General features: G+C 71.5%; 88 protein-coding genes, 2 tRNA genes and 1 pseudogene (1 of these 91 cut by a window edge). 53 read left to right on the top strand and 38 right to left on the bottom strand.

The window, feature by feature from the left end; all coding sequences use genetic code 11:
- The 3 genes and pseudogenes from QP089_RS13940 to QP089_RS13930 all read left to right on the top strand — a co-directional run.
- Positions 1 to 669 (top strand): Wzz/FepE/Etk N-terminal domain-containing protein (locus QP089_RS13940; RefSeq protein ID WP_285911983.1); only part of this gene is annotated, 669 nt, incomplete at its 5' end.
- A complete protein-coding gene (locus QP089_RS13935; RefSeq protein WP_285911982.1) occupies positions 666 to 1,937 on the top strand; it encodes a GNAT family N-acetyltransferase in 1,272 nt (423 codons plus the stop codon). The genes QP089_RS13940 and QP089_RS13935, both read left to right, overlap by 4 nt.
- Positions 1,930 to 2,913, top strand: a pseudogene (locus QP089_RS13930) (glycosyltransferase); the annotation flags it as partial. The gene QP089_RS13935 and the pseudogene QP089_RS13930, both read left to right, overlap by 8 nt.
- Before the next feature lie 188 nt (positions 2,914 to 3,101).
- Here the strand turns inward: QP089_RS13930 and QP089_RS13925 are convergent.
- Complete coding sequence (locus QP089_RS13925; RefSeq protein WP_285911981.1) at positions 3,102 to 4,433, bottom strand: glycoside hydrolase family 26 protein; 1,332 nt, start codon at positions 4,431 to 4,433, stop codon at positions 3,102 to 3,104.
- Positions 4,434 to 4,557: 124 nt separating this feature from the next.
- Between QP089_RS13925 and QP089_RS13920 the strand changes: the two genes are divergently transcribed.
- Positions 4,558 to 5,844: a carboxylate--amine ligase gene (locus QP089_RS13920; protein WP_285911980.1), complete on the top strand. Its 1,287-nt coding sequence runs from the start codon at positions 4,558 to 4,560 to the stop codon at positions 5,842 to 5,844.
- Between the two features lie 23 nt (positions 5,845 to 5,867).
- A complete protein-coding gene (locus QP089_RS13915) occupies positions 5,868 to 7,109 on the top strand; it encodes an NAD(P)-binding domain-containing protein (RefSeq protein WP_285911979.1) in 1,242 nt (413 codons plus the stop codon).
- A gap of 126 nt (positions 7,110 to 7,235) precedes the next feature.
- On the opposite strand, the gene QP089_RS13910 is transcribed toward QP089_RS13915, so the two are convergent.
- The gene (locus QP089_RS13910) at positions 7,236 to 7,523 is read right to left on the bottom strand and encodes a hypothetical protein (protein ID WP_285911978.1); all 288 of its coding nucleotides are present in this window, start codon (positions 7,521 to 7,523) and stop codon (positions 7,236 to 7,238) included.
- Positions 7,524 to 8,102: 579 nt separating this feature from the next.
- Between QP089_RS13910 and QP089_RS13905 the strand changes: the two genes are divergently transcribed.
- From QP089_RS13905 to QP089_RS13895, 3 genes are all read left to right on the top strand, one after another.
- Positions 8,103 to 8,810 carry a hypothetical protein gene (locus QP089_RS13905; protein WP_285911977.1) on the top strand — a complete coding sequence of 236 codons (708 nt, stop codon included), beginning with the start codon at positions 8,103 to 8,105 and terminating at the stop codon, positions 8,808 to 8,810.
- A gap of 269 nt (positions 8,811 to 9,079) precedes the next feature.
- Positions 9,080 to 10,297, top strand: a complete 1,218-nt coding sequence (locus QP089_RS13900; RefSeq protein WP_285911976.1) for a chaplin family protein — start codon at positions 9,080 to 9,082, stop codon at positions 10,295 to 10,297.
- Between the two features lie 151 nt (positions 10,298 to 10,448).
- A complete protein-coding gene (locus QP089_RS13895) occupies positions 10,449 to 11,057 on the top strand; it encodes a class E sortase (protein WP_285911975.1) in 609 nt (202 codons plus the stop codon).
- A gap of 3 nt (positions 11,058 to 11,060) precedes the next feature.
- Here the strand turns inward: QP089_RS13895 and QP089_RS13890 are convergent, their stop codons facing one another.
- Positions 11,061 to 12,104, bottom strand: a complete 1,044-nt coding sequence (locus QP089_RS13890) for a matrixin family metalloprotease (RefSeq protein ID WP_285911974.1) — start codon at positions 12,102 to 12,104, stop codon at positions 11,061 to 11,063.
- 318 nt (positions 12,105 to 12,422) lie between these two features.
- Here QP089_RS13890 and QP089_RS13885 point away from each other — a divergent pair, with 318 nt between their 5' ends.
- Both QP089_RS13885 and QP089_RS13880 read left to right on the top strand, forming a co-directional pair.
- Positions 12,423 to 13,406: a PRC and DUF2382 domain-containing protein gene (locus tag QP089_RS13885; protein WP_285911973.1), complete on the top strand. Its 984-nt coding sequence runs from the start codon at positions 12,423 to 12,425 to the stop codon at positions 13,404 to 13,406.
- A gap of 618 nt (positions 13,407 to 14,024) precedes the next feature.
- On the top strand, positions 14,025 to 15,941 hold the full coding sequence (locus tag QP089_RS13880) for a glycoside hydrolase family 3 protein (RefSeq protein WP_285911972.1): 1,917 nt from the start codon (positions 14,025 to 14,027) through the stop codon (positions 15,939 to 15,941).
- Positions 15,942 to 16,001: 60 nt separating this feature from the next.
- Here QP089_RS13880 and QP089_RS13875 read toward each other — a convergent pair whose 3' ends face one another.
- The 3 genes from QP089_RS13875 to QP089_RS13865 all read right to left on the bottom strand — a co-directional run bounded on the left by QP089_RS13875 (position 16,002) and on the right by QP089_RS13865 (position 18,376).
- A complete protein-coding gene (locus QP089_RS13875; RefSeq protein WP_285911971.1) occupies positions 16,002 to 16,700 on the bottom strand; it encodes a type 1 glutamine amidotransferase domain-containing protein in 699 nt (232 codons plus the stop codon).
- A 106-nt stretch (positions 16,701 to 16,806) separates the two neighbouring features.
- Positions 16,807 to 17,730, bottom strand: a complete 924-nt coding sequence (locus tag QP089_RS13870) for a LysR family transcriptional regulator (RefSeq protein ID WP_285911970.1) — start codon at positions 17,728 to 17,730, stop codon at positions 16,807 to 16,809.
- A 361-nt stretch (positions 17,731 to 18,091) separates the two neighbouring features.
- Positions 18,092 to 18,376 carry a hypothetical protein gene (locus QP089_RS13865; protein WP_285911969.1) on the bottom strand — a complete coding sequence of 95 codons (285 nt, stop codon included), beginning with the start codon at positions 18,374 to 18,376 and terminating at the stop codon, positions 18,092 to 18,094.
- 150 nt (positions 18,377 to 18,526) lie between these two features.
- Between QP089_RS13865 and QP089_RS13860 the strand changes: the two genes are divergently transcribed.
- Both QP089_RS13860 and QP089_RS13855 read left to right on the top strand, forming a co-directional pair.
- Complete coding sequence (locus QP089_RS13860; protein ID WP_285911968.1) at positions 18,527 to 19,366, top strand: helix-turn-helix domain-containing protein; 840 nt, start codon at positions 18,527 to 18,529, stop codon at positions 19,364 to 19,366.
- Complete coding sequence (locus tag QP089_RS13855; protein ID WP_285911967.1) at positions 19,353 to 19,547, top strand: DUF397 domain-containing protein; 195 nt, start codon at positions 19,353 to 19,355, stop codon at positions 19,545 to 19,547. The genes QP089_RS13860 and QP089_RS13855 overlap by 14 nt, the downstream gene beginning before the upstream one ends.
- A gap of 25 nt (positions 19,548 to 19,572) precedes the next feature.
- Here the strand turns inward: QP089_RS13855 and QP089_RS13850 are convergent, their stop codons facing one another.
- Entirely contained in the window at positions 19,573 to 20,523 is a 951-nt protein-coding gene (locus QP089_RS13850; RefSeq protein WP_285911966.1) for an alpha/beta hydrolase, read from the bottom strand.
- Positions 20,524 to 20,564: 41 nt separating this feature from the next.
- Here QP089_RS13850 and QP089_RS13845 point away from each other — a divergent pair, with 41 nt between their 5' ends.
- On the top strand, positions 20,565 to 21,041 hold the full coding sequence (locus tag QP089_RS13845) for a MarR family winged helix-turn-helix transcriptional regulator (RefSeq protein ID WP_285911965.1): 477 nt from the start codon (positions 20,565 to 20,567) through the stop codon (positions 21,039 to 21,041).
- Between the two features lie 12 nt (positions 21,042 to 21,053).
- Here the strand turns inward: QP089_RS13845 and QP089_RS13840 are convergent, their stop codons facing one another.
- Positions 21,054 to 21,926, bottom strand: coding sequence for a DUF72 domain-containing protein (locus tag QP089_RS13840; protein ID WP_285911964.1), 873 nt, complete (start codon positions 21,924 to 21,926; stop codon positions 21,054 to 21,056).
- Positions 21,927 to 22,003: 77 nt separating this feature from the next.
- Between QP089_RS13840 and QP089_RS13835 the strand changes: the two genes are divergently transcribed.
- From QP089_RS13835 to QP089_RS13825, 3 genes are read left to right on the top strand one after another with little or no spacing between them, the layout of a single operon-like run.
- A complete protein-coding gene (locus QP089_RS13835; protein ID WP_285911963.1) occupies positions 22,004 to 22,837 on the top strand; it encodes a patatin-like phospholipase family protein in 834 nt (277 codons plus the stop codon).
- A gap of 1 nt (position 22,838) precedes the next feature.
- Positions 22,839 to 23,789, top strand: coding sequence for a 1-acyl-sn-glycerol-3-phosphate acyltransferase (locus QP089_RS13830; protein ID WP_285911962.1), 951 nt, complete (start codon positions 22,839 to 22,841; stop codon positions 23,787 to 23,789).
- A 50-nt stretch (positions 23,790 to 23,839) separates the two neighbouring features.
- Positions 23,840 to 24,241: an Hsp15 family ribosome-associated heat shock protein gene (locus tag QP089_RS13825; RefSeq protein ID WP_285911961.1), complete on the top strand. Its 402-nt coding sequence runs from the start codon at positions 23,840 to 23,842 to the stop codon at positions 24,239 to 24,241.
- Between the two features lie 36 nt (positions 24,242 to 24,277).
- Here QP089_RS13825 and QP089_RS13820 read toward each other — a convergent pair whose 3' ends face one another.
- The gene (locus QP089_RS13820) at positions 24,278 to 25,741 is read right to left on the bottom strand and encodes an arylsulfotransferase family protein (protein ID WP_285911960.1); all 1,464 of its coding nucleotides are present in this window, start codon (positions 25,739 to 25,741) and stop codon (positions 24,278 to 24,280) included.
- 142 nt (positions 25,742 to 25,883) lie between these two features.
- Here QP089_RS13820 and QP089_RS13815 point away from each other — a divergent pair, with 142 nt between their 5' ends.
- Positions 25,884 to 26,945 (top strand): DUF6745 domain-containing protein, encoded by a 1,062-nt coding sequence (locus tag QP089_RS13815; protein WP_285911959.1) that lies wholly within the window; start codon positions 25,884 to 25,886, stop codon positions 26,943 to 26,945.
- An 11-nt stretch (positions 26,946 to 26,956) separates the two neighbouring features.
- On the top strand, positions 26,957 to 27,424 hold the full coding sequence (locus tag QP089_RS13810) for a DUF8820 family protein (RefSeq protein ID WP_285911958.1): 468 nt from the start codon (positions 26,957 to 26,959) through the stop codon (positions 27,422 to 27,424).
- Positions 27,425 to 27,427: 3 nt separating this feature from the next.
- On the opposite strand, the gene QP089_RS13805 is transcribed toward QP089_RS13810, so the two are convergent.
- The 3 genes from QP089_RS13805 to QP089_RS13795 form a co-directional block, all read right to left on the bottom strand.
- Positions 27,428 to 29,209, bottom strand: coding sequence for a flavin-containing monooxygenase (locus tag QP089_RS13805; protein ID WP_285911957.1), 1,782 nt, complete (start codon positions 29,207 to 29,209; stop codon positions 27,428 to 27,430).
- A gap of 134 nt (positions 29,210 to 29,343) precedes the next feature.
- Positions 29,344 to 30,393 carry a glucose 1-dehydrogenase gene (locus QP089_RS13800; RefSeq protein ID WP_285911956.1) on the bottom strand — a complete coding sequence of 350 codons (1,050 nt, stop codon included), beginning with the start codon at positions 30,391 to 30,393 and terminating at the stop codon, positions 29,344 to 29,346.
- A 67-nt stretch (positions 30,394 to 30,460) separates the two neighbouring features.
- On the bottom strand, positions 30,461 to 32,263 hold the full coding sequence (locus tag QP089_RS13795) for a glycoside hydrolase family 15 protein (protein ID WP_446474028.1): 1,803 nt from the start codon (positions 32,261 to 32,263) through the stop codon (positions 30,461 to 30,463).
- 145 nt (positions 32,264 to 32,408) lie between these two features.
- Between QP089_RS13795 and QP089_RS13790 the strand changes: the two genes are divergently transcribed.
- Positions 32,409 to 32,825, top strand: a complete 417-nt coding sequence (locus tag QP089_RS13790) for a DUF2267 domain-containing protein (RefSeq protein ID WP_353070577.1) — start codon at positions 32,409 to 32,411, stop codon at positions 32,823 to 32,825.
- 2 nt (positions 32,826 to 32,827) lie between these two features.
- Here the strand turns inward: QP089_RS13790 and QP089_RS13785 are convergent, their stop codons facing one another.
- Positions 32,828 to 33,637: a class I SAM-dependent methyltransferase gene (locus QP089_RS13785; RefSeq protein ID WP_285911954.1), complete on the bottom strand. Its 810-nt coding sequence runs from the start codon at positions 33,635 to 33,637 to the stop codon at positions 32,828 to 32,830.
- A gap of 148 nt (positions 33,638 to 33,785) precedes the next feature.
- Between QP089_RS13785 and QP089_RS13780 the strand changes: the two genes are divergently transcribed.
- The gene (locus tag QP089_RS13780; RefSeq protein ID WP_285911953.1) at positions 33,786 to 34,841 is read left to right on the top strand and encodes a S1C family serine protease; all 1,056 of its coding nucleotides are present in this window, start codon (positions 33,786 to 33,788) and stop codon (positions 34,839 to 34,841) included.
- Here the strand turns inward: QP089_RS13780 and QP089_RS13775 are convergent, their stop codons facing one another.
- From QP089_RS13775 to QP089_RS13765, 3 genes are all read right to left on the bottom strand, one after another.
- Positions 34,842 to 35,786: a helix-turn-helix domain-containing protein gene (locus QP089_RS13775; protein ID WP_285911952.1), complete on the bottom strand. Its 945-nt coding sequence runs from the start codon at positions 35,784 to 35,786 to the stop codon at positions 34,842 to 34,844.
- Between the two features lie 39 nt (positions 35,787 to 35,825).
- Positions 35,826 to 36,359 (bottom strand): 2,4'-dihydroxyacetophenone dioxygenase family protein, encoded by a 534-nt coding sequence (locus QP089_RS13770; protein ID WP_285911951.1) that lies wholly within the window; start codon positions 36,357 to 36,359, stop codon positions 35,826 to 35,828.
- Between the two features lie 123 nt (positions 36,360 to 36,482).
- Positions 36,483 to 37,004, bottom strand: coding sequence for a potassium channel family protein (locus QP089_RS13765; RefSeq protein WP_285911950.1), 522 nt, complete (start codon positions 37,002 to 37,004; stop codon positions 36,483 to 36,485).
- A 72-nt stretch (positions 37,005 to 37,076) separates the two neighbouring features.
- On the opposite strand from QP089_RS13765, the gene QP089_RS13760 reads away from it, so the two are divergent.
- On the top strand, positions 37,077 to 38,189 hold the full coding sequence (locus QP089_RS13760; RefSeq protein ID WP_285911949.1) for a glycosyltransferase: 1,113 nt from the start codon (positions 37,077 to 37,079) through the stop codon (positions 38,187 to 38,189).
- Here the strand turns inward: QP089_RS13760 and QP089_RS13755 are convergent.
- Positions 38,182 to 38,985: an SAM-dependent methyltransferase gene (locus QP089_RS13755; RefSeq protein WP_285911948.1), complete on the bottom strand. Its 804-nt coding sequence runs from the start codon at positions 38,983 to 38,985 to the stop codon at positions 38,182 to 38,184. The genes QP089_RS13760 and QP089_RS13755 overlap by 8 nt on opposite strands.
- A 137-nt stretch (positions 38,986 to 39,122) precedes the next feature.
- On the opposite strand from QP089_RS13755, the gene QP089_RS13750 reads away from it, so the two are divergent.
- Entirely contained in the window at positions 39,123 to 39,413 is a 291-nt protein-coding gene (locus tag QP089_RS13750) for a hypothetical protein (protein WP_285911947.1), read from the top strand.
- A 15-nt stretch (positions 39,414 to 39,428) separates the two neighbouring features.
- Here QP089_RS13750 and QP089_RS13745 read toward each other — a convergent pair whose 3' ends face one another.
- From QP089_RS13745 to QP089_RS13725, 5 genes are all read right to left on the bottom strand, one after another.
- Entirely contained in the window at positions 39,429 to 39,839 is a 411-nt protein-coding gene (locus QP089_RS13745; RefSeq protein ID WP_285911946.1) for a VOC family protein, read from the bottom strand.
- Positions 39,840 to 39,849: 10 nt separating this feature from the next.
- Positions 39,850 to 40,296 carry a helix-turn-helix transcriptional regulator gene (locus QP089_RS13740; protein ID WP_285911945.1) on the bottom strand — a complete coding sequence of 149 codons (447 nt, stop codon included), beginning with the start codon at positions 40,294 to 40,296 and terminating at the stop codon, positions 39,850 to 39,852.
- A 443-nt stretch (positions 40,297 to 40,739) separates the two neighbouring features.
- Positions 40,740 to 43,112, bottom strand: coding sequence for an ATP-binding cassette domain-containing protein (locus tag QP089_RS13735; protein ID WP_285911944.1), 2,373 nt, complete (start codon positions 43,110 to 43,112; stop codon positions 40,740 to 40,742).
- Between the two features lie 118 nt (positions 43,113 to 43,230).
- Positions 43,231 to 43,581 (bottom strand): VOC family protein, encoded by a 351-nt coding sequence (locus tag QP089_RS13730; protein ID WP_285911943.1) that lies wholly within the window; start codon positions 43,579 to 43,581, stop codon positions 43,231 to 43,233.
- A 149-nt stretch (positions 43,582 to 43,730) separates the two neighbouring features.
- Positions 43,731 to 44,186: a carboxymuconolactone decarboxylase family protein gene (locus tag QP089_RS13725; protein ID WP_285911942.1), complete on the bottom strand. Its 456-nt coding sequence runs from the start codon at positions 44,184 to 44,186 to the stop codon at positions 43,731 to 43,733.
- Positions 44,187 to 44,360: 174 nt separating this feature from the next.
- Here QP089_RS13725 and QP089_RS13720 point away from each other — a divergent pair, with 174 nt between their 5' ends.
- The 4 genes from QP089_RS13720 to QP089_RS13705 all read left to right on the top strand — a co-directional run bounded on the left by QP089_RS13720 (position 44,361) and on the right by QP089_RS13705 (position 49,323).
- Positions 44,361 to 46,868 carry a tetratricopeptide repeat protein gene (locus QP089_RS13720; RefSeq protein WP_285911941.1) on the top strand — a complete coding sequence of 836 codons (2,508 nt, stop codon included), beginning with the start codon at positions 44,361 to 44,363 and terminating at the stop codon, positions 46,866 to 46,868.
- 67 nt (positions 46,869 to 46,935) lie between these two features.
- Positions 46,936 to 48,345, top strand: a complete 1,410-nt coding sequence (locus QP089_RS13715) for a glycoside hydrolase (RefSeq protein ID WP_285911992.1) — start codon at positions 46,936 to 46,938, stop codon at positions 48,343 to 48,345.
- Positions 48,346 to 48,389: 44 nt separating this feature from the next.
- The gene (locus tag QP089_RS13710; RefSeq protein WP_285911940.1) at positions 48,390 to 48,905 is read left to right on the top strand and encodes a GNAT family N-acetyltransferase; all 516 of its coding nucleotides are present in this window, start codon (positions 48,390 to 48,392) and stop codon (positions 48,903 to 48,905) included.
- Positions 48,906 to 48,924: 19 nt separating this feature from the next.
- Positions 48,925 to 49,323 (top strand): VOC family protein, encoded by a 399-nt coding sequence (locus QP089_RS13705; protein ID WP_285911939.1) that lies wholly within the window; start codon positions 48,925 to 48,927, stop codon positions 49,321 to 49,323.
- Between the two features lie 27 nt (positions 49,324 to 49,350).
- Here the strand turns inward: QP089_RS13705 and QP089_RS13700 are convergent, their stop codons facing one another.
- The gene (locus tag QP089_RS13700; protein ID WP_285911938.1) at positions 49,351 to 49,821 is read right to left on the bottom strand and encodes a nuclear transport factor 2 family protein; all 471 of its coding nucleotides are present in this window, start codon (positions 49,819 to 49,821) and stop codon (positions 49,351 to 49,353) included.
- 124 nt (positions 49,822 to 49,945) lie between these two features.
- Positions 49,946 to 52,801: a helix-turn-helix transcriptional regulator gene (locus QP089_RS13695; RefSeq protein WP_285911937.1), complete on the bottom strand. Its 2,856-nt coding sequence runs from the start codon at positions 52,799 to 52,801 to the stop codon at positions 49,946 to 49,948.
- 127 nt (positions 52,802 to 52,928) lie between these two features.
- Between QP089_RS13695 and QP089_RS13690 the strand changes: the two genes are divergently transcribed.
- The 3 genes from QP089_RS13690 (at position 52,929) to QP089_RS13680 (ending at position 54,806) form a co-directional block, all read left to right on the top strand.
- The gene (locus QP089_RS13690; protein WP_285911936.1) at positions 52,929 to 53,468 is read left to right on the top strand and encodes a dihydrofolate reductase family protein; all 540 of its coding nucleotides are present in this window, start codon (positions 52,929 to 52,931) and stop codon (positions 53,466 to 53,468) included.
- A gap of 14 nt (positions 53,469 to 53,482) precedes the next feature.
- On the top strand, positions 53,483 to 54,025 hold the full coding sequence (locus QP089_RS13685) for a dihydrofolate reductase family protein (RefSeq protein ID WP_285911935.1): 543 nt from the start codon (positions 53,483 to 53,485) through the stop codon (positions 54,023 to 54,025).
- A 346-nt stretch (positions 54,026 to 54,371) separates the two neighbouring features.
- Positions 54,372 to 54,806 (top strand): DUF6196 family protein, encoded by a 435-nt coding sequence (locus QP089_RS13680; RefSeq protein WP_285911934.1) that lies wholly within the window; start codon positions 54,372 to 54,374, stop codon positions 54,804 to 54,806.
- A gap of 68 nt (positions 54,807 to 54,874) precedes the next feature.
- Here QP089_RS13680 and QP089_RS13675 read toward each other — a convergent pair whose 3' ends face one another.
- The 3 genes from QP089_RS13675 to QP089_RS13665 are packed head-to-tail and all read right to left on the bottom strand — an operon-like array spanning position 54,875 to position 57,275.
- Positions 54,875 to 55,570, bottom strand: a complete 696-nt coding sequence (locus QP089_RS13675; RefSeq protein ID WP_285911933.1) for a response regulator — start codon at positions 55,568 to 55,570, stop codon at positions 54,875 to 54,877.
- A complete protein-coding gene (locus tag QP089_RS13670; RefSeq protein ID WP_285911932.1) occupies positions 55,567 to 56,889 on the bottom strand; it encodes a sensor histidine kinase in 1,323 nt (440 codons plus the stop codon). Before QP089_RS13670 ends, QP089_RS13675 begins: the two co-directional genes overlap by 4 nt.
- Positions 56,847 to 57,275 carry a hypothetical protein gene (locus tag QP089_RS13665; RefSeq protein ID WP_285911931.1) on the bottom strand — a complete coding sequence of 143 codons (429 nt, stop codon included), beginning with the start codon at positions 57,273 to 57,275 and terminating at the stop codon, positions 56,847 to 56,849. Before QP089_RS13665 ends, QP089_RS13670 begins: the two co-directional genes overlap by 43 nt.
- Before the next feature lie 265 nt (positions 57,276 to 57,540).
- Between QP089_RS13665 and QP089_RS13660 the strand changes: the two genes are divergently transcribed.
- The 3 genes from QP089_RS13660 to QP089_RS13650 all read left to right on the top strand — a co-directional run bounded on the left by QP089_RS13660 (position 57,541) and on the right by QP089_RS13650 (position 60,623).
- Positions 57,541 to 58,041, top strand: coding sequence for a hypothetical protein (locus tag QP089_RS13660; RefSeq protein ID WP_285911930.1), 501 nt, complete (start codon positions 57,541 to 57,543; stop codon positions 58,039 to 58,041).
- A gap of 626 nt (positions 58,042 to 58,667) precedes the next feature.
- Positions 58,668 to 58,871 (top strand): cold-shock protein, encoded by a 204-nt coding sequence (locus tag QP089_RS13655; RefSeq protein WP_285911929.1) that lies wholly within the window; start codon positions 58,668 to 58,670, stop codon positions 58,869 to 58,871.
- A 336-nt stretch (positions 58,872 to 59,207) separates the two neighbouring features.
- Positions 59,208 to 60,623: a DEAD/DEAH box helicase gene (locus tag QP089_RS13650; RefSeq protein ID WP_285911928.1), complete on the top strand. Its 1,416-nt coding sequence runs from the start codon at positions 59,208 to 59,210 to the stop codon at positions 60,621 to 60,623.
- 918 nt (positions 60,624 to 61,541) lie between these two features.
- Here the strand turns inward: QP089_RS13650 and QP089_RS13645 are convergent.
- Positions 61,542 to 62,009 (bottom strand): hypothetical protein, encoded by a 468-nt coding sequence (locus QP089_RS13645; protein WP_285911927.1) that lies wholly within the window; start codon positions 62,007 to 62,009, stop codon positions 61,542 to 61,544.
- A gap of 589 nt (positions 62,010 to 62,598) precedes the next feature.
- On the bottom strand, positions 62,599 to 63,837 hold the full coding sequence (locus tag QP089_RS13640; RefSeq protein ID WP_285911926.1) for a putative endonuclease domain-containing protein: 1,239 nt from the start codon (positions 63,835 to 63,837) through the stop codon (positions 62,599 to 62,601).
- A 156-nt stretch (positions 63,838 to 63,993) separates the two neighbouring features.
- Here QP089_RS13640 and QP089_RS13635 point away from each other — a divergent pair, with 156 nt between their 5' ends.
- The gene (locus QP089_RS13635) at positions 63,994 to 64,290 is read left to right on the top strand and encodes a hypothetical protein (protein ID WP_285911925.1); all 297 of its coding nucleotides are present in this window, start codon (positions 63,994 to 63,996) and stop codon (positions 64,288 to 64,290) included.
- 239 nt (positions 64,291 to 64,529) lie between these two features.
- Positions 64,530 to 64,898, top strand: a complete 369-nt coding sequence (locus QP089_RS13630) for a DUF4282 domain-containing protein (RefSeq protein WP_285911924.1) — start codon at positions 64,530 to 64,532, stop codon at positions 64,896 to 64,898.
- Positions 64,899 to 65,082: 184 nt separating this feature from the next.
- Here the strand turns inward: QP089_RS13630 and QP089_RS13625 are convergent, their stop codons facing one another.
- Together QP089_RS13625 and QP089_RS13620 are read right to left on the bottom strand one after the other, a co-directional pair.
- Entirely contained in the window at positions 65,083 to 65,994 is a 912-nt protein-coding gene (locus tag QP089_RS13625; RefSeq protein WP_285911923.1) for a DUF4145 domain-containing protein, read from the bottom strand.
- A gap of 214 nt (positions 65,995 to 66,208) precedes the next feature.
- The gene (locus QP089_RS13620) at positions 66,209 to 67,141 is read right to left on the bottom strand and encodes an AAA family ATPase (protein ID WP_285911922.1); all 933 of its coding nucleotides are present in this window, start codon (positions 67,139 to 67,141) and stop codon (positions 66,209 to 66,211) included.
- A 146-nt stretch (positions 67,142 to 67,287) separates the two neighbouring features.
- Between QP089_RS13620 and QP089_RS13615 the strand changes: the two genes are divergently transcribed.
- Together QP089_RS13615 and QP089_RS13610 are read left to right on the top strand one after the other, a co-directional pair.
- Positions 67,288 to 67,527: a hypothetical protein gene (locus QP089_RS13615; RefSeq protein ID WP_285911921.1), complete on the top strand. Its 240-nt coding sequence runs from the start codon at positions 67,288 to 67,290 to the stop codon at positions 67,525 to 67,527.
- 424 nt (positions 67,528 to 67,951) lie between these two features.
- Positions 67,952 to 68,137 carry a hypothetical protein gene (locus tag QP089_RS13610; protein WP_285911920.1) on the top strand — a complete coding sequence of 62 codons (186 nt, stop codon included), beginning with the start codon at positions 67,952 to 67,954 and terminating at the stop codon, positions 68,135 to 68,137.
- Positions 68,138 to 68,198: 61 nt separating this feature from the next.
- On the opposite strand, the gene QP089_RS13605 is transcribed toward QP089_RS13610, so the two are convergent.
- The 3 genes from QP089_RS13605 to QP089_RS13595 form a co-directional block, all read right to left on the bottom strand.
- Positions 68,199 to 68,789 carry an ATP-binding protein gene (locus QP089_RS13605; protein ID WP_285911919.1) on the bottom strand — a complete coding sequence of 197 codons (591 nt, stop codon included), beginning with the start codon at positions 68,787 to 68,789 and terminating at the stop codon, positions 68,199 to 68,201.
- The gene (locus QP089_RS13600; RefSeq protein ID WP_285911918.1) at positions 68,786 to 69,820 is read right to left on the bottom strand and encodes a P-loop nucleotide/nucleoside kinase family protein; all 1,035 of its coding nucleotides are present in this window, start codon (positions 69,818 to 69,820) and stop codon (positions 68,786 to 68,788) included. The genes QP089_RS13605 and QP089_RS13600 overlap by 4 nt, the downstream gene beginning before the upstream one ends.
- A 268-nt stretch (positions 69,821 to 70,088) precedes the next feature.
- Positions 70,089 to 70,484, bottom strand: coding sequence for a winged helix-turn-helix domain-containing protein (locus QP089_RS13595; protein ID WP_285911917.1), 396 nt, complete (start codon positions 70,482 to 70,484; stop codon positions 70,089 to 70,091).
- A gap of 137 nt (positions 70,485 to 70,621) precedes the next feature.
- Between QP089_RS13595 and QP089_RS13590 the strand changes: the two genes are divergently transcribed.
- The 10 genes from QP089_RS13590 to QP089_RS13545 all read left to right on the top strand — a co-directional run bounded on the left by QP089_RS13590 (position 70,622) and on the right by QP089_RS13545 (position 78,033).
- The gene (locus tag QP089_RS13590; protein ID WP_285911916.1) at positions 70,622 to 70,993 is read left to right on the top strand and encodes an SCO3933 family regulatory protein; all 372 of its coding nucleotides are present in this window, start codon (positions 70,622 to 70,624) and stop codon (positions 70,991 to 70,993) included.
- A gap of 14 nt (positions 70,994 to 71,007) precedes the next feature.
- Positions 71,008 to 72,348, top strand: coding sequence for an FtsK/SpoIIIE domain-containing protein (locus QP089_RS13585; protein ID WP_285911915.1), 1,341 nt, complete (start codon positions 71,008 to 71,010; stop codon positions 72,346 to 72,348).
- A 93-nt stretch (positions 72,349 to 72,441) separates the two neighbouring features.
- The gene (locus tag QP089_RS13580) at positions 72,442 to 72,741 is read left to right on the top strand and encodes a hypothetical protein (RefSeq protein WP_285911914.1); all 300 of its coding nucleotides are present in this window, start codon (positions 72,442 to 72,444) and stop codon (positions 72,739 to 72,741) included.
- Complete coding sequence (locus QP089_RS13575) at positions 72,741 to 73,550, top strand: DUF2637 domain-containing protein (RefSeq protein WP_285911913.1); 810 nt, start codon at positions 72,741 to 72,743, stop codon at positions 73,548 to 73,550. The genes QP089_RS13580 and QP089_RS13575 overlap by 1 nt, the downstream gene beginning before the upstream one ends.
- 20 nt (positions 73,551 to 73,570) lie before the next feature.
- Positions 73,571 to 73,981 carry a hypothetical protein gene (locus QP089_RS13570; protein WP_285911912.1) on the top strand — a complete coding sequence of 137 codons (411 nt, stop codon included), beginning with the start codon at positions 73,571 to 73,573 and terminating at the stop codon, positions 73,979 to 73,981.
- Positions 73,982 to 74,098: 117 nt separating this feature from the next.
- Entirely contained in the window at positions 74,099 to 74,254 is a 156-nt protein-coding gene (locus QP089_RS13565; protein WP_285911911.1) for a hypothetical protein, read from the top strand.
- A 142-nt stretch (positions 74,255 to 74,396) separates the two neighbouring features.
- Positions 74,397 to 75,764 carry a replication initiator gene (locus tag QP089_RS13560; RefSeq protein ID WP_285911910.1) on the top strand — a complete coding sequence of 456 codons (1,368 nt, stop codon included), beginning with the start codon at positions 74,397 to 74,399 and terminating at the stop codon, positions 75,762 to 75,764.
- Positions 75,761 to 75,940, top strand: coding sequence for a helix-turn-helix domain-containing protein (locus QP089_RS13555; protein ID WP_285911909.1), 180 nt, complete (start codon positions 75,761 to 75,763; stop codon positions 75,938 to 75,940). The genes QP089_RS13560 and QP089_RS13555 overlap by 4 nt, the downstream gene beginning before the upstream one ends.
- A complete protein-coding gene (locus tag QP089_RS13550) occupies positions 75,940 to 77,301 on the top strand; it encodes a tyrosine-type recombinase/integrase (protein WP_285911908.1) in 1,362 nt (453 codons plus the stop codon). The genes QP089_RS13555 and QP089_RS13550 overlap by 1 nt, the downstream gene beginning before the upstream one ends.
- A 72-nt stretch (positions 77,302 to 77,373) precedes the next feature.
- Positions 77,374 to 78,033 carry a hypothetical protein gene (locus tag QP089_RS13545; protein WP_285911907.1) on the top strand — a complete coding sequence of 220 codons (660 nt, stop codon included), beginning with the start codon at positions 77,374 to 77,376 and terminating at the stop codon, positions 78,031 to 78,033.
- A 74-nt stretch (positions 78,034 to 78,107) separates the two neighbouring features.
- On the opposite strand, the gene QP089_RS13540 is transcribed toward QP089_RS13545, so the two are convergent.
- Together QP089_RS13540 and QP089_RS13535 are read right to left on the bottom strand one after the other, a co-directional pair.
- Positions 78,108 to 78,181, bottom strand: a tRNA-Phe gene (locus QP089_RS13540).
- Between the two features lie 20 nt (positions 78,182 to 78,201).
- Positions 78,202 to 78,279, bottom strand: a tRNA-Asp gene (locus QP089_RS13535).
- Positions 78,280 to 78,533: 254 nt separating this feature from the next.
- Between QP089_RS13535 and QP089_RS13530 the strand changes: the two genes are divergently transcribed.
- The 3 genes from QP089_RS13530 (at position 78,534) to QP089_RS13520 (ending at position 82,813) form a co-directional block, all read left to right on the top strand.
- Positions 78,534 to 79,958, top strand: coding sequence for an amino acid permease (locus QP089_RS13530; protein WP_285911906.1), 1,425 nt, complete (start codon positions 78,534 to 78,536; stop codon positions 79,956 to 79,958).
- 41 nt (positions 79,959 to 79,999) lie between these two features.
- Positions 80,000 to 81,739 (top strand): adenylate/guanylate cyclase domain-containing protein, encoded by a 1,740-nt coding sequence (locus QP089_RS13525; RefSeq protein WP_285911905.1) that lies wholly within the window; start codon positions 80,000 to 80,002, stop codon positions 81,737 to 81,739.
- Positions 81,740 to 81,895: 156 nt separating this feature from the next.
- Positions 81,896 to 82,813, top strand: a complete 918-nt coding sequence (locus QP089_RS13520; protein ID WP_285911904.1) for a glycerophosphodiester phosphodiesterase — start codon at positions 81,896 to 81,898, stop codon at positions 82,811 to 82,813.
- Positions 82,814 to 82,817: 4 nt separating this feature from the next.
- Here QP089_RS13520 and QP089_RS13515 read toward each other — a convergent pair whose 3' ends face one another.
- On the bottom strand, positions 82,818 to 83,708 hold the full coding sequence (locus tag QP089_RS13515) for a LysR family transcriptional regulator (RefSeq protein ID WP_285911903.1): 891 nt from the start codon (positions 83,706 to 83,708) through the stop codon (positions 82,818 to 82,820).
- Positions 83,709 to 83,945: 237 nt separating this feature from the next.
- Here QP089_RS13515 and QP089_RS13510 point away from each other — a divergent pair, with 237 nt between their 5' ends.
- A complete protein-coding gene (locus tag QP089_RS13510) occupies positions 83,946 to 85,253 on the top strand; it encodes a sensor histidine kinase (RefSeq protein ID WP_285911902.1) in 1,308 nt (435 codons plus the stop codon).
- Here QP089_RS13510 and QP089_RS13505 read toward each other — a convergent pair whose 3' ends face one another.
- Complete coding sequence (locus tag QP089_RS13505) at positions 85,254 to 86,612, bottom strand: cyclic nucleotide-binding domain-containing protein (RefSeq protein WP_285911901.1); 1,359 nt, start codon at positions 86,610 to 86,612, stop codon at positions 85,254 to 85,256. It abuts the gene before it with no gap.
- A 744-nt stretch (positions 86,613 to 87,356) separates the two neighbouring features.
- Here QP089_RS13505 and QP089_RS13500 point away from each other — a divergent pair.
- The 3 genes from QP089_RS13500 to QP089_RS13490 form a co-directional block, all read left to right on the top strand.
- Positions 87,357 to 88,229, top strand: coding sequence for a helix-turn-helix domain-containing protein (locus tag QP089_RS13500; protein WP_285911900.1), 873 nt, complete (start codon positions 87,357 to 87,359; stop codon positions 88,227 to 88,229).
- 264 nt (positions 88,230 to 88,493) lie between these two features.
- Positions 88,494 to 88,706, top strand: a complete 213-nt coding sequence (locus tag QP089_RS13495; RefSeq protein ID WP_285911899.1) for a DUF397 domain-containing protein — start codon at positions 88,494 to 88,496, stop codon at positions 88,704 to 88,706.
- 349 nt (positions 88,707 to 89,055) lie between these two features.
- Positions 89,056 to 89,505, top strand: the 5' portion of a protein-coding gene (locus QP089_RS13490; RefSeq protein WP_285911898.1) for an alpha/beta hydrolase. Its footprint extends 1,074 nt past the window's final position; only the first 450 of its 1,524 coding nucleotides appear in the window; the start codon lies at positions 89,056 to 89,058; its stop codon lies beyond the right edge, outside the window.

Here is an 89,505-nt window from a genome sequence, read left to right as displayed (position 1 = left end):
GCCGCGACGCCCCGCCGCGCCGCCGGCCGGCTGCGCGCGCCGCTGGCCGCGTTCCTGCGCCGGTTCGGCCTCGCCATCGCGCTCGTGCTGAGCGGGCTCCTCGGTGGGCTCGGCTACGCCCTGTTCGCGCCGACGACCTACACCGCCACCGCCTACGTGCTGGTCGTCGACGACGGCGACGGCGCCCAGGGGCCCGCGGCGGTCAGCTTCGCGCAGGCGTTCGGGCGGCTCGCGCCGCTGCCGGAGACCCTCGCCTACTCCTCGATCCCGCTGCCGGACGGCGCGATGGCCGCGACCCGCGACCACATCCAGTCGTCCACCTCGCCGGACACGCCGCTGATCAAGCTCGCGGGCAGCGCGGACACCCCGGCCGGCGCCGCCGCGTTCGCCAACGCCGCCGCCGACGCGCTCGTCCGCTACGGCACCTCGCACCGCACCGACACCGGCGTGCGGGTCGCGCTGATGAGCATGGCCGCGACCCCGTCCTCGCCGTCGTCGCCGAACCTCCCGCTGGACGTCGCGGTCGGCACCGCGTCCGGCGTGCTGCTCGCCGGGCTCGGCGCCGCCGTGCTGAGCGGGCGGCGCGGCCGGGGCCAGCACGACGCGTCCCGGCCGCCGCGCGGCGCGGTCCCGAGCCCGGCCGCCGAGCCCGTGGAGGTGCGCTCGTGACGCTGTCCAGCATGATCCGCCCGAGCCGGCCCGCCGCGCTCGCCGCGACCTGGCAGGTGGAGGTCCGCCGCGACGAGGGCGCCCTCATCGAGCTCGCCGGCGAGCTGCGCGAGCTGTACGAGCGCAGCCCGGAGGCCACGCCGTTCCAGACCCACGAGTGGCTCAGCGCCTGGTGGGGCTGGTACGGGATCCGGGGGCGGCTGCGGCTCGTCCTCGTCCGGCACCGGGGCCGGCTCGTCGCCGCCGCGCCGCTGATGACCGCGGGCCGCTGGGGCTTCCCGGTCCTGGTGCCGATCGCCGACGAGCAGAGCGACTTCACCGACTTCCTGCTCGACCCCGCCTACGCCGACGGCGCCGTCGAGCACCTCGCCCGCGCCCTGCACCGGATGCGCGGCCGCTGCGCGGTCGACCTGCGCGAGGTACGGCCCGGCTCGGTCGTCCACCAGGTGGCGCAGCGCTGGCCGGGCCGGACGTGGCGGATGCCGGCGTCGGTCTGCATGGAGCTGCCCTGCACCGACATCGCCGACGTGCTGGCCCGGCTGCCGCGCCGCACCGCCGGCAAGATGCGCGCGAAGCTCCGCAAGATCGACGTGCGGGGCATCACCGTCGAGACCGTCCCGCCGGAGGAGGCGGGCGACGCCGTCGCCGCGCTGCTGGACCTGCACGCCCGGCAGTGGCGGGGCCGCCCGATGAACCCCGAGCACGGCCGCGAGCGGTTCCGCCGGCACCTGGCCGAGGCGGGCGCCGCGATGGTCCGCGAGGGCCGCGCCGCCATCCTGCGGTACCACTGGGACGGGCGGCTCGTCGCCAGCGACCTCGTCCTGATCGGGCACCGGTTCGTCGGCGCCTACCTGTACGGGGCCATCCCGGAGCTGCGCGACAGCGTGGACGTCACGCTGATGCTGCTGCGCGAGGACCTCGGCCTGGCCCGCGCGCGCGGCCGCCAGGCCGTCAACCTGCTGCGCGGCGAGGAGCCGTACAAGCTGAAATGGCGGCCGAGCCGCGTCCAGAACCAGCGGATCATTCTCGGCCGCGCCGTCCCGGCGGCGGCGTTCGCGGGCCTGGCGCTGGTGCGGGCGGGCCTGGCCGCGCGCAGGCACCACCGGCCGGCGACCGTCCCGATGCCGACCCCGGCCCAAGACGACGCGCCGGCGCCCCGCGTCGGCGTGCCCCAGCCGCGCGAGGACGCGCCGCGCGGCGGTATGGACGCGCCGCGCGGCGACGAGGTCGCGGGGGCGCGCGAGGGCGGGCAGCCCGGGCATGGCTGACGCCGGCCCGCTGCGGGTGCTGCACGTCAGCCAGCCGAACGCGGGCGGCGTCGCCGTCTACGTCGGGCAGGCGGTCGCCGACCAGCGCCGGCGCGGCTGGGAGGTCGCGGTCGCCTGCCCGTCCGGCGGAGACCTGGCCGCCCGCTGCGCGGCGGCGGGCGTGCCGTGGTTCAACTGGGACGCGCACCGCGCGCCCGGCCCGGCCACGCCGCTGGAGGCGCTGCGCCTGCGCCGCCTGGTGCGCGGCTTCGAGCCGGACGTCGTGCACCTGCACTCCTCGAAGGCGGGCCTGGCGGGACGGCTGCCGGGCCGCCCGTGCGGGGTGCCGACGATCTTCCAGCCGCACGGCTGGTCGTGGCTCGCGGCGACCGGCCGGCAGGACGTGGTCAGCCGGATCTGGGAGCGGCGCGCGGCCCGCCGCGCGGACGCGCTGGTCTGCGTCGGCGAGGGCGAGCTGCGCGAGGGGATGCGGGCCGGGGTGCGGGGCCCGTTCCGGCTGGTCCGCAACGGGGTGGACCGGCGCCGGTTCGGGCCCGCCGACGCGCCCGCCCGGCTCGCGGCACGGACCCGGCTGGGGCTGCCCGCCGCCGCGCCGCTGGCGGTGTGCGTCGGCCGGCTGACCCGGCAGAAGGCGCAGGACGTGCTGGTCGCGGCCTGGCCGGAGGTCACCGCGCGGTGCCCGTCGGCGCGGCTGGCGATCATCGGCGACGGCGAGGACCGGGACGCGCTGCGCCGCCGCGGGGTGCCGGGCGTCCGGTTCGTCGAGGCCGTGCAGGACCCGCGGGACTGGCTGGCGGCGGCGAACGTCGTCGTGCTGCCGTCGCGCTGGGAGGGGCTGCCGCTGACCGCGCTGGAGGCGCTCGCCACCGGCCGGTCCCTGGTCGGGACGGACATCCCCGGCATCGCGGAGGTCGTCCGTCCCGGGCTCGGGGCACTGGTCCCGGTGGACGACCCGGGCGCGCTCGCCGACGCGATGGCGGCCCGGCTGCTGTTCCCCGGGGTCGCGGAGCGGGAGGGCCGCGCGGCGGCCGAGGCCGCCGCGGCCTACGACATCGCCGAGACGATGGCGCGGCTCGCGGCCGTGACCCGCGAGATCGCCCGTGGCGGCTCCCCGCTGCCGGACGGCGCGTCCCGCGAACTCGCGGAGGCCACGACGGCGGAGGCTCAGCTCCTGGGCGCGGACGTCCTGGCCGGCTCGGAGGTCCTGGCGATGTCGGGCGCGGGACGCGCCGGGCTCCCGGGCGGCACGGGCGGCGGGTTCGCGGGCGCCGCGGGTGCCGCGGGCGAGGCCGGCGCGGGCGACGGCGCCGCGCTCGACGCCGACGGCTCGGGGTTCGACGCCGACGGCTCGGGGTTCGGTGCGGACGGCGCGGGGTTCGGTGCCGACGGCGGCGGCGTGGAGGCGGGCGAGCCGGCGGGCTGAGCGGCGCCGCTGTCCGCGGGGCCGGGCGACGGCACGATCACGCCGCCGAACAGCTCGCGGTAGGTCTGCGCCGAGCGCGGGTTGGCGCCGCATTCCCACACGCCGTGCGGGCAGTAGTCCGTGATCGACTGGTAGGCGACATTATGCGACACCATCCAGTCATGCATTCCCTGGATATATTCGGCGTTGTCGGAATTGCGGAACAAGCCCCATTCCGGAAAGGAGATCGGCTTGCCGTGCGCGGCGGCGAAGTCGGCCTGCGCCTTCATCCCGTACGGCTGGTCGATGTAGGCCTGGAAGGAGTCTCCGGGCGGCTGGTCGTAGTTGTCGGAGCCGATGATGTCGACCACGTCGTCGCCGGGATAGCAGTCCGTCCACGGGATGGCGTCATGGCCGCGGTTCGGCGCGAAATCGAACCGGAAGCGCGCGCCGGGCACCGCGCGCATGGCCGTGACGATGCGCCGCCAGTACGCCTTCCACGCGGCCGGGTTCGGCGCGCACCGGCCGTCGTAGACGTCGCCGTTCATCTCCCAGCCGAGGACGATCACCGACTCGCCGGCGTTCTGCGCGACCAGGTTGCGCGCGAGCGTCCGGTAGTGGTCGTCGAACGCGCCCGCCGCACCGCCGCGGAGCAGGGACGACAGCACCGCCGGCGGCAGCTCCGCCTCGTTCGGGGCCATCATCGGCACGTTGACCACCAGCGTCCGGCGCGGGTCGGCCTCCCGCCAGCGCGTCCACGGCTGCAGGATCTGCGGCGGCCCCTCGACGTCCTCCCAGGAGTCGCCGGGCAGGTAGGTGCGCCCGACCGTCACCGTGGAGCCGAGCCAGCGCTGGAACCGCTCCACCCGCGCGACGCCCTCGGCGCCCGATCCGAGAAACGCCCCCAACGGCACATAATTCACGATCCTGTGCGCCGCCCGCGGCTGGAACCAGGTGACCAGAGTGGACGCCGCGAGCGCGACCAGCGCGGCGGAGGCGAGCAATACCGGCGCGAACGGCGGGACCGGTCCGCGCCTTTTCCGGCGCGTTTCCAGCGGCCGCCGCCCGGTGGAATGGATATTCGCAGCTCGCATGCGTATCGTATGCCCTCTGGCGGCCGCAGCGAACGAATCGGCCAAGCGGCCGATCACAAAATTTACCTTGAAAGGGAAGGCACGCAGTGCGCCACAATCCGCCGGAACCGGCCGGCTGACGCGGATGTTCCTCGACACCCTGCACTTCGGGAGAAGGCCCGCAAGATCCGGGGGCGCGCCCCCGGAGGCGCCGGCCCCGGGGCGGCCATCGCTGGATCCCGGGCTGCCCGTCCTGCTGCTGCGCACCGACCACAACGTCTTCCACCACGGCAGCCTCGGCGCCATCCGCTCGCTCGGCCGCGCCGGGGTGCCGGTGCACGCCCTGCTGGAAGGCCGCGGCAGCCCCGCCGCCCGGTCGCGCTACCTGTACCGGGGGCATCCGTGGGCACCGCCCGCCGAACGGCCCGCCGACCTGGTCCGCCACCTGCACGGGATCGCCGAGCGGATCGGCCGCACGGCGCTGCTGCTGCCGGTGGACGACGCCGGCGCGCTGTTCGTCGCCGAGCACGCCGAGGCGCTCGCGCCCGCGTTCACGTTCCCGCGCCAGGATCCGGGCGTCCCGCGCCGCGTCGCCGACAAGTCGCGGCTCATCGAGGCGCTGCGGGAGCACGGCCTGCCGTGCCCGCAGAGCCGCATACCGGCCAGCGCCGCCGACGTCGAGGACGCCGCCGCCGAGCTCGGCCTGCCGCTCATCGCCAAGTGGGCGCGGCCGTGGCGGCTGCCGCCCGGCATGCGCAGCACCACCGTCGCGCACACGCCGGACGAGGCGTACCGGCTGTTCGCGGCCGGGCTCCGGCGCGATCCGGACGGCGGCGCGGGCCCGCTGATCCTGCAGCGGCGCATCCCGCAGTCCGGCGGCGACTGGTTCTTCCAGGGCTACTTCGACGCCGCGCTGGACTGCCTGTTCGGCGCCACCGGGCGCAAGCACCTGGCGCATCCGCCGCAGGCCGGCCACACGGTCGCGGGGCAGTGGGCGCGCAACCCGGAGCTGGAGCGGCTCGCGGTCCAGATCGTCCGGACGCTCGGCTGCCGGGGCCTGGTCGACCTGGACTTCCGGTTCGACGCCGCGACCGGCGCCTACCACCTGCTCGACTTCAACCCGCGGCTCGGTGCGCAGTTCCGGCTGTTCACCGACCGGCGCGGGCTCGACCTCGCCCGCGTCCTGCACCTGGACCTGTCCGGGCGCGAGGTGCCGCCGGCGCTGCCGGCGTTCGGCCGCCGCCTGCTGGTGGAGAACCACTACCTGCGGCAGGCGATCGGCCTGCCGCTGCTGCGTCCGGGGGCCCTGCGTCCGCTGCGCGAGGCCGACGAGCTGGCCTGGTACGCCGGCGACGACCTGCCGCCGTTCCTGGCCATGGGCCGGCAGAGCGTGCTGCGCGCCGCCGGCGGGCGGCGCTTCCACAAGCACTGACACACACATCGGGGGAACGAGAAATGACCGATTCGGTCAGCGACGTCGTCATCGTCGGCGCCGGGCCCTACGGCCTGTCGACCGCCGCGCACCTGCAGAACCTCGGGCTGGGGGTGCGGGTGATCGGCACGCCGATGGAGTACTGGGCCACCAGCATGCCCGAGGGCATGCACCTGAAGTCCGAGCCGTTCGCCTCGAACCTCGGGGCGCCGCAGGAGGGCCTGCGCTTCACCGACCGCCACCCGGACTGGCGGCTCGGCCGGCCCATCCCGCTGGACACCTTCGTCGCCTACGGCCGCTGGTTCGCCGAGCAGGCGGTGCCGGGCATCGAGCCGGTCCAGGTGGTGCGCGTCGAGCGCGCGGAGCCGTCCGGGTACGAGGTGACGCTGTCCACCGGCGAGACGGTCGTGACCCGCGCGGTCGTGATGGCGGTCGGCGTCGGGCCGTTCGCGCGCATCCCCGACGAGCTGGCGGGCATGCCGTCCTGGCTCGTCTCGCACAGCGGCGACCACCGCGACCTCAGCCTGTTCGCGGGCAAGGACGTCGCGGTCGTCGGCGCCGGGCAGTCCGCGCTGGAGACCGCGGTGCTGCTCGCCGACGCGGGCGCGCACCCGCACGTCATCGCGCGGCGCGGCGAGCTCGACTGGAACACGGTGCCGAAGGAGCACCGCACGCTCGCCGAGCGGCTGCGCCAGGGCCCCCGGTCGGGGCTCGGCACCGGCTACCGGACGTGGGTGTGGGCGGAGCGGCCCGGGCTCGTCCGGTACCTGCCGGAGCGGACCCGGCTGCGGCTGGTCCGCGAGACGCTGCCGCCGGCCGGGTCCTGGTGGCTGCGGGACCGGCTGGACGAGCGGATCCGGGTGACCACGGGCCGGCAGCTGGTCAAGGCCGCCGAGCAGGACGACGTCATCGCGATCACCACCGTCGACCGGACGGGCCGGCGGCTGGTCGTCGAGGCCGAGCACGTGATCGCGGCCACCGGGTTCGTGCCGGATCTCGAGCGGCTGAAGATGCTCTCGCCCGAGCTGCGGGTGCGGGTGGACAGCCGGCTCGGCGCGCCGGTGCTCAGCGCGAACTTCGAGTCCTCGATGCCGGGGCTGTACTTCGCGGGGCTGGCGGCGGCGCCGACGTTCGGGCCGGTGATGCGGTTCGTGCACGGCGCGGGCTTCGCCGCCCGGCGGATCGCCCGGCACATCGTCCACCGGACGCCCCCGGCGGCGGTGCCGGCGCGGCCCGCGCCGGCGCTGGAGGCCGACGCCCGGTAGCGGCGCGGGAGAAGAATCCCTCCGGTCGAAGGATCCTGCACCGGACGGACGACGCCGGTGGTGCGCCGAGGAGGCGCGCCACCGGCGTCGGCGTTCGCGGGGGCGTCGCGGGCGGTTCCGCCGGTGTCAGCGCCAGAGCGGGTGGGCGCGGCGGCGGACCCGCTCGACCCGGGCCGTGGCGATGGCCCATTCGAGCCGCGCGAGCAGCGTCCAGGCGCGGGTCCATTCCGGCCGGGTACGGATGAGGATCCGCTCCGGCCTGCGGAAACCGCCGGCGACGCGGATGCCCTCGCGGCTGACGGAGTAGCGGACGGGCCGTGCCCGGGACGCGCCGGGAAGGCGCGGGCGGGCGAGCCGGGGAAGGGTCCGGTGCGGCGGCCGGGGCCATGCGTTCGCGGACGAGGGGTCGGGCATGCGGTCGGCTCCTCGGTTAGACGGCCACCGTGTCACCGAATGTAGCGCATCGGATACCGTGCGCCATGCTTCTCCCGGACATCGGGGGGAAACCGGATGCCGGGGCGGCCGCGGGGCGCGCGGGCGACGAGTCCCATTAACTCGGACGAATTCCGACTAAACGGCTGTGTCTCCGGACCCGGAAGGCGCCGGAGAAAAGCGGGCTCCATGGCCGGGTAAACGATGGCAAAGACGCGCCGACCTGCCCGGTAACGCACCGGTGAACGCGCCCGGTGCGGTGCTACGGTCATGCCGACCAGCCCGGAACCGGACACCGGACGACGGCCCCATGCGGGCCCGACGCGAGGAGTTTCCGCAGTGCGACGCCTACCGATCCGCCACGGGGCGAGCCGCCCCGACGGGCGGCGGCGTGCCCTCGGAAACGTGTTGGTGCGCGTGGCCGCCATTGCCGGATTCGCGTTCGCAGGCTGGATCGCCCTGAGTTCTCTGAGCCATTCCGCGTACGCCGCGCAGGGCGGAGCCTCGCGCAATGACGCGGACACGGGAACGGACCGCTCCGCACAATGGAGCCCCGTCGACGTGAACGGGCTTTCCACGCTCCGCCATTTCCGGTTCGAGCACGGACGCCCCACCGACCGGACGCCCGGCGCCGTCGCCGGGGACGTCCGGGAGGTCGGCGCGCGCCCGGTCCCGTACCTCGCCCAGCGCGGCCACGACGCCGTCGGCGACGGCGGGCACGCGGCCCGCGGCGTGGTCCGCACCGTCGGCACCACCGTGAAGAAGACGGCCGATGCGACCGGCGCGCCGCACCTGCGGCTCCCGGACGTCCGGCCCGGCGGGACCGGCGTCGGCCGGCTCGTGCACGGCGTGACCGGCCAGGGCTCCGCGCCGCAGAGCGCGCCGCTGCCCAAGGCGCACGCGTCGTCGCGCCATGACGGCGCCGCGCACGGTCGGGCCCACGGCAAGGCGCACGCGCAGACCGCCGCGTCCGCCGAGAAGGCCCGCCACACCGGCGCGAAGGCGTCGTCCGGCGACCACCGCTCCGGCGGCCACTGCCGGATGTGCGGGAACGGGCACCGCGTGCCGGGCGCCCCGGCGATGCCGTCCGAGCAGGACGGCAACTCCCGCAGCGGCCCGCCGTCCGGCGGGCACCCGTTCGGCCCGGTCGCCGACCTCGGCACCGCCGCGCACCCGCAGGCGCCGCGCGCCCTCGGGTCCGCCGCGTTCCACCGGACCGCGCTGACCGACGAGGCGGCCCCGGGCCGTCCCTCGGTCGTCCCCGACTAGCACCCGCCGCCGGGCACTCGCGCGATCCCGCGCGTCCCCGGCCGGAAGCCGCCCATTCCGGTACGAACCACTCCGGTACGCGCCCTTCTCCGCACGAGTCCCTCGTGCGGGCCCGTGCCGGCCGGACGGCCGCTTCCCGACCCCCCGCCATCCACCGACCTTCTCGAACGGCACGGTCCTGGCCAGGCCGCTGCCCGCTGCGCTCACCCGGACGGTGCACGCAGTGATCATCACCGATTCACCGATTCACCGAAAGAAGGAGCAACACCATGCGCATCTGGGCAAGGAACACCGGCCGCGCCGCTCTCGTCGCGGCGGGCTGCGTCGCCATGGGGGCGACCGGACTCGGCGCCCCGGCGTCCGCGGACACCACGACCAGCGGCGACCTCAGCATCCTCGGCGGCAACCAGGTCGTCGCGCCGATCTCGATACCGGTCGAGGCCAGCGGCAACGCCGTCGGCGCCGTCGCCGGGATCGCCCAGGCCGGGTCCAAGGGCGGCTCGGCCGTCCAGCGCCGGGGCCGCGAGGGCGGCGACATGCACACCTCGGGCAACATGTCGATCGGCGGCGGCAACCAGGTCTACGCCCCGATCTCCGTGCCGATCGACGTCTGCGGCAACGCCGTCGGCGCGGTCCTCGGCATCGCGCGGGCCGGCTGCGAGGGCGGCGCCGCGGTGATCAAGAAGGACGGGGGCAAGAGCCACTCCGGCTGGCGCGCCGCCGGCCGGACCGCCTCGCCCGGCGAGAGCCAGGCGGCGCCGGACGCGGGCACCGCCGACAACGGCCGCATGGGCTGGGGCGGCGGCGGCGGCTGGGGCGGCGGCAGCGGCGGGCATGGGATGCAGACCTCGGGCAACATGAGCATCCTCGGCGGCAACCAGGTGTACGCGCCGATCTCCGTGCCGGTGAACGTGTGCGGCAACGCGATCTCCCTCATCGCGGGGATCACCCAGGCCGGCTGCAAGGGCGGCGCCGTCGTCGTGCGCAAGGGCGACGACCGGCCCGACATGAAGACGTCCGGCAACATGAGCATCCTCGGCGGCAACCAGGTCTACGCCCCGATCTCCGTGCCGATCAACGTCTGCGGCAACGCGATCGGCGCGGTCCTCGGCATCGCGCAGGCGGGCTGCAAGGGCGGCGCCGCGGTCATCACCGACGGCGGCCACAAGCACCACAAGCACCACAAGCTGCCGAAGACGCTGCGCACCCCGAAGAAGCCGCACAAGAAGAAGCACTACAAGCCGGCCAAGCACCGCCCGGCGGCCGGGCACCACAAGCTGCCGTCGACCCTGCGCGGGTCGAGCGAGCGCATCGCGATGGGCCCGGACTACCGCAGCGCCGAGGGCATGCCGGCCGTCCAGGAGCTGCTGGGCAAGGTCACGCGCGTGGCCAAGCCGGTCGCGAGCGTGACCCCGGGAAAGGCCGACGCGCAGCTGCCGCAGGGCAACGAGGTTCCGGTCAAGCTGGGCACCCCGCTGACCAACTGAGTCACGACCGGCCCGGATGACGATCCGGACGGCCGGCCGATCGGCCGGTGCGGGGGCGGCAGACGTGCCGCCCCCGCACCGCGTCCGGGCGGCGCCGCCCTCCCGTGCGGGCGGCGCCGCCCGGCTTTCCAGACCGCAGGAGACGGAGACCATGACCGACAGAACGTTGCGCGTCCCGGTCCGGACGCTGCCCGCGGTGGGGCTGCTCGCCGCCGGCTGCGCGGCCGCCGCCGGGATGCCGGCGGCGCACGCCGCGCCCTCCGCGCCGTCGGCGCGGGCCGTGCAGGCCGTGCAGGCTTCGCAGGCCGTGCCGGACGCCGCCGCCCGCGCCGCCCGGCCGAGGATCGGCAAGGTGATCGCGACCATCAGGATCAAGCGGATGCACCTGAGGATCAAGGTGCGCGAGGGCGTCTCGGAGCGGGTGCTCAGCAAGGGCGTCGGGCACTACCCGCGGACGGCCCCTCCCGGACGCCTCGGCAACACCGTCCTGCTGGGGCACCGCACCACCTGGCTGCACCCGTTCGGCAAGCTGGACCGGCTGCGGCGCGGCGACCGGATCGTCCTCAAGGCGCACCACCGGACCTACGTCTACCGGGTGCGCGGCACGCACATCATCAGGCCGGGCGACCGGCGCGCGCTCGAACCCGTGCCGTTCAAGCCGGGAAAGGCGCCGAACGGCGAATACGTCACGCTCATCAGCTGCACCCCGAAAGGCTCGGACCGGCGGCGCATCGTGGTCGTCGGCAAACTGGGAAAATGACGGCTACGCCGTCGAGGAACGGCTGCCGTAAAGGGCGATGAGCCCGTCGTAGTCGCCCTTTCCGAGAGTGGCCGGGCCGTCGTCGCAGGCCCCGACGGTCGGCGCCATGGTGAGCCCGGAGTGCTGCGATCCCTCGACGTGCCCGAGGCCGAGCATGTGGCCCGTCTCGTGCGTCGTGACGGCCGCGGCGTCGTAGCTGCCCGCCGGGCAGGGCGAGCCGTCCTGCGGGCCCGGCCACCACTTCTTGCCCTGCTCCTGCAGCGCCGTGTCGCTCTCGATCGTCGCCGAGCCCTGGTACCAGGTGCAGGTGGCCGCGAGGATCTCCGGCTCGGCGGCCGGCATCGCCTCCCAGCCGGACACGTTCGTCCCGTCGCGGTCGCCGCAGTTGGCCTCGGTGGTCACGTTCGGGGCGGTGGTCGTCTGGCCCGCGTACTTGGCGGAGACGTCCGGCGGCGGCGTGAACTTCCGGGCGGAGTTGCAGTCGGTGGCGGCGCCGAACATGTTGGAGACCCCGGTCGACACCCCCGACATGGGCAGCCCGGCCGAGCCCGGGTAGTAGTGCCACTCGATCGCGGCGCCCTTCGGCCACCTGCTCGGTTCCTGCTGGTAGGCACCGTCCTTGCAGGCGTCGAGCGGCGCGCGGAACTGGCGCGGCCGGCCCTGCGGCACCCGCGTCCCCAGGGTGGTGACGGTGACGACGCCCTTGTGCCCGTCCACCCGGATGCGCAGCTCGGACGCGCCGTCGGTGCGCAGCGCGTGCGCGGTCACCGAGGTGCCGTCGGACGGGACCGTCGCGGCCAGCCCGTTCTCGCCGCGCACGACCCGGCCGCGCAGGTCGCAGTCGGACATCTTCACCTTCTGCGGCATCGCCCGCGCGGACAGGGCCCCGCCCGGCTTGCACCAGACGGGCGGGCGGCGGGCGGCCGCCGCAGTGCCCGCCCCCGCGGTGACCGCGCAGGTCAGAGCCGTGACGGCGGCGGCGCACAGCGCCGTACCGCCCAGTGCGCCGGTGCGCCGCCCGCGTCCGGCGGGCGAGACGTCGTCCATGCCGTTCTCCGATGTGTCGGTAAAGCCGTCGGGGCGCGGCCCTTCGCGCTCCAGCCGTCAGTCTTTCGCGGCGCCGGAAAAGACAAACCGGCGCAGCCTAAAATGATCACCACGTTGTGAATGGCGTGCCCGTCGAATAGGCGGCCATCTGCGCATCTTCCGGAAAATGGCGACGCCGTGCCGGGCGGACGGCCGGAGCTGCCCCGGCGGCGCCGTGTAACTCCTGGGCAAATCGTCGTTCAGCATTCGGTAAACGCGTTTACCGGAGGACGACAGGGAAAAATCAGGAGGTAATCAGGCAACTCGGGGGTGTTCAACGTGCAGACGCAGACGCAGACGCAGGTGCGGGAACTGATGGGCATGAGCGTGACCGACACCCATGGCACCAAGGTCGGCACGGTCAAGCAGGTCTACCTCAACGACGACTCCGGCGCGCCGGAGTGGGTCACCGTGCACACCGGATGGTTCGGGATGCGCGAGAGCTTCGTCCCGCTGTCCGGTGCCCGCAAGGCCCAGGACATGCTGCAGGTCCCCTACGACAAGGAAACGATCAAGGGCGCGCCGAACGTGAACGCCGACGAGCATCTGTCGCACGCGCAGATCGTCGACCTCTACCGGCACTACGGCGTGCGCCCGCCGAGCGGCCGCCGCACGCAGGGCGAGGGCGCCGAGACCGGCACGGGCACGGCCGGGAGCGACGCGGACCGCCGCACCGACACGGGCGGGACCGGCCCGTCCGGGCAGGGCACGGCCGGCGCCGAGGGCAGGGCGCCGTCCGGCACGACCGGCACGACCGGCACCTCGGGCACCACGGGCGCGGCCGGCACGCCCGGCGCCGCGGGGATGGCCGTGCATCCCGAGCGCGGCGGCCGCACCGAGCCGCCCCAGCAGCCGGGCGCGCCGATGACCGAGGTCACCCGGGCCGAGGAGCGGCTGCGCATCGGCACCGAGCGGCACGAGGCGGGCCGCGTGCACGTCCGCAAGTGGGTGGAGACCGAGATGGTCGAGCGGACCGTGCCGGTCACCCACGAGGAGATCAAGATCGACCGCGAGCCGATCCCGGACGGCCAGCCCGACATGAAGGTCACCGTCACCGAGGACGACGTGGAGATCATCCTCTACGAGGAGCGTCCGGTCGTCGCCAAGGAGACGATCCCGGTCGAGCGGGTCCGCGTCCGGACCGAGCAGGTCCAGGACGAGCAGACCGTCCGGGGCGAGCTGCGCAAGGAGCGCGTCGAGGTCACCCGCGACGAGGAGGGGCGCGGCGAGCGGGGCGAGCGCGGCAGGCGCCCCCGCAGCTGAGCCCGCAGCACCCCGGCGCCGCCCGAGAACCGGACCGTGCGCGCCCGGTCGGCCCTTCCACCCGCAGGCCGGCCGGGCGTCCCGGCGTGCCCGCACAGCCCGCCGATAACTCGTTGAGTTGCGGCGAGTCGTTGTTTTGCGGCCCGCCATAACAACGACTTGCCGCAAGTCAACGCGAGGGGGTGCGGCCGGGTGTGGCCACTGGGTCGGGTGGAGCGGCCCGGCGAGGGTGGCGGAGGAGGCCGGCGGCCGGGAGGCGGGCACGGCGGAACCGGGCCGGGCGTTCGACGGCCCGTCCCGTGCACGCTGCTTAATTCGGTGCATGATTCAAAGGGTGAATTTAGTTCCCGTCAAGCCCCCGCGCCCCATCGCCCGTCCAAGATCATTCCGTCCGGGCGGGGGGTGCTTGACAGGTGATCAAGGCCGGGGGAGGTTCCAGGGGACGCTGAAGCCCGTCGCAGGGGTCATGGCCGTCCGGGCGCGCCGTGACCCCGCCCGCGCCGTCGCGGGCGCCCTCGCGGGCGCCCTCGTGGGCGCCCTCGTGCGCCGCGCGCGGGCGGAGCGGGCGAGCGGCCCCGCCGGGCCGCGCCGCGTCGCCGTAGCGACCCAGGAGGGACCTTGCGACACCCCCACAGACGAACGGCCACCCGGACCAGGCGTTCACTGATCGCGCTCGCGGTCGCCGCCGCCGTCCTGCCCACGGCGGCCGTCGGCACCGCGTTCGCCGGCGCACCCGCCTCAGCGCCCTATCTCGACGCGCGGCTGCCCGTCTCCCAGCGCGTCTCCGACCTGCTCGGACGCATGACGCTGCAGGAGAAGATCGGCCAGATGACGCAGGCCGAGCGCGGCGCCATCGACGCCGACCCGGCCCAGATCACCGCGCTGGGCCTCGGCTCGGTGCTGTCGGGCGGCGGCTCCGTGCCGGCCGACAACACCCCGTCCGGATGGGCCGACATGGTCGACCGGTACCAGGCGGCCGCGCTCGACACCCGGCTGAAGATCCCGCTGCTGTACGGGATCGACTCGGTGCACGGCGACAACAACCTCGTCGGCGCCACCGTCTTCCCGCACAACAACGCCATGGGCGCGACCCGCGACCCCGGGCTCGTCCGCCGGGAAGAGGAGATCACCGCCACCGAGACCCGCGCGACCGGCCCGCAGTGGGTCTTCGCGCCCTGCGTCTGCGTCTCCCGCGACCTGCGGTGGGGACGCACCTACGAGTCCTTCGGCGAGGACCCGAACCTCGTCATGCGGATGGAGACGGCCTTCGAGGGCTTCCAGGGACGGCGCACCAAGGATCTCGCCGACCCCACGCACGTCCTCGCGACCGCCAAGCACTACGCGGGCGACGGCGACACCAAGTTCGGGTCGTCCACCACCGGGACGTACACGATCGACCAGGGCGTCACCGTCACCGACCGCAAGTCGTTCGCGCGGATCGACCTCGCGCCGTACGTGCTCGCGGTCAAGAAGTACGGCGTCGGCAGCATCATGCCGTCGTTCTCCAGCGTCGACTGGACCGAGGACGGCGTCGGCAACCCGATCAAGATGAGCGCCAACAAGGAACTGCTCACCGACGTCCTCAAGCACAAGATCGGGTTCGACGGCTTCCTCATCAGCGACTGGGAGGCCATCCACCAGATCCCCGGCGACTACGCCACGCAGGTCCGCACGGCCGTCAACGCCGGCATGGACATGTTCATGGAGCCCTACAGCGCGCCGCAGTTCGAGCAGACGCTCCTGGCCGAGGTGCAGGCGGGCCGCGTCACGACGTCCCGCATCGACGACGCGGTGAGCCGCATCCTCAAGGCCAAGTTCGAGCTCGGGCTGTTCGAGCACCCGTACACGAACCGGACGAACATCAAGTCCGTCGGCTCGCCCGCGCACCGCGCCGTCGCCCGCGAGGCCGTCGGCAAGTCGCAGGTGCTGCTGAAGAACTCCGGTGGCGCGCTCCCGCTCAAGAAGTCGCAGCGCATCTACGTCGCCGGCGTGAACGCCAACGATATGGGCAACCAGGCCGGCGGCTGGACGGTCACCTGGCAGGGAAGCTCCGGCAACACCATCCCGGGCACGACGATCCTGCAGGGCATCCAGCAGAACGCCAAGAACGTCACCTACAGCGCCGACGCGTCCGCGCCGACGGCGGGCAGTGACGTCGGGGTCGTGGTCATCGGCGAGACCCCGTACGCCGAGGGCGTCGGCGACGTCGGCAACGGCCACACGCTCAACCTGTCCGACGCCGACAGGGCCAACATCGACAAGGTCTGCTCCGCGATCAAGAAGTGCGTCGTGCTCGACGTCGCGGGACGCCCGCAGATCGTCACCGACGAGCTGCCGAAGATGGACGCGCTCGTCATGTCGTGGCTGCCCGGCAGCGAGGGCGCCGGCGTGTCCGACACCCTCTTCGGGCACCGCTCCTACACCGGCCGCCTCCCCGTGACGTGGCCGCGCAGCGAGTCCCAGGAGCCGATCAACGTCGGCGACCGGAACTACCACCCGCTGTTCCCCTACGGCTACGGCCTCCGCACTCACTGATCAGGCGAACCTCGGCGCCGGGTCCCGGACCCGGCGCCGAGGATCCGCCGTCCCCTGCGGTCAGGAGGCCAGCATCCTGAGCACCTCGGCCGCGAGCGGGGCGGCCGAGGCGGGGTTCTGCCCGGTGACCAGGGTGCGGTCGACGACCACATTCGGCGCCCACGGCTCACCGGCTTGGACGTCCAGACCGGCCTCGGACAGGCGGGTCTCCAGGAGCCACGGGGCCCGGTCAGCGAACCCGGCCTGCGTCTCCTCGGCATTGGTGAACGCGGCGACCCGGTAACCGGAGAAGGCGTTGCCGCCGCCGGGCCTGCGGGCGGCCAGCAGCGCGGCGGGCGCGTGGCAGACCACCGCGAGCGGCCTGCCCGAGTCCAGCGCCCGGACCAGCAGGTCACCGGAGGCGGCGTCGACCGCGAGGTCCTCCATCGGGCCGTGGCCGCCGGGGCACAGGACGGCGGCGTAGTCGTCGAGGTCGACGTCCTCCAGCCGGATCGGGCTGCGCAGCTCGGTCATCGCGGCGAGGGCCGCGGCGATCTCGTCGGCCCCGTCCTGCCCGCCGTTGGCGTCAGCGGACAGGCTGGCCCGGTCGACGGGGGGAACGACACCGCCGGGGGTCGCGACGACGATCTCGTACCCGGCGTCCTTGAACGCCCGGTACGGCACGACGGCCTCCTCAGCCCAGAAACCCGTGGGGTGCTTGGTGCCGTCGGCGAGCGTCCAGTGGTCGGAGCCGGTCATCACAAAGAGGATCTTCGACATGGTGTTTCTCCAAGAGGACGGGGCCTGCAACGGCGTTCAAACTAGGCGCGCCGTCCAAGGACTTCCAATGACGCAGCCAATGACATCCATCAGGATTCTGATGGGTTCACCAGGCGCGCGCCGCCTGGAAGAGGTGATCGCGCACGAGCCGGACGTGCGGCCCGGGCCGCGCGCCCGCCCGCTGGACGAGGAAGCCGGTGTTGATGGGCGGGTCTTCGGGGTCCAGCAGGCGGATAAGCGTCCCCTCGGCCAGTTCCCGGACGCACAGGTAACCGGGCAGGACGGTGACGCCCGCGCTCGCGGCCGCGGCGGCCTTGACCGCCCGCAGGTCGGGCGCGACGACCGCCGCCTCCCGGTTCAGCCTGACGCCGAAGACGTGCCGCCAGTAGCGGCGCAGAATGGGCAGGTCGTCGGCGTAGGAGATCAGCGGGACGTCCGCGAGGGCGGCCGGCCCGTCCCGCGCGAGGAGCCGCGCGTCCAGGCGCCGGTGCCATTGCGGTGACGCGACCAGGACGAACTCCTCGTCCGCGAGCGGCTCGGCGAGGAACGCGCGGCCCCGGGGACGGATCGCGGAGACCACCAGGTCGAACCGGCCGGCCCGCAGCCCGGTGAGCAGGTCGTCCGCCAGGCCCATGGCGACGCGCAGCCGCACCCCCTGTTCGACCAGGGGCGCCAGCGCCGGGACGATCCGCTCCGCCAGCATCTCGGCCGGTCCGCCGAGCAGGACGGGCGGCTCCGGCACCTCCCGCTCCGGCCGCGCCCCGCCCGCGACGGCCTCGAGGGCGTCCATCGGACCGGCGAGGCGAAAGGCCAGGTCATCGGCGGCGGCAGTGGGCGCCACTCCCCGCGGAAGCCGCTCGAACAGCTGCCGCCCCATGCGCGCCTCCAGCGCGCGGAGCTGGGCCGTCACCGTGGGCTGGGAGAGGCCGAGGAGGCGGGCCGCCGCCGTCAGCGACCCGGCCCGGTAGACCGCCAGGAACGTCCGCAACTGCCCCAGATCCAGCGGCCCGCCGGCATTCCCGTCGCTCACAGCCGCCACACTATTCCCGGCCCTCACGGCGGCATCGAACGCCCGCGCCAGCGCCGTCAGATGCTCCGCCGCCGCCAGATCCCCGCTGTCCGCGCCCCGGCAAGCCGCGCACTCACCGTCCGACCGGTCGCCGAAGAACGGAAGCCGCCACATCACGCCACCGCCCAACCCAGAACCCGTCGCACCTCAACGACGAGCGCGCCCTCGCTGGGCGCCTCGACCAGCCGCCCCACCCCCGGGACCACCGCCCACCACGACCCGGTCGCCTTCCCTCGCCACCACACGGCCCCACGCGGAAACCAGTACATCGGCCGGACGCCCTGCACCGCCGGAACCTCCACGGCCGAGTACCACCCCCCGCTCACGCCCCGACCCCCCGCACCACATGCACGACCCGCCTGGGCCGCGCCTGCTTCCCCGCTCGCTCGGCCTCCGCCTCCAGGGCCTTGCGCAGCGCGGCGGGAGTGGAACAGCTGACCGTTGGGTCCACGCCGGACGCCGGGTCGTGCAGTGTCGCCACCCAATCCCCGGACCGCCTTTTGTGATCGACGCCCCGCCGGATCCGGTGCCCGGGGAAGTCGGCGCGAAGCCGCTGAAGAGCCTGGTCATCGCCGGCGTCGAGCCGCCGCGCGTCGTCGTTCGCCATCGTGTCCTCGCCAGGGTTGTGCCTGCCTGAAACTCGAACCCAGCGTGGCTGTCCGGTATACGCTCCGCTACATAGCGTCAACACTTAGCCACCCCCCGACCCGGCACCGGCACCCCGCGGGACCCGGCCGCGACCTACCAGGGACCCCCCATGCCCAAGGAAACAGGCGACCTGACCCGCGATCCCCTCATCCGCGCTTTCGGGGCCGTCCTGCGCTCCTACCGCGAGAACGCCGAACTGTCGCGTCCAGAACTCGCGGACGCCCTCGGCTGCACCTACCAGTGGATCGAGAAAATCGAGACGGGCACGAAGCCGTCCGTCGACACGGCGATCGACCTGGACACCTTCTTCAAAATCCCGGCGCGGACGTTCGAGAAGCTGGCCGAGGAGATCGAACGCGCCGGAAAGCACGCCGCGCTGCCCCCGGGATTCCCGGCATTCCTCAAACTGGAGGAATGCGCGCTGTCCATCCGCTCGTTCGTCTGCCAGGTCGTCCCGGGCCTGCTCCAGACCGAGGCGTACGCGCGTGGCGTCATGGGCGCGGGCCAGGTGCGCGACGGCTTGGACCACCTGGTCGCCCAGCGCGTCGACCGGCAGCGCATCCTGACCGGCGAGCGCGCGCCCCGGCTCTCCGTCGTCCTGGACGAATCGGTGCTACGCCGCCCGATCGGCGGATCGGCGGTAATGTGCGAGCAGCTCATGTACCTGGAACACATCATCGAGCACGAGCCGCACGTCCAGATTCGGATGCTGCCTTTCCAGCGCATCACCTGGGCCAGCCTCGACGGTTCGTTCACGATCCTGGGTTTCGGGAACGGCCCCGACATCGCCTACCTCGAAGGTCCCACGAGCAGCCAATTGCTGCGCGATCCGAACCGCGTCGCCGACACGGCAGTACGATTCGACCTGGTAATGGGGGAGGCGCTGACGGGCGGCGAGTCCCTCGAAATGATCCGGCAGGCACGAGAGGGCTACCGTGAACAACGTTGACCTAACGGGCGCGCAGTGGCGCAAGAGCAGCCACAGCGGCGGGCAGGGCGGCGAGTGCGTCGAGGTCGCGGCCACCGCCGTCGCCGCCGTCGCCGTCCGGGACTCCAAGGATCCCCACGGCCCCAAGCTCGTGCTCGACGCCGCCGCCTGGCGCGCCCTCACCCGCAGCCTGAAGGGCTGAGCAACGAACACACGGACCGCTCCCGCTAGCTCGCCCTCGACCTTTCCGAAGTGGGGCGCCCGTGTGCGGTGCCTTCGCTGTGGGGGTGGGTGTGTTGGGTGAGGAAGAGGGCGGCGCGGGCCAGGGCCTCGTCGGCCTCGTCCAGGGCGCCGGTGTAGGCCTGGAACACGTGCGGGACGTCGGCGGTGACGTCCAGGATGACGTCGACTCCGGCCGCCCTGGCGCGTGCAGCGAGGCGGGTGGAGTCGTCCAGCAGCACCTCGTTGGTGCCGACCTGCAGCAGCATCGGGGGGAAGCCGGTCAGGTCGGCGAGGGTGGCGGGGCTGAGGAGCGGGTGGTGCGGGTCGCGTCCCGCCAGGTACATGGAGCCGGTGTACTCCAGTGACTCGCGGGTGAAGAACGGGTCGGCGGACTCCTTGGCGGTCACGCTCTCGCCCGTCCGGGTCAGGTCGAGCCCGGGAGAGAACGCGACGATCGCGGCGGGTACGGGCAGGCCCGCGTCGCGTGCGGCGAGGCAGGCGGTGACGGTGAGGCCGCCGCCGGCGGAGTCCCCGGCGAACGCGATGGCCGAGGGGTCCTCGCCGCCGTCGAGGAGGGCGCGGTAGGCGCGCACCGCGTCGTCGATCGCCGCGGGGAACGGATGCTCGGGGGCGAGACGGTAGTCCAGCGAGAAGGCGCGGAACCCGGTGCGGACGACCAGGTTCGCCGTCAGCGACATCGCGGTCTCGGGCGACCCGAACACGAAGCCGCCGCCGTGGAAGTACAGGATCGTCCCAGGTCGCGAGTCACCGGCCGGTTCGACGAGTACCACGGGACGGTCCGCGAGCTGCGCCGGACGGGTGCGGATGCCGTCCGGGACGATCATTTCCGCCATCATCGCGCGGAAGCCGGCGCGGGTCGCCTCCACCGTCCGCGGACCCTCGGGACGGGGCCGCCGCAGCGCCGCGTCGAGCTTCGTCCGCTGTTCCCTGCTCATGTCGCCTCCCATGACGAGTAGATGCCGCTACAGTATATGCCGTGGCATCTAAGTTGAACGGCGGCGCCGCCGACCTGCCGGGGTTCTTCTCCGACCTCGTCCGGTGCGAGACGCGCGTCTACAACGCCCTGAACGACCGGCTCCGCGACCGGCACGGGATCGTCACCTCGCAGTACGAGGCCCTGCGCTTCCTGCGCGGCCGCCCGGGGGCCCGGGTGGCGGACCTCGCGGCGGAGTTCGCGATCGGGATCGGGGCGAGCAGCAAGGTCGTCGACCGCCTGGAGCGGCAGGGGTGGGTCGCCCGGCGGCCGAACCCGGCGGACCGCCGGTCGTCGCTGCTCGACCTGACCGACGACGGCGCGCGGCTCACCGACGAGGCCGGGGAGACCTTCACCGAAGGGCTGGCCGAACTGCTCGGAGGGGCGCTCGCCGGTGAGGCGGGGGCGGCGGCCGCACGGGTCATGGCGGAGTTGCGTGCCGCGCTCGAACGCGACCAGGTGGGTCTTCCTACGGGTTGAGCGGCATCCGGCTCAGTTGTGGAGAAGGTCGGCGAAGCGGGCGGCGTTGCGCTGGGAATGGTCGGCGCAGCAGTTGTTGAAGACGACGTAGGTCGTTTCGACATCGTCGGCCAGGTCGCGGATCCGGGGGACCCATGAGCGCATTTCGGCTTCGGTGTAGAGGTAGCCGAAACGTTCGCGGACATCGGAGGAGTCCCAGCGTTCGCTGTGGCCGTGGAAGCGGACGACGGCCGCGTCACCGGTCACCGCGAGAATCGGCGGCATCGAGGACCGGTGGCCCTGCGGCATGTCCACGCTGACATAGGGGATGCGGTGCTCGGACATGAAGGCGAGCGTCGCGTCGCGGTGCTCGTCGTCCATCCAGGCGGCGTTGCGGAACTCGACGCAGATCGGCATGGGGGCGCAGCGGTCCCGCGCCCGGAGGATGTGCTTGCGGTTGCGGTCGCCCGGCGGGAACCAGACCGGGAACTGGAAGAGGAGCAGGCCGAGTTTCCCCGCGTCGTGGAGCGGCCGGAGGGCGCTGAGGAAGCGGTCCCAGACCTCGTTCTCCACCTCCTCCGGAACGTCCTTCAAATAGACGTTCCGTTTGTTCGGGACTTTGTCGCGGAGGTTCTTGTAGAGGGACGCGGGGCGCGTCGGGTGACCGGTGAGAAGCGAGAACGCCTTGACGTTGAACACGAAGCCGGGCGGCGTGCGCTCGACCCAGAGGTGGACGGTCCGTTCCGCCGGAGGCGCGTAGTACGTGGCATCCACCTCGACGAGCGGGAACTGGGAGGCGTAGTAGCGCAGCCGGTCCTCGGCGGTCTTGGCCTCCGGCGGGTACCAGCCCGAGGAGAGCAGCGTCTTGTCCGTCCACGAGGCGGTGCCGACCAGGATTCTCCCCATGCCGCGAGGCTACGGGTGATCGGGTTGGTTCGTCCGGGCTTCTGGGGGGATGACCGGGGGCGTCGAAGGAGGGGACGGTGGCGGAGTCCGGAAAGACGGCGTTCGTGCTGGGCGGCGGTGGCGTGCTCGGCGCGCACGAGGTGGGGATGCTGCGGGCGCTGGAGGAGGCCGAGGTGCGGCCCGACCTGGTGGTGGGGACGTCGATCGGGGCGCTGAACGGGGCGTTCGTCGCGGCGGAGCCCGACACGGCGGTCGGCAAGCTCGCCGGGCTGTGGTCGGACGACGCGGCGCGCGAGGTGTTCGGGGCGCGGGTGTGGGAGCGGCTGTGGACGCTGGCGCGGTCGGGCACGCATCTTCATTCGGCGGAGCCGCTGCGGCGGATGATGGACCAGTTGCTGCCCGCCGAGACGTTCGGGGAAATGGCCGTCCCGTTCCAATGCGTCGCCGCCGGGATCGAGACGGCGATGGCGCATTGGTTCTCCGACGGCCCGGTCATTCCGGCGGTGCTGGCGTCCTGCGCGGCGCCCGGACTTCTGCCCCCCGTGCGGATCGACGGGAGGCATTACTTCGACGGCGGGCTGGTGCACAGCATTCCGGTCGGACGGGCGGTGGCGCTGGGCGCCACGACGATCTACGTTCTGCAGGTGGGCCGGATCGAGCGGGAACTGGTCCCGCCGCGCCGGCCGTGGGAGGTCGGGATGGTCGCGTTCGAGATCGCGCGGCGGCACCGGTTCTTCGAGGAGATGGCGGCGCTGCCCGACGGATTGACGGTGCACGTCCTGCCGGCGGGCGGCGAGCGGAAGGCGGGGGTGGACTACTCCCAGCTGCGGTACCGGAACGCGGCCGGTATCACGGCGCATATCGAGCGTGCTTACGAGGCGTCGATGAAATACCTCAAAGAACGGGCGTGAAATGGTTCCGCCCCCCATGGTCCGGCGGCTGGTCTCCACGCCGGTGCTGTTCTTGATGACCCTTCTGGTCGTGGTCGTCTTCCCGGTGGCCTGGGTGCTCGGCGCGGTGTTCGGGCGCAAGCGCAAGCGGCTCGTCCGGTTCCTGTGGTTCGCGCTGGCGTGGGGGACGCGGGAATCGGCGGCGGTGATGCAATGCGCGTGGCTGTGGTGCACCGGACGCGGCCACGACGACCGGCACTACGACATCATCCGCCGCTACGTCGCGGGCCTCAACACGGTCGCCGGGCGGCGGCTCGGCCTGCGGGTCGAGGACGAGGGGAGCTGGGAGGGGACGGGCGAGGACCGGCCGCTGATCGTCCTCAGCCGGCACGCCGGCCCGGGCGACGCGCTGATCCTCGTCCACCACCTGCTCACCGGGTACCGGCGGCGGCCCCGGGTGGTCATGAAGGCCGAGCTCCAGTTCGACCCGTGCATCGACATCGCGGCCAACCGGCTGCCGAACGTGTTCGTCGAGCACGGCGGCGCGACCGAGAAGATCGGGCGGCTCGCCGAGGGCCTCGGGCCGCGCGACGCGCTGCTGATCTTCCCGGAGGGCGGCAACTTCTCGCCGGAGCGGCGGCGCCGGGCGATCCGGCGGCTGGCCCGGCACGACCGTCCGCGCGAGGTCGCCCGCGCGTCCCGGATGCGGAACCTGATGCCGCCGCGCCCCGGCGGCGTCCTCGCCGCGATCGACGCGGCCCCCGACGCGGACGTCGTGTTCGTCGCGCACGTCGGCCTCGACGAGATGGCCACGGCCGGGGACATCTGGCGGCGGGTCCCGCTGACCGAGCCGGTCCGGGCGCGATGGTGGCGGATCCCCGCCGAGGACGTCCCCGAGGAACGGGAGGCCCGCATCAACTGGCTGTACGCGCAGTGGGAGCGCGCGGACGCCTGGATCAGCGCGCACCGGTGATCGGATGAGCCGTTGACGGGGCGCTTCGCGCGGTCAATAGACTCCGGTGCATGGCGGACGAGGGGACGGTGCGGGTCGATCTGTGGATCTGGTCCGTCCGGCTGCTGAAGACCCGGTCGATGGCGACGACCGCGTGCCGCGCCGGGCACGTGCGGGTGAACGACGAGCGCGCCAAGCCGTCCACCGCGGTGAAGATCGGCGACGAGGTGCGGCTGCGGCACGACGGCCGGGAGCGCATCGTGATCGTGCAGAAGGCCATCCGCAAGCGGGTCGGGGCGCCGGAGGCGGCGCAGTGCCTGATCGACAAGAGCCCGCCCCCGCCGCCGCGCGAGGCGCTGGTCCCGGTCGGCCGCCGCGACCGGGGCGCCGGGCGCCCCACCAAGCGCGACCGCCGCGAGCTGGACCGGCTGCGCGCCCTGAACTCCACGCTGAACCGGCCGCCCGGGGAGTGACCTCAGACGGCGACTGACCTCAGACGGCGACTGACCTCAGACGGCGACGGCCCGCACGGCCGACCGGGCGAGGACGCCGCCGTTCGCGGCCAGCGCCTCCGCGACGACCCGCGGCGCGACCGGCATCGTCGCGGCCGTCTCGAACCCCGTCCGGCGGACCGTCGCGGCGGCCGAGAAGCGCGCCGCGTCCGCGTCGGTGAGGAACCGCCAGGCCGCGACGTCCGTCGCGCCGTTCCAGCTCGCGTGCACCCGCATCCGCCCGCCCGCCACCGCCGCGACGGCGACGGCCGGCGCCGCCGCGGGCCGCGCCGACCAGGGCGAACGGTACGCCCGGTACGAGCCGGCCCCGGTCACCTCCAGCACCGGACTCCCGTCCGGCCCGTACTCGATCACCGCGGCCGTCGAGCCGTAGCCGACGACCGCGTTCCCGCCCGCCAGCAGCTGCACGTTGCCCATGTACTGGCCGTAGGTCGTGCCGTCGGTGTACTCGCGCAGCAGCGTCGCCTTGCGCGCCTTCTCGTCGATCTTCAGGACGAGCCCGCGCGACGCACCGTCACCGACATTGGTGATGTGGTTGTCGAACAGCGAGATCGTCGTGTCGTCGAGGCGGCGGGCGTCGTGCTGCCAGGCGAACGCGGCACGCGACCCGACCGTGAAGTCGCTGCGCCGGCCGCCGAGCCGCCACCGCACCGCGCCGGTCCGCCGGTCGACCGAGTACAGCGCGCAGGTGTCGCGCGCGGAGATCAGCAGCGTGTCGCCGTAGGCCTGCACCGAGTTGACGTGGATCGGGTCGAACGTCCTGCCCTTCGTCCCGTCGGTGTCCTTGGTCATCGGCATCTTCGTCTCGGTGATCGCGATGTGGTCGAGCGCGTTCCAGTCGAGCAGCACCTTGCCGGTCGCGACGTCGACCTCCTGGACGCGGCAGCCGTACACGTGCCCGTCGCGGGGTCCGCCGATCGGCCGCAGATCCGCCGTGACCTCGGGATACGCGGTGAGCAGCGCGGTGCCCTGGCCGGTGAGCTGGAACTCGTGCAGGTCGCCCTCCATGCCGTTCCCGGCCCGGACCTCGGCGATCTGCCGGTACGTCCGGTCGAGGAGGACCCCGTTGCCCGCGCCGTGCCCGCCGACGAGCCGCGCGCCCTCCCAGTAGGTCAGCACCGGCTCGCCCTTGTAGGTCTGCACGCGCAGGTCGGTGACGAGGTCCTTCGAGCCGCGGAACCACACGGGCTCGCCGTCGTCGTCGACGATCAGGGCGTCGGCGTAGTCCGTGCCGCGGAACGGCCCGAGGAACAGCAGCCCCGGCGCGACCTGCCCCGTGCGGCGGACGGTCAGCTTCGGCGGCTGCGTCCCCGGCAGCGTGAGATAACCGCTCGGCTCGACGGCGGCTTCGGCGTCGGCGTCCGGGCCGCCGCCGCGCTGGAGCGTCCCGGCCGCCCCCGCCCACGCGGCCCCGCCGGCCAGCACCGTCCCCACCAGAAACCCGCGCCGCGACAATCCCATACCGGACGGTCTATGGGGCGAATCTGGGAACTCGCTGAACGCGGACTGAGGTAACCCTATGGACATTCCGGGCGGGGGTCTGTCAGCATGCGGGCATGATCGATGAAAGGGGCGCTGCCGCCCGCATCCGATGAGCGGAGCCGTGCAGCGGGAAGCTGCCGCCGTCCGCGAGGAATGGCTGGGCCGGGCACTGTCCGTGCGGCCCGCCGACCGTCCGGCCGCCGAAGCGGCCATCTCCGGCCTCTACCGCCTGGCCGGACTCGATTCCCCCCGTTTCCACTGGGTTCCGTCGCCGCTCGCGGCCTTCGAGACCGTCCCGCCCGGCATGCGGCTGCGTGCGAACGGCGTCGGCGTCTTCGAGGGGCCCGCGGTGCGCGCGCTCGCCGCCTCGATGCTGGGGCTGCGCCTCGATCTCGACGAAGAGATCGGGAGGCACTGCTCCGGTCTGGCCGGCCTTTACCGGCAGCAGGTGCAGGGCTCGCTCTTCCGCTCGATACGGGCCACGCTCGGCATGGTCGCGCGCGAGGCGCACGACTTCAGGCGCGCGGCCGACACCTGGTACGACCGGCTGTGCGTCTCCTGGATCGCCTACTACGACGTCATGCGCCGCGTCGCGGGCGTGCCGTTCACGTCCGGGCAGGTCGAACGGCTCGACCTGTGGGGAGCGGCGCTGTCGTCGGCCGGCTGGTGGTGGCCGCGCGAGGACGTGTGCGTGATCTCCGAGCGGCCCGTGGCCGTCCGCACCGAGGTGTGGGGGGACGACGGCGAGGTCCGCCTGCACCACCCGGACGGCCCGGCGGTCCGCTACCACGACGGCTGGGACATGCACGCCTGGCACGGCACGCCGGTGCCGTCCTGGGTGATCGACGACCCGGCGCCGGACCGCATCGAACGCGAGACCAACGTCGAGATCCGGCGGTGCGCGATCGAGCACCTCGGCTGGCCCGCCTACATCGAGGGCGCCGGGCTGCGGCTCGTCTCGACCGCCCCCGACCCCGGCAATCCCGGCTCCGAGCTGCGGCTCTACGACCTGCGGCGGGAGGCGCGCGTGCTGCTGGCCGTCAACGGGTCGGTCGAGCGCGACGGGACGCGCCGCCGGTACGGGCTGACCGTGCCGGGCGCGATGTCCGATCCGGTCGCCGCGGCGGCCTGGACGTACGGCCTGTCCGCCGAGCAGTACTCCCTCCTCGCCCGCCGAACCTGAAGGTGATGACCATGACGCAGACACTCGAATCCCTCTCCCGGCAGACCGGCGTGACCGTGCTCGACCACCTGGAGCGGTCGATGCGCATCCCCGTCGTCGACGGGCTCCAGGCCCAGGGCGACCTGATCGTGGTCCCGCTGCACGCCGTCGCGCAGGCGGTGAAGCCCGCGCCCGACGAGCCGCCCGGGTTCGGCCGCCCCAGCCCGTGGCGGGGCGTCCCGCCGGAAGGCGTGGAGCTGCTGCGCGCCGTGGCCGGCGGCAACACGCACACGCTGGTCGCCGAGCCCGGCACCTGCCGCTGGACGACCGACGTGGACGATGACACCAGGCTCGCGATCGGCGTCTTCACGGCGTCGGAGATCGTCTACCTGCTGCATCCCGAGCACGGCGCGTCGGGCTGCGCGCCGGGGACCTACGTCGTCCGGCGGCAGCGCGAGCACGACCGGCGCCGCGGCGGCGTCCGGCTCGTCGTCGACTGAGGGTCAGCGGAACTGCAGGCCCTCGAACGTCCCGGACGAGCGCCACCGCTCCAGGTAGGTGAAGTAGGCGGTGGCGCCCGCCGGGTACCCGACGTTCAGCAGCGACCACGGCGACGGCGCCTGGCCCTCGTTGTTGTAGTAGCCCGGCGTGCAGTCCGGGAGGAACCGCATCGTCGGCGGGGCGGTGCGGAGCACGTCGAGCCAGGCGTCCTCGGCCTCCCGCGTCACCTCGATCTCGGTGAACCCGTGGTCGAGGGCGTGCCGGATCACCGCCGCGACGGTCGCGCCCGCCTCGGTGAGGTTGTGCGGGATGTTGGAGATGAGGTTCGCGCCCTGCGCGGGCTGCACGACGAACGCGTTCGGGAACCCCTGGACGTGGGTGCCGTGCAGGGTGCGCATCCCCTCCGACCAGTACTCCGACAGCCTCACCCCGTCGCGTCCGGCCATGTCGTAGCCGGTGCGGCGGGTGTACTCGGTGCCGACCTCGAACCCGGATGCGTAGATGACGCAGTCGACCTCGTACTCGCGCCCGCCGGCGACGACACCGGACGGGGTGATGCGCTCGACGCCCTTGCCGTCGGTGTCGACCAGATGGGTGCCCGGGACGTTGAACGCCTGGAGGTACTCGTCGTGGAAGCACGGCCGCTTGCACAGCTGCCGGTACCAGGCCTTGAGCCGGTCCGCGGTCTCCGGGTCCTGGACGATCGCGTCGACGCGGGCGCGGATCTCCTCCATCTTCTCGTGGTCGGAGTCCTCGTAGACCTCCATCATCTTCTCGAGCGTCGCCTCGCCCGGCCCGAGCGCGGCGTACCGGGCGCGGATACGGCGGCTGATGTCGGTCCAGCCGTCCATGACGAGGTCGGTCTCGGCGGTGCCGCCGGCCTGGTTGGAGGTGAAGTTCTCCAGCCAGCGCCGCTGCCAGCCCGGCGTCGCGATCTCCGCGAACCACTCCGGGTCGATCGGGTGGTTGTTGCGGACGTCGACCGACGACGGGGTCCGCTGGAAGACGTACAGCTCCCCGCAGGCCCGCGCGAGATGCGGGACGCACTGCACGGCCGTCGCGCCCGTCCCGATGATCGCGACGCGCTTGTCCGCCAGCCTGTCCATGGGCGCGCCGGACGGGTCGCCGCCCGTGTAGGCGTAGTCCCAGCGGCTCGTGTGGAAGGAGTGCCCCTCGAACGCGTCGATGCCGTCGATGCCGGGCAGCTTCGGCACGTGCAGCGGGCCGGTGCCCATGGCGACGAACTGCGCGGTGAACGCATCGCCCCGGTTCGTCCGGACGATCCACCGCGAGCGTGGCGCGTCCCATTCCAGGTCCTCGACCTCGGTGTGGAACAGCGCGTTGTCGTACAGGCCGTACTGCTTGCCGATGCGGCGGCAGTGCTCCAGGATCTCCGGCCCGTGCGCGTACTTCTCGGTCGGCACGTGCCCGGTCTCTTCGAGCAGCGGCATGTAGACCATCGACGCGGTGTCGCACTGGGCGCCCGGGTACCGGTTCCAGTACCAGGTGCCGCCGAAGTCGCCGCCCTTCTCGACGATCCGGACGTCGTCGACGCCGGCCTCCTTCAGCCGGGCGCCGGTGACGAGCCCGGCGAACCCGCCGCCGATGAACGCGACGGTGACGTGGTCGGTGCGCGGCCCGCGCGGCGCGACGGGCGTGTGCGGATCGGCGAGGTAGCGGGCGAACCGGCCGGTCAGCCGCTGGTACTGGGCGTTGCCGTCGGGGCGGAGGCGCTTGTCGCGTTCGGTGCGGTACCTGCGGCGGAGGGCTTCCTTGTCGATCATGCGTGCTCCGGGGGGCGGGCCGGCGGGCGGCGCGCGCGTCCGCCCTCGTCCCGACCAGAATGACATTCAGGTGCGTCCCCTGGCGACACTCGTGAACGACCGGCCCCGGACGCCCGTCCCGCCCCGCGGCGCGGTCAGTCCAGCGTGATGACCACCTTCACGTCGTCCTCGCGCGGCGTGAACGCGTCCTGGAACTCCTCCAGCGGGACGCGCCGCGACACCAGGCGGCCGAGCCAGTCCGGGTCGGCCTTGGCCAGGGCGTCCGCCGCCGCGGCGTAGTGGTCCAGGTTGGCGTTCACCGACCCGACGATCGCGTCGTTCTCCAGGACGATCTCGCGGTTGATGCCGCCGGCGTCCACGGTCAGCTTCCGGCCCGTCGGCGACACCCCGGTCAGGCAGACGATCCCGTACGCGCCGGTCGAGGCCATCGCGCCGAACACCAGCTGCCCGACGCCGGTGGCCTCGATGACGATGTCCGGTCTGGCGTGCGCGACGGCGGCGTCCATTCCCTCGCTGTGGTAGGTCGCGCCGAGCCGCTTGACCAGGTCGGGCTTGGGACCGTCCGGGACCTGGTCCAGGACGTGCACGTCGAGCCCGCGCTGGATGCCGAGCAGCGCGGCCAGCAGCCCGATCGGCCCGGCGCCGGTGACCAGTGCGGACTTCGGCTCGTACCAGGCCCGCGCGCCGACCTTCTCGACCTGCTCCCACGCCTTGGCGACCACCGTCGTCGGCTCCATCAGCATGCCGACGTCCGCGAGCCGGGGGTCCAGCTTCACGGCGTAGTCGGCCTCGACCGTCCACGCCCGGCTCGCGTAGCCGTCGATCTCCTTGATGCCGCGCTCGGTGTACCGCCCGTTGCGGCACATGTCGAACTGCCCGTGCGCGCAGGCCCCGCACGGCACCGGGTCGGGCCGCCGGACCACGCCGACCACCAGGTCGCCCTCGGCGAACCTGCTGCCGGACGGCGCCCGCCGCACCCGGCCGAGCGACTCATGTCCGATGACCAGACGGTCATGCCCGGGCGGCGCCCACCCGTACTCCCCGGACGCGATCTCCCGGTCGGTGCCGCAGACCCCGACGGCCAGCCCGTCCACCAGCAGCTCCCCGTCACCGGGTTCGGGATCGGGGACGTCCCGGACGGCCAGCGAGTCCTTCTGCCCCGGAACGACGGTCAAGGCGCGCATGTGCGGTTCTCCTTCGGCTCTGCCTCGTCACTGGTTCGGTTGTCGGTTCTTCGTCGGCCCGCCGGGCTCATCCCGCCGCGCCGGCGTCCCGGGACGCCTGCGCCGCCGCCACCGTGCCGCTCAGATGCCGGGCGGTGTTCACCAGCCCGACGTGCGAGTACGCCTGCGGGGTGTTGCCGACCTGCCGCCCCGCCGCGGTGTCGTACTCCTCGCTCAGCAGCCCGAGGTCGTTGCGCAGGCTCAGCAGCCGCTCGAACAGCTCGGTCGCCTGCTTGCGGCGGCCGATGCCGGCCAGCGCGTCGGCGAACCAGAACGTGCAGGCCAGGAACGCGCCCTCCGAGCCCGGCAGGCCGTCGATGCCGCCGTCGGCCTGCGTGTCGTAGCGCAGCACGAACCCGTCCCGGTACAGCTCGCGCTCCACCGCGTCCACGGTGCCCACCACGCGCGGGTCGCCCCACGGCAGGAACCCCGTCTGCGGGATCAGCAGCAGCGCCGCGTCCACCCCGCGCGAACCGTAGAACTGGGTGAACGTGCCCTGGTCGGCGTCGTACCCGTTCTCGCACACGTCCGCGTGGATCCGGTCGCGCAGCGCCCGCCACCGGTCGGCCGGGCCGTCCAGCCCGTGGTTCTCCACGCCCCGGACGGCCGCGTCGACGCCCGCCCACGCCAGCACCTTGGAGTGCACGAACTGCCGGCGTTCGCCCCGCACCTCCCACAGGCTGTTGTCGGGCTCGTCCCAGTGGCCCTCGAGGAAGTCGAGCAGCGCCCTCTGCACGTCCCAGGCGTTCTGGACCGTCCCGATGCCGGCCTCGCGCCCGAGGTGCAGGCCGTGCAGGACCTCGCCCCAGGTGTCCAGCTGGAACTGGCCTGACGCGGCGTTGCCGATCCGCACCGGCGCGGACCCCTCGTACCCGCCGAGCCAGTCGAGCGTGTACTCCGGGAGCCGGCGGGTGCCGTCGATCCCGTACATGATCTGCAGGTCGGCGGGGTCGCCGGCGACGGCGCGCAGCAGCCAGTCCCGCCAGTCCCGCGCCTCGTCGACGAACCCGGTGCCGAGCAGCGCCTGGAGGGTGAACGTCGCGTCGCGCAGCCAGCAGAACCGGTAGTCCCAGTTGCGCGGCCCGCCGAGCTGCTCGGGCAGCGACGTGGTCGCGGCGGCGACGATCCCGCCGGTCGGCTTGTAGGTGAGCCCCTTCAGCGTGATCAGCGAGCGGCGGACGGCGTCGTCCCACCGCCCGTCGTAGCGGAAGCCGCTCGTCCAGTCGGCCCAGAACGCCTCGGTGTCGCGGAGCGCGCGCTCCGGGTCGACGTGCCGGGGCCGCGGCTCGTGCGACGGCCGGTAGGTCAGCACGAACGGGACCCGGTCCCCTTCCGCCACCGTGAACTCCGCGAACGTCGACATGTCGCGGCCCTCCAGCGGGACCGGCGTCTTCAGCCACGCCGCGTCCGGGCCCGCGACCGCCTCGAACTGCCCGTCCACGTGCCGCACCCACGGCACGATCCGGCCGTAGTCGAAACGCAGCCGCAGCGTCGTGCGCATCGGCACCCGCCCGCTGACGCCCTCCACGATGCGGACCACGTCCGCGGCCTCCCCGCGCGGCGGCATCGTGTCGATCAGCCGGACGGTGCCGTCCGGGGTGTCCCACTCGGTCTCCAGGATCAGCGTGTCCCCGCGGTAGCGGCGCCGCGTGCACATCCCGCCGGACGCGGGCGCGATCCGCCAGAACCCGGCCCCGTCGTCGCCGAGCAGCGCGGCGAAGCAGGCCGGCGAGTCGAACCGCGGCAGGCACAGCCAGTCGATCGAGCCGTCCTTGCCGACCAGGGCCGCCGTCTGGAGATCGCCCAGCATGCCGTAGTCCTCGATGCGCAGCGCCAACGTCCACCTCCGTGCTCGGGCTCCCGTCCCTACTGCACTACCCGCGGGCCCGGATCCATGTCCGGGAGCCGGGGTGATTCGCGACGTCACGCGCCGCATGGAGGCGGCGTTCACGGGCATTGCGGGAAGGAGCGGACGTATGCGACGGGAGAGGGGACAGAGCATGAAGTACGGGCAGTTCATCGCGACGGTCCGCGACAACGGGGACTACAGCGGCCGCGAGGAGGCCGAGCGCGTCACCGCGGCGGTGCTGAGCGTCCTGCGGGACCGGCTCACCGAGGAGGGCGCCGACCATCTGGCGGCGCAGCTCCCTGAGCCGCTGGACGAGCTGATGCGCGACCGCGACGGCGGCGGGGCCGAGTCGTTCGGCTCGGCGGAGTTCTGCCGCCGGGTCGCGGGCATGACCGGCGCCACCGAGCGCACCGCCGAATGGGACGCCGACGCCGTCCTCAGCACGGTCGCGGGCACCGTCTCCGGCGGCGAGCTGAACCACCTGCTCAGCCAGCTCCCGTCCGGTTACGCGCCGTTCTTCGGCAAGAACGACCTCACCGACTGAGCTCAGCCGGCGAGGACGGCGACCGCCTCCAGGTAGGCGGACGGGACCTCGACGGTGCCGCCGGGGGCGGTGCCGGTCGCCTCGATGTGCCGGGTGAGGTCGGCGGTCAGCGCGTCCCGTCCGGCGGCGTCGAGGACGTCGAACGCGACCGTCAGCGGACCGAAGTGCGCCCGGAAGTAGCCGATCATGTCGGCGGGGGAGCGGAACCGGAACCTCCACTGCCGCTCGGTGCACTCCAGCGCGGACGCGTGCGGCCCGAGCAGCCGCTCCAGGTGCTTCGCGGTGCCCCACCGCGTGGGCGCCGCGTCCCCGGACGCCCCGGCGGTGTACCGGCCGACGAGGCGGAGCAGCTCGGCGAGGAAGCCGCCCGGAGACCAGCTCGCCAGCGCGATCCGCCCGCCCGGCCGCACGACGCGCAGCAGCTCGGCGGCCGCCCTCTCCTGGTCGGGGACGTACTGGACGCCGAACGTCGACACCGCGACGTCGAACGCGCCGTCCGGGTACGGCAGCTCCAGCGCGTCGCCGGCCTCGAACCGCACGTCCAGCCCTTCGGCGGCGGCGCGGGCCCGCGCGTGCTCCAGCAGGGCGGGGACGTAGTCGACGCCCGTCACGTCGGCGAACCGGCGGGCGGCGGCGAGCGCGGTGTTGCCGGTGCCGGTGGCGACGTCGAGGACGCGCTCGCCGGGCCGGATCCCGGCGCTCTCGCAGAGCAGCTCGCCGACCAGCAGCCAGCGGTTGCCGACGCGGGCGTAGTCGCCGCTCGCCCAGGTGCCGTCGGCGCCGGTGTCGACCCCGCCGATGTCGTCGCGCATGGTCCCGATCTCCCCTCGAAGGCGACCTTGATCGTCGATCATTCCGGCGAACCGGGCAAGTGCCGCCGAAACGCGGCCGCGTCATGCCAGGTCGGGGGTGCCTTCGCGGCGGAAAGGGGAAGGATCCGGGCGGGGGAGGGGAGTTCTGGTGGACCGAAATGTCAGGCTTGTCGCGGGGGCCCTGGCGGGGACGGCGCTGCTGCTCGCCGGCTGCGGTGGAGGCGGGGAGCACCGGGCGAGGACGGCCGCGGCCGCGCCGTCGCCGACCGCCGGCGGGGCGCAGCTCCAGCAGCAGTACGAGCAGGTCGTCGCGGCCGTGTTGCCCTCGGTCGTGAAGATCGAGACCGACCAGGGTGAGGGCTCGGGCGTCGTCTACGACACCCAGGGCGACATCGTGACGAACGCGCACGTCGTCGCGGGCGCCAAGCAGATCCGGGTGACGGCGTCCAGCGGCGGCAGCCCGCTGAAGGCGAGCCTCGTCGGCTCGTTCGCGGCCGACGACCTGGCAGTGGTGAAGGCCGGCGGCGGGAACCTGCGCCCGGCCTCCTTCGGCGACTCCACCCAGGCCAGGGTCGGGCAGATCGTGCTGGCGATGGGCAACCCGCTCGGCCTCGCCGGAAGCGTCACCAACGGGATCGTCTCCGCCCTGAACCGGACCGTGTCCACCAAGCAGGAGGGCGCGTTCCCCGGCGCGACGATCGGCGACGCGATCCAGACCAGCGCGCCGATCAACCCCGGCAACAGCGGCGGCGCCCTCGTCACGCTGGACGGCCGGGTCATCGGCATCCCGACCGCCGCCGCGTCCGACCCGCAGATCGGCGGGGCCGCCGCCGGCATCGGGTTCGCGGCGCCGAGCGCCACCGTCACGAAGATCGTCCCGCAGCTGATCCAGAGCGGGAAGGTGTCGCAGTCCGGGAGGGCCGCGATCGGTGCCACGGTCCGGACGATCGTCGACCCGAACAGCGGCCAGAAGAGCGCGGTCGCGGTGGTGGAGGTGTCCAAGGGCGGCGGCGCCGCCAAGGCCGGGATCAAGGCCGGCGACCTGATCCTCGCGGTCAACGGCACCGCGACGCCCGACCAGACCGCGCTGGCCGCCGTCCTCGCGGGCCTCAAGCCCGGCGACACCGTGAAGCTCCAGATCGAGGAGCCGAGCGGGACGAAGAAGGACGTGCAGGTCAAGCTCGGCGAGCTGCCCGGCGGCTGATCACCCGCGGGCCTCGCGCGGCGTGCCGCCGAAGCGGGCCCGGAAGCGCCGGGCGAAGTGCGCCTGGCTGGAGAAGCCCCAGCGGTGGGCGACGTCCGCGATCGTCGTCCGGGCCGTCCCGCCGCCGGTCAGCTCCGCGTGCGCGCCCTGAAGGCGGCGCTCCAGGATGAACCGGGACGGCGTCGTCCCCGCGGGCTCGAAGATCCGGCCGAGGTGCCTTACCGACACGCCCACCACCCGGGCGACCTCGGCGGGCGTGAGCGACGCGTCGTGCAGGTGCCGCTCGATGTAGTCCTCGGCGATGATCAGCCGGCTGCGGTGCCCGGCGGGCGCGGGCCGCCCGCCGGACCGCTCGTCCGCCAGCATTCGCAGCACGCCGAGCACCGCGCCCCGCGTCCGCTCCGGGTCGTCGGCCGCCGGGCTGTCCAGCAGCGACCGCAGACCGACGACCAGCTCGCCCTCGCGCGCCGTCCCGCGCCCGAACAGCATCGGCGCGGGCACCCCGCCCGCCATGCACGCGCGGACGAACAGCTCGCGCGGCACGTCCACCAGGAACTGCCGCATCGCGGAGGAGAACCCGAACAGGTAGGGCCGCCGCGTGTCGTAGACGACCAGGTCACCGGCCGCCGCGGCGAGGCAGCCGTGCTCGTGCAGGAACACCGCCTCGCCCTTCAGCAGCAGCGAGGCGAACACCGAGTCCTTCGGCGCCGACCGCGCGACCTGCGGCGTCCGCTCGATCGCGTGCGCGTTCCCGCTGATGTCGGCCAGCCGCACGTCCCCGAGCCGGTAGTTCGCCTGCCGCGCGACCAGCCCGCGCTCGGAGTAGGACGTGCACGACAGCCCTACCAGCGCCCGGCGGTTGTAGTCCTCCCAGAACCCGATGCGCTCGCGCGGCTCGACGTCCTCGGTGGTCGCGACGGAGGTCAAGAGGCTGGCGGCCGGCATGGGGAGAGCCTACGTCGGGCCCGGCCCCGGGCGGCGCCGTCAGCGGAACAGGGAGTTGACGTAGTCGGCGCCGAGGTCGACCGCCTCGTAGTGCGTGCGGCACATGGCGATGTAGTCGTGGACGTCGAAGTACCCCTCCGGGTCGCCGTTCTCGTCCAGCCAGACCAGCGGCCCCTTGACGATGAACAGCGTCTTCATCGGCTCGCCGGACTCGTAGGCGATCAGCGTGTGCCCCTCGCCGGGCGCCTCGTAGACGAAGTCGCCGGCGGTCGCCGTCCACGGCCGCTCCAGGTACCCCCACTTGCCGGAGATCGTGTAGGCGAACACCTCGTGCGGGTGGTAGTGCCGGTTGACGAGCCCGGCCTGCTTGGCCCGCAGGATGTCCGACCAGGTGTTGTCCTTGACGTTGATCCACAGCGGCCGCGACCCGACCGTCTCGGTGAACGGAACGTAGTACCGGTCGTCGTCGGTGGCGACCTTCGGCAGGTACACCTCCGGCAGCGCGTCGGGCTTCTGCGAGTTCTCGATCGGCCTGAGGTCCTTCCAGAACTCGGAACCGGCTGCTTCCGGCATCGGGGGCTCCTCCCACTCGCGGTCCTCGCTCGTGCCGCGAGTGAACCCCGCGCGGGGTGTCCCTGTCTTTCCAGTGCCGGACGTCATCGTTTGCCGATTCCGGACATCCCTCCGGCGCGGCGGTCATGGGCGCCCCTGGCCGTCCTGCCGCTCCAGGCCGTGCCGCACCGCTTCCAGCAGCACCTTCACCGCGACGCCGAGCAGCACCAGGTCGGCGAGCATCTGCGCCATCGTCAGGATCCGCGCGGCCCGCGACGCGGGCGCGATGTCCCCGAACCCCACCGAGGAGAAGACGGTGACGGCGAAGTACAGCGCGTCCACCCTGGTCAGCGGCTCGTTGAACGATCCCGGCGCCCCGTTGTCCATCAGCCGGTACGCCGCCGCGAACAGCACCAGGAACAGCACGACGGACGTCGCGAGCGCCTCCACGGCCCGCAGCCGGGGCGACGCCGACCGCACGATCGCCTGCGCCTGCCACCAGACGAGCGCGCCCAGCGCGACCAGCGCCGCGACCAGCGCCGCCACCGTGCCCGGGCCGAACCGCCTGTCCAGCGGCGCGAAGGCGTACAACACCAGCAGGCAGGCCGACACCACCAGCGTGCGCACGACCGTCTTCACCAGCGGCCGGCGCGACCGAGTATCCACACCCTGTAGATCCCCGGCGTCACCCCCGGTAATGCTGGACGCCCGCCATCGCCGGATGCGAGGCTGCCGCACGTGGCGATCTTGGGCGTCCTCGCGCTAGTCTCCCTTGCGGCCTGGCTGTACCTGGCGGCCGCGCACGGCGGCTTCTGGCGCACCGCCCCCTGCCTGCCGGACGGCCCCGACCCGTCCGCGTGGCCGCACGTCACCGCCGTCATCCCCGCCCGCGACGAGGCCGGCGTCCTGCCCGGCACGCTCCCGACCGTCCTCGCCCAGGACTACCCCGGCCGCTTCGACGTCGTCCTCGTCGACGACGCCAGCACCGACGGCACCGCCGAGGTCGCCGCCGGGCTCGGCGCGCACCGCGTCGTGCGGGCCCGCGACCGGCCCGCGGGCTGGGCGGGGAAGGTGTGGGCGATGTCGGAGGGCGTCCGGGCGGCGGGCGGGCCCGACTTCTACCTGTTCACCGATGCCGACATCGCCTACGCCCCCGGCGCGCTGGCCCGGCTCGTCCGCGACGCCCACGACCGCGACCTCGTCTCGCGGATGGCGACCCTCAACACCGCCACCGCCTGGGAACGCCGGATCGCCCCCGCCTTCGTGTACTTCTTCGCGCAGCTCTACCCGTTCCGCCGGGTCTGCCGGGGGCGCCGCACCGCCGCGGCGGCCGGCGGCTGCATGCTCGTCCGCCGCGAGACGCTCCTGCGCGCAGGCGGTCTCGCCGCGATCCACGACGCCCTGATCGACGACGTCGCGCTCGGCCGCCTCCTCAAGCGCGCCGGCGCCCGCTGCCGCCTCGACCTCGACCGCGACGTCGTCAGCCGCCGCCCCTACCCGCACCTCCGCGACCTGTGGGCCATGATCGCCCGCAGCGCCTACCACCAGCTCCGCTACTCACCGGCGCTGCTGGCCGGCACCGTGCTGGGGCTGCTGCTGATCTACGCCGTCCCGCCCGTCGCGGCGCTGGCCGGTCTGGTCGCCCTCGATCCCGCGCCGACCGCCGCCGGGTTCCTCGCGTGGGCGCTGATGTCGGCGACCTACATTCCCATGCTGCGCTTCTATCGCCTGTCTCCGTTGCGGGCGCCGGTGCTTCCCCTGACGGCCCTCATCTACGCCGCGATGACCGTCGATTCCGCCCGCCTGCACTGGAGAGGGAAAGGCGGCGCGTGGAAAGGCCGCGTCAGGTGAGGGCCGGTTTCCGCGCCACGCCGCAAAAGGCCGTGACCTCCGGCGGAGTTCCCCAGGGAGTGGCCTCGGGACGCCATTGCGACACCGACACCACGCCCGGCTCCAGCAGTTCCAGCCCGTCGAAATAGGCCGCGATCTGCTCCGGACCGCGCAGCTTGTAGGGGTCGCCCGCCTCGGCGCGCGTCTGCTCCGCCTGCGCCGCGGCCTCCGGATCGACCTTGTCGGTGCCGTCCTCCAGGGCCAGATAACTGCCGGGCGCCAGCGCGCCGACCAGGCGGTCGCGGATCGCCCGCGCCTCCGCGTCGTCCCAGACGTTGCCGAGAATGCCGAGCATCATCAGCGCGATGGGACGGTCGAAGTCCAGCGTCCGGGCGGCCTGGTCGAGAATGGCGCCGGGCTCGCGCACGTCCGCGCTGATGTAGTCGCACGCGCCCTCGGGAGTGCTGCTCAGCAGGGCGCGGGCATGGGTCAGCACCAGCGGGTCGTTGTCGACGTAGACGATCCGGCAGGCCGGGTTCGTCCGCTGGGCGACCTCGTGGGTGTTGTCCACCGTCGGCAGGCCGGTGCCGATGTCGAGGAACTGGGTGATGCCGGCCTCGCCCGCCAGGTACCGCACGGCGCGTCCCAGGAACGCCCGCGAATGGCGCGCCACGTCCACGATCCCCGGATAGACCTCGCGGACCTGCTCGCCGACCTCCCGGTCGACGGGGTAGTTGTCCTTGCCGCCCAGCCAGTAGTTCCACACCCGCGCCGAATGCGGAACGGTCGTGTCGATGACCGGTTCGTCCGCTCCCATGAACGAAACGCCCTTCGCCTAGGGGATCCGGGCGCCAACGTACCGCACCGGCGGTGCGCCGACCATGCCAGTGATCACTGGAACTTTGTGGGTGCGGTGACAAGAAATCCCGCCGGCCGGCGGACAGGATCGGACCCATGAGGAAGATCACCGCCGCCGGGGCCGCCCTGGCGCTCGCCGGAACCCTCGCCCTCGGCGCCGCCCCCGCGCAGGCCGCGCCGAAGCCGAAGCAGACCCCGCAGGTTCCGCCGGACGTCATCAAGCGGCTGCCCGCCCACGTCCAGAAGGCGATCGGGGAGACCTTCGGCACCCTCGGCTGGGACGAGAAGGGCCCCTACATCGTCTGGGGCGACATGTCGTGCCACCTGCACTTCCTGGACCCGAGCGAATGGTCGTGGGCCTGGGGCACCGGCCCCTGCTGGTTCTGACCGGCCGCCGGGCCCTCAGGGTAGCTGCTGGATCCGGATCAGGTTGCCCGCCGGGTCGCGGATGGCGCAGTCGCGGACCCCGTACGGCTGGTCGGTCGGCTCCTGCACGACCTCGGCGTCCCCGGCCTGCAGGCGCTTGAACGTCCCGTCGAGGTCGCGCGTCGCCAGCTGGACGAGGGCATAGGTGCCCTTGGCCATCATCTCGGTGATGGTGCGGCGCTCGTCGTCGGTGATGCCGGGATCGGCGCCCGGCGGGTACAGCACGATCGACGTGGCCGACCGGTCGGCGGGACCGACCGTGATCCACCGCATCCCGCCGTAGCCCACGTCCAGGCGGACCTCGAAGCCGAGGACGTCGCGGTAGAACGCGAGCGACTCCTCCGGGTCGGTGTGCGGGAGGAACGTCGAGTGAACGGTGATGTCCATGCTGGTCAGGCTAACCCCGTGCCTCCCCGCCGGGCGGCCTGCGGGTGCGGACCGGCCGCGTCACCTGCTTGGCCACGCACGCCGGCATCCCGGCCGTCGCGCGCGCCGCGTCGCGCCGGTAGACGCTCGGCGGCACGCCGACCAGCTCGGTGAACCGGGTGCTGAACGTCCCCAGGGACGAGCAGCCGACCGCGAAGCACACGTCGGTGACGCTGAGGTCGCCGCGGCGCAGCAGCGTCATCGCGCGCTCGATCCGCCGCGTCATCAGGTAGCTGTACGGCGATTCGCCGTACGCCTGCCGGAACGCGCGGCTGAGATGCCCGGCCGACATGTTCACCCCGCGCGCGAGCGCCTCGACGTCCAGCGGCTGGGCGTAGTCGCGGTCGATCCGGTCGCGGACGCGGCGCAGCCGCGCGAGATCGCGCAGGCGCTGCTCAGCGGCCGGTTTCGCAGTCACAGACGGATCGTACGCCGCGCCTCTGACAACACGGCCCGCCGCCCGCCGCCCCCGAACCCGCTCCTGCGGGACCTCGAACGCCAACCGTCCGAAATGCACCGTCCGCACCTCCGATCGGGACCGCCGACCAGGAACCGCCGACAGCACACGCCTCACAAGGCCACTAACACCCACAAGAGCCACTGCGAAGGGACGACCCCCCACATCCCCCGGCAAGAACAGCTGGTCCGGAGCTCCGCTCCAGGCGCCGGGCGGTGCCTGTGTGGGGGGACGACCCCCCACGCCCCCCGGCAAGGGCAGCCTGACCGGCGCCTTGCGCTCCGTCGGCGCTCCGCTCCAGGCGCCGGGCGGTGCCTGTGTGGGGGGACGACCCCCCACGCCCAACGGCAAGGGCAGCCTGACCGGCGCCTTCCGCTCCGCTGGCGCTCCGCTCCAGGCGCCGGTCAGGCACCGACGTACTCCGCGAGGTGCTGGCCGGTCAGCGTGGACCGGGCGGCCACGAGGTCCGCCGGCGTGCCCTCGAAGACGACGCGGCCGCCGTCGTGGCCTGCGCCCGGGCCGAGGTCGATGATCCAGTCGGCGTGCGCCATCACCGCCTGGTGGTGCTCCACGACGATCACCGACTTGCCCGCGTCGACGAGCCGGTCGAGCAGGCCGAGCAGCTGCTCGACGTCGGCGAGGTGCAGCCCCGCGGTCGGCTCGTCCAGCACGTAGACGCCGCCCTTGTCGCCCATGTGGGTGGCCAGCTTGAGCCGCTGCCGCTCGCCGCCGGACAGCGTGGTGAGCGGCTGGCCGAGGGCGAGGTAGCCGAGCCCGACGTCGGCGAGCCGGCCGAGGATCTTGTGCGCGGCCGGGGTGTGCGCCTCCCCAGCGCCGAAGAACTCCTCGGCCTCGGTGACCGGCATCGCGAGCACCTCGCTGATGTCCCGGCCGCCGAGGTGGTATTCCAGCACCGACGCGTCGAACCGCCGGCCCTCGCACTCCTCGCAGGTGACGGGGACGCCGGCCATCATCGTCAGGTCGGTGAACACGACCCCGGCGCCGTTGCAGCCGGGGCAGGCGCCCTCGGAGTTGGCGCTGAACAGCGCCGGCTTCACGCCGTTGGCCTTCGCGAACGCCTTGCGGATCGGGTCCAGCAGGCCGGTGTAGGTCGCCGGGTTGCTGCGCCGCGAGCCGCGGATCGCGCCCTGGTCGATCGACACCACGCCCGCGCCGCCGGGGATCGACCCGTGCACCAGCGAGCTCTTGCCGGACCCGGCGACGCCCGTCACGACGACGAGCACCCCGAGCGGGACGTCCACGTCGACGTCCTGCAGGTTGTGCGTGCTCGCCCCGCGGATCTCCAGCGTGCCGGTGGGCTTGCGCACCGCGTCCTTCAGCGAGGCCCGGTCGTCGAGGTGGCGGCCGGTGATGGTGCCGGCGCCGCGCAGCCCCTCGACGGTGCCCTCGAAGCAGACCGAGCCGCCCGCCGTGCCGGCGCCGGGCCCGAGGTCGACGACGTGGTCGGCGATCGCGATCGTCTCCGGCTTGTGCTCCACGACGAGCACCGTGTTGCCCTTGTCCCGCAGCCGCAGGAGCAGGTCGTTCATCCGCCGGATGTCGTGCGGGTGCAGCCCGATGGTCGGCTCGTCGAAGACGTAGGTGACGTCGGTCAGCGACGAGCCGAGGTGCCGCACCATCTTGACGCGCTGCGCCTCGCCGCCCGACAGCGTGCCCGACGGCCGGTCCAGCGACAGGTAGCCGAGCCCGATCTCCACCAGCGACCCGAGGGTCCGCCGCAGCGCGGTGAGCAGCGGCGCCACCGACGGCTCGTCCAGGTCGCCGACCCACGCGTCCAGGTCGCTGATCTGCATCGCGCAGGCGTCGGCGATGCTGATCCCCTTGATCTTGGACGACCGGGCCGCCTCGGTGAGCCGGGTGCCGTCGCAGTCCGGGCACACCGTGGTCGTCGTCGCCCGCTCCACGAACGCCCGGATGTGCGGCTGCAGCGCGTCGACGTCCTTGGACAGCATCGACTTCTGGATCTTCGGGATCAGCCCCTCGTAGGTCAGGTTGATCCCGTCGACCTTGATCTTCGTCGGCCCCTTGTGGAGCAGGTCGTCCAGTTCCCGCTTGGTGTACTTGCGGATCGGCTTGTCGGGGTCGAAGAGGCCGCAGCCGCGGAAGATCCGGCCGTACCAGCCGTCCATGCTGTAGCCGGGGATCGTCAGCGCGCCCTCGTTCAGCGACTTGGACTCGTCGTACAGCTGGGTGAGGTCGATGTCGGAGACCGACCCGCGGCCCTCGCAGCGCGGGCACATGCCGCCGGTGATGCTGAACGCGCGCCGCTCCTTCACCGTCCGGCCGCCGCGCTCGACCGTGACCGCGCCCGCCCCGCTGATCGAGCCGACGTTGAACGAGAACGCCTTCGGCGAGCCGATGTGCGGCCGGCCGAGCCGGCTGTACAGGATCCGCAGCATCGCGTTGGCGTCGGTGGCGGTGCCGACGGTGGAGCGCGGATCGGCGCCCATCCGCTGCTGGTCGACGATGATCGCGGTGGTCAGCCCGTCGAGGACGTCCACCTCCGGCCGCGCCTGCGCCGGCATGAAGCCCTGCACGAACGCGCTGTACGTCTCGTTGATCATCCGCTGCGACTCGGCGGCGATCGTGTTGAACACCAGCGAGGTCTTGCCCGATCCGGACACCCCGGTGAACACCGTCAGCCGGCGCTTCGGGATCTCGATGCTGACGTCCTTGAGGTTGTTCTCGCGGGCGCCGTGCACGCGGATCAGGTCGTGGCTGTCGGCGACGTGCGGCGCGTCCGTGCTGCGGGTCATGCTCATCCTGTCTCCGTCGGGTGGGCGGTCTCCGTCCGGCGTCGCCCGGCTCGGACCGACAGTATGTCCGGTCCGCCGGAGCCCCGGCCGTGCCGCGGGCCGGCCGGGGCGCGGCGGGTCACCGGTCCTGGACGAGCCCGAGGACGTTGCCGTCGGGGTCGGTGAACGTGGCGACCAGGCGCCCGCCGCCGACGTCGTGCGCGGCCTCCTGCACCTTCGCGCCCGCGGCCGTCACCTCGGCCAGCTTCGCCTCGATGTCCGCCACGTGCCAGTAGGCCACCGGCGTGGTCATGCCCTGCGGACCGCCGCCCGGCACCAGCCCGATGTGCTGGCCCTCGGCCTCGAAACCGACGTAGTAGGACGAGTCGGCCTCCGGCTGGACGCCGAGCAGGGCCGCGTACACCGGCTTGGCGGCCTCCAGGTCGGACACCGGGTGCAGCACGGTCTTGATCCCCTGCGTGGAAGTCATGATCCCTCTCCTGTGTTCGCGTTTGCCTGCCGGACGCCGAGCCCGGCCATGACGACGACGCTATGCGCGGCCCGGTAAGCGGCGCTTCTCGATTCCTGACCGGTCTGGTCACCCGTTCCACCTGGGACGACGCCGTGGGCCGGGAGCCCTCACCCCCAGGCGCCGGCGATCTGCCGGGTCGTCGCGTTCAGCCGGTTGAACAGGTTGGTGACCCCGATCATCAGGACGAGTGCGGCCAGCTGCTTCTCGTCGTAGTAGGTCGCGGCGGTGTCCCAGATCTCGTCGCCCACCGCGTCCGGGCGGTCCGCCAGCCGCGTCGCGGCCTCGGCCAGCGCGAGCGCCGCCCGCTCCTCCTCGGAGAAGTACGGGGCCTCCCGCCACGCGGCGACTGCGGCCAGCCGGTCGTCGTCCACGCCGGACTTGCGGGCCGTCTTGGCTCCGGCGTCGACGCAGGCGCTGCACCCGTTGATCTGGCTGATCCGCAGATGCACCAGCTCCAGCGTCTGGTCGTCCACCCCGGCGGAGTGCGCCGCCTTGAAGATCTGCTGGATGGGCTTCATCGCGTCGGACAGAATGACGGCGGGGTTCTGCATACGGGACTGCATCTCGGTGGTCTCCTCTTCGCGTCGCCGCCCGTTCCCTCGGGGCGTGTCTCCATGACAGCCGGACGGGCCCGCCGCGACGAGGGCGCTGGGACACCGTGGGACACCGAAACGGCCTTGACCAGGGCGAACCGGGCTGAGAAGTTTCTCCCGGGACGGGACAGGAGGCGGGGAACGGTGGAAGCGCACCGGCGGACGGAGGCGGCCGACCCGCAGGAGGAACTGGCCGCGCGGCTGCGCATGCTCCAGGAGCTGTCGGGACGCGGCGTCCGCGCGCTCGCGCGGGACGCGGGCCTCAGCTCCTCGTCCCTGTCGCGCTACCTCAGCGGCCGGACCGCGCCGCCCTGGCCCGCGGTGGTCGCGCTGTGCCGGCTCGTCAAGCGCGACCCCCGTCCGCTGCGTCCGCTGTGGGAGCGGGCCTCGAACCCGCTGCCGGCGCCGCCGAAGACCAGCCGCCGGGTGCAGCCGCCGTCGCCGCCCGCCGGGGCCCCGCGCCCGCCCCGCAACGACCTGCCGCGCGACGTCCCCGACTTCACCGGACGCGAGGCCGAGCTCGCCGCCGTCCTCGACGCCGTGGCCGGAAGCCGCGTGGTGGCCGTCGACGGCATGGCGGGCGTCGGCAAGACCTGCCTGGCGGTGCACGCCGCGTACCGGCTCGCCGCCGACCACCCGGATGCCCAGCTCTACCTTGACCTGCACGGATTCACCGAAGGGCGGCAGCCGCTCGACCCCGACTCCGCGCTGCGGGCGCTGCTCGCCGCCCTCGACGTGCCGTCGGAGAAGATCCCGCAGGAGGGCGGCATCGAGCCGCTGGCCGCCTATTGGCGGTCGGAGCTGGCGAGCCGGCGTGCCGTTGTGGTCTTGGACAACGCGGCGGGCGCCGACCAGGTCCGCCCGCTGCTGCCCGGGGCGGGTCCGTCCGTCGCCCTGATCACCAGCCGCAACCGGCTGCTCGGCCTGGACGAGGTGCCGCCGGTGTCGCTGGACGTGCTGTCTCCGCAGGAGAGCGCGGAGCTGCTGGCCCGCGCCAGCGGCGAGCCCGGCGGCCCCGACGGCCGGCTGGCCCGCGAACCGGAGGCGGCGGCCGAGGTGCTGCGGCTGTGCGGCCGGCTGCCGCTCGCCCTGCGGCTGGCCGCGGCCCGGCTGCGGCACCGGCCGGGCTGGACCGTCGGCATCCTCGTCGAGCGGCTGGCCGAGGGCGCGAGCGAGTTCGACACCGCGCTCGGCATGTCCGTCCGGCAGCTCGACCGGCCCCGGCGCCGCTTCTTCCGGCTGCTGGGCCTGCTGCCCGGCGCGACGTTCGACGAGTACGTGGCGGCGGCGCTGGCGGACGTCCCGCTCCGGACCGCCCGGACGATGCTGGAGGACCTGCTCGACGCGCACCTCGTCCAGCAGCCCGCGGCCGGCCGCTACCGGCTGCACGACCTGGTGCACCAGCACGCGCGCCGGGCCGCCATCGAGCAGGACTCGCAGGCGGACCGGGACCGGGCGCTGCGCCGCGTCCTCGACTATTACGTGCACGCGGCGGCCTCCGCCGACGCCGCGCTGTCGTACCTGCCGCCCGGCCGGGAGGTCACCGCGGGCCGGGCGCCGGTCGAGTCGCCGCCGTTCACCGGCAAGCACGCGGCCCTGTCCTGGTTCGCGACCGAGTACACCAACCTGATGGCCGTCTTCGAGACGGCCGTCGCCGCCGGAGCCGACGCGCACGTGTGCGAGCTGCCGCGGTTCATGCGGGCCTTCTTCGCGCGGCGCTGCGGGACGACGCACCTCAACGTCCTGTTCGAGCGCTCGCTGGCCGCCGCGCGGCGCCTCGACGACCCGGCGCGGCTGGCCGAGGCGCACAGCGACCTCGGCTTCGCGCGGTACAACGCGGGCCGGATGGCGGAGGCCGGCGCCGAGTACGAGGCGGCGGCGCCGCTCGTCGCCGAGCTGGGGCACACCCGGTCGGAGGCCGAGCTGACGCTGCGCCGCGGCTACCTGATGTGGGACGAGGGGCACGTCGAGGAGCCGCTCGAACTCTTCCGTGCGGCCGGACGGCTGTACGCGGCCGCCGGCTGTCCCATGGGCGCGGCCCATGCGACCGCCTACGAGGCCTGGGCGATGCTGCAGCTCGGACACCGCGACGAGGCGGCGCGGCTGGCCCGGGAGGCACTGGACGTCCCGCACGCCGACCCCGCCTGGCCACCCACGATGACCGCCCGGATCACCCTCGGCGTGGCCATCGCGGACGAGCGGCCCGACGAGGCCGCGGAGCACCTGCACCGCGCGCTGGCCCTGGCCCGCGAGGACGGGCACAAGCACAACGAGGCGTGGTGCCTCAACTGCCTCGGCGTCGCGCTGCGCCGCATGGGCCGCTACGACGAGGCGCTGGCCGCCCACCGCCAGGCGTTCGCGCTGCTCGACGAGCTGTTCGAGGAGCACTGGAAGATCCACTTCCTCAATGGCTTCGGTGAGACGTGCCGGCTGGCGGGCCTGCCCGGCGAGGCCCTGCGGCTGCACCGGCAGGCCCTCGAACTGGCCCCGCAGGTCGGCTACCGCTACCAGGAGGCCCTCGCCCACGAGGGGATCGCCGCGGTGCTCGACGCGACGGACCCGGCCGCGGCCGCCGAGCACCGCGCGGCGGGACGCGCCGTCCTGGGCGACCCGGAACCGGAACTCCCGGGGAAGGATCGAGCAAAGATCTGAAAAGCGCCGGATGGCGCCCGCGCGTCCGAACACATCCTCGGGTGGACGGACGAGCGGGGGCGTGGACATGTCCGACGAACGGGTCATCGACCCGCGAGACGCGTACACCTGGGACGGCTGGGGCACCTGCCTGTCCTGGTGGGCGAACACCGAACTCGGCGAGCGGGACGACCTGGCCGCCGCCCTGTTCGGCCTGGACACGGTCGAGGTCGCAACCACCGGGCTTCCCGGCTTGGGCCTGAACATCGTGCGCTACAACCTGGGCGCCTGCACCTGGACGCCCGGATCCGCGATGGTCGAATCGCCCGCCATCGTCCGCCGCAAGCAGATTGAGACGTTCTGTGACGGTGCCCTCTGGAACTGGTGCGCAGACGCCCACCAGCGCACCATGCTGTCGAAGGCCCGCGACGCGGGCGCCGACACCTTCGAGATGTTCTCGGTGTCACCGCCGTGGTGGATGACGGTCAACGGAAATCCCTCCGGCGCCGAGCAGGGTACCCAGGACAACTTGGAATTCCAGTACCAGGAGGAATTCGCCCGCTTCATCGCCGCGGTCGCCAGACGTGCCCGCGACGAATGGGGAATCCGGTTCGCGTCCGTCGAGCCGTTCAACGAGCCGTCGCTGAACGCCTGGCACGCGCGCCAGAACCAGGAGGGCTGCCACTTCACCCTCGGGGCACAGGAGGCGGTCATCGAATACCTGCGCCGCGCGCTGGACGAATACGGCCTCGCCGACGTGCTGATCGCCGCGTCCGACGAATGTCACTACACCGACGCGGCGGACACCTGGCAAAAGCTCGGCGAATCCACCAGGCAACTCATCGACCGCGTCAACGTACACGCCTACGAACGCGACGATAACGGCCGCAGCCGCACCCGACTCCGCAAGGCCGTCGGCGAGACGCCGGTGTGGCAGTCGGAGTATTCCGACGGCGAGCCCGACGGAATGTCGATGGCGCTGAGCATCAGCCGCGACCTCCGCCATCTCCGGCCCCGCGCATGGGTCTGCTGGCAGCCGGTGGAAGCGCTCGACTGGGGCCTGCTGGACGGCGTCTACGACGACCAGACCCCGAACCCGACCGGCGGAGCCCCGGGCACGCTCAAGGGCCAGGTCGGCGGCGTCAACACCAAGTACTACGTCCTCGCCCACTACACCCGCCACATCAGGCCGGCGGCACGAATCCTCGACTCCGGCCACACGAAGACCGTCGCCGCCCACGACCCAAAGACCCGCCGCCTAACCCTGGTAACCGTCAACAACGGCCGCGGACAAACCGTCACCTACAACCTAAGAAACCTGACCGAGAACACCACCACAACCCACGTATGGATAACCGACGCCACCCACAACTACACCCGAGCCCCCGACACCCATACCCGCAACGGCCTGCTCGAACTAACCCACCCGGAAAACTCAATAACGACCCTGGAAATCCCCGACATCGACCTCTGGCCGGCGCGACCAGAGGAAGGGTAAAACAAGGTGTCCGACGAAGCCTGAACCTGCCAAGCTGTCCTGTCATGGACGTTCGTCTCCAACCCTGGTCGGAGTCCGCGCTCGATCTGCTCCGACAGCTCAACACGCCCCAGATGCGCCATCACCTCGGCGGCCCCGAGCCAGAGGAGAAGCTGCTCGTACGCCACAGGCGCTATCTCGCGATGCCGGAAACCGGCAGCGGCTGCATGTTCGCCATCCTGCACGGCGACGAGATGGTCGGCAGCATCGCCTACCAGCGGCGGGACTGGCAGGGCGAGCAGATTTACGAAGCCGGATGGAGCGTTCTGCCGCCGTACCAAGGCCGCGGCGTTGCCGCGCGAGCGGGTTTAGCTCTGATCGCGATCGTTGGCGAGATCGTGGCGCGCGACCCCGGCGCGCCCCGCGGCCTGCATGCTTTTCCCTCGGTCGACAACGGGCCCTCCAACGCTCTCTGCCGCCGCCTCGGCTTCACCCTTCTCGGCGCCTGCGACTTCGAATATCCCGCCGGCAGCGGCATCCTCATGCGCAGCAACAACTGGCGGCTCGGCCTTCCCACGTGAGCGTGTGAGAGAGTGGTTCATGCCCTTGAGCGCGCATGAACTCAGGACCTCGGTCGCCGTGTCCGACATACGGCAGGCGGTCGCGTTCTACGAAGGCAAGCTGGGCCTGCAGGCGCTGTGGTCCGGCCCCAGCGCCCACGTCACCGACGGTAGCCGCCTCTATGGGTCCGGTGGTGGGCCGGCGCTGAACGTGTACCAGTCGGCCACCGCCGGAAAGACCCCGGCGACGCTGGCGGTGTGGTACGTGGACGACATCGATCAGATCGTTGACGAGCTCACCTCGTCCGGCGTCGAGTTCGTCCGCTACGACCAGTACGAACACGACGCCAAGGGGATCACCACACGGGCCGGTGGCGGACGGATTGCCTGGTTCCAGGACCCGGACGGCAACACCTTCGCCCTCGAAGCCGACGTCTGACCTCCAGCGGGGAATGGCGTTCCGGCCTCACCCGGCAAGCGCCTGATGCCGCCTGACGGCATCGAGGACCTCACCGAGCCGGCCCCGGGCCTGGGCGGACCGCAGGTGGTCCAGGTAATCGCGGGATTCGACGATCTTCCCGTCGCGGACCCGCATGACGAAGATGCCCGGAATCGTGAACGGTTCGCCGGTCTCCACCACGGTCCCTTCGTACCGGAATTCCGCCACGATGACCTCGGGATCTGCTGTCTCGTGGACGGTGATGCCGGTCGGCCGCCGGCGCAGCGTGTGCCCCATAGAGGCGCCGGGCGGGGCGTTGCCGCCGAAGTGCGCGCGCAATTCCTCGAGAGATCGCAGCGGGGGAGCCGCGAGCGGGTGGAAAGGGTGCTCCACGTGGGTCTGCTCGGCGTAGAGCGCGAGCACCTCTTCCCAGCGTTCCTCGCAGACGCCGTGCACCAGCTTCAGAAAGACCTCGCGCGGGCTCGTGGTTTCGGGCATGAGGCCTCTCCCATCAAGAGATCCGTCGGCGATGCCCGCCCGGCACGGCAACGCAGCGGGCGAGGCACGGTTCGCAATATAATTCGCCGACGAATAATTCGTCAACGAACTACCTGGTCGGTTCTCAGCTCCGGTCGAACAGGCGTGTTTGATGGGCCCACGCGGCGGCCTCCAGGCGGGTCGACACCGTGAGCTTGGCCAGGATGTTCGAGACGTGGACACCGGCGGTCTTGGCGGAGATGAACAGGTGCTCGCCGATCTGCCGGTTGCTCAGACCGGCCGTCAGGAGCTCCAGCACTTCGAGTTCACGCTTGGTGAGCCCGGCAGGAGCCTCCTCCCGCGCGGGCGGGCCGGACGCGTCGAGGGGCATACGGGACCGCTTGGCCAGCTTCTCGATCTCGGTACGGAGCGGGCCCGCCCCCAGGTCGGCAGCGATCGACGCGGCTTCCGTCAAGAGGAGCGTCGCCTGTTCCCTGTCCTGGGCGGACAACGCGGCACGAGTGGCGCGGAACAAGGTCTCAGCCAGGGCATACGGCTGTTCCAGATCGCGCCACGCCGCTATCGCGCGAGCCCACGCGTCGATGCCTTCCCGACCCGTCTCGGCGTCGAACGCCAGCTTGCACGCCTGCTGGAGCCTGCCGGTGACCGTGAGCTTCCTGCTCCAGGCGACCAGCCGCTCGACCAGGCCCTCGGCCTGCCGGTGGCCGCTCAGGCCCTGTGCGGCGGTCAGCAGCAGGAGCCAGCCGTAGCGGGGGCTGACCAGCAGATCATGATCACTGAGGACGTGGCCGATGATCGCGGCCACGGCGCCGGCGTCCTGCCTGACCTGCGCCAGCCGGCAGTCCAGCAGATCGGGCTCCAGGCACGACTCCTCGCCGCGGGTGTTGCCGCGCAGGGCGGCCCTGGCCTGCTCGGCCGCCCTTTCCGCCTCGTCGACGTCCCCCCGCCTGAGGTCGACGGTCGCCTGGATGATCCGCAGGTACGCCCGGTAGAGCGGCGGCGGTGCCAGCCTCAGCGCGTCCCGGTTGACCTCGCTCGCCGCGGACCAGTCGCCCAGCGAGAGCAGGGCCTCGGACAGGTTCGGCGCCAGCAGCGTGCCGCGGGTGCGGGCCAGCCCGAGGCCGTCGGCGAGGGCCATGCCCTGCCGCGCGACCTGCGCCGCCCGGGCGTGCTCACCGGCGGCCTCCAGGGCGTCCGACTCGGTGACCGCCACGAGCAGCCGGGTGTCGTCCGCACCCGCGTCGCGGGCCGCCGCGCCGGCCTGCTCGAACAGGTCGGTCGCCGTCGCCAGGTCCGCGTCCGCGGCGGCCAGCGCGGCGAGCGTGACGAGGGCCTTCGCCTGGACGACGCGGTCGCGCGTCCGGCGTCCGATGTCCAGCGCCTCCTCGGCCGACGCCCGGGCCGGCGCGAGCCGCCGCTGGTTGCGCTGCGAGGTGGCCAGCTCGGCCAGCACCCGTCCGCGCACGGCCGTGGCCGGGACGGCCGGCAGCGACCGGGCGGCCTCCATCAGATCGGGCAGCGGGTCCTGGCCGTTGCGGTCGCGCATCGCCGCCCGCGTCTCCAGCAGCGCGGCGGCGCGCTCGGGGTCCGGGGACTCGCCGAGCGCGGCGGTCGCCACGGCGATCCCCGCGTCCAGCTCACCGGCGTTCAGGCAGGCTTCGGCGGTCATCTCCATGACGGTGAGCCGGTCGGCGCCGATCCGGTCCGGCAGGTCCGGCAGCCGGTCCCAGAGGCGGAGGACGCGGTCGAGCATGCGGTGGCACTCGGCGTGGGCGTACGCGCGGCGCGCCGATCCGGCCGCCTGCCACGCCGCCTCGGCGGCACGGGCGTCCTCGCCCGCCGCGTACCAGTGCACGGCGATCTCGACGGGCGCGCGATCGGCGGGGACCAGCCGCCGGTCGGCGCTGATCGCCTCCGCGCAGCGCCGGTGCAGCCGTGCGCGTTCACCGGGCAGCAGCTCGTCGTGGACGGCCTCGCGGATCAGGTCGCGGCGGAACGCGTACCCGCCGTCGACCACCTCCAGGAGCCTGCGGCGGACGAGCGGCCGGAGCGCATCCTCGAACTCCAGGTCGTCCATCCCGACGAGCGCGGCCAGCAGGCCGTGCGCCACGGGGCTGGCGGCGACCGCGGCCGCGTGCACGACCCGCCGACTGGGCTCGGGCAGGCGCTCGACGTCGGTCAGCAGCAGCTCGCGCAGCGACCGGTCGGGCGCGTCACCGGCGGCCACCAGCGCCTCGACGAAGAGCGGGTTCCCCTCGCTGCGGCGGAAGATCCGGTCCACCCGCGGCTCGTCGGGTCCGTGCCCGAGCAGCGCGGCGACCTGCTGCGCCACCGCGTCCCGGTCCAGCCCGGTCAGCGCGATCCGGCGCACGTTCTCGCCGCGGGTGACCAGCGCGTGCAGCGGATGCGTCGCGATGATCTCGTCGGGCCGGTACGTCCCGACCAGAAGGAGATCGGGCCCGCTGAGGTTCTGCGCCAGGAAGGACAGGAGCTCGCCGGTGGACCGGTCGGCCCAGTGCAGATCCTCCAGCGCCACGACCAGCGGCCGGTCGGCCGCGGCCCCTTCCAGCAACAGCAGGGCCTCTTCGAAGAGCCGGGCGCGTCCGAGGTCCCGGTCCGGATCACCGTCGTCCTCGCCCAGCTCCGGTAACAGCCGCGCCAGCCCGCGCCGGCCGCCACCCGGAAGCAGCCCCGCCACCCCCGCGACGCCCACCGCCCGCACCAGCCGGCGCAGGGCCGTGACGAACGCGCCGAACGGCGGCCCGTCGGTGCCCAGATCGGTGCACACGCCCGTCACCGTCCGCGCGGACGCGCCGAGCCCGGACGCGAACTCCCGCACCAGCCTGGTCTTGCCCATGCCGGCCTCGCCGCCGACGAGCACCACGGTCGCCTCCCGCGCCGCATCGCGATGCGCGGCCAGCAGCGCCGCGCGTTCCCGCTCCCGGCCCACCAGCACCGGGCTCACCGACCGGCTCGCCATGGCCCACAGGGTATTGCCCGCGCCCGGAATCTAAACAGGTCCCGACGGCCCGCCTAAGGCATCGGCCCAATGTGCGCGCCGCTCGTTCCGGACACCCTGGAGGGGCACCCACCGAAAGGAACCCACCATGCGAATCCGCACTCACATCGCCGTCAGCGTCGACGGTTTCATCGCCTCCCCGGACGGCCTCCCCACCATCCTGACCGCACCCGACTTCGAGTCCGGCCTCTCGCACGGCCACCCGGAGTTCATCGCCGACTGCGGCGCCGTCCTCATGGGCCGCAACACCTTCGCGCCGGCGGTCGGCTCGCCGCACTGGCCGTGGCCGAACCTGCGGGTGTTCGTGCTGACCAGCCAGCCCCTCCCGGACGGGACGCCCGACGGCGTCGTGTCCGCCGCCGACCCGGCCGAGCTGCTCCGCCTCATGCGCGACGCCGACTTCACCGGCGACGTGCACCTGGTCGGCGGCCAGCAGACCATCCAGGCCTTCCGCGACATCGACGCGTTGGACGAGCTCGGCGTGGTCGTCATGCCGATCCTGCTCGGCGACGGCCTCCGCCTTACCCCGCCCAAGACCGCCGCTACCCCCCTCCAGCTCACCGGCTCCCGCACCTTCCCGGACGGCTCCGTCGAGCACGTGTACACCCCGGCCCAGAACCGCGACTGACCAGGAGACAGCAAATGCGCAAGGTCGTGCTCTACCACCTGATGTCCCTCGACGGCGTCGCCCACGAGAACGGCGACTGGCTCGCCGACGACGGCCCGCAGCTGATCCCCTACCTCGGCAGCGTCATCGAATCCCAGGACGACGTCCTCCTGGGTCGCGGAACCTACGACGACTGGGCCGGCTACTGGCCGAAGTCGGACTTCGAACCCTTCGCGAGCTTCATCAACGGCACCCGCAAGCACGTCATCACGTCCACCGACCTCACCCGGGAATGGGCGAACAGCACCCCGGTCACCACCCCGGTGAACGACTACGTGACCGCCCTGAAACAGCGCCCCGGCCGCGACATCGGCGTCCACGGAAGCATCACCCTGGCCCGCACACTGCTGCAAGCCGCCCTCATCGACGAACTCCGCCTCGTCGTGGCCCCCGCAGTGGTCGGCCACGGAAACCGCATCTTCGAGGACGCCCCTCTCCAACAGTGGAGCCTGAACACCCTGGACCGAGGCAAAAACGGCACCCTATTCCTCACCTACACCCGCCGAGCAGCAACCTGACGGTGGAATTCATTAAGCGTCGCCGTAATGACCTCCGCTTCAGGCTGGCCGGCATCTGGCCTCCAATGGCTGCTTGGCTACTCGCGCCAGAATAGACCGGCCGCGCTCCGGACGGCGGACCGCGAACGCTAACGGCCCACCGACTCGGTTGGTCCGACCCGCGCCACCGCCACCAAGAGCGATGACAAACAGGCCGCCGGCGGTCGGAACCGAGGAAGGCCGGATTCGGAAATAGGCGAGACGACGATGGCGTTGCCCCCGAGAGGAACAGGCGTTCCGATGGGGGACACGATCGCGCGAAGATCCCGGGCGGGATCACGGCTTCACAGATCAAGGAGTTTCGCTGGTGGTCAGTGTGAGCATGGAGACTGCGGAACAGACGGAACACCGGCTACGCCGTGTGATCGCTCAGGCCGAACTCGTCGTGCACGACGGCGTCTGGTGTTTCGAGGAGTCTCCGGCCGACCAGCCGCCCGCGCTCACCGCCGAGACGCTCGCGGTCGTCCGGGACCAGGAAAGTTGGAGCCGCCTCGTCCCGCTCACCCAGCAGGGCGACGGCATCGAACGCTTCGGAATCTTCTCCTTCCACTTCCCCGACGCAGCAGACAACAGCGGTTTCGTCGGCTGGCTGGCCACCCACCTCAAGGCCGAACTGGGGACCGGCGTATTCGTCGTCTGCGGCAGCAACCGCACCCGCGGCGGCATCTACGACTACTGGGGATGCCCCAGCGATCTCCTAGACCAGGCCATCACCGTCGTCAAGAAACTACGAACCCACTGACCGCACGCCACCCAGCGAAGCCACAACCAACAAAGACCAGGATCGACCGCCCCGGAACGAACGCGGTCTCATTCGGCGTCGTGGACGAGGAGGGCGATCTGGACGCGATTGTTCAGATCGAGCTTGGTCAACAGGCGTGAGACATAGGACTTGACGGTGGCGACGCTGACCACCAGCCGCTCCGCGATCTGCGCGTTGGACAGCCCCAGCGCGACGGCGTCGGCCATCTGGCGCTCGGTGTCGGTGAGTTGGTCGAGTCGGCGCCGGGCGGCGACGCGTCGCTGGTGTCGGTCGTCGGTGACGTGGTCGACGAGCGTACGCACGATTCGTGGGGAGAAGGCCGGTTCGCCCGCGGCCACGCTCCTGATCGCTTCTACGATCCGGCCTGGAGGCGTGGTCTTCAGCAGGAAGCCCGCGGCGCCTGCGCGCAGGGCGTTCAGGACGAGTTCGTCCTGGTCGAAGGTTGTCAGGACGATGACTTCGGGCGGGTCGTCCCCGGCACGGACCTCCCGGGTCGCGGTCAGCCCGTCGGTGCGGGGCATGCGGATGTCCATGAGGATCACGTCCGCGCCGGTCTCCCGCGCCTGCTCCCGTACGGAGGTCCCGTCCGCTGCCTCCCCGACGACCTCGATGCCCTCCGCGCCCGTGAGCATGGTCCGCAGTCCGGCGCGGACCAGCCACTCGTCGTCGACGAGCAGTACCCGCAGAGGCGGTGCGTCCTCGGTCGGAGCGGCCGTTTCGGCGGTGTGCACCGTGTCCGTCACGCTTCCCAGGGTAGCCAGGCCCGCAAGAGATACTCCCCGCCGTCCGACGCGTCGGCGGTGGGTCCGTGGTCCAGGGTGCCGCCTGCCAGCAGGGCCCGTTCGGCGAGGCCGACCAGCCCGACGCCGGAGCCGGGCGGAACGGTCGCGGCCTCCTGTCGCTTCGGTGACAGCGGCTGACGGACCTCGACGGCGAGCCCGTCACCCGCCGCCCCCCGCACGATCACGGTGACGGGAGTTCCCAGCGCGTGTTTGGCAGCGTTGGTCAGCCCCTCTTGGACGATCCGGTAGGCGGTACGGGCGGTCATCACCGGCACCGTCGCCAGGTCGCCCGCATCCGTGATCAGCGTGATCTCCGTGCCCGTCCTGCGGAACTCCTCGGCCATCTCCGGCAGTCCCGCGAGCGCCGCCCGGACCGTCCGCGCATCGTCGCCGGAGTCTTCCCGCAGCAGGCCGATGATCTCGCGGAGGTCGTCCGACATCTGATGCGTGCCGCTGCGGATGACTCCGGCCGCACGGGCGATCTCCTCCGTGGAGGCGTCGGGCCTGAACTCCAGCGCACCGGCGTGCAGGCTGATCAGCGAGATGCGGTGGGCGAGCACGTCGTGCATCTCGCGCGCCAGCCGGGTCCGCTCCAGCCGCCGCGCCTCTTTGATCTGCGCCTGCAGGTCGGCCTCGGCGCGCCGGGCGCGTTCGGCGAAGGAGACCAGCAGCTGCCTTCGGGCTCGCACCAGCCGTCCCCAGCCGAGGGCTGCCGCGGTGCCCAACACGGCGATCACGACGCTGGCCATGTACGGCACGTGGTGTACGGGCGTCGCCCACGAGCTGACCAGGCCGGTGGCCACACCGAGGGCGGCGATCCAGCCGGCGTCCCGCATCCGCCGGTGAACCGCCACGGAGAACAGGCCGATGAACGCCGCCCCGCCCGCCGCCGGTGATACGGCGGAGACGGCGCCCGCTACGGCTGCCACCGTCACAGGGAACCGCCGTCTCAACGGCAGGACGAGACAGCAGCCACCGCCGACGGCCAGAGCGGCCGCCCAAAACCCGCCGGGACCTGCGGCGATACGCGGCCACGAAGCCAGGCCACCCACCAGCAGAGCGATGGCAACAGCGCCGGCGTCGACGGCGATGTCGCGTGCGGAGCGCCGTGAGCCCGCGCCGGATTCGGGTGCGGGGTCGGTTTCCGCTCGCAGCGCACCGGGCAGCAGCGGCCACGGAGCGGATGCGGTCATGGCCTCATTCGACACCATCCGCAGCCACCGCCGCCAGCGGCGGATCAGCCGGCGGAATGCAGCCATGTATTCAGAAGCTTCGCCCACTTGCGGTTGCTGGTGGTCTCCAGGAACGACTTATGGTCGACCATGAGATAGATCTCACCGACGACCGTGGTCCCGAGAATGAGGGGCTTACCCGCATTGAGGAGGCCGCCCAGAAAGCGCCCGTAGAGTTCGGTGAATTCGTTCGCGATGGACGTGATGTCCGCGCGCCGCAGTACGAGATCTCCACCATCGTGCCAGCCTTCGAGCACGAGGTGATCGGAGCGCAGCGTGACCTCTCCGCGTCTCGGGAAGAGCGTCTTCTGGTCCACGCCGGCCGCGATCCGGTCGCCGCGCCTTTTGCGGGCCAGCTCGTCGGTCGTGGAGCCGATGTAAGAGGCGCGGGCGAGTGGCTCCGTGGCGGTTCGGTCGTGTGGTGTCCGGTTCATGTCTCCACCTTGTCGGAGCGCCCGCGGCAGGCCAGCGGGCGTTGGTCCACGTCTGCCGTCGACTTTGGTCTAGCCCCGTACGAGCGGAGCGCCCGCCAGGGGGCAGCCGGGACGCTTCCACAACCCGCAGACTATCGCCGCCGAAATAAACCGCCAGGACCGCAAAGAAGGAGAAGCATCGGTTCGTGAACAATGTCACCATTTCCCCTGGCACCAGTGCGCCTGAGCCCTTCACGCCCCCGAACGTCCAGAAGAGGAGCGACCCATGTCCCGATCACTCATCTCCAGGATCGGCCCGCGCAAGAGCATCGCCGTCCTCGCCTCGGCCAGCGCCCTGGCCATCGCGGGTACCCTCGCGTTCACCGGCCCCACCAGCGCCGACGCCGCCGCGCCCAGCAAGTCGACGATCCGGTGCAGCAACGCCACGCTGAAGGGGCACTACACCTTCGGCGCCAACGGCACGTCGGTGCCCTCGAGCGGCGAGAGCATTCCGATCGCCACAGGCGGCCTCGACTACTTCGACGGCAAGGGCGGCGGCACCGGCATCGCCACCTTCGTGGTGAAGGACGCACTGGTGAACGACCACACCCCGATCACGCTCTCCTACAACATCAAGAGCGACTGCAGCGGGAAGGCGTCGTTCCACCTGGGCGACAGCTCGGCGAACTTCAACGTGTACGCCGCCCCCTCCGGGGCGTCGTTCGTCCTGGTCGCCACCGACCCCGGCAACGTGCTGGCAGGCACCGAAACCCGAGTGAGCCGGTAACCTCCCCCGCCCCTTCGTCCCACCCGCGGGGATCCGGCCGTCCCGGCCGGTCCCCGCGCTTCTTTGTTGGGCGTTAAGTGGTCAGCGTGACGAAGCGCCCCGGACTCTCGAAGTGTGCAATTGCTTCAGGGGGGACGGGCGGCCGGGGTGGGTCGGCCCAGAGAGGCCGCATGCCCGGCCCGGCCCGACCGGCCGGCGACCGCGGAGCGGGCGCCCTTGAAGACGTAAAGAAGGTTTTCATCCGGCGCGGGTGCTGCCGGGTGTCCTGTCCCGGGCGGCGCGTGCCCGGTCTTGGCGTTCGGGGTCGACCAGTTCGGGGTTGCGGCGGCGTGCTTCGGCCTTGATGTCCCGCCAGCGACGTCCGGTATGCGCTCATCGTCCGATCGGACGGCGAGCCAGTGGAGCACGTCGGCCGGACGCTGCCCGGCATGTTGCCTGATCCACCCACCGGTGGTAACGTGGCGGTAGTTGCAGTTGTGGTTCCCATGAGCTTATGTGCGCCTGCTGGTACTCACCTCAGGCGCATTTTTTGTTTCCCCGGTAGTTCGTTCGTCCGGATGGGGTCATTACGGCGACGCGTGGCTCGCAGAGGGTGGGCTTCGTAATTGCCTTTCGGAAGGACGAATATGACCAACGGCACCGTGAAGTGGTTCAACGCGGAAAAGGGCTTCGGCTTCATCGAGCAGGACGGCGGCGGCAGCGACGTCTTCGCGCACTACTCCAACATCGCGGCTCAGGGCTTTCGCGAGCTCCAGGAGGGCCAGAAGGTCCAGTTCGACATCACGCAGGGCCAGAAGGGCCTGCAAGCGGAGAACATCGTTCCCGCCTGAGAACCGAACAGTGCGGTGCCGGGCCCACACCTGAGCCCGGCACCCCGCCTGCCGGCAGGAAATGATCTTCCTGTCGATGCCCGCGTCTGACCCTTCAGGGGTGTAGCCCTTCTAAGGCGTTCCGCCATACGGCTCCCCCAGGTACTTGGCTGCGGGTTCTCGGCTGCACACCGCTCAGTCCAGAGCCCGTCCTTCAGCCGCCTTCCGCGGTATCACGCGAGGCCCTTTTCGGCTTCGGCGTTGCTTCGCGGCTCACTTAGGTTCGTTCTTGCGATCGCTCCGGCCACGGGCTGCGGAGTCTTCCTCGAAACGTGCCACTTCAAGGAAGGCCTGCACATGACCCATGGCACCCGTCCGTCTCAACGTCGCTTCTCTCACTCGCCTACCAGGGCCTCGCGTCAACCGGCCGTCCGGCGGCAGAACGACTTCGCGCTTCCCGTCAGTTCCACGCCGCCGCTGCCCCCGGCCGCGTCGTTCGCCGAGTTGGAAATGCCGGCGGCCCTGCTGTCCACATTGACTCGACAGGGGATGGTGGAGCCGTTCGCCATCCAGGCCTCGACGCTTCCGGACGCGTTGAACGGCCGCGATGTCCTCGGCCGTGGACGTACCGGCTCGGGGAAGACCCTCGCCTTCGGCCTGGCGATGCTCGCCCGTAGCGCCGGTCAGCGCGCCGAGCCGCGTAAGCCGCTGGCCCTGGTACTCGTCCCGACTCGCGAACTGGCCGTGCAGGTCACCGACGCCCTCATGCCCTACGCCCAGTCGCTCAAGCTTCGGTCGGCCACCGTTGTCGGCGGCGTATCGATCTCCCGGCAGGCCGCCGCCCTCCATCGCGGCGCGGAGATCCTGGTCGCCACCCCGGGACGGCTCGCGGACCTGATCAACCGGGGCGCCTGCAGCCTGGAGCACGTACGCACCACCGTCTTGGACGAGGCGGACCAAATGGCCGACATGGGTTTCCTGCCGCAGGTCACCGCGTTGCTCGACCAGGTCGCCCCGGGCGGTCAGCGGATGCTGTTCTCCGCGACGCTGGATCGCAATGTCGACCGTCTGGTCCGGCGCTTCCTCACCGACCCGGTCGTCCACTCGGTCGATCCGTCGGCGGGAGCGGTGACCACCATGGAGCACCACCTGCTGCACGTCACGGAGGCGGACAAGCAGGATGCCACCACGCACATCGCCGCCCGCGACGGCCGCGTCATCATGTTCGTCGACATGAAGCATGCCGCCGACCGGCTGACCCGCAACCTCCTGAGCAGCGGCGTACGCGCTGCGGCACTGCACGGGGGCAAGTCGCAGCCGCAGCGAAACCGTACTCTGGAGCAGTTCCGCAACGGAGACGTCTCCGTCCTGGTCGCCACGAACGTGGCCGCGCGCGGCATCCACGTCGATGGACTGGATCTGGTCGTTAACGTCGACCCGCCCAACGACCACAAGGACTACCTGCACCGAGGCGGCCGCACTGCACGTGCGGGCGAGTCCGGCACCGTCGTCACCCTGGTGCTGCCCAGGCAGCGCCATGAGATGGACCGGATGATGGTGACGGCCGGCATCACGCCGCACTCTGCGCGGGTGCGGTCCGGTGATCCCGAACTCAACCGCATCACCGGCGCCCGACCGCCCTCCGGCATCCCCATCACCATCTCCGCTCCGGCCTCCGAAGGACGGCGTGACAGCGGAGCCGGGCGTAACCGCCGTCCCGCACGAAACCGCCGCTCCCAGCGATTCGCGACAACCGAGCGCGCCGGCAGCTAGACAACCGGTCGACGCTCGCGGGACTTCACCGCGGGGCGTCGCGGGTGGACGGCAACGGGCCGGCCACCTCGCGGCTCAGCAGGCCGCCCATCCTTCTTGGGCGACCTGCTGCACCCCTGGGCTGGTCGGGCCACCACGAGCGTGAGGCCAACTTAGGAATCAGGCGAGGCCGGCCGTCAGAGTCGCTCGGCTGCGTTCGCGACGGCTGCCCAGCTGTGATCGGGCCCGCTGCAGCGTGACCGCCATCCGAAGAGTTCTGCATCATGCTCCATGAGGCTGTCAGAAGGCCCTATAGCCGAGCAGCTTCCCATCTGGCCCGTTGCATCGCGCTGACCGTGAGGCGCAAGACGGACGGCCGTTCGCTGGCGCATTGCTGTCACAAAAGTAGGCCCCGAGACTACCGTCTCGGGGCCTTTGTGCTGTTCAGCGAGGTGGGCAGGGGCGGGGTCGAACCGCCGACCTTCCGCTTTTCAGGAGTAGCAAACACCCTGCGGCCACCCCGTTGACCAAGGTCAGACGGTGCCCGACGTGCGCCCGCGGTGCCGGTTGGTTGCCGTCGTTGCCGTCAACGGTCGGTGTCCTTGGGATGGCGTGGGGATGCGTAAACGATCCAGACTGTGCGGTCGTCATCGTTGATCACGTAGCGGACGCGTCCGCCACTTGTGACCTCGTACTCCCATTGTTCGAGGTCCCGACCGTTGTGCCGGTGCGTTGCGAGATCTCCGCGGAGTCGGTGCTGGCGCTCGTGGTTGGCGCGGGAACGCGGCTCAGCGCGTAGGGCCTCCAGGCATCGGCGAGTGTTCGACAGAGCGAGACGGCATAGCTCTTCCCAACCCCGTACCGCCTCGCTGGTGCCGAACCTGACATCCCATTCGTCGTCTGGCGGCGGGACGGTGACCCTATCGCCTCGCTTGGGGCTCAAGGCGTTACCTCAACTGGACCGAAGTCGCCAGAGGTCGGCCGAAGGGCTTCCTCGTGCTGGGTGCGATCTGCCTTGATCCGGGCCGTGGCGCGCCAGCCGGTGATGACCTCTTGAGCATTCGTGTCGAGATCGAGTTCGGCGGCGTCGGACAGGGCGTCGACCAGCTCCACGGTGAAGGCGCGGACCTCTTCAGTGCTCAGGTGACGGATCCAGGGGAACACGTCGGGCATGGCAAGGAGCAATGCCCGAGCGCTCGGATCATGCTTCATGAGCGCCAGGAAGATCCGTGACGCGGTCGTCAGACTCTCATCGCGCTGCTCTTCCCGGTCGGCGGCCGTGAGGTAGAAATCGGGAGCGTCGCGGTGGGTGACACGCAGTCGGCCGAGGCGCGCGGCGCGCTCGGCTACGGACTTGGGGTTACGGGACAAGTCGGAAAAGGTCACTGCGTCCGCGGTAGTGCTCATGCCGCCATCATACTCAGATTACGTTCTGAAATCGACGTTGCGCGAGCCCCCGGCGCGAGATCCTGGCTTCTCAGCGGTGTGAGAGGTTGCAGCTTCGGGGCTGTGGCTCACCGGTGTTGCGCTGACGGATGATGACCGTCCGCTGTCGCAGAGGCTACGTTGCCGTCAAGAACAACGCCCCGGGCCGTAGGGCTCCGGGGCGCTTTCGCTGGTCACGTGAGGTGGGCAGGGGCGGGGTCGAACCGCCGACCTTCCGCTTTTCAGAAGTAGCAACCGCCCTGCGGCCACCCCGTCGACCGAGGTCAGGTGGTGCCCGACGTGCGCCCGTGGTGCCGGCTGGTTGCCGTCGTTGCCGTCACGGTTGCCGTCACTGAGCGGCCCGCTGACCTCAGCCTTTCAAGCGCCGGACGTGCTGCCCATGCTGCCCAACTCGGCGCCGCTAGGCGCGGTAGATGAGCAAGGTTCGCGGATCAGCAGTCAGCTCATGCATCTTGGTCTCACGGGCCAGCCTCCCAGTCAGGGCGGGAGGGCTGTCCTTGTGGCTGTCTGGGCGCTGTCGCGCCTTTTCGTGCGCATGGCTCCCGGTTGGTCAGGACTTCGACTCGGCTAGATAGCCGTGCACGCTGAGCAGCCGCGTGAAGAACTCACGGACTGTTGCCCGTGCACTATCTGCCGAGCGGAACTCGTCGCCACCGAAACGCACCACCTCATATCCGGCGAGGTACAGCTCTCTGTCCTCGGCAACCATCTCGGCATACAGCTTCGGGCTGGCCTGCTTCTTGATCGCGTAATGCTGGATGCCGTCGATCTCGATGACCACTCGCCTACGTCCGCGGAGCAACATCAGGAAGTCCATACGTTGCCGTGCTAGCGGGCCCTCCGTCTTCCGCTGTGCGCGCGTGTAGGGGTCATAGTGGAGGTACACCTGTGGCACCAGCGCCGGAAGCTGAAAACCATGCTCCTTAAGAAGCTTGGCGTATACCTGGAACATTAGGGTCTCCGGACCCGGCTCGTTTGATCCGGTCCGGCTGACATCGAGAGCGCGAGCGAGGCGGTAGTACAGTTCGTTGGCGGCATCTCGGTCGTTCGTTCCAGCAGAAACTCGAGTATCCGCCCACCAGGTGACGAGGTCTGCCCAGCTCAATCCGTGGTCTTCCAGGGGCCGGTCATACACAAGGCAGAACTTTGCATTGGCCACGATCTCGATGGTGTTGCTTACTGCGTCAGCGAGAACAAGCTCTGGCTTCGGCCCGTCCGCTGCGAAGATCAGGTTCTTGAACGCACTCTTGACTCCAGAGCTTCGGCTAGCGAGCACCTGCAATAGTCCCCAGAGTTCTGGTAGGTAGTGGCTCTCAACAACTCGAGTGCCGAGTTCACACAGCTGGTCCTGTGTATAGTGCGAGATGCGGCTTCGAACATATCCGCGCTTGCTGTAGTGCGCCTCTTCTCCATCGCCGTCGGCCAGCCCGAACGACCGACACACCTCTGGCAGGTCATATGACCTGACCGGATGTAGAGCGTCAGCGATCGACTCCCGTAGCTGAATCGTCAAGGTTCCGGTGCCGCCCAACTCAGCCCTGGCGAATGGGTCGGCCAGCATCGCGGCCACAGTGACTTCGTGGCGTGAATCCCCAAAGATCATCTTGTCCATCTGGGTGGCGATGGCCTGGAGGTCGGCGGGACGGAACAGCGCCATGAAGATCGGGCGCACTCGCAACACGACCTTCTGCTGTTCCCAGAAGTCTGATTCCGGTTCGTCGGTGTCCTGCACCAGAGACAACAAGCGAGCTGCACGTTGATTACCTGCCTGAACTAGCAGTTCAGACAACGTGATGAGCCTACGGCTCCAGGACCCAGTACCGTCACGCCTACTCGGCATGCCTTCACTGTATGAGGTGACGCCGACGGATTTGCAGGCCGACCGCGGAACGTTCCTGACCTGCAGCTACGTTCACCGATCCTCAAACTTCGGCCGGTGCTTGGCATGGCGACCTTCCCCGAGGTTCTACGCTCTTCGGCCGACGCGGTCTACCGTGAGCCTCGAAGCGGCCAACTTGCTGAGGGACACGCCATGGCACGGTTCGAAGTCAAGAGGTGGAGCGCCGCCCACTACACACCGAGGGCAGAGAAGAGCCGGATGCACATGTGTGCCCAAGGAGGCGCCGAGGTCTGCGGGCGTGATGCGGAGTTCACGATCGTCTACCCCAACGGTGAGTCGATTGCCACGTGTCCGGAGCACCTCATCACGTACGTCCGTACGAGGATCAAGGAAGACGACTGAACCTGTACCTTCAGCTTGGGAACCATTGCGATCACGCCGGTCGGAGCCGCTGACCTGGCGTTTGGACGTACCGCAAGTGACCGTGATTGACCCCTGATCACCGCCCTTAATGGCACGCTAACGGCACGCGGCAGGTCCCCGACCTGCACCGACCCGGTCACCTTCGCCTCATGCTGGCATGGCCGCTCGCCGCTCGGCTGCCGAGTTGACCCCGTGCGGTACTGGTCCGGTGATCTTGGATGGTGACGTACCGCTATGACCCGCCTTCCCGCCAACCTCCCCGCCGTGACTCCTTCATCGCCGCATTGCTCGATGTGAAGTTCGAACGGCGCGTGACTCCGATCCTGGTCCGATGGCTCTACGTCCTGGCCCTCGTCGTCATCGGCTTCGGGATGCTGTTCGGCCTGCTCTGGGTGTGGTCGTTCGCCTCGTGGATGGGCTGGGCCATGTGGCTGGTCGCGCCGATCGTCGTCGGCCCCGGCCTGGCTGTGCTTCTCGTCGTCCGCATCATCTGCGAACACGTCATCGCCAAAACCCAACCTGCACCCCCGCCGGCACCGCCGGCCTACGCGCTACCCATGCCGCCTGCAGGAGTCCATCACCCCTGAGCAGGCACCCTCGCGCACGTACGCACGACGCTCCGGGGTGCTCGTTCGCGCGAACGGCGCGCAATGTGTGACAGACCGTTTCGCGCGAACGAGTGCACCGGCCCGCGGGGGTCCAGGGGGCGGCGCAGCCCCCTGGTTCGATCTCGCTCAACATCTTGAATGGAACTCAGCGGCGCTCAGCTCTCTATGTGCTTGAGACCGGCGCGCCGGTACGAGCATCTACCTGGATGAACTTGCCCAGCCTCAGCGAGTTGTCCAGGAGCTTCGCCGTGACCGTCCTCTCAAGCTGCTGGTGCAGTTCGGACATCTCGAAGCTGCTCCCCCAGATCACCGCCAAGGTTTCCTCGGGAGGCAGTTGGAAGCCCACTCCTTGCGGGCGCTTTGCCTCAAGAGTGGTTGTCCCGTCTTCCTGGACGTCGACTGTGTAATGAACATCGACTTCCGGCATCTGCTTGATCTGCCGGTCCCGCTCTCGCCGTGCCTTGGCACGTGCGTAGCGGGCAGGAGCGACGTACAGGTGACGAAGCATGTCTTCCGCCAAAGCGATCGCGTCTTCGGCGTCCTCACGAGTAGCGAATACCGCGATGTCGTGAGCCGCATCGTTTCCGACCTCCTTGAGGTGGAGGGCCCAGTCGAGCAGCTCGGCTGTGATCGCACCCGCAGTGTGCAGATCATGCAACTTGACATGTAGGGACTTGTGTCCGCCCTTGCCGGTGACGTCGCCGATGCCGCGATCCGCACAGAGCCCCTCAAGCGTGCGACGTACCATGATGCTGGCGGCGGTGTGCGCTCCTACGTCATGGCATAGACGAGCTTCGGCCAGACTCGCCGCGAGCGGCGCTGGTATCGCAGGGTCCGCGTCACTGCTGCGGGCGGGTGGCCAGAGTCTTCGGAAGTGCCCCGGCGAACCGGAGAGAACGACTCGTTGACTGCAGTGGGCTCTCTTCGAGGCAAGATCACTGTTGGAAGCTTCGCAGATGGCAATTACCAGGCCCTCGCTGTCGAACTCGCCTGCAACCGCCTCGGGTGTCATACCGCCCCGCTCACCGCAACTCGGGCAAGCAAGATCGTCAAGGTCGTTCTGGTAAACCCGCACCGTATGAGCGTAAGGGGAATGAGCTTCACTTGCTTGCGAATTTGGTTCAGCTTCGATAGTGAGCGGGCGGGCGTCCCGGCGCGGCGGGACCGGACGGGACAGGCCGCACGCCCGGCGCGCCGGGGCGGGCGGCCGCCGGCGACCGCGGAGCGGGCGCCCTTGAAGACGTAGAGAAAGTTCTCATCCGGCGCGGCGCTGCCTGACTGACCTGCGGCTATGGGATGAGCTTGGTTAGGGCTCGGCGGGTTTGGTCGGCGAGGCTTACGGCTGCGCCTAGGCGGTTGTCGATGGTGAGATGTGCGGCCTCGGGCGGGTCCTCGGTGTTGAGGCCGGCGCTGTACTCGTCCCAATGGGCGAGCTTCCACCCGTCGCGGGCGGCGTCTCGCAGCTCGATGTACTCGTGCATGGTGTCGACATCGCTGTGCACCCAGATCGCGGTCACGTCGACGCCCTTGGCCTGACATCGGTGGGTGAGACGCGGCAGCCATGAGGGGTCGTTGAGTTCGTCGATGAACGGGGCCGCCAGGATGATCGAGACGCCGCAGTCGATGTTGGCGTAGGCGGCGTTCATCATGCACCGGTACTCGTGGGGGCGGACCTCGGCGCGGTAGAGGTCGGTGTGGCGATCGTGCGGGTCGCCGTTCAACGAGATGAGCAGGCGCTCGGCCAGACGGCGGGTGAGGGCGTCCTTGTCCAGGAAGGCCCATCCGGACAGGTCGGAGAGGAAGCGGGCGAACTCGGTCTTGCCGGATCCGGCATAGCCGCCGACCAGGACGAGCGTGGGGTTGCCTCCGGCGTTGGCGACGGCTCGGCCGTGCCAGGCGTTCGCCAGGCGCGTGGTGAGAGGGACGGTGTCGGGGAAGAACGGCGAGAGGTCGAACGGGGCACCGGCCGCGCACGGAGTCTTGCCGCGGGCTTCGGCCGCCATGCGCTCCAGGACGTTGAGCGGGACGTTGTGGACGCGCGCGAGGTGTGGCAACCAGTCGTCGGGGATGCGCTCGCCGCGCTCCCATCGGGATACCTCGTGTCGGGTGAGGGTGTCAGAGCCGATGAGGGCGCACAGCTCGGCGGCGAGCGCACTTTGGCTTCTGCTGCCTCTTAGGCGCCTGAGGTAGGCGCCGAACTCCCGTCGCTTCTCGGTGGTCATGCCGCGGGCACCTCCCGACATCGAGTGTGGCCCACACCTGGCCCCCTGTCAGGCTCCTTTGTCAATCGAGCTGCGCCGGAACGCTGGTCATCGTGCCGTTCGGGCCCGCTCGGCGGGCTCGCCGTTCGATCGCAAGGACACCCACGATGCAGACACATGCGCCACGGGAAGACGCGGTTCTCCGCCAGCTCCAAGAGGAGTTCACGGGGCATCGCATCTGGAGGTCTCGACGCTGGGACGGGCAGGCTGGCGACTGGGTCGCCACGCTGCTCGACCGCGCGGCGGGTGTCGACCCGACGGTGATCCGGTCGGACGCTGAGGCGCTGCGGACGGCGCTCGTCGAGGAGCGCGAGCGCGCGGCCGGTAGGACCAAGAGGGCCTGGTGATGGTGTCCGCTCCCGTGCCATCACCGGACGGGGCCGCTAATGAGTCCGGGGCGGCCCCGGGGGAGGTTGAGGTGGCGCGGCCGGTGCTTGTCCCCCCGGATGCACTGGCCGCGTCGCCTCGGCCGTGGCGCGCTCGGTTGTACCTCGGGCGGCTGCGGCGTGCGCTGCGGCAGGACGGGTGGACGATTGAGCGCCGGTATGCCGAGTCGCCCGCGATGCTCCGGGTGTACTCGGCTGACGCGCCGTGCCTCGGGGACAGCATCACTGTCGTCCGCGGGGATGGCTGCTGGTGGTTCCGGTCGAGTACCGGTGACCTGGTCGCCCCATGCTGCTGTGTCGACCTGGCCGCTTCGGCGGTGGCAGCCTCGTTGCGGCCGCCGTGGCTGGACCTGGCGATGCGGGTTCGGAGTCCAGGCGGCATGTGATGGACGCCGAGACGGCGCTGGTCGAGCTTGGAGCGCGTTTCGGAGTGCCGTGCTGGTGGGGGACGTACACGCGGGCGTACTGGGCGATGGTGCCCGCGTCCGGGCGATGGCGCCTGGTGGAGGCGCTGACGCTGCGAGAGCTGGCCGTGGCCATCCAAGCGTCGGACGGGTGGCCTTGGCCGTGAGGACGGCCGCGCGGCAGGGTGAACGGCTGGGGTGTCGTGGACGGCCCTGCCGCGCGGTCCTCTACGTGAGGTCGACCGGGACGGTGATGGGCTCGCCGGGACCGGCGGCTACGGCGGCGATGATGCGGCGGGCCGTCTCGGTCGCGTCCGTACGGTCGGTGTGGATGATCGCGTTGAAGACCGGCATCTCGGCCGTGGCTCGGAGGTCGGCGAAGGTCTCGTCCCAAGCCTGGAGGCGCTTGGGTGTGTCGCTGTCGCCTCGGTGCTCGGAGCGTTTGGCGCAGACGTCGCGAGGGACCCAGAGCAGGACGCTTGTCCAGGCGAGCGGAACGGCGGCGCGTAGGCGTTGCAAGTCGGCGACGTTTCCCATATGGACAACCGGGACGCGGTCGGCGTCGACCAGGGCGGCGACGTCCTGGCGGTCGATGGCGTAGACGTTGCCGTAGCGGCGGGTCTCGACGACCAGGCGGCCCGCGGCGCGGAGCGTCTCGCGCTCGGCGTCCGAGACGAGTCGGTAGCCGGTGCTGCGGCCGGTGCCGGTCTTGAGCTTCGGCAGGAGGGCGTACCGGTCGTCCAGGCGGGAGAGTTCGGCCGTGGTGGTGTCCTTGCCGCTGGTCGGCGGGCCGTAGAGGATCACGCCGGGGCTGGTCATGACAAGACCCTACGCAGGGCTTCGCGCGTCTGGTCGGCGATGCTGATCGCTGCGCCTAGGCGGTTGTCGACGGTGAGGTGAACGCCGGGCGGGCTGGTCTCGGTGTTGAGGCCGGCGGCGTACTCGTCCCAGTTCGCCAGCTTCCACGCGTCGCGGGGAGCGTCGCGAAACTCGATGTACTCGCGCATGGAGTCGACATCGCACCGGACCCAGATCACCGCGACGTCCACGCCCTTGGCCTTGCATCGGTTGGTGAGGCGTCCGAGCCATGCCTCGTCGTTGAGTTCGGAGATGAACGGGGCGGCGAGGATCGTGGATATGCCGCAATCGATGTTGTCGTTCGCGGTGTCCATGAGGCATTTGTATTCCAGGGGCCTGACCTCTTTCAGATAGAGGTCGGTGTGGCGGTCGTGCGGGTCGCCACCCATGGAGACGAGAAGGCGTTCGGTGAGGCGGCGGGTGATCGAGTCCTTGTCCAGGAATGCCCATCCGGACACATCGCCGAGGAAGCGCGCGAACTCCGTCTTCCCTGATCCGGCGTAGCCACCGACCAGGACGAGCGTGGTGGTGGCGATGCTGCCACTCATTGCTCGGCCTCGCCATGCGCTGACCACGCGGGCTTTGAGCGCATCGCCGGCGGTAGGGTCCCGGTCCTGGGTCTGGTCGGAGACGCGGTCGAGTCCCTGCGTGATGGCGTTGGCGGCATCCTCGGTGGCTGCCGGGTTGAGCGGTGCGGGCAGCGGAAGCGTCAGGTCTCCGGTTTCTTCACCGGGGAGCGGAAGGCGAAAGCCAAGCTCAGGCTCGGTGGCCTCGTACATGAGGCAGTAGGCGCGGCGGTAGTGCGGCCCTGGGTACATGCTGCCGTTCTCGTGGCCCCATAGCGTCTGGAAGTTCGCCGCGACCTTGAGTCCGCCCCGCTCGGCCACAGTGCGCAACTTGTCCCCGGCGGACTCAAGAGTGAGCCCGTGGGTCTCTCGGCGCTCGCGCAGCTTCGTGGGTTGCCAACCGGGACGCTGCTTGGTCGTGGTCATTCATGGCCTTCCGTTTCGCCGCAGATGTCGGCACAAATGCGCATGTCCCGAGCGTCTGCCATGGGGGTGTGAAAGCGGACGTATAAACGGACGTGAAAGAACCCGATGATGCATTAGTGATGGGCTAGAGGCATCTCCTGACACGAATATTGCTGTGCCGGATGAGAGACGGATCACAGTGGGAGGCGATCGCCAGTGGCGGGCGGCGACGAGCAGGAGCGGACACCACAGGAGCTGTGGGAGCTGGTTCTTGCAGAGCTGGACGAGCTCATTTGCCGGGCTGACCAGCTCGCGGAGGCTCTGGGAAAACGGCCCGCTCGATCCGGGCGACCCGCTCTCCGAGATCGCGGATAGCGGCGAGGACCTCCGTGAGCTGCTTCATCGTCACGTCGTCCTCGCCGGTCGCCGGCGCGGTCTGGACGGACGGCGGGGCGTCGGCCTGGTCGCGGACGAACACGCCCTTGCCCTGCTGGCCGATCACGGCCCCTTCGGTCCGCAACACGCTGATGGCGGCCTTTACGACCCCGGCGGACACGTCGTACTCCTCGCGGAGCCGGGCCGTCGACGGTAGGGCCTGCCCGGCGGCGAGTCGCCCGTCCCGGATCTGTTGCCGCAGGTCATCGGCTATCTGCAGGTACCCGGGCCGTCCGGTCCTCTCGACCACTCATCTGCCTTCCGTCGGGGGCTCCGACTCAAGTTCAGCACACCCGACCCGCCAAGGAAACCATGCCGTCCTTGACAGCTTGGACGACTAGGACGACTATGTTGTCTAAGTGGTCATCGGAACTCTGGAGGGTTCTCGTGCGCAACATCCCGGTGGATCTGTCGGCGCTGACGTTCGTGTGCGTGTCGGCGCCGCGTCCCAAGCTGGTCAACCAGGACACGGGGGAGGTGAAGGTGGATCGGGACGGCAAGACGGTGTTCACGGTCGGGCTGTCGGCGGCCGACGCCATGGGGCGCGTTGAGCTGGTGAACGTGTCGGTCCCGGGCGACCAGGACGTGACGATCGGGCAGATTGTGACGCCGGTCGGGCTGGTGGCGTTCCCGTGGGAGCAGGTGATCGGCGGTCAGAAGCGGTGGGGGATCGCCTACCGGGCGTCCCGCATCGCGCTCGCGGGTCCGGTCGCTGTCCCGGACGCTCCGGCCGGTTCCGCTGCGGCGGACGTGGCCTGAGCGGCGGCCCGGTCATGAACGACATGCTTACGGTGCTCGGGGTCCTGGCCGCTGCGGCGGCCGGGCTCTGGGCCTGGCGCCGGTGGCACCCGGTGTCGTTCTGGTACGGCGTCGCCTTCCCCGCCCGCGCGGTGCTGGTGTACCTGACGTGGCATCACGTCGCGTCCGGCTGCAAGCTGACCCGCAACCGGCGCCGGTTCCGGCTCACCCTCGACGCCGTCCCGGTCGTCGGGGTGGCGTCCCGCTCGGCGGCCACCATGGTGCAGCAGAAGCGGCGGGTGCGGCGGGTCGACGTCGAACGCGCCCCTCGCCTGGGGATCCTGCGCCCGACCCGGCTCGGCTGGCGCATGCGGCTCCGCCTGCACGACGGGCAGGTCCCGGCGGACTACGAGAAGGCGGCCGAAGGCATCGCGCACGCCTGGCGCGTGCACTCGGTGCGGGTCGTCGACGTCCGGCCCGGCTACGTCACGCTGTGGGCGACCATGCGTGACCCGCTCACCGAGGTGATCCTGTCGCCCGCACCCGCCGAGCTGCTCAAGGTCCGCCCCGGCAAGCTGGAGAACGGTACCGACTGGGTGATGGACTTCCGCATCGTCCCGCACTGGCTCAACGCCGGGGCGACGCAGTCCGGCAAGTCCAACCTGGCCAACGCCATCATCCGCGACCTCGCACCTCAACCGGTCGCGCTGGTGGGCTTCGACCTCAAGGGCGGGGTGGAGTTCACCCCGTACGCGCCGCGTCTGTCGGCGCTGGCCACCAACCGCAAAGAGTCTGTCGACCTGCTCTCTGACCTCGTCGGCGAGGTAGAGACCCGCATGGCGCTGTGCCGGGCGCATGGTGCCCGCAACGTCTGGACGCTCCCTGAGGGCCTGCGGCCGGTGCCGATCGTGGTCCTGGTGGACGAGGTCGCCGAACTGTTCCTGATGGCCGACAAGTCCGAGAAAGACGAGGTCTCGCGGACGGCTACAGCGCTGCTGCGGGTGGCGCAGCTCGGCCGGGCGTTCGCGGTCTACCTGATCGTGTGCGGACAGCGCATCGGCTCCGACCTCGGCCCCGGCGTCACCGCCCTGCGCGCCCAACTCTCCGGCCGGGTCTGCCACCGCGTCAACGACCCCGAAACCGCCAACATGACGCTCGGCGACCTGGACCCGGCCGCCCTCGATGCCGCCCGCGCCATCCCCGCCGAGACTCCCGGCGTGTGCGTGGTCGCCGGTCAAGACGGCGCCTGGCACCGCGCCCGCTCGGTCTACGTCCCCGAATACCAGGCCGAACAAGCCGCGCGCGAGTACGCGCACCTGACCCCGGACTGGCAAACCCTCATCGGCTCCGTCCCGGTCATCCGCCCCGCCGCCTAAGCGCCGCTCCTCTTCCCTTCGGCTCGGCGTAAGCCCTGATCGCGCCACGTCCCTACCCGAACCATGCCCGAAGCCCGTCCTGGAGGCTGCCCAATGACTGCCCGCATCCGCGTCCTTCGTCCCCGTCCTCGCACCCGGTTCACCGTCGTCCCGTCCCCTTCGTCCCCGTCCTCGCGCTCGTCCCGGCCGTCCTCGGTGTCGTCCTGGGACGTGTGGCCGGTCGGGGTCGAGTGGGACGAGTTCCTGTCCCTGCACGTCGCCCGCTGCCAGCGCTGCGCCGACTCGTTCGCCTCGTCCCGCTCCGGCGAGGTCGACGACTGGGCCGACACCCACCACTGCGACCCCGAAATGGCCGCGCTCCTCGCGCTGGTCGACGTCCGACGGGCCGCCTGATGCGACGCATCCTCGCCGTGGCGGCCGACTCAGCGCCCGTCGTGATCCTGGCTGGGATTGCGGCGGCTGGGTCGTTCACCCACATCCGCGACACCGCCACCGACCACGGACAACGCGGGTGGATGGCCTGGGCCATCGCCGTGTGCATCGACCTGACCTGCGTCATGGCGGCCGGGGAGAGGCAGCGAGACAAACGCACCGGGCGAGACACCGGGCGGCTGTCGTGGCCGACGCTAGTCCTGGTCGGCGGCATCCTGCTCTCCCTCGCCGCCAACCTCGCACAGGCCGACCGGTCGGTGTGGGGCTGGATCACCGCCGGCACCCCCGCCCTGGCCTTCCTGGTCGCCGTCTCCATGCTGGAGCGCCGCAAGACCGCCCCGGCCCCGGCAAACGAACAGGCCCCGGCGCCGGTCCCCGTCCCGGACTCCTCCGGCCTCCCGTCCTCGACCTCGTCGCCGTCCTCGCCGTGGGTGGTGTGGGAGGACGACCGCCCTCAGACCATCGACACCGTCCCGACCACCAGGTCCGTTCGGGACGACCGAACCGGCGGGGGTGACGTCGAGAAGGACGCGCGGGACGGTCAAACCGCGATTCCGGTCCCGGCCGTCGAGGAATCCGCGGCGTCCTCGCCCGGTCCTGCTCCGGCGGCGCCGTTGGTCGAGTTCGCGCGCCGCGTCGCTTTCGAGCACCGGGACCGGCACGGCAAGCCGATCACCCGTGACGAGCTGCGCGCTCGCCTCGGGGTGTCCAACCAGCTCGCCTCTGACCTGCTCCGCCAGATCCGCACCGAATCCGTACCCGTCGCCTGACCGCCTGGAGGCATCGCACCATGACCGCCCACACCACCACCGGCAGCCCGTTCCCGGTCGTTCCGGGTGACCTGTTCTCCCGTCACCAGATCATCACCGGCCTGCGGGCGCTCGCCGACTTCCTGGAGACCAACCCCGGCGTTCCAGTCCCCGAGTACGGCAGGGACTTCGACGTCTTCGCCCGCCAGAGCGACGACACCGGCTCGGCTGCGGTCGTCGACCAGGTGGCCGCGCTCCTGGGCGCCTCCGTCCAGGACGATCGACCGTCCGGCGGGCACTACTTCGCCTCTCGCTCCTTCGGCCGGATCACCTACCGCATCGTCCACATCCCCGCCCGCAACCGCCGCGAGCACGAGGCGCACATGAGCTACCGCGACAACATCCGCCTCCACGAGGGCCAGGACCACGGCGGCAACGGGCGGGTGGCCTGATGCGCGCCGCGTGGGGCTGGGCCTGCGCCACCTGCGGCGGCGGCGGGGCCGCCTCCGACGGGTCGACCTGCCCCGACTGCGACGGCCACGGCCACACCCTCTGAAGGGGATGCCTCGATGTTCCTGCGCCGCTGCGGCTTCGCCGCCTTCTGGATCGTGCTGGGCCTGTTCGTCCTCAACCACCCCGAGAACGCCGCACACGCCGTCCGCGCCATCGTGACCGGCCTGGCGCTGCTGGCCGACGCGCTCTCGCGCTTCGTGACGGCGTTCTGAATCGCCCCCGGCGCGGCCCACAAGCCGCCAAGCAAGAGCGCCGCGCCGGGGGGTCGTCCCCACCACCCATCTGAACGGATAGGGAGACCCGTCCATCGTGCCGCAACACGCTCCACACGTCTCCGCGATCGCTGCGCGAGACATGGCCGAACGGTTCAACCGGCCCGACTTCCGCGCATGGGCTCGCCGCGCCCACACCACCGGAGGATGCGCCCAACCGATCCACCTGCGCGGCGGCGTCGAGCACATCGACCCGATGACCGGCGCCGTGCTGCATCGCTACTCGACCGCACGTGAGCCGGGCGGGGTGCTGCGGGTGGCGTGCAAAACCCGGCGCGCCTCGCGGTGCCCGGCCTGCGCCGAGATCTACCGCGCCGACACCTACCAACTCGTCCGCGCCGGACTCGTCGGCGGCAAAGGCGTCCCTAACACCGTCACCGCGCATCCGGCCGCGTTCGTCACCCTCACCGCGCCGTCGTTCGGGCCGGTGCACTCCCGCCGCACCGGGGCCAGCGGCGCCGTCGTGTCCTGCCATCCCCGCCGCAACGGCGGGAGCTGTCCGCATGGCCGGCCGGTGTCGTGCACCGTCCGGCACTCCACCGCCGACCCGCGCCTCGGACAACCCATCTGCCCGGACTGCTTCGACTACACCGGCGCCGTCCTCTGGAACGCACACGCACCCGAACTATGGCGGCGGTTCACCCTCGCCTTCCGCCGCTACGTCGCCCGGTCGGCGGGCCTGCTTGTACGCGAACTGCGCGAGGTGCTCACCGTCTCCTTCGCCAAAGTCGCCGAATACCAGCGGCGCGGCCTGGTGCACTTTCACGCCGTCATCCGCCTCGACGGACCCGGCGGCCCCGACGCAACCCCGCCCCCCTGGGCAACACATGAGCTCCTCAAAGCGGCCGTCGACCACGCGGCCGGGGCTGTCAAGGTGTCCACTCCGGCGGCGGGCGATGTCTCCGCCATGACGCATGCTTGGGGTCCGCAAGTCGACTTGCGGACCATCACCACGTCCGGGGAGCTGACCGACACTGCGGTGGCGGGCTACATCGCCAAGTACGCCACCAAAGCCGCCGAATGCGTCGGCACCCTCGACCGCCGCATCCGCGCAACCGACGACCTGGCCGACCTCCCCGTCTCGGCACACGCCCGACGACTCATCGCCGAATGCCTCCGCTTGAGTGCCATCGACGAATACGCGGGGCTGCGGCTCGCCGAATGGGCTCACATGCTCGGCTTCCGCGGCCACTTCTCCACCAAATCCCGCCGCTACTCCACCACCCTCGGTGCGCTCCGCCAAGCACGCATCGAGCACAACCAGCGCGAACACGACGAGATCACCACGGGGCGCCTGCCCTTCGACGACGACCAGGTCCTCGTCGTCGCCCACTGGCGCTACCTCGGCCAAGGCATGACCCCCGGCGAAGCGCTCCTGACCGCCGCACTCACCGGCAAGCCGCTGCCGATCCTCCACCCGTCCGTCACCACTCAAGGGAGCACGCATTGAACGACCTGGTTCTGACCGTCGACGAAGCGGCCGAACGGCTCCGAGTGAGCCGGTGGACGCTCTACAACCTCATCCGCTCCAACCAGCTCCGCACGGTCAAGATCGGCCGTCGGCGTCTGGTCCCCGTCAACGCCCTCGCCGAATGCCTCGACCAGCTCTCGGAGGTTGCTGCCTGATGGCCGTCACCCTGCTCGCCGTCCCGGACGAACCCGAAGAGACGCCGGGCTCCAAGCCTCGCAAGAGCCGCTCGCGCAAGCGTGCCAACGGGGAAGGGACGATCTACCAGCGGAAGGACGGTCGGTACGAGGGCGCGGCCTTCGTCCCGACGACCGCCGGCACCTACAAGCGCGTCCGTCTCTACGGCCGGACCCGTGAGGAGGTGCGGCGCAAGCTGACGAAGGTCCTGGAACAAGCTGACCAGGGCATCCCCGTGTCGGCCGAGAGTTGGACGGTGGAGCAGTACCTCACGTACTGGCTGGACAACGTCGTACGGCCCGAACGTAAGCCGCGAACGGCGCAGGGATACGAGGGCGTCATCCGGCTCTACCTCGTGCCGGAACTCGGCAAGAAGCGGCTCGGCAAGCTGGCCGTGCGCGACGTCCGGGCGTTCATCAACCGCGTCCGTGCGCAGTGCCTCTGCTGCAAGCACGGCGTCGATGCTGCCCGCGACGTGCCCCGGTGCTGCGCCCTCAAGGGCGGCCAGTGCTGCGAGTCGCACCCGTCCGTGCGCATGGTCCAGTCGATTCACGCCGTGCTGCGCAACGCGCTGGAGTCGGCCGTCAGAGAGGAGGTCATCCCGCGCAACGTGGCCAAGCTCGTCAAGGTCGGCGCGCCGAAGTACAAGGTGAACCGCGGGCTCACGGTCGACCAGGCGCGCGACGTCCTCAAGGCGGCCCGCGACGAGCGGCTGTATGCGCTGTACGTCCTGGCACTCTGCCTCGGCCTGCGGCGCGGCGAGCTGCTCGGCCTGCGCTGGCGAGACGTGGCCCTCGTCGGCTGCCGGGCTTGCGACGGCGAGGGCGGCGAGGTGGACGGCGCCGAGTGCCAGACCTGCGTGGGTAGCGGAGTCGAGAGCGCCACGCTGGAAGTCGCGCAGACGCTCCAACGGGTCGGGGGAGCGCTACGGTTCGTCCGCCCCAAGACCGACGACTCCGAGCGAACCATCCCGCTGCCTCCCGTCTGCATCACCGCACTGTGCGAGCACAAGGTGAGGCAGACGGCCGAGCGCGCGGACGCCTGGGACGACTGGGAGGACTACGGCCTCGTCTTCCCGTCCCGGCGCGGTACGCCCATGGAGCCGGACAACCTTCGCCGTTCCTGGGGCCGCGTCCGCGCGGCCGTCGGCCTGGAGGGCATGCGCTTCCACGACATGCGCCACACCTGCGTCTCGCTGCTGCTCCACCTGGGCATCGCACCCAACGTCGTCCGGGACATCGTCGGGCACAGCGACATCGAGGTGACCATGACGATCTACGCGCACACGTCCCTCGACGATAAGCGGGCGGCGCTCCGGAAGCTGGGGGATGCTCTCGGCTGACCGCTCCGTTCGTTTATGCGCCTCGACCATTAATGGGTCGAGGCGCACTCATTCGAAGGCCACACTGGTTACATGAGCCTATTCGATGAGATTGATCTTGAAGACTTGAGTACTCAGGCTCCGTGGCCGAGCGCAACGGCCGATCTTCACGCCGAGGACCCGGACTGGTGGTATGTGGCTTGTCTGGGGTGGTCGCATGACGGGTGGCTCGGCTATGTGTCGGGGTACAGGAAGGCTGCGGGCGTGCTTGTCGAGCACATGGGACGTAAGCGGCAGCACCTGGACATACTGATCTTTCCGTTCCTTATGTGCTGGCGTCACTACGTTGAGTTGCAGCTCAAGGCGCTCATCGGACTGCTGCAGAAGTATGAAGGGGAGGCCTTCGACATCCCCAGAGGGCACAAGGTCGACCAACTCTGGAGGGATGCGCGCCGCCGGCTGGAGCGTGCAGGTGTCGAGGAAGCTGAAGATCTTGACCATGTGGAGCGTGTCCTCCTCCAGTTGAGCCACTTGGACCCGACCGCGCAGAGCTTCCGCTATCCGATCGACGTGAAGGGCCATAGAACGCTCGAAGGTACGACCCGGCTGCACACCCGCCGCTTTCAGGAGGCTATGGAAGCCGTGGCCAACTTCCTGGATGCTGCGGACACCGGGTTCCGTTGCGAACTTGACGTCCGCACGGACTACCAGGCGGACATGGAGGCGTACTACCGGGATGCTGCCGGTTGGTGACGTTGCCGTCAGGGTTGCCGTCAAAAGGCCCGGAACCGCGATTGGTTCCGGGCCTTTTGGCTGGTCACGTGGTGTGGGCAGGGGCGGGGTCGAACCGCCGACCTTCCGCTTTTCAGGCGGACGCTCGTACCGACTGAGCTACCTGCCCAGGACGCGCGTCGGCGCGTCTGGCGGTCCTGACGGGATTTGAACCCGCGGCCTCCACCTTGACAGGGTGGCGAGCACTCCTAGCTGCTCCACAGGACCTTGCTTGCCTCGAGCCTAGCGGCTTCGGGGCGGTGGCCTGACCGGCGGGCTGCCGGTCCTTGGCGACGTCCGAGAGCATACGCGATGGCCGAGGACGGCGCCAACTCGTTAAGGGCGGGCGCGACGGGGGAGGACGGGGCTACGGAGGGGCGTGGGGCGGGTGGTTCGTTTTCGGGGTGCCGGGTTCCTAGTCTGGCCTGGCCGGAGCCGTCCCGAGGGGGACGGCCGTCGACGTGAGAGGGCGGAAGGAACGCGTGGTCGCAAAGCTCCCGGACCAAGGCGCGGAGGGGTACCAGCGCGGGCTCGGAACCCGCCAGATTCAGATGCTGGCCATCGGCGGCACCATCGGCACGGGGTTGTTCCTCGGGGCCGGGGAGAACATCGCCAAGGCCGGTCCGAGTCTCGTGCTGACGTACGCCGTCGCGGGGTTGATGTTGTTCTTCGTCATGCGGGCGCTCGGTGAGCTGCTCACCTACCGGCACGCGGAGGGAGGTTTCGCCGGGTATGCCCGTGAGTTTCTGGGGCCCTTCTGGGGCTACGCCACGACGTGGACGTACTGGATCATCTGGGTGACGACCGGGATGGCGGAGCTGACCGCGGCGGGCAAGTACGTCCAGAAGTGGTTCCCCGGGGTGGAGCAGTGGCAGACGGCGCTGGTGGCGCTGGTCGTGCTGTTCGTGGTGAACCTGATCTCGGTGAAGCTGTTCGGCGAGCTGGAGTTCTGGTTCGCGATGATCAAGGTCGCCGCGATCGTGATGATGATCCTGGTGGGGATCGGGGTGCTGGTCTTCGGGTTCAGCGACGCCGGGAGGACGGCGAGCGTCTCGAACCTGTGGGACCAGGGCGGGTTCTTCCCCGAGGGGATCAGTCCGATGCTGATGACCCTGCAGATGGTGATGTTCGCCTACCTGGGCGTCGAGCTGGTCGGGGTGACGGCGAGCGAGGCGAGGGACCCGGAGAAGAACATCCCGCGGGCGATCAACGCGCTGCCGGTGCGGTTCGCGCTGTTCTACCTGGGGTCGCTGCTGGTGATCATGGCGGTGGTGCCGTGGACGGCGTTCAAGGGCGGGGCGAGCCCGTTCGTGCTGGCCTTCGACAAGATCGGCATTCCGGGCGGCGGAGACATCGTCAACTTCGTGGTGCTGACGGCGGCGCTGTCGTCGTGCAACGCGGGCGGGCTGTACTCGACGTCCCGGATGCTGCGGACGGCCGGCGTCAACGGCGACGGGCCGCAGGCGCTCGCGCGGCTGAACGGGCGCGGCGTCCCGGTGCTCACCGTCGTCATCTCCGCGCTCGTCATGGGCGTGGGCGTGGTGATCAACGCGGTGGTGCCGGACAAGGCGTTCGAGTACATCACGTCGGTGTCGACGGGTGGCGCGCTGCTGGTGTGGACCGTCATCCTGGTGGCGCACATGGCGTACCGGCGGAAGGTCGCGGCGGGAGTGCTGCCCAAGGCGCCCTACCGGATGCCGTGGGCGCCGTACACCAACTGGCTGGTGCTGGCCTTCTTCGCGTTCGTCACGGTGACGATCGCGTGGGAGGCGGACACGCGGGTCGCCCTGTACGTGATGGCGGGCTGGCTCGTGCTCGTCCTGGCGGGCTGGCCGCTGGTGTGGCGGAACTCGCGGCGGGATGCGCCGGCGGAGGTCGCGATCGCCGAGGAGAGCAGCACCGCCTAGTGCGATGATTTCCGTGGGACCTCGGGGACGGAGGCGCGAACGTGACCAGGACGGTGGCGCGCGGCCTGCTTCCCGGGGTGCCCCGGACGATGCTCGAGGTGCGGGTCCGGTGGGTGCTCGCGGTCGTGGTGGTGGTCGCGAACATCGGCGGCGGCCTGGTGGTGCTGCTCTTCGCGACGTTCGTCGTGCCGGACCCGCCGCTGCGCGACCCCGATCACGTGCACAGGGTGAACGCGATCGCATTCTTCAGCTATCCCGTGGTCGCCGGGCCCATCGCGCTGCTGGCGGGGCTCTGGCTGTGGCGTCCGGTGGTCAGCCTGGTGCGGGGCGGCCACATGCCAGACCCGGCGGAGGGACGGGCCGTCCTGCTGGGGCCGCTGCGCCTGACGTTCCTGGTCGGCGCGCTGTGGGGGGTCGGCGCGGCGGGTTGGGCGGGGCTGGACGTGGTGCTGTTCACCGGCAGGCTCGCGGTGAAGACGGGTCTGACGTGCCTGCTCGGCGCGGCGACGACCTGCACGATCGTGTACCTGTTGTCGGAGCGGCTGCTGCGTCCGGCGGCGGCGCTGGTGCTGGCGGCGGAGCGGCCGCGCCGGTTCCGGCTGCCGGGGGTGACGACGCGGGTGATGCTCGCGTGGGCGCTCGGGACGGCGATCCCGGTGTTCGGCCTGATCTGCGTGGCGGTGGCGGCGCTGGCGGCGCCGGACATCGACGTCACGCAGCTCGCGATCACGATCCTGGGGCTGGGCGGCGCGGCGCTGCTCGTCGGGGTGTACGTGACGTACATGGCGACGCGGGCGATCGCGGACCCGATCAAGTCCGTCCGGACGGGGATGGCGCAGGTCGAGCGGGGCGATCTCGGCGCCGAGGTGGCGGTGTACGACGCGAGCGAGGTCGGGCAGCTGCAGGCGGGCTTCAACCACATGGTGGCGGGGCTGCGCGAGAACGAGCGGCTGCGCGACCTGTTCGGCCGGCACGTCGGCGTGGAGGTCGCGGGGCTGGCGCTGGAGCGCGGCGACATCGAGCTGGGCGGCGAGACGCGCGAGGTCGCGGTGCTGTTCGTCGACCTGACCGGCTCGACGCGGCTGGCCGACACCCGCGGTCCCGACGAGGTGGTGGGGCTGCTGAACCGGTTCTTCGGCGTGGTGGTGGCGGTGGTGGCGCGGCACGGCGGGTGGATCAACAAGTTCGAGGGGGACGCGGCGCTGGCGATCTTCGGGGCGCCGACGGAGACGCAGGACTCGGCGGGCGGGGCGCTCGGCGCGGCGCGCGAGCTGGCCGTCCGGCTGCGCGCGGAGGTCCCGATGCTGGACGCGGGGGTCGGGGTGTCGGCGGGCCCGGTGGTGGCCGGCTACATCGGCGCGGAGCAGCGGTTCGAGTACACGGTGATCGGCGACCCGGTGAACGAGGCGGCGCGGCTGAGCGATCTGGCGAAGGCGTCGCCGGGGCGGGTGCTGGCGTCCGGGACGGTGGTGGAGCTCGCGCACCTGGCGGAGTCGGACGAGTGGGAGTTCGGCAGGTCGGTGATCCTGCGGGGCCGGAGCCGCCCGACCCGGCTCGCCTCCCCGAAGCGGTCGAGGTCGACGAAGGCGCCCGTGGTGCCGGGTCCCGCGCCGGCGCCGGACGTGGAGCAGCCGCGGCGCCTCCGGCTGCCGCGTCCGCCGCGTCCGCTGCGGCGCGGCCGCCGGGTGCTGTTCGGCGCGCTGGTGCTGACAAAGGCGGCGAAGCTCGCGAAGCGGGCCGCCAGGGAGCCGGCCGGGGAACCGCCGCAAGGCGGCGGGTGAGTCGATCCGGGGAAACAGGCCGTGTCCGCCTCGTAACGCACGGCCCGAATGCGTAATGTCACCCTTGGTACACGGTCTGCTACCGGCTCGTAACCCGGGCGTCATCGGCCGAATCGAGGGTCGAGGCAGGCATCCCCCGGCTCCCGAGAGGTGACAATGTCCCGTCGGCATGGTCTCGCGTTCACGGCCGTCCTCACCGCGGCCGCGAGCACCGGTCCCGCGACGGCGGCCGCCGCCGCTCCGCACCCCCTCATCCCGCCGCTCCCGCTCCAGGCCGTCCAGCAGCGGGCGGCGGCGCACAAGGTCCTCGACGTCGGCCACCGCGGCGCGGCGGCGTACGCGCCGGAGAACACGCTCGCCTCGTTCCGGACGGCCAAGTCCCGGCACGCCGACATGTTCGAGCTCGACGTCCAGCAGACGAAGGACCACAAGCTGGTCATCATGCACGACAGCACGCTGGCCAGGACGACGGACGTCGAGCACGTCTACCCCAAGCAGAAGCCCTGGAAGGTCTCCCAGCTCACGCTCAAGCAGATCAAGAAGCTGGACGCGGGGTCGTGGTACTCCAAGAAGTACAAGCACGAGCGCGTGCCGACGCTGGACGAGGTGCTGAGCGCGATGAGCGGCAGCGGCGTCGGCATGCTGCTGGAGCTGAAGAGCCCCGCGCTGTATCCGGGCATCGAGGGCCGGGTCGCCGCGGCGCTCAAGCGGCACCGGTCGTACTGGCTCGGCGCGAAGGCGGCGCCGAGCCAGCGGCGGCTCGTGGTGCAGTCGTTCGACTGGGCGTCGGTCAAGCGCTTCCACAAGGACCTGCCCGGCGTCCCGACCGGCCTGCTCGGCAAGCCGAAGGCCGCGGACCTGAAGAAGCTGAAGTCCTACGCGGACCTGATCAACCCGTCCTACGGCGACCTGACCAAGACCTACGTCAAGCAGGTGCACGCGGCGCACCTGCACCTGCTCACCTGGACGGTCAACAACAAGACGAAGATGGCGAAGGCCGTCGATCTCGGAGTGGACGGCATCATCACCAACAAGCCGGACGTCCTGCACACCGTCCTCAAGGCCGAGGCGTGACCCGCTAGCCGAGGGAGGGCAGGGCCGCACGCGCGCGGGCGATCAGCGCCCGCGCCGCCGGGCCGCGCGGCCCCTCCGCCCGCCACGCCAGCGCGATCCGGCCGCGCAGCCGGGGCCGGACGATCGGCATCGAGGCCAGCTCGTCCGCCCGGATCGCGGTGGCGGACTCGGGAAGGACCGCCACGCCCAGCCCGTGCGCGGCGAGCTGGGCGAGGACGGGCGGCTCGCCGGCCTCGAACGCGATCCGCGGGCGCAGGCCGGCGGCCGCGCACGCCTCGTCCAGCACGGTCCGCAGCCCGGTGCCCTTCGGCAGGCTGACCAGGCGCTGCTCGGCGAGGGTGCGCAGCGGGATCGACGCGCGCCCGGCCAGCGGGTGGTCGCGGGACATCGCGGCGAACAGGTCCTGCTCGATGACGGTCTGGACGGCGATCCCGGGCGGCGGCTCGGCGCCGAGGCTGAGGAACGCCAGGTCGGTGCGGCCCGCCAGCAGCGCGTCGGCCAGCGACGCCGCCTCGTCCTGCACGACGGTGATCTCCACGTCCGGGTGGTCGCGGTGGAACCCGGCGAGCAGCCCCGGCAGGTCAAGCGAGGCGATCCAGTCGATGGTGCCGATAGTGACGTGGCCGCGCAGCAGGCCGGTCAGCTCGTCCACCGACAGCCTCGCGCCCTCGACGGCGGCGAGCGCGGCCCGCGCGTAGGGGAGCACGGCGGCGCCGACCTCGGTCAGCCGGACGGTCCGCCCGGACCGGTCGAGCAGCGGCTGCCCCAGCTCCCGCTCGAGCTGCCGGATCTGCGCGCTGACGCCGGGCTGCGCCACGTGCAGCTTCGCGGCGGCCTTGGTGAAGCTGGCCTCCTCGGTGACCGCCACGAAGTACTCCAGCTGGCGCAGCTCCATAACCGGGGATGCTAACAGCGAGACAAGCCAGCTCCCGGGCTTCTGACCAACTCGGCATGCGCACCAGCGGGTCACCTGCGTCGCCGCAGGTCAGCGGCCCGTCTTGGGCAACTATTTCTTTGATCTCTCTTGGGCGCCGGGCGCCCGTCGCGAGGACTGAATCCGGCTCTCCGGGTGATTACCTCACCAGCGGGAGGTCGGGTGTACGGACGGCGCACATGGTCCATACGGGTGCGGATGACCGTGATTGCCGGGACGGTCGCCGCCCTGGTCTGCGCCGTTCTGATCGCCATGATCATCGTCGGGTTGCGCGGCCGCGCCTCGGACTACGAGCGCAACAAGGCCCTGTCGACGGCGCTGCGGGTCGCCGAGCAGTTCCGTTACCGGCCGGTGCGCGGCGAGATCGGCGCGCCGCACGGCGTCGACGTCCAGGTGCTCGACGCCCGCAACACCGTGATCGCCGGGACCCCGGGCGAGGTGGACGGGCCGCCGATGGCCACCTTCCGGCCGGGCGTCGCGACCGGCTTCAAGGACGCCCAGGTGCTGTGCCCGCCGGGCGGCCTGCACGGCTGCCGGTGGGTGATCGAGTTCTCCGTGCACCGGCCGGCCGGGGACTGGGAGGTCTACGCCGCCGCGCCGAACGTCCCCTGGTACGTCAACGGCGGCCTGATCACGTTCCTGGTCTGCTCGGGGCTGCTGCTGGTCCTGATGGCGTGCCTGGTGACGTGGCGGACCGTCGACGGGACCCTCGCCCCGGTGGACGGGATCCGCCGCGAGCTGACCGAGATCACCGCCAGCAAGTCCGGCCGCCGGGTGACCGTGCCGGGCAACCGCGACGAGATCCGGTGGCTCGCCGAGGCCGTCAACGCGACCCTGGACCGGCTGGACATCGCGCTCGCCAAGCAGCGCAGCTTCACCTCCGACGCCTCGCACGACCTGCGCAGCCCGATCGCCGCCGCGCGCACCCAGCTGGAGGAGGCGCTGCTGTACGCCGACGACGTCGACTGGCCGCGCACCGCGCGGACCGTCCTGCAGACCCTCGACCGGCTGCAGGCCATCGTCACCGACCTGCTGCAGCTCGCCCGGCTGGACGCGGGCGCATGGCAGGAGACCGAGCCGATCGACCTCGCCGCCCTGGTCACCATCGAGCTGGCCCGCTCGGACCGCAGCAAGCGGATCGTCCCGCACCTGCAGGAGGGCGTGCAGCTGCACGGCGACCGCCTGCGGCTGGTCCGGCTGTTCACGAACCTGCTGGACAACGCCGAGCGGCACGCCGAGACGCGCGTCGACGTCACCGTCCGCGACGAGGACGGCGTCGCGGTGCTGGAGGTGCTGGACGACGGCGCCGGCATCGCGCCGGAGGAGCGCGAGGTGGTCTTCCAGCGGTTCGCGCGGCTCAAGGCCGGCAAGGCCCGCGACGCCAACGGCACCGGCCTCGGCCTGCCGATCGCCCGCGAGATCGCCCGGGCGCACGGCGGCACGCTGAAGGTCGAGGACAGCGACCGCGGCGCCCGGTTCGTGCTGCGCATCCCGCGGGACCCCTGATCAGGCCCGGCCGGCGCCGTCCGCGACCCGGATCCAGCCCTTGAGCCGCGACTCCTTCACCCGGCAGGTGAACGGCGCGTAGTCGGCGGGGTCGTGGCCGGGCGCGTGCGCGAGCACCGACTCGTAGACGAACGCGGAGGCGACGAAACCGAGGTCGGCGCGGGTCTCGGCGAGCCGGCGGCGCAGCGGGCCGGCGTCCAGCAGCCGCGCCGCCTCGATCACCGACGAGCCCGACACGCCCTGCGGGTCGGAGGTCACCGGGCCGACGTGCAGCGCCACCCGCAGCTGGATGCGGACGGCCTCCTGCGCGGACCGGTTGTGGCGGCGCAGCGACCCGGCGAGCCGTGCGACGACCGGCGGCAGGGCGGCGGCCGGGGTCTCGGGCGGGACGACGATCAGCGCCCCGTCGCCGCGGTCCTCGCGGTGGCAGGCGTCCCAGGGCACGTCCGACTCCGCGAACGCCTCCCACAGCAGCTCGTACATGATCCGGCGCATCTCCAGCCGGTCGACGTCGTTGCGGTACGGCGCGCTGAAGGACGCGATGTCGGTGAACATGATGGAGCACATGTGGCCCGTCCACGGCCGCGTGGCGGGCGGCTCCTTCAGCGCGGTCGCGTACGCGCGCCCGGGAAAGCCCATCGGCTGCGTGGGCTCGCTGTAGGCGGGGTCGTCGTAGCTCAGCTCGCGGTAGGTGGGCTCTCTGTAAGTGGGCTCGGCGTAGGACGGCGCGAGGCGCAGCGCGGACTCCGGCGCGCGCGCGGCGAACGGCACCAGCACGCCGTCGTCGTCGTACGGGGTGATCGCGGCGTAGGCGCTCGTCCCGGTGTAGGGATCGAGGTGCCGGCGGCCGGCGGCGTTCCGCTGCGGCGGCGCCATCTGCTCGGTGAGCCGGTCGTACACCTCCTGCTCCACGAGGGCGACCACGCGCGGGTGGTCGGTCAGGTAGGCGGCGAACTCCTGCGTGCTCATCCGCAGGGCCCGGACGGTGTCGACGGCGACGACGGTCGCCGACCGGCGCCGCAGCAGCAGCGCGGCGCGCTCGCCGATGATGTCGCCGGTGCCGCGGAACGCGACGATCCGCTCGCCGCCCTCGCGGTCGACGCAGACCCGGACCGCGCCGGAGCGGATCACCAGGAGGTGGTCGGCGTCGTCGCCCTCGCGCCACAGCACCTCGCCGAGCGCGAACTCGACCTGGCGCGCGGCGGCGAGGAAGGCCGCCTGCTCGAGCGGGACCAGCGAGGCCCAGAAGCCGCGCCGCACCGTGGAGGGGAAATGGGGCGAATGCTCGTGAATGGGGGGAACGTGCTCGTGAATGGGGTGGATGTCGAAGGTCGGGGGACGATTCTGCTGTCGTGACATGTCGGATAACCCCATGCCTTGAATCGCGTCTCCGGGCACGTCACGCCATTGCGTCCGGCCCGCCGGGGGCGGCCGGCGGTGGACGGTGCGGTGCCGAAGCCGCGTCACCTATAGCCCGTGCCGCGTGATCGCGGTTAGACTGGGTGAGTCCGCGGAGAACGTTTTGCCAGGTCAATGCGGGTGTCCCCGGCATCGTTGCAGGGTGCTCGCCGGCCCGGCGGGACGTGCCCGGCGGTCTCGCGGAGTCGCCCCCCGCTTTTGCGTCGATCGTCTTGGCTCGCAACCGGTGATCGGCGAGGAGCGGGGGCGACTCTATTCATTTTTCTGGAATTGCCGAAAAGCGCCGTACCGGATCTGCCTCCCCGTCATGCTCCACCGGCGGCGCTGCCCCGGCCGCCGGGCCGTGCGTCTCCCTCGCGCTCCCGTCCACCGGCCCGGCCGCGGTGCCCCGCCGCGTCCTCACCCTGTGTCAGGACCGTCCCTGCTCCCAGGTGGCGGACCGCCCGCTTGCGCGGCGGTTGCTGTTACTTTGCCACCTAGCACATTACAACATAGTCTACCGACATACGGCACGCCGAAACCTGCTGATCGTCCGAGATTCCGTGTTATCGCGGGATCGGACCCTTGACCCGGCGGATCAACCGGTGAGTCAGGTGTCGGCCTGTTGGCATGCGTCCTGACAGCTCGCTCAGTGCCAGGTAGCATACGGTTAGGTGGCGACAACTACGTAGAGTGAGCTTTCCTATGACAAGTGACCAGGGGCCCATCGTCCAGAGCGCACTGCTGCGCACCGAGCTGGTCCGCCTCCGCAAGGAGCGGGGCCTCACCCAGGAGCAGGTGGTACGGCGGCTCGAGTGGTCCCCGTCCAAGCTCATCCGGGTCGAGGGCGGCAAGAACGCCATCACCAGGACCGACCTGCAGGCCCTGCTGAACGTCTACGAGGTGACCTCCGAGGGCCGCCAGGAGCGGTTGCAGGCGCTGGCGCGCGGCGCGCGCGAGCCCGCCTGGTGGAACGCCTACCGGGGCGAGTTCGACCCCAACTTCCTCAACTACGTGGGATACGCCGCCGGCGCCGCCTACATCCGGCACTTCCACGGCTCGGTGATCCCGGGGCTGCTGCAGACCCGCGAGTACGCCGAGGTCCTCGCCACCGCCAACGTGTCCCCGCAGGCGCGCGCGATGGGCGTGAAGCTGCGCATGCAGCGCAAGGAGGAGCTGGCCAAGCGCGAGAACCCGCCGCGCCAGCTCTACATCATCGACGAGGCGGTGATCCGGCGCCACGTGGGGATCCGGGTCGACCCCGGGATCATGCCCGCCCAGCTGCGCGGCATCGCCGACCAGGCCGAGACCGACGACCTGCTCACCGTCCGGATCATCCCGTTCAGCGCCGGCGCGCACCTCGGCCTGGAGGGGCCGTTCACCCTGCTGGAGTTCGACGGCGACCTCGACGACGTGCTGTTCCTGGAGGGCCGGTCGGGCTCCAGCGCGATGATCACCGGTGAGGACGAGCGGATCACCGAGTACCGCGACACCTTCGAGCTGCTGCTGAACGACGCGCTCCCGGCCGAGGAGTCGATCGCGCTGCTGCGCCGGACCGCCGAGGAGCTGATGGCCTGACCGGCCGTTCCCCGTCCGCGTGAATCGACCGTGACCGGAGGTGGCGCCGTTCCGGGCATACCCCAAGCCGAGTGGCCTTCATAGCACGCAGCGTGATCTTGTGTTCCCTTGTAGGCGGGATAACTGGAACCGTTTACACTCGTGATCGGGAAAATTTCCACAAGGTCGTGGTTCGCTGTGCCCTGCTTGGCTCTCGCCGGCGGGTGCCCGCGGCCCCGACCGGTCGCGAGGCGGCACCGCCGGCACCGGATGGAGGGTTGCTGGATGGTCTATCGGACGACTCGTGGAGCGGCGCTGAACTGGCGCAAGGGCAGCCGGAGCGGTAGCGCCAACGAGTGCGTGGAGGTGGCGGCGTCGGGCCGGGTGGTGCTGATCCGCGACTCCCGGGACCTCGCCGCCGGCATGCTCGCACTCGATCCCGCCGGGTGGCGGGCGCTCGTGCGGGCCGTCCGGAACGGCGAACTGGACGGCCGCTGAGTCACGCGACTCATTCTCCTCGTTTCCCGCGATAATTGTCGCCCGCCACAATCGCGGGCTCCCTTTACCGGCGGATTCTGACAACGCCGTGAATCGGCCGTCCAAGCCGTCGGCCGCGCCGCGCCGAGCCGCCGCCCGGGCGCGCCGAGGGCGGTCGGCGGCCGACCCTGAGGCGTCCCTGGCCGCACCCTGAACCGTCCCTGATCACCCTGCCGCGCGCCGGGAACGCGGCCTAGCGTGATCTTGCGGATCCGGCCGCCGGGGCTTTCGCAAGCCGCCCCGGCCGCCCCGGGACGCTCACCCGCCCATCGGCGGATCCCCTCTCGACGTCCCTCCCGGAAGGACATCCATGCAGCGCAAGCACAGGCGGATCGCCTGGAGCGCGACGGCGGCAGCGGGCATCGCGCTCGCCGGCTCCGCCGTCGTCCCGGCCTTGCCGCAGTCGGCGGACGCGGCACCCGCCGCGTCGCAGTCGAGCGCGGCGCAGGCCGGCGTGACACAGGCGGTCGGCGCGCGCACCCCCGTCGACTGGAAGGCGTGCGGCGACGACGGCAAGGCGCAGTGCGCGACCCTCCGCCTCCCCGTCGACTGGGCGCACCCGGACGGCCCGACGTTCGGCCTGGCCATCGCGCGCCGCACGGCCCTCGACCCGGCCGCCCGCGTCGGCACGCTCGTCTTCGGCCCCGGCGGGCCCGGCGACTCCGGCGTCCAGCGGATCACCACCGGCATCGACCGGTTCAGCGAGGACATCCAGCGGCACTTCGACATCGTCAGCTTCGACCCGCGCGGGATCGGCGGC

The sequence above is a fragment of the Actinomadura opuntiae genome (assembly GCF_030283205.1).
GTDB lineage: Bacteria > Actinomycetota > Actinomycetes > Streptosporangiales > Streptosporangiaceae > Spirillospora.
Note: the sequence above shows the minus strand (reverse complement) of the source record. Positions and strands in the feature narration are given on the sequence as shown.

Bases quoted from the DNA above. Each gene is read 5' to 3' on its own strand.
- QP089_RS13925 (WP_285911981.1), bottom strand. From the start codon at position 4,433: ATGCGAGCTGCGAATATCCATTCCACCGGGCGGCGGCCGCTGGAAACG.
- QP089_RS13920 (WP_285911980.1), top strand. From the start codon at position 4,558: ATGTTCCTCGACACCCTGCACTTCGGGAGAAGGCCCGCAAGATCCGGG.
- QP089_RS13915 (WP_285911979.1), top strand. From the start codon at position 5,868: ATGACCGATTCGGTCAGCGACGTCGTCATCGTCGGCGCCGGGCCCTAC.
- QP089_RS13910 (WP_285911978.1), bottom strand. From the start codon at position 7,523: ATGCCCGACCCCTCGTCCGCGAACGCATGGCCCCGGCCGCCGCACCGG.
- QP089_RS13900 (WP_285911976.1), top strand. From the start codon at position 9,080: ATGCGCATCTGGGCAAGGAACACCGGCCGCGCCGCTCTCGTCGCGGCG.
- QP089_RS13895 (WP_285911975.1), top strand. From the start codon at position 10,449: ATGACCGACAGAACGTTGCGCGTCCCGGTCCGGACGCTGCCCGCGGTG.
- QP089_RS13890 (WP_285911974.1), bottom strand. From the start codon at position 12,104: ATGGACGACGTCTCGCCCGCCGGACGCGGGCGGCGCACCGGCGCACTG.
- QP089_RS13875 (WP_285911971.1), bottom strand. From the start codon at position 16,700: ATGTCGAAGATCCTCTTTGTGATGACCGGCTCCGACCACTGGACGCTC.
- QP089_RS13865 (WP_285911969.1), bottom strand. From the start codon at position 18,376: ATGGCGAACGACGACGCGCGGCGGCTCGACGCCGGCGATGACCAGGCT.
- QP089_RS13860 (WP_285911968.1), top strand. From the start codon at position 18,527: ATGCCCAAGGAAACAGGCGACCTGACCCGCGATCCCCTCATCCGCGCT.
- QP089_RS13850 (WP_285911966.1), bottom strand. From the start codon at position 20,523: ATGAGCAGGGAACAGCGGACGAAGCTCGACGCGGCGCTGCGGCGGCCC.
- QP089_RS13840 (WP_285911964.1), bottom strand. From the start codon at position 21,926: ATGGGGAGAATCCTGGTCGGCACCGCCTCGTGGACGGACAAGACGCTG.
- QP089_RS13830 (WP_285911962.1), top strand. From the start codon at position 22,839: ATGGTTCCGCCCCCCATGGTCCGGCGGCTGGTCTCCACGCCGGTGCTG.
- QP089_RS13825 (WP_285911961.1), top strand. From the start codon at position 23,840: ATGGCGGACGAGGGGACGGTGCGGGTCGATCTGTGGATCTGGTCCGTC.
- QP089_RS13820 (WP_285911960.1), bottom strand. From the start codon at position 25,741: ATGGGATTGTCGCGGCGCGGGTTTCTGGTGGGGACGGTGCTGGCCGGC.
- QP089_RS13810 (WP_285911958.1), top strand. From the start codon at position 26,957: ATGACGCAGACACTCGAATCCCTCTCCCGGCAGACCGGCGTGACCGTG.
- QP089_RS13805 (WP_285911957.1), bottom strand. From the start codon at position 29,209: ATGATCGACAAGGAAGCCCTCCGCCGCAGGTACCGCACCGAACGCGAC.
- QP089_RS13800 (WP_285911956.1), bottom strand. From the start codon at position 30,393: ATGCGCGCCTTGACCGTCGTTCCGGGGCAGAAGGACTCGCTGGCCGTC.
- QP089_RS13790 (WP_353070577.1), top strand. From the start codon at position 32,409: ATGCGACGGGAGAGGGGACAGAGCATGAAGTACGGGCAGTTCATCGCG.
- QP089_RS13785 (WP_285911954.1), bottom strand. From the start codon at position 33,637: ATGCGCGACGACATCGGCGGGGTCGACACCGGCGCCGACGGCACCTGG.
- QP089_RS13775 (WP_285911952.1), bottom strand. From the start codon at position 35,786: ATGCCGGCCGCCAGCCTCTTGACCTCCGTCGCGACCACCGAGGACGTC.
- QP089_RS13770 (WP_285911951.1), bottom strand. From the start codon at position 36,359: ATGCCGGAAGCAGCCGGTTCCGAGTTCTGGAAGGACCTCAGGCCGATC.
- QP089_RS13755 (WP_285911948.1), bottom strand. From the start codon at position 38,985: ATGGGAGCGGACGAACCGGTCATCGACACGACCGTTCCGCATTCGGCG.
- QP089_RS13750 (WP_285911947.1), top strand. From the start codon at position 39,123: ATGAGGAAGATCACCGCCGCCGGGGCCGCCCTGGCGCTCGCCGGAACC.
- QP089_RS13745 (WP_285911946.1), bottom strand. From the start codon at position 39,839: ATGGACATCACCGTTCACTCGACGTTCCTCCCGCACACCGACCCGGAG.
- QP089_RS13735 (WP_285911944.1), bottom strand. From the start codon at position 43,112: ATGACCCGCAGCACGGACGCGCCGCACGTCGCCGACAGCCACGACCTG.
- QP089_RS13730 (WP_285911943.1), bottom strand. From the start codon at position 43,581: ATGACTTCCACGCAGGGGATCAAGACCGTGCTGCACCCGGTGTCCGAC.
- QP089_RS13725 (WP_285911942.1), bottom strand. From the start codon at position 44,186: ATGCAGTCCCGTATGCAGAACCCCGCCGTCATTCTGTCCGACGCGATG.
- QP089_RS13715 (WP_285911992.1), top strand. From the start codon at position 46,936: ATGTCCGACGAACGGGTCATCGACCCGCGAGACGCGTACACCTGGGAC.
- QP089_RS13710 (WP_285911940.1), top strand. From the start codon at position 48,390: ATGGACGTTCGTCTCCAACCCTGGTCGGAGTCCGCGCTCGATCTGCTC.
- QP089_RS13705 (WP_285911939.1), top strand. From the start codon at position 48,925: ATGCCCTTGAGCGCGCATGAACTCAGGACCTCGGTCGCCGTGTCCGAC.
- QP089_RS13700 (WP_285911938.1), bottom strand. From the start codon at position 49,821: ATGCCCGAAACCACGAGCCCGCGCGAGGTCTTTCTGAAGCTGGTGCAC.
- QP089_RS13695 (WP_285911937.1), bottom strand. From the start codon at position 52,801: ATGGCGAGCCGGTCGGTGAGCCCGGTGCTGGTGGGCCGGGAGCGGGAA.
- QP089_RS13690 (WP_285911936.1), top strand. From the start codon at position 52,929: ATGCGAATCCGCACTCACATCGCCGTCAGCGTCGACGGTTTCATCGCC.
- QP089_RS13685 (WP_285911935.1), top strand. From the start codon at position 53,483: ATGCGCAAGGTCGTGCTCTACCACCTGATGTCCCTCGACGGCGTCGCC.
- QP089_RS13665 (WP_285911931.1), bottom strand. From the start codon at position 57,275: ATGAACCGGACACCACACGACCGAACCGCCACGGAGCCACTCGCCCGC.
- QP089_RS13660 (WP_285911930.1), top strand. From the start codon at position 57,541: ATGTCCCGATCACTCATCTCCAGGATCGGCCCGCGCAAGAGCATCGCC.
- QP089_RS13655 (WP_285911929.1), top strand. From the start codon at position 58,668: ATGACCAACGGCACCGTGAAGTGGTTCAACGCGGAAAAGGGCTTCGGC.
- QP089_RS13650 (WP_285911928.1), top strand. From the start codon at position 59,208: ATGACCCATGGCACCCGTCCGTCTCAACGTCGCTTCTCTCACTCGCCT.
- QP089_RS13645 (WP_285911927.1), bottom strand. From the start codon at position 62,009: ATGAGCACTACCGCGGACGCAGTGACCTTTTCCGACTTGTCCCGTAAC.
- QP089_RS13635 (WP_285911925.1), top strand. From the start codon at position 63,994: ATGGCGACCTTCCCCGAGGTTCTACGCTCTTCGGCCGACGCGGTCTAC.
- QP089_RS13630 (WP_285911924.1), top strand. From the start codon at position 64,530: ATGGTGACGTACCGCTATGACCCGCCTTCCCGCCAACCTCCCCGCCGT.
- QP089_RS13620 (WP_285911922.1), bottom strand. From the start codon at position 67,141: ATGACCACCGAGAAGCGACGGGAGTTCGGCGCCTACCTCAGGCGCCTA.
- QP089_RS13615 (WP_285911921.1), top strand. From the start codon at position 67,288: ATGCAGACACATGCGCCACGGGAAGACGCGGTTCTCCGCCAGCTCCAA.
- QP089_RS13610 (WP_285911920.1), top strand. From the start codon at position 67,952: ATGGACGCCGAGACGGCGCTGGTCGAGCTTGGAGCGCGTTTCGGAGTG.
- QP089_RS13605 (WP_285911919.1), bottom strand. From the start codon at position 68,789: ATGACCAGCCCCGGCGTGATCCTCTACGGCCCGCCGACCAGCGGCAAG.
- QP089_RS13600 (WP_285911918.1), bottom strand. From the start codon at position 69,820: ATGACCACGACCAAGCAGCGTCCCGGTTGGCAACCCACGAAGCTGCGC.
- QP089_RS13585 (WP_285911915.1), top strand. From the start codon at position 71,008: ATGAACGACATGCTTACGGTGCTCGGGGTCCTGGCCGCTGCGGCGGCC.
- QP089_RS13580 (WP_285911914.1), top strand. From the start codon at position 72,442: ATGACTGCCCGCATCCGCGTCCTTCGTCCCCGTCCTCGCACCCGGTTC.
- QP089_RS13575 (WP_285911913.1), top strand. From the start codon at position 72,741: ATGCGACGCATCCTCGCCGTGGCGGCCGACTCAGCGCCCGTCGTGATC.
- QP089_RS13570 (WP_285911912.1), top strand. From the start codon at position 73,571: ATGACCGCCCACACCACCACCGGCAGCCCGTTCCCGGTCGTTCCGGGT.
- QP089_RS13565 (WP_285911911.1), top strand. From the start codon at position 74,099: ATGTTCCTGCGCCGCTGCGGCTTCGCCGCCTTCTGGATCGTGCTGGGC.
- QP089_RS13560 (WP_285911910.1), top strand. From the start codon at position 74,397: ATGGCCGAACGGTTCAACCGGCCCGACTTCCGCGCATGGGCTCGCCGC.
- QP089_RS13550 (WP_285911908.1), top strand. From the start codon at position 75,940: ATGGCCGTCACCCTGCTCGCCGTCCCGGACGAACCCGAAGAGACGCCG.
- QP089_RS13545 (WP_285911907.1), top strand. From the start codon at position 77,374: ATGAGCCTATTCGATGAGATTGATCTTGAAGACTTGAGTACTCAGGCT.
- QP089_RS13520 (WP_285911904.1), top strand. From the start codon at position 81,896: ATGTCCCGTCGGCATGGTCTCGCGTTCACGGCCGTCCTCACCGCGGCC.
- QP089_RS13515 (WP_285911903.1), bottom strand. From the start codon at position 83,708: ATGGAGCTGCGCCAGCTGGAGTACTTCGTGGCGGTCACCGAGGAGGCC.
- QP089_RS13510 (WP_285911902.1), top strand. From the start codon at position 83,946: ATGACCGTGATTGCCGGGACGGTCGCCGCCCTGGTCTGCGCCGTTCTG.
- QP089_RS13505 (WP_285911901.1), bottom strand. From the start codon at position 86,612: ATGTCACGACAGCAGAATCGTCCCCCGACCTTCGACATCCACCCCATT.
- QP089_RS13500 (WP_285911900.1), top strand. From the start codon at position 87,357: ATGACAAGTGACCAGGGGCCCATCGTCCAGAGCGCACTGCTGCGCACC.
- QP089_RS13495 (WP_285911899.1), top strand. From the start codon at position 88,494: ATGGTCTATCGGACGACTCGTGGAGCGGCGCTGAACTGGCGCAAGGGC.